The following is a 115,343-nucleotide window of genomic DNA, read 5'->3' on the forward strand; positions in this document are numbered from 1 at the left end:
CGCACTGTCTGACCTGGTGAAAAGCAATCGGTTGCTCAACACGGGTACGGAAGCGCGCCCGTTCTACAAGCAGGTCAGCTAATGAACCGTTCCAGTTGTTCCACCTCGTTCCACCTGCCGCTGGAATGTTCCATTCCACCCACCCACCCTTTGGGTGGGTGGAACTGGAACTGGAACTGGAACGGAAACCAGCACGAGCAGTGGTGTCCGGTGCTCGTGCTGCATGAGCACAGGGAGTTGACCCCAAGCCAGAAGCGCCGGCACCGCCGCTATATGGACCACCGATGACCCCACCGACCGCGCTGCAGCGACCGCTGCCGCGCTAGCCCGGCCCGCGCCCGTGGGTCGGTTCCCAACCAGAGAAAGAACGCAGCCATGACGATTGACGACCAGCACAACCCGCTCGACCCAATGTGCTGTGAGCACGACAAGCTTGAACTGGTGGACTACCAGGAGCACTGGGACACCAGTGCCGTGACCGCCCTACCGGAAGGGTGGGTCAACGTGTTCAATCCCCGCCAGTTGGACGAGCCGCTGCGCTGCTCGCCGGCACCAGCGGTGTTGACCCAAACGCTGGTGTGCGAAGTCAGCGTTTACCGCGACGAGGCGACACAGGAATTCAGCGTGGACGTCCAGCGTGGGCAACGCACGCGGGTGGTGGCGGCTCACATGGCCGGTGGCCAGCTGATCCCTGCCCAGGAGCACGACCCCGACTACGCGGACACCGTGCCAGTTGAGCGGTACAGCGACATGTATGACGCGCGTCAGCGGATGCAAAAACGGTACTTTCCGAACACGGTGTGCCACAACAACAACGGGGACGGAGCAGCGTGATGACCGACCCAACCATGAGTGAAACCGGCACAGCGCCAACGCTTGCCGAACCAGAATCCGGTACGGAGAGGTGGAGGCCGGTGGTCGGCTGGGAAGGCCTCTACTCGGTTTCATCGCACGGGCGCGTGAAGTCCCACGCGCGCACCGTTCGACACCCGGGCAAAGGAACGCAGACCGTTGCCGAACGAATCCTGACCCCATTCGGGGGCGACGCGCGGGGCTATCCCGTGGTCCGGCTGTTCCGGGACGGCACTAGCCAAAAGCGCAGCGTCCGGGGCCTAGTTCTGGAAGCGTTCGTCGGCCCCTATCTCGAAGGATTGCCGAAAGCCGTTCGCCAACTGGTGATGACCCACGAAAGAAACCCCCATGAGTGACAACCAGGCATCAATACCCGCACCGGCCGACCAGGCACCAGGGCGCGACGACTACCGGCGCGCGGCCGCGCTGATGGTCCACGTCTATGCCGGGGATGTGCTGGGTTTCAACGACACGATGGCCGAGGCCGACCAGCTGGGCCGCATGTCGTCGCTGGTGATCGCCGTCGTCGAAATCGCCGGCAAAGCCGATGTGCCGCTAGCCAGCCCGGAAGGCATCGCGGGGTTGCGCGCGGTCGCGGCGGGCATGGCGCTAGACGAACAAGGCGACACGAAATGACCGGCCAGATCGCGGCCTGGTTCGTTGTCGGCTGGGTGGGCTACAGTGGGCTTGCTGTTGCTCTCGCGCAGGCCCGGCCCGAAAGGGTTGCGCCGCCACCGGAACCGACCAGGGGTCGGAACTGCTGGCAAGCCAATGTCCGACAGCGAATCGCCCGCCCGCACAGGTAAACCTGCCCGGTTCATGCGGGACACCCCCTTAATGGAGTGCGTGGAATTGCTGTGTCCCCGCCGTCATGTGCGTGGCGGCGGGGGCCGCACCGCTCCCACCCGAAAAACTTTGTCACAGCCCTGGATTACGAGAAAGACGAACGAACATGACGATCACCATGGACCGTGACCAGGCGGTTGCCCGTATGACGGAGCTCCACGAACGGATCAGCGCCCTGGCCGAAAAGCACCGGCTCTCGAAGGCCGACGAGCAGGAATGGGCAGAGGCCGGCGCAGAGTTCGACGAGCTGACCCGGCACGTCGAAAAGCTGGACCGCTGCGCCGCGATTGCCGGCGCTGCCGGGGAAGGCGGCGGCGGGTTGCGTCTGGAACGCGCCAGCGACGGAATCAACCCATATCGGGGCGCGGACGCTCTCGCGGAGCGGGTGGCCGGCGGCCACCGTGACGCCGCCCTACGGACAGTCGAGCGATCCCTGAAGGCTGGCGCCCTCGACGCGCGCAGCGCGGAGATCGTGGAGCGGTTGTGCGAGGACGGCCACGAGCTCCAGCGCAGCTGGATGCAGCGCTGGGTAACCGACTCCGGCAGCCCGGAGTACAAGTCGGCTTTCCGCAAGCTGGTGGTGCACGGGGAGCAGCGGGCGGGGCTCGAGTTCACCCCGGCCGAACGAGCTGCGTTCGACCGGGTTACGCGGCTCAAGGCTGAGCAGCGCGCCATGTCCTTGACGGACAGTGCCGGCGGGTTTCTCGTGCCCTACGAGGTCGATTTCAACATCAACCTGGTCAACGCGGGGTCGATCAATCCGCTGTTGCAGTGGGCGCGGGTTGTCAAGTCGGTCAGCGACATATGGCACGGCATCAACTCCAACGGCGTGGTCAGTGAGTGGCTGGCCGAAGCCGCCGAGGCATCGGACACTTCGCCGACGCTGGCTGAGCCGCAGGTGCCCAATTACAAAGCCTCCAGATGGGTTCCGTTTTCCGTGGAAGTGGCCATGGACAGCGTCAACCTGGTTTCCCAGCTGGGCCAGTTGATTTCGGACAGCCAGCTCCAATTGCTCAACGAGGCCTGGACCAACGGCGGCGGTGTGGGCGGGCCTACCGGCATCGTCACCAAGCTGACCGGCTCATCGAGCGTGATCAATGCCGGGACTGCGGCAACGATTTCGGCCGACGACGTGTACGCACTGCAGAACAGCCTGGGGCCGCGCTGGCAGGCCAACGCCAAGTGGCTGGGCAATCTGGCCGCGATCAACGCGATTGCGGCGTTGGAGACCCCGAACGGGGCGATCCGCTTCCCGTCGATCCAGAACGACCCGCGCACGCTGTTGGGCCGCCCGGTGGGTGAGGCCTCCAACATGAACGGCAGCTTGGCGGCCGGCACCAACGCGCTGATCTACGGCGACTGGAACCAGTTCGTGATTTCCCAAAGGATCGGCACCAGCGTGGAATTCGTTCCCGTGGTCTTTGGCCCCAACCAGCGGCCCACCGGCCAGCGCGGGCTGTGGGCCTGGTCGCGGTGGGGATCGGACTGCATCAACACCTCGGCGTTCCGGATGCTCAAGGTCTAGACGAACTTCCGCGCGGGTCCGGCTGTGGTATCTGCCCCTGCTCGGTTCGGGGACCCCCTGGACCCGCGCGGAACCCCAAGGACTTCCGTGGAGGGCGGCGGGGGTTGTGCTGGTGCCAACCAGCCCAACACCAGGGCACGCTGGCCCTCCACGGGACCAGCTTCCCGTGGAAGGGGCTTGGCGCGCTGACAGGTGGAACCCAGCGCGCCCACGTGTCCCCGGCGACAGGTCCCTCCACGGGAACCAACCCAGGTCAACGCGCGGCCACCCGCGTGACCCGGCACAGCGACACCCACCAGGCTTGCCTCCTTGGCCTGGTGGGTGTTCGCTATCCACCCGAACCCACACATTGGCCGAACATGTTGCGGCACCACCCCATCGGCCAACCACCACGCACACGGCAACCACGTTGTACGTCACAACGTCAAACGGCACGCAGCCAACTACTCACCGGCCAACCCAACCAACCACGGCCCCCAACCCAGGTGGACCAGGCAACAGCCAAGCAGCCAAGCAAGCAGGCTCAACCCCCACCAGGCAAACCTGCCCGGCCAAACCGCCGGTGCAACCACCCACCGCCATCCAACCTGCAAGGCCCTGCACAACCCACAACCACACCACCGCGCCCAATACCACGGGACACCGCCACCACAGCGGCACAGGCGACTGCAACCCCAGCAACCACCCCACTGCAACAGGGGGGGTACCTCACGCGCGCGAAGGGGGACAGCCAAAACACACCCAGCCCGCTATGTACATACCCCCCCGAGCGTTTTTGCCCGTTTGACGTCTGGCTGGATCGTTGCTGCAGCAGGGGTTTCCGGCACCCGTGACATGCGAGGATGGCGTATCCCGCTGTGTGTCGGTGCTTTCGGGGAAAATGCCCACCATGAAGGCTGCTGAGCGGGAGCGGCGTAACGCCCAGGTGCTCCAGTTGTTCCTGGGCGGCGCCAGCCATCGGACCATTGCGCGGGCTGTGGGGCTGCGGTCTCACCGCAGTGTGGGCAACATCGTCGAGGCGGCTCTGGGGTCCTGCACGGATCGGCGTGAGCTGCTGACGGATGAGGCGTTCGCTGTGTGGCAGGAGTGAACTACCCCAGGTTTAGTTCCTACTCGGTTGCGAGGGCCGGGGTCGGCTGGCTCGCAGGGTGTGAGGTGCCGGTGAGGGCGGCCTCGTACTCGGCGGGTGGAACGTAGCCGAGGGCTTCGTGCAGGCGTTCCTGGTTGTACCAGGCCACCCATTCGGCGGTCGAGAGTTCGACATCATCGATGCACCGCCAGGGCTTGCCGCGGTTGATGAGCTCGGTCTTGTAGGCGGCGTTGACCGCTTCAGCGAGGGCGTTGTCATAACTATCGCCACGCGACCCGACCGAGGGCGCGATCCCCAGTTCAGCCAGCCGGTCGGTATAGGCCAGCGATAGGTACTGGGATCCGCGGTCGGAATGATGAACCAACTCGGATAGATCGGTATTCGACTGCCACACAGCGTGATTGAATGCTTGAAGCGGGAGGTCTTCGGTGCGCATCGTGGCCGAGACCGCCCAGCCAACGATCTTCTTGGTGCACGCATCAGTGACGAACGCGGTGTAACAGAACCCCTGCCAGGTCCGCACGAACGTGATGTCGGCGACCCATAGCCGGTTCGGTGCAGCGGCCCGGAATTGGCGGTTGACCAGATCGGCCGGCCGGATCGCGGCCGGGTCGCTGATCGTGGTGAACACCGGCTTGCCCCGCTGGGCGCCGCGCAACCCGGCCTTGCGCATCAACCGGCGGGTTTGTTCACGGCCCAGCTGCCAACCACGCCGTGTCATCGCCGCGTGCATCTTCTTGACCCCATACACCGAGTAGTTCTGCCGGTGCACCGCCTCAAGGTCAGCGATCAGCTGCTCATCGCGGATCTCCCGGTCCGACGGTGGTCGGGTCCGCGCGGCCCGATAACCCCGCGAGGTGAGGAATCCGGGGATAGCTGCCCGCAGCACACGGCAGATGAGCTCGACCCCGAACTGATCGCGATGAGCATCGATGTAGGCGATCATTTCGTCGCGGGGCGGTCGAACTCCGCGGCAAAAAACGCAGACGCTGACTTCAAAATCTCGTTAGCCCTGCGCAGTTCAGCGTTCTCGCGCTTGAGCTTACGGATCTCGGCATGCTCAGAACTGGTCATGCCCGGCCGTTCACCAGCATCGACTTGGGCCTTGCGTCGCCACCGACGCACCGACTCCTCCGAAATATCGAGTTTGCTGGCGACAGACTTTATGGCCTCGAACTCCGACACTTCCGAGGCTTCCATCACAGTGTCCAACAACCGCAACGCACGCTGCCGAAACTCCGGCGAATACTGACGGGGCATAGCTTCCAATCCTCCTATAAGGATCGGAACTAAACCTGGGGTAGTTCAGAGCGCAGCGAGCGGCTGCTGCGGGCTCACTGGGGTGCCGCGTTGGAGGGCAATCACCGCTCGGCGGAGTTGTGCCGCAAGCTTCTTGCCCAGCAGGCCCTGGTTTACGGGTTGTCGCAGGAGGTTTCAGTGAAACCGTCAAACATGGGTGTGGTGGAGGTTGACCCGGACCGGGAATCCGACGACGAGGACCTGGACGTGTTGGAGCGCATGCGCCGCGACCGTGCCCGCACTATGGGTGCCTGAAACACAAGGGGCAGGCCAACATGACTAGCCCTTGAGTTGCGCGAACTTCGGAATTTTCCGATGTTGGTGTCAAGCGAAACTCAGTCACGGCGACGGACGTTCATCGGCCTCGGCTGCGTTGAGCCCTGCGGTCGTTGACGATGACGAACGAAACGAACAGCGCCAGCATGATCACCGAGAGGATGACGAGGTTGGCCTGATTAGTGGCCACCAGCACCGCTATTAGTGCCGCCGCGATGACACCGGCTACGAGGTAGGAGGTGACGCGGTAGCGCGGGCGCCAGCCGCCCCACAGCGCCAGCACAAAGGCGCCGGAAAGGATCGCGGCCACCAGAACATTCACCATCTCACTTACTTCCCGTCAGACACTTCAGGAGACTGCCCCCCGAGACGACCGTGCCGAGGCCGCCGGCCCCAGCGATCACCAGCCCTACGCCGGTTTCTGCGGACAGTATGCCTCCAACGGTGGTGGCGAGGCTGGAACCAAAACTGGTGGTCCGCTCGATCCAGTCGTCGGTGCTGCAGTGCGTGCGGGCGTAGTCGATGTCATTGACGTGGGCCTGCAAGTCCGCGAGCTGGCCGCGTAAATACGCGGTCCTAGGATCGTTTTCGGGAAGCGACTGCACAAACTGCTGCAGATTGTCCACCAATCCTTGGGCGGTTAGTTTGGCTGGGTTCCCACCGAGGAGCATCTGCTGGAGTGCGGGACTTAGGCCACCACCGGGCGGCGGTTTGCCATCGGGAGTGTCCCAAGGCGCGATCGGTGGCGGTTGGGAGCCAGGGTTTTGATTGAAGTCAACCAACTGGACTCCGTTGCCCGCCGAGCCGAATTTGACGTTGCCCACATCGCCTGCGGCAGTGGTGATTTGACCGGCAACCTTGGCGTCTGCGGCCTCTAATTGTCCGGCGCGCGACCAGATTTGTGTGGCCATCTGTTCGGCTTGGGCTTGGCGCGCGGCCTGCTGGGCAACGCTGCCACCATGGTCGGTGTAGGAGACCGACAAGTCCTCTCCCACAGTGAATCCCGCGTTCTGGGCATCTTCGATGGCGTGCAGGGCCTGTTGCTTGGCCGTACTGATGTCACTGGCACCACTGCGCGCGATACCGGCCGCTTGGCGCAGCTGGTCGGCTTTCCCGCTGGCGACGGTCAAATCGGCTCCGGTGCGTTGCCGCAACGCATCACCCCCCGCGCCCTGCCACGCGATGGAGTGCGATTGGTTGCGCATCGTGAGAAAAGCGTCTTCCCACTGATCGGCGGTCTTGGTCCAGTAGCTGGCCGCCTCGGTCAGCTGCGCGGTGCTCCACGCCTGTATCTGGGAGAGGGTGATGGTCACCTAAACCACCGTCACCCCGGTGACCGCGCCCATCTCGCCGGCCGAGGTGGCCTCTTGGCTCGTGTAGCCAGCAGCTGCCCTAGTGACCCCGGCGGCCGTCGATTGGGTGCGGGCGCCGAAAGCTGCCGCGGCAGCGCCGATGGCCGCGTTCACAGCGTTGACCGCCGCTGTGGTCGGCTGAAACGGCGGACCCGGCGACGGCGGGGCCGCCGTTCCGGTGAGTTGGGCGCCCAGGCCCTGCCACTGTCCGGCTCTAGTCACCAGATCAGCGGGGACGACCTGCAAACCATCTGATCCCACGAGCCGGAGTTTATGTTGGCAGCGACGCCGATACCATTCACTTCGGCCGATTGGGGCCGCCGCGTGTAGAGCGCGCCCTGATCCGCGCCGTGCCGGTTGCCCCGCGCCGTGCCGTCGCGCTTGGCTGGGTGACATTTAAGAATGTACTTCAGCCGTTCGCGGTCAACCCCGCACCAACACCTACCAGTCGGGTGGCCGGAGGGGGTTGCACCCTCCGGCTCCCACGGAACCGTACGTGAACCTCTCGATTCATACGGCTCTTGTCACCTTGGTCACCAGACGGCGGGGACGGCGGTGGTCCAGGCCCAGTGCGCGAAGAACCGCGGGTATTGCTTTATCACCCGCGACCACGCTTGGTTGAATGCCCAGCGGCCCCGAAACCGGCGATATTTGTTGCGGACCCACCGCATCAGGTAGGCGTTGATGCGAGTCAGGAGGGGATACAGCGCCGACCGATAGAAGGCGCCGTAATAGTTCATCCAGCCGCGCACGATCGGGTTGATCTTGTCGGCCAGACCGGCGAAGGTATGACCGGTGCGATGGTGCAGCCGCCAGGACCGCACTTGCCGCCCGATCTTTTTCCAGGCGTCCTTGCTGATCGCGGGCAAAAACGAGACGAACATGCTCCCGTTTTTGTCCCGGACCCCGCGCGGGCGGAACGTGAAACCGAGGAACGTAAACGACGTATGCGCATAGTCACCGCGCCGTTTGCCGTCTTTGCAGTACACGATCCGGGTCTTGTCGGGATGCAGCCGCAGCCCGACCTCACCCATCCTGTCTTGCACCGCAGTCAATACCCGGTGGGCTTGGCGCTCGCTGACGCAGTGCACGACCGCGTCATCGACATAGCGCTCGAACCGCACGGTCGGAAACTCCCGAGCCAGCCACGCGTCGAACGCATAATGCAAGAACAGGTTTGCCAACACGGGCGAGACCGGCGACCCTTGCGGGGTGCCCCGGTCACGCTGTTGCAAGGTGCCGTCAGGCAGTTGCACCGGAGCTTGCAGCCACCGGCGCACATACAACATCACCCACGGCAAATCGGTGTTAGCCCCCACCGCCTTGAGCATCAGATCCCAGGACACGCTGTCGAAGAACTTCTGGATGTCCAAGTCGATCACCCAGTTGGTTTTCCAGCAGCGCTGCCGACACGCACCCACCGCGTCGATCGCCGAGCGGCCAGGGCGATAGCCGTAGGAGTCGTCGTGAAACAGCGTCTCCGCCTTCACTTTCAACTCCTCGGCCACCACCGTTTGGGCCACCCGGTCAGCCACTGTGGGTATGCCCAGCATCCTGGTCCCGCCGCCATGCGGCTTGGGTATTTCCACCGCACGCACCGGAGGCGGAAAGTAACTCCCCGACGACATCCGATTCCACACCCGATACAGATTGTTTTGCAGGTCAGACTCGAATGCCTCGATCGATACTTCGTCCACGCCCGGCGCGCCCTTGTTCGCCTTGACCTTCTCCCAAGCCTCCTGAACCGCCCACTTCGAAATCTCGAACGGCTTGCCTGGTGACTTCAACTTGTTCACCCGACTCCTCCCGAACCCCAACGGGTCTCGGTTGATCCAACGAACACGTCACAGATGACCTGGCCCCTTCGCTTCACTCCCATTACAGAAGCTTCACCACTACTACGAGCCAGTCCGCCAGCCGGACCCGCGACGGTACTCACACCCATGCTGCGCATGGGCTACTCCCTATCTCCCACGTCAAACACGAACGGGACGTATCGGTTCCGGCCTTCTCCTGTTCCATGCAAAAGCCGCAGACCGGGCTCGCGTCGCCTTCATGCCGGACACCGCCTGGCCAATCAATGGGCACCCGCCAAGCTCGTCCCGGGATCGGATAAACACCCCGGTTTTGATGTCACCTGTTTTTCTTACGACACGTCAGCAGCGATTCGCTTGCGCTCGCCTTCCCGGTCCCCACCTGACGCGTCACACGCGCCTTTTCCACATCGTTCACCACGATCGCGTCACCGCTCTCGCAGCATGTGGCGGTTTGAAGCCTCCCCCCACAGGGCGGCTCCGAAGGGCCAGCAATCCTTCATCTCCTGCACAGCACCGCTTCCAGAAGCGCTACCTACATCAACACTCCCTTCCGCGTTCAGGACACACCCACCCCGAAAAACTCCTCCACCACGAACACGACGACGACGAAGCCGACAACCCCGGCGCGGCATGAGCGATTGCATCGCGGCCGCCCAGATCCATCATCCGAATCGGCCCGGCCGGCAACCTACTTGGCGTTGAGTAGTCCGCCGACGTCCGTTAATCGAGTACGCCCTCGACGTTCCAACCACCGACTCACGCTGATGGTCGCCCAGCTGTGGTTGAGGACCAGCCGGTGAATCCTTGCTCAATCCAGGCCATAGTGCATCAGGTATAAGTAACGGGCGCCACGAACATTGTTGCGGCGAAAGAGTATTCGCGAAACCTGTAACTCGACTACGCCTTGCGGCTGATCCGACGGATTATTCGCAAGCTACGCCATCGTCGTCACGGTCTAACCCAGGTCGGTATCCGGGTTGTCCGACGTAGATGGGTGCCGCGTGGGCAGCCCTTGCAGCCTTGCAGTTCGGGTAGTACACAGACGAATCACCGCTGGACGCCGGGGTGGTCGGCGACGGAACGACTTGAGTACTGGTTTCCGGCGCAGCAGGTGTGATCATGTCGGTCGCGGGAGCGACGGCGGGCCCACCACAGGTCGCGAGTACCCGAGCGATGGCATCGTGCTCCGCCTGCGTCACCCACAGCCCATAGGTGGACTTCACATCGACGATGCGGGAAACGTACGTGCAGCGGTAGGACTTGTTGGGCGGCAACCACGTTGCAGCATCGCCGTCGCCTTTCTGCTCGTTGACCGACCCGGTGGTGGCCTGAAGATTGATTGGGTCGTTGGCGAAGTTGCGGCGTCGGGCTGCGTCCCACTGCTGCGCCCCTTTCTGCCATGCATCCGACAACGCGACAACGTGGTCGATCTGCACTTGTGAGGACGTGCCCTGGCCGCGATGGAACTCCACAGTGTTGCCGGTGTAGGGGTCGTGTAATACCCCGGCGACCACGGTGCAGCCGTTCGATTCGGGTTTGAGTTCGACTGCAACGAGGTCACGCCGGAGGATGTCGTTGCGTGTGTCGCAGCCGTTGTGCCCGTAGGTCGCGCTCACGTCGTCGGTCCACGCGGGTCCGAACTGGCTGCGGTCATAACCGGTCTTCGGCGCGCGTCCCTTGATTGGCAGTGTGGCGAGTTTGACCGACGTAGCCGTGGCATCCAGGGATGCTGACGATGCCGCCGGACTGGACGCGGAAGTCATGAGTGTCGTGGGCGCAGTGTTGGGCATCGAGTCGGCGCGGCCGTTATCGGCGAGCACGCTGATCAAAAGAAGCGTGCCGACGAAGGCCCCGGCGATCAAAACCGACCGATTAGTGGCGAACTTCTTCGCTCTGGCGAAGCCCATGTTGATGTTCGGTGACTCGAGTGTCATCGCGCGGCCTCCAGGTCATCAGGGTCCTTACCACCGGCATCGGTGCGCTCACTCTCGCCAGTGCCACTCCCGTGAGCATTTGTTAATGCCTCGTTAACAAATCCAGGAGCCTAGCCCAGCGACCCGCTGATTACTGCGAATTTGGTGAACTAACGTCCGGTTTAGTCAACTTGACTCGCCGGGCCTGCGGACGGGCCTTCGCCGGTCGCGCGCTCCTACACGTCGACGGCATCGCGAGGGACGCCATCAAGCTCGACGGAATACCTGACACCTTCTTCGCACACGCCGTTTGAATCTCGTTCTCAGGCGCGATCTTCGAATCAGTCAGCTGCCGCATGACCCGCGCGGATAGCGCTAGAGAAGCCGCGCCTGCTCGGGCTCCGGCTCGGCCGGCTCGAGTAGCTGCGGGCCGTTGTTGCGCACGTTGTTGACCAACGTCGACACCTCACGCGTGCGGATGGCGCGCACGTCGGGCGTGCGGGCCAGCAGTTGTTCATCGATCGGGGCGTCGGGGTCGAGCCACCGGTCCCAATCGCGCTCGGGCATCACCAACGGCATCCGATCGTGGATCTGCGCGAGCTCCCCGGGCGCGTCGGTGGTGATGATTGTGCAGCTCAGCAGCGGCGACGCATCCTTGGCCGGCTTCCACACCGACCACAGGCCCGCCATGAACAGCGGCTCGCCGTCCTCCCGGTACATGAAAAACGGTGTCTTGCGGGACTTCTTGCCGGCCGCGGCGTCGGAATTGACCCGCCATTCGTAGTAGCCGTCCATCGGGATCAGGCAACGCTTGGACTTGGCGCTGGTCCGGAAGGCCGGCGAGCTGGTGACCTTGTCGGCGCGGGCGTTGATCAGCATCGGGCCCTTGGTTTCGGGCGCGCCGTCGGCGCCCGCCTTGGCCCACGGCGGCACCAATCCCCAGCGCATCAGACGCACCCGCCGCGTCGGCTCGTCCTCGGGTTCGGAATGCCGGCTGACGACGGTCGCGATGGTCGAGGTCGGAGCCACGTTGTAGTTAGGGCCGGTCGAACCGGCGTCGCCTCCAGCCGCGGCGCCGGTGGTCTCGTCGATCGCTTTGATCTTCTGGGCCAACAGGGCCGGGTCGGTCGTGACCGCGAACCGTCCGCACATACCTCCATGGTGGCAGAGCGCGAACTCCTATTGGTGGCAACAACCGGTGACAGGCGATGATGGACCGGTGACTACGTGGACGGCCCCCCAGGCACCGCAACCGGTGCACGCGACCGTGACCGTTCCCGGTTCGAAATCGCAGACCAACCGGACCCTGGTGCTGGCGGCGCTGGCGGCCGCGCAGGGCCAAGGCACCCCGACCATCAGCGGGGCGCTGCGCAGCCGGGACACCGACCTGATGATCGGCGCGCTGCGCACGCTGGGCTTGCACGTCGACGGCGACGGGACGGAATTGACGGTCAGCGGCCGCGTGGTGCCGGAACCGATGGCACAGGTCGATTGCGGCCTGGCGGGCACGGTGCTGCGCTTCGTCCCGCCGCTGGCGGCGCTCGCCGAATCGATCGTGGAGTTCGACGGCGACGAGCAGGCCAGGGCGCGGCCCATCGTCCCGCTGCTGGATGCGCTGCGCGGGCTGGGCGTGCGGATCGACGGCTCGGGGCTGCCGTTCCGGGTCCTGGGCACCGGTTCGGTCACCGGCGGCACCGTGGAGATCGACGCCTCGGCCTCGTCGCAGTTCGTCTCCGGGTTGCTGTTGTGCGCGGCCTCTTTCGACGACGGGCTGACGGTGCGACACACCGGTTCGGCGCTGCCGTCGGCGCCGCACATCGCGATGACGGTGGTGATGCTGCGCCAGGCCGGCGTCGACATCGACGACTCCGTCCCCAACCGCTGGCGGGTGCGGCCGGGGCCGGTCGCGGCCCGGCACTGGGAGGTCGAACCGGACCTCACCAACGCCGTTCCGTTCCTGGCGGCGGCCGTGGTCACCGGCGGCGCGGTGCGCATCACCGGCTGGCCGGCGAACAGCGTGCAACCCGCCGACCACATTCTGGACGTGTTGGGCAAGATGAATGCCGTTGTCACCCAACATGATTCGTACCTGGAGGCGCGCGGCTCCAAGGACTACGTCGGTTTTGACGTCGACCTGCGCGCGGTCGGCGAGCTGACACCGTCGGTGGCCGCCCTGGCGGCGCTGGCCACCCCGGGATCGGTGTCGCGCCTGTCCGGCATCGCCCACTTGCGCGGCCACGAGACCGATCGGCTCGCCGCGCTGAGCACCGAAATCAACCGCCTGGGCGGCGATTGCACCGAAACGCCCGACGGCCTGGTGATCACGGCGACACCGCTGCGGCCGGGGGTCTGGCGCGCGTACGCCGACCACCGGATGGCGATGGCGGGCGCGATCGTCGGGCTGCGGGTGGCCGGCGTCGAGGTGGACGACATCGGCGCGACCACCAAGACGCTGCCGGACTTTCCGCGGCTGTGGGCCCAGATGCTGACAGCCCAGGAAGACCACGGCATGTGAAGCCCGGCGACTACGACGAGTCCGACGTCAAGATCCGCTCCGGCCGGGGTTCGCGGCCGCGGACGAAGACGCGTCCCGAGCACGCCGACGCCCAGGCCGCCATGGTGGTCAGTGTCGACCGCGGCCGCTGGGGATGCGTGCTGGGCGGTGACGTCGACCGTCGGGTCACCGCCATGCGGGCCCGGGAACTGGGCCGCACGCCGATCGTGGTCGGCGACGAGGTCGATGTGGTCGGCGATCTGTCCGGGCGGACGGACACGCTGGCCCGCATCGTGCGTCGCGGCGAGCGCCGAACTGTGTTGCGGCGCACCGCCGATGACACCGACCCGACCGAACGGGTGGTGGTCGCCAACGCCGACCAGCTGCTGATCGTGGTGGCGCTCGCCGACCCGCCTCCCCGCACCGGGCTGGTGGACCGGACGCTGATCGCCGCCTACGCCGGCGGACTCACGCCGATCCTGTGCCTGACCAAGACCGACCTCGCCCCGCCGGAGCCGTTCGCGGAGCAGTTCGTCGACCTGGATCTGACGGTGGTCGTCGCGGGCCGCGACGATCCCCTACTCGCCGTCGCGGACCTGCTCGCCGGCAAGATCACCGTGCTGCTCGGGCATTCCGGCGTCGGCAAGTCGACGTTGGTGAACCGGCTGGTGCCCGACGCGGACCGCGCCGTCGGCGACGTGACCGACATCGGCCGGGGGCGGCACACCTCCACCCAATCGGTAGCGCTGCCTCTATCGACATCGGGCTGGGTGATCGACACGCCGGGCATCCGATCCTTCGGGCTGGCGCACATCAAGCCCGACGACGTCATGATGGCGTTCTCGGATTTGGCGGACGCCATCGAGGACTGCCCGCGCGGCTGTGGGCACATGGGTCCGCCGGCCGACCCCGAGTGCGCGCTGGACACGCTGACCGGGCCGGCCGTCCGGCGCGTCGCCGCCGCCCGCCGGCTGCTGACCGCGCTCAACCAGACTTCTTAGCCAGCCGCACGCCGAGTTCGTCGGGCGGCACCAAATGACCTTCGGCGCACCGGATTTCGACGCCCACCTCGGCTCCGCAGCCCAGGTGCGTCAGCCGCAGCCGGTGGCGCCCCGGCAGATGGTGCCTCCCCCACTCGAACATCGCCCACACCACCGGCATGAAATCGATGCCCGCCTGGGTGAGCACGTACTCGTCGCGGCTGCGCTGGCCGGGCTCCTGATAGGGCTGGCGCCGTAGCAGTCCCAGCTCGACCAGCTCGGCCAGCCGCGCCGAGGTGGCGGCCTTGGTGATGCCAACCCGACGGGCGAAGTCGTCGAAACGCGTGGTGCCGTAGTACGCCTCGCGCATGATCAGCATCGCGGATTTGGTACCGACGACGGCCATCGTCTTTTCGATCGCGCACTCGCCCACCGCCGACCAGGCGTCGCGGTCGGCCAGCGGACCTTGCAGCAGTGTCATCTAGATCACCTCCGCAGCTGGGTTGCTTTCAGCATACCGAGGTGTTTACCTAGGTATAGCTAGGTATATCCAGATGCTCAAGGAGGAGCCATGAACCGCGACGCCGTCATCGTCGGAGCAGTCCGCACCCCCATCGGCAAGGGCAAAGCCAGTGGCGCGCTGCATAACGTGCTGCCCGCCGACCTGCTCGCGCACAGCCTGCGGGAACTGGTGGGGCGCACCGGCGTCGATCCGGCGCAGGTCGACGATGTCATCGCCGGCGCCGTGACCCAGGTCGGCGACCAGGCCGTCAACATCGCCCGCAACGCCCTGCTGGGTGCGGGATTCCCGGAGACGGTGCCCGGCGTCACCATCGACCGCCAGTGCGGCAGCAGCCAGCAGGCCATCAGCTTCGCGGCCCAGGGTGTGATCGCCGGCGCCTACGACCTGGTCATCGCCGCCGGCGTGGAATCGATGGGGCGCGTCCCGATGGGCAGCCAGGTGTCGCCGGGCAGCAACCCATTCGGCGAGGGCATGGACGCACGGTATCCCGACGGCCTGGTGCCACAAGGCATCAGCGCCGAACTGATCGCCGCGAAGTGGGGCTTTTCGCGCAGCGAGCTCGACGAGTTCTCCGCCGGCAGCCACGAGAAGGCCGCCCGTGCCACCAAGGAAGGGCTGTTCGACAACGAGCTCATCCCGATCGCCGGGCTCGCCACCGACGAGATCATCCGGCCCGGCACGACGGTGCAGACACTGGCCGGATTGCAGCCGGCGTTCTACAGCGACGCAATGAAAGCCCGCTTCCCGCAGATCAATTGGGAGATCACCCCGGGTAACTCATCGCCGCTGTCGGACGGCAGCGCCGCAGTCATGATCACCAGCAGTGAGGTCGCCCAGAAACTGGGCCTGCGCCCGCTGGCGCGAATCCACACCACCACCGTGGTGGGCTCCGACCCGCTCTACATGCTGACCGGCGTGATTCCCGCCACCGAGAAGGTGTTACGGCGCGCCGGGCTGACGCTGGCCGACATCGACCTGTTCGAGGTGAACGAGGCGTTCGCTCCCGTCGTGCTGGCCTGGGCAAAGGACACCGGCGCGGATCTGGCCAAGACGAACGTCAACGGCGGCGCGATCGCGATCGGTCATCCCTTGGGCGCCAGCGGCGCTCGCATCATGACCACGCTCGTCAACGCTCTGGAGCAGCGCGGCGGTCGGTACGGGCTGCAGACGATGTGTGAGGGCGGCGGCATGGCCAACGCCACCATCATCGAGCGACTGGGCTAGCGGGGGCGTCATGCCGGAAACCCATTTCGACGGCGTCCGAATGCGCTACGACAGCGCCAAGAGTTACGACGAGCTGGTCGCCGCGCTGCTGGCCGACATCGGCCAAGATCCGGTGCCGATCAACGACATCGCGACGTCCACCGATGACTGGCGAACATACGAGGACCGCGTCGAATCCCACGTCGGCCCAAGTGGATTCATGCTGTTCGGGGTCGTCGACCACGGCGCCTGGATCGGCAAGGCCGGGATCGACCGCAAGGCGTTGCGCGTCATCCTGGGCAACCCGTTGATCGCCATCACCATGCTGCGCCACGACGTGACCGCGGGCCTGTTCGCGCCCGTCGAGCTGCTGCTCACCGACAACGGCACCGGCAGCAGCTTGACCTATGTCAAGCCGTCGTCGCTGATGGTCGTCGAGCCCAATCCCGAGTTGCTCAGCGCCGCCGAGCAACTCGACGCCAAGCTGGCGGCACTGGCCGTAAAGGTGACCGGGGGCTCCTGAATCGCAAATTCGCTGACGCCTGTCATTGACGGCCGTCAGCAATTGGCGTACCGTGCGTGCATGGCGTCGCCACGCGGATCATCCCCGGCCAGTTCGCCGGCCGCGAGCGTCCGGGAGGCCCGGCGGCTCGAGACCCGGGCGCGCTTGTTCGACGCGGCATTGTCCGAAATCTCCCAGCGTGGGTTTGCCGCCGCTGACGTCAGCGCCATCGCGGCTGCCGCGGGCGTGGTGCGGGGGACGTTCTACTTCCACTTCCCGACCAAGGAGCACGTCCTTATCGAGGTGGAGCGCAACGAGGAGACCCGGATCATCAGCGAACTCGGCGACGCCAAGGGCGATCTGGCGTCGGTGCTTTCACAACTCGTAGCGCACGTTCTCAGTGCCGAACGCCGGCTGGGCGACGTCGTTTTCCGGGACATGCTCGGACTGCATTTCTCCTCGACCCGTCCGGTCGAAGACGAGTTGACGCAGCATCCCCTCGCTCAGTTCCTGGTGGGCGTGATCAGCCGGGCCCAAGACGAGGGACACGTGTCCTCCGAAGTCGACGCATCGGAGCTCGGAATGTTCTTCCTGACCGGGCTATTCGCGCTGCTCGCCACCGGGGCGCACGACGCTGCGCTGTTAAGTCGTTACGTGACAACGATTGTCAACGGGATGGAGAAACGATGAATCGCACGGGCATCGAGGGCTACCGGGACTTCTTGGCCAGACGTGACGGCGAAGCCGACCTGCTGAACAGGCGGTTGGCGAATCGAGAACGGTTCTTCAACGAACTCGAAGCCAACCCCGTCCGGTCGGCACATCCCGCCGACCGGCAGACGTTCCTGCGCAACCTGCGCCGGCGGCGACCAGAACCCGGCCTGGACCCCAAGATGCTGTTCCCGCTGGCGACCGCCAAACTGAATCAGGCGGAGCGGTTCGGCGTGGGACTCGGCGAAACCTACGGGCGCAACAGCGACGAGAGGCTGCCGCCCGAGAACGTCTACCTCGAACTCGAGGAGCACTACCACACTCGACTGCTGGCGTACGCGCTGGACGTGTTCGATCTGACCTTCCAGGTTGTCCCGCCGCCTTTCGTGATGCGCCAGTTCGTCAAGACGGGCGTATTCCTCCCCGAACGGCTCGGCTTCATGTTCGTCGGGGCCGCAGAGATGGCCGGCTGCATCATGTTTGACGAATTGCGCCGGGTGGGCAGAAGGCTGTTCGCCGACGAACCCGACGTCGCCGAGCGGATCGAACTGCTCTACAGCGAGATCCTCACCGACGAGATCGGCCACGTCGGCTACTGCGCGTCACGCTGCACCTCCGCCGAGCGGGCGATCATGCGCCGCATCTACCCGTACATCGGGCGGCTTTTCGCGCGTCAGACCGCGGAGATCAGTCTGCTCGTCGACACGAAGGCACTGGGCGCCCGGCTCGACCGCCCGTTCGATGTCGACGAACTCACCGCCGACCTGGGCAACGAGACCTACCTCGTCACGCACCCCTGACCTGACGACCGCGCCGAGCGTGCTCTCCGCGCGGGAAATCAGCGAAACACGAGCAGCGAGTACACGTTCGGCGTTGCCCTAGGCGAGTCCGTCGGGCAGAGAGCCCTAAGCGGCCAGGCCGTCGTCAAGACGCGCCGCTGCGACCGCCCGCTTCCCGCGCCGCCAACCGCGCACGGCGGCGATCGCGGACTTGAGCCCGCGGCGGCGGCCGGTGGCCGGATCGGTACCCAGGAAACCCGGCTCGAGTTCGGCGAACATCCGCTCGCTGCGGGTCTCCGGGGCGTTGTCGGCGTCGTCGCGCAAGTACTTGTTCGGCAGCGACAGCTTGGCCAGCGTGCGCCACGTCTTCGCGTACTGGAGCAGGAAAGACCCTGTGGTGTAAGGCAAGTCGTACTTGTCGCAGACCTGGCGCACCCGCACCGAGATCTCGTGCAGCCGGTTGCTCGGCAGATCGGGGTATAGGTGGTGCTCGATCTGGTGGCACAGGTTGCCGCTCATGAACCTCAGCGCCGGGCCGGCCTCGAAGTTGGCGCTGCCCAGCATCTGTCGCAGATACCACTGCCCCTTGGTCTCGCCGATCATGTCCGTCTTGGTGAATTTCTCTGCGCCGTCGGGGAAATGGCCGCAGAAGATCACCGCGTTGGCCCACACGTTGCGAATCACGTTGGCGAGCGCGTTGGCCTTCAGCGTGGACATGTAGGTGGCTCCGGGTGACAACGAGGTCAGCGCGGGGAACGCCACGTAGTCCTTGAACACCTGCCGCCCGGCCTTGGCCAGGAATTCGTCGACCCGCTGCCGGGCTTCGTCGTTGTCCATGCGGCGCTTGGCGATCTTGCCGAGCTCCACGTGCTGCAGGCCGACGCCCCACTCGAAGAGGAGGGCCAGCAAGGTGTTGTAGACCAGGTTGAAGACGTTGAAGCGCTTCCAGCGCTGGTCGCGGGTGACGCGCAGCAGGCCGTAGCCGACGTCGTCGTCCATCCCGAGGATGTTGGTGTACTTGTGGTGCACGAAGTTGTGGGTGTAGCGCCAGTGCTTGGACGACCCGCTCATGTCCCACTCCCACGTCGAGGAGTGAATCTCCGGGTCGTTCATCCAGTCCCACTGGCCGTGCATGACGTTGTGGCCGATCTCCATGTTCTCGACGATCTTGGCCACGCCCAGGGTCGCCGTCCCCGCCCACCAGGCCGAGCGCCGCGAGCTGGCGGCCAGCAGCAGCCGGCCGGTTACCTCGAGCGCGCGCTGGGCCGCGATGGTGCGGCGGATGTAGCGGGCGTCCCGCTCGCCGCGCGAGTCTTCCACGTCCTGGCGGATGGCATCGAGCTCCACGGCCAGGTTTTCGATATCGGCGTCCGTCAGATGGGCGAATACGTCGACGTCGGTGATCGCCATCGTCTTCTTCTCCCTGCGGTCGTTTGTTCGGTACGAGACCTACGCTATCGTAACCTACGAAGCCGTAGGTTACCTGTGAGTAGCCTTTAAATGTCGAGCACGCAATCGCCGGACGCGGCCGACACACAGGTCTGCACCCGGGTCCCCGGGTCGTGCTCCTGGCCGGTCCGCAGGTCGCGGACGTGCCCCTCCACCAGGCTGACCACGCACGACTGGCAGATACCCATGCGGCACCCGAAGGGCATCTGCACCCCGGCGCTCTCCCCCGCATCCATCAACGACGTCGCCGCGTCGGCCGTGACGGCGCGTCCGCTTTGCGCGAAGGTGACCGTTCCGCCGGCGCCGGCGGGTGCGGCCTTGGACACCGCGAACCGCTCGAGATGCAAACGCTCGGCGACGCCCGCGGCCGACCATAGGCGTTCCGCCGCGGTGAGCAGGCCCTCCGGCCCGCAGGCCCAGGTCTGGCGCTCGCGCCAATCCGGTACGTCGGCGTCCAGCACGGACAGGTCGAGCCGGCCCTGGGTACGCGTCTCGCGCAGCTGCAACCGATAGCCCGGGTGGTCGGCCTGCAGCGCGGCCAGCTCGCCGCGAAACATCACGTGGGACTCGGTGGGCGCCGAATGCAGGTGGGCGATGTCACCGATTTGGTTGCGGCGCACCAGGGTTCGCAACATCGACATCACGGGCGTGATCCCGGAGCCGGCGGTGAGGAACAGGATCGACGGCGGCGCGGGATCGGGCAAAACGAAGTTGCCCTGCGGCGCGGCCAACCGGACGACGGTGCCCGGCTCAACACCGGCCACCAGGTGCGACGAGAGGAACCCCTCCGGCATCGCCTTGACCGTGATGGTCACGGTGCGCGCCGAACCGGAGCGCGCGGGCGTCGGCGCCGGGGTCGACGTGAGCGAGTACGACCGCCAGCGCCAGCGGCCGTCCATCAGCAGTCCGATGCCGATGTACTGGCCCGGCTGGTAGTCGAAGTTGAAGCCCCAGCCCGGCTTGATGACCAGGGTCGCGGAGTCCTCCGTCTCGCGGCGCACCTGCAGGACCCGTCCTCGCAGTTCGCGCGCCGACCAGAGCGGATTGGCCAGGTGCAGATAGTCGTCGGGCAGCAGCGGCGTCGTGATGCGCGCGGCGAGCTTGCGCAGGGCATGCCAGCCGGGGTGCCGGTCGGCGCCGGCGACCACGGGTCGCTTGGTGTCGACGACGTTGCCCGTGATCGACGGGTTCCGTTTGCCCAGAGGAAGCTCCTGCTCACGACGTGGCGCTTTGCTTACGCTCACATTGTGGTCGATTCTGTGCGCTTCACGAAACCTACGGTACCGTAACCTACGGTGTCGTAGCTAGCGCTGCCGTCTCGAATGCCTCACATCAGCTCGAGCAAGAACGGCAGTTCCTGGTTTGCGTACCAGGCCAGATCGTGGTCTTGCGCGTCGCCGACGATCAGGTCGGCGTCCTCATCGCCCAGGTCAGCGGCGTCGACGGCCTCGATGGCCCTGGCCACCGCCTCTTCGGCGCCGGCATTGTCGACGTACGCGGCGATCACGTCCTCGATCGCGACCGCGCCGGGCAGCCTGACCACGGCGTCGTCGAGGTCGGGACGGTAGGTGACCCCGGATGCGTCGAAGTCGACGTCGGCGGCCACAACCGCGCGGCGCGGCGGCAGGGATTCCGAAGGCGCGTCGCCGGCCAGCAGGCGCAGCGACGCCAGCGCCGCCTCGCGCAGCGCCACGTCGGCGAGCTCGTCGTCGTCGCCCTCGGCGTAGGCCTCGCGCAACTTCGGCGTCAGCGCGAACGCCGTGCCGTTGACCGGCCGCACCGAGCCGTCGGCGACGAGCCGCTGCAGCATGGCCAGCGTGGCGGGGATGTAGACGACCGTCATGTGCGGCTAGCTCGGCGCGGAGGCGTCGGAAATCGTGGGCGCGGCTGGCTTCACAGCAACGAATGATAGCCGCACGCAGGGGTTTTCACCGCCGACTAGGACCGTGACGCCTCCAGCAGCTCCTCGAGCGCCTGGCCCAGCAGTCCCGGCAGCAGGTCGACGTCGCTCATGGCCTCGCGGTCGGCGTTGATTCCGTAGTAGAGCATGCCGTTGTACGAGGTCACGCCGATCGCCAGCGCCTGGTTCTGCAGCAGCGGCGGCACCGTGTAGGTCTCCAGCAACTTGGTGCCGGCGACGTACATCTGCGACTGGGCGCCGGGCGCGTTGGTGATCAGGAGGTTGAACGTGCGCTTGGAGAAGCTCGGGAAACTGGTCGCGACGCGGATTCCCATGGCGTGCAGCGTGGGCGGGGCGAATCCCGACAGCGTGACGATGGTCCTGGCGTCCACCAGTTGGGCCGCCGTCGGGTTGGACTCGGTGGCGTGCGCGATCTGCGAGAGCCGCACCACGGCGTTCGGCTCCCCCACCGGCAGGTCGACGAGGAACGGCATGACCTGGCTGATCGCCTGGCCGGGGCCGCTCGCGTCGAGGTCGCCGTCGTCGTACACCGACAGCGGCGCCATCGCCCGCACCGTCGCGGTCGGCGACACCGCCACCCCACGCGACATCAGCCAGTTGCCCAGCGCGCCGGCGATCACCGCGAGCACCACGTCGTTGACGTCGCAGTCGTAGCGGGCCCGCACGGCGCGGTAGTCGTCGAGGTTGCCGGTGGCGACGGTGAACCGGCGATGACGCGAAACGGTGGCATTGAGCGGGCTGCTGGGCGCGTCGCCGCGGGCCAGGTTGCGCACGAAATCGAACGCCCGGCGGCCGGCGCCGACGAGCTCGCCGTAGTTGGTCACCAGGCCGCCGATCGCGGACCCGACGGCCTGCAGCTGCGCGCTCGGACCGACCAGCCACTCACCGATCGCGCCCAGCACCAGCCGGGTGTTGCCCGGGTCGCGCTCCGGGATCCAGATGTCTTCGGGGGCCGGGGGTGGGCGCTTGGTCCGGTCGCTGATGACGTGGTTGATCTCCAGCGCCGCCATCCCGTTGATCAGCGCTTGATGCGACTTGGTGTAGAGGGCGAGCCGGTTCTTGGACAGGCCCTCGACCAGGTACATCTCCCAGAGCGGCCGCGTCTTGTCCAGCGGCCGCGCGGCCAGCCGCGCGATCAGCTCGTGCAGCTGGCCGTCGCTGCCCGGTGAGGGCAGCGCCGAGCGTCGCACGTGATAGGTGATGTCGAAGTCGTTGTCGTCGATCCACACCGGCCGGACCGTGCCGACCGGCACCTCCCGGACCTTCTGCCGGTAGCGCGGAATCTGGGGCAGCCGCTGCTCGACGGTGCCCAGCAGCGTCTCGTAGCTCAGCCCGGCACGCGGACGGCGCAGGATGGCCAGCGATCCGACGTACATGGGCGTGGCGGTGTTTTCCAGCCGATAGAACGACGCGTCCGGCGGGGACAACCGGGTCACCATTCGGCGCAGTCCTCCTCGTCGATTCATCGCCTGTCGCCTCAAGCGATGTCTCGCCCACCGTAATCGCCCGCCCCGGGGCGCGCGTCGGGATGGGGACGCGCGATCGCAGAGTTATGTAATGATGACCACTGTCTGCCCCTCTCCAGCAGGCTTCCGGTCCGGCCGAAGAGTTGGAGAGTGCGCGTTGAACAGTAGCCCCGTTGCGAATCCGCCTGGCGCCTTCACCGTCATGCCCGTCGTCGATTACGAGCCGGAAACCCGGGACGTGCCGCGTGCCGTCCCGCCGTGCCGGCCGGCCTCGCGGGCCCCGTTACGCCGCCGCAGCGCACACCCTGCGCCCCGGCCCTACACCGGGCAACCCAGCAGAGCGCCGGCGCCGGATTCGGCCACGGTCATGTCCGCGCGGATGCGCCAGGCGGCGAGCTTCGCCGACGCCGCGCTGCGGCGCGTGCTGGAGGTCATCGACCGGCGCCGCCCGGCCGCCCAGCTGAATCCGTTGCTGGCGCCCAGCCTGGTGGATTCGGTTGTCGCGGTAGGGCGTTCGGCCGCCGGGCAGGCGCACGGTCACGCGGGTGCCGCGGTGTTGCGCCGCCTGCGATTACAGCCGGCGGGCCACCGGGACCCGGACACGGCGGCCGAGGTCTTCGGCTCCTACAGCCGCGGGAACCGCATCCACGCCATCGCCTGCCGGGTGGAGCAGGTGAGCCTGGCGAGCGGGGTCCGATGGATGGTGGTCGCCCTGCACATCGGGTGACCGCGCCGGTCACCTCGCCGCGGCGGCCGTCCGCGGACCGCCGGTATAGCGGGTCAGCACCGGCCCCATGATCGCCATGACGAAAACGTAGGACGTCGCCAGCGCGGCGACGGCGGGCAGCGACTTGCCGGCCAATCCGATGATGATCAACGAGAATTCGCCGCGCGCGATCAGCGCGGTGCCCGCGCGCAGTTGACCGCGCCGCGCCACCCCGTCGTGCCGGGCGGCGAACATCCCGGTCGCCACCTTGGTCGCCGCGGTCACCGCGGCCAGGATCAGTGCCGCGGGAAGCATGGGGATCAGCTCCTGCGGGTCCACCGAGTAGCCGATCGCCAGGAAGAAGATGGCGGCGAACAGATCGCGCAACGGCCCCAGCACCTGGCGGGCCCGCTCGGCGGTTTCCCCGGTCAGCGTCAGGCCCACCAGGAATGCGCCCACGGCGGCCGAGGCGTGCAGCGACTCGGCCACCGCCGCCACGATCAGCGTGATGCCCAGCACCCGCAGCATCAGCTGTTCGGAGTCGGGGTGTTCGACCAGCCGGTCCACGTGGTGGCCCCAGCGGTAGGAGGCGGCGAACGCCGCCATCAGGGCGCCCACCGCCACCACCATGCCGCCGACGGCGCGCAGCCACCCGCCGCCCGACGCCAGGACGGCGAACAGCGGCAGGTAGGCGGCCATCGCGAAGTCTTCGAGCACCAGCACCGAGAGCACCGCCGGTGTTTCCCGGTTACCGAGCCGCTGCAGATCCTCCAGCAGCCGTGCGATGACGCCCGACGAGGAGATGTAGGTGACGCCGGCCAGGCACAGGATGGCCACGCCATCCAGTCCCAGCAGCCAGCCGGCGATCGCGCCGGGCGCGGCGTTCAAGACGACATCGACGGCCGCGGACGGCAGGTGATGGCGCATGCTGCTGGAGAATTCGGCCGCCGAGAACTCGCAGCCCAGGGTGAGCAGCAGCAGCACGACGCCGATGGGCGCGCTGGTGGTGATGAACTCCCCGCCGGCGGCCATCGGCAGGATCCCGCCATTGCCCAGGGCCAGGCCCGCCAGCAGGTACACCGGGATGGGCGACAACGCGAATCGGCGTGCGGCGGCGCCCAATACGGCCAGCGTGGCCAGGAGGGCGCCGAGTTGTAGCAACAGCGTCCCCGAGATTTGCACCGGCTCAACCTTTGTCGATGATTTGCTCGACGCCGGCGATGCCGTCTTCGGTGCCGATCACGATCAGAACGTCCCGGACATGCAGCATCTCCGCGGGGCCCGGCGAGGCCAGCACTTCCTCGTTGCGCACGATGGCGACGATGGACGCCCCGGTGCGGGTGCGGGCGCGGGTGTCTCCCAGCGGGTGGTCCACGAACGGGCTGCCCGCCAGGATGTGCACCTGCCCGGTCTCGAGCCCGGGTATCTCGCGGGCCAGCTCGGTGAACCGCTCGGCGATCCGGGGCGCCCCCAGGATCTGGGCCACGGCCTCGGCCTCCTGGTCGTTGAGGTGGAGCAGCGGCCGGGCCTCGTCCGGATCCTCACGGGTATAGACGACGACGTCGAAATCGCCGCTGCGCCGCGCGATGATGCCGATGCGGTCGCCGTTGCGATCGGTGAACTCGTAACGAAGACCGACCCCGGGCAGCAACACCTCCTTGACATCCATGCCGTCAATCCTGACAGGTCGCGCGGCCCGCCGTCAGCGGACCGCGACGCTTGCCCGAGCGCTAATGCAGCTCCGCCGGTTGGGCGGGATCGCGGCGCGGCCGGTGTCCCAGCGGCAACAGCATCGGCACCCGGCGACGGTAGTCGCGATACTGCTCACCGAGCGCCTCCACCAGGTCGTGCTCTTCCAGATGGGTGGCGACCAGGATGTAGCCCGTCATGGCGACCGAGAACAGCAGGTGCCCGGCCGTCATGGTAGGGACCGCCCAGAAGACGATGACGAAACCGAGCATGAGCGGGTGGCGCACCAGCCGGTACAGCATCCGGGCGTGAAAACCTATGTGCGTGTAGGGTTTTCCGCGCCACGCCAGGTACACCTGGCGAAGGCCGAACAGGTCGAAGTGGCTGACCATGAACGTCGCGGCCAGCGCGATCGCCCAGCCGAGCCAGAACAACGTCCACAGCACCAGGCGCCCGGCCGGCAGCCGCACGTCCCAGACGACGGCCGGCATCGTCCGCCATTGCCAGTAGAGCAGCACCAGCACGACGCTCGACAGCACCACATAGGTGCTGCGCTCGATCGGCGACGGCACCAACCGCGTCCACCACGTCTTGAACGACGGCCGCGCCATGACGCTGTGCTGGACGGCGAACACGGCGAGCAGCACGATGTTGATCAGCACGGCCTGACCGGCGGGCGACGAGATCCCGTGATCGACGGTTCGCGGCACCCAGAAGTTTCCCAGGAAGGCCACGAGGTACAGGAATGCGGCGAGAAAGAGCAGGTAAGCGGCGGCGCCGTAACCGACTATCAAGAATCGCTTCATTCGCTGATTGTGCGCCTCGCCGGCGCGTTTGAACATGGGGCGGATGCCTCATTTTCGGCCGCGCCCGGCACGTTTCCGGCCGTCGTCCGGGTTAGCTGGGCGCCGTGGTCACCAGGCCGTGCCGCAGCGCGTACATGCTGGCGCCGATGCGGTTCGATACGCCGATCTTGGCGTACGTTCGCTCGACGTGGTTGCGGGCCGTCTTCTCGCTGATCACCAACGATGCCGCGATCTCCTTGTTGGAGGCACCCCTCGCAACCAGGCGCAGCACCTCGATTTCCCTGGGGGTCAGGCCATCCGGCCGCGGGGTCGGCCGTTGCGCGGGTTGGCCGGCCGCGTGCAACACCGCCTCGACGGCGACCGGTTCGAGTTCACCGGCCTGCGCGCGCCCGCGCAGCCGGCGGGCCGCCGCCTCGGCCGGCATCGCTTCCCGGTACGGCCTTGGCTCGCAGGCGGACTGGTAACGGACGGCGGCGGCAGGATGCGGTCCGGCATGTGCAGCGCGGGCCCGGCCAGCCCGCGCGGATACCCCGAGCCGTTGAGGCATTCGTGGTGATTGCCCGCGACCTCGGCCAGCTGCCGCACCCCGGGGACCTGGTTGAGGATCCGTACCGTCAGGTACGGATGCAGCCGTACCCGCTCGAATTCCGATGCGCTCAACGGTCCCGGCCGGGACCAGATCTGATTCGACACCCCGATGCGGCCGAGGTCATGGACGTGGCCCGCGCGCCGGGTCAGGGTCACCGCGTCGGCATCAGCCCGGCGGCCAGCGCCGCTTCGCCCGCGAGCCGGGCCACCGCGCGCGAATGCCCAAGGGTGAACGGGCATTTCAGGTCGACGAAGTCACCCAGCGCGACGAGCAACGCGTCCAGCGACGAATCGTCAAGTCGCTGATGGCGATCGGGCGCCTCGCCCAGCGCCGCCGCCCACGCGTCGCCGGCCGGCGGCCCGGCCAGGATCGCCTCGGCGTCGCGCAGGAACGCGTCGGCGACCCGGGGATCGAACTGCCCGCCGCGCCGGCCCCGCACCATGGCCGCGGCGCCGGCGACGCCGTAGGTGCGGTGGTGCACCTCGACCATATCGGCGAGTTGCGCGATGCGCATCTGGATCGGGATGGCCTCGCCCCGGGCGCCCGCGGGCAGGCCGCCGCCGTCGTAACGCTCGAAGGCGAACGCGAGCGCGGCCTGCACGTCGGAGCCCAGGCCGATGCGATCGGCCAGCAGGGCCGCCGACGCGCAGTGCGAGTGGATCAACCGGGAGATGTGACCGCGCGCGTCGGCGAATAGCGTTGCCATCACGGCCATTCGATGCGCGAGCGGCTGGCCGCGACCGACGTTGCTCACCAGGAAACGCAGGTAGGGAAACCCGGACCAGTCGACCAGGTAGGAGTCATGGCGCACGGCGATGTCGTCGCCGAACCATCGCGCGTATTCGTGGGAGTCCGCGTGGCAGCCGATCCACATGATCAGGGTGGTGTAGTAGGCGCAGTCGCGCTGTTCTGCCGCCAGCCCGAGTCGGTCCGCGAGCCTGGTCGCGATGAGCGCCGCCCGGAGCATGTGCTCGGCGGGCTGGCCGAGGCCGAGATCGATCGCCACCGACAACGCCGCCAGCAACTCCGCCCGCGTCGGTAGTTCGGGCTCTGACATGAGCCTCATTGTGCCCAGCTAACCGCTGCCGGTCACCCGATTGGGACGGTGCGCCGCACGGCCTGATGCCGGCCCGGGTCGAAGGTGTCGAAGTGCCCGGAGCCCACCGCGAACACGCCGCGTTGCGGCGGCCGGAAGCCGGCCAGCCTCGCCTGCGGGTGCAGCGGCCCGACCGGTCCGAGGTCCACCTCGCGCAAGATCGCCCGCGAGTGCCTCACCGTCCACACCCGCGCGGGCGCGATCATGAATCGCTGGCCGTTGGGCACGGTTCCGGCGAGCCGGATCCGCCCGGCCCGCAGCGTCGGCCCGGCGACTCGACCGAGGACGGCCAGGACCGCCCGATTGGTCCACGCCCACGTCGGCAACCGCTCGCCGATCGTGCTCATCAGCCGCGTCGACCATGTGGCGTGGAGATCGATCTGCCAGGCCAGCAGGCCCGGGATTTCGACGAACAACGACCACGGCGTGACCCAGGCGACGTCGATGTCGCACTGGACGGCGTCGTGGCGGGTCGCCGCGGAGAAGAAGCGGGCGCAGCTCTGTGGACCCGGCGTCGTCGCGTAAAAGGTCCAGGCATCGTCGGGGTCGCGGTGCCACACCGACCGATAGCCGGGCGAGAACGACGTCGCCGGGAATTGCCGCAACGCCAGGTAATGCCCGCTGGCGAAGGGAAGACCCATGACGCCGAAACCGACGAAGCGTTCGTCACTTCCCGCGGGCAGGACGGGGTGGTGCAGGACGGCCGTGGCGGCGTCGAGCGGGGTGCGCGCTGTGGTCATGCCGGGATGGTCCACGCGAACGTCGCCCCCGCGCATGGGGCGGATGCCTCATTTCGGCCACCAATGTGCGGCCTGTCGCACGCTCGGTGCCGAGTGTGCGACCAGCCGCGCACTCGCGCGGACGGTGGGCCGCTAGCGCCGCTTCACCGATTTGGGTGGCTTGGCGCCGCGTCCCTGTTGCCGCGCCGCCGCGCGGCGCTCGCGCCGGCTGGCGCCCCCGGGAACCCCGGCCGGCGCCTTGGAATCGCCGCCGTTGCGCTGCACCTGCGCCGAACCGTCCTCCGACGGGCCGGAATAGGTGAGCGCGGGCGCCTGGTTGTCAATCCCCTTGGCGCGCAACGTACTTGGGGCCTCTTCGCGCACGGCCGTCGTCGTGGCGCCGCCCTGCTGTCCGGCCGCGGCGGTGGCGAATTCCTCCAGGCCTTCGGGCGCCTGGACGGGGGCGACCTGCGGGGAGGGCACCGCCTCGACCGTGACGTTGAACAGGAAGCCGACGGACTCCTCTTTCATGCCGTCGAGCATGGCCATGAACATGTCGTAGCCCTCGCGCTGGTATTCGACCAGCGGATCGCGCTGCGCCATCGCGCGCAGCCCGATGCCCTCCTTGAGGTAGTCCATCTCGTAGAGGTGCTCGCGCCACTTACGGTCGATCACGTTGAGCAGCACGTTGCGCTCCAGCTGCCGCATCGCGCCCTCGCCCGCGATCTCCTCGAGCTCGGCTTCCCTTGCGGCATATGCGTTTTCGGCGTCCTTGAGCAACGCCTCGAGCAGCTCCTCACGGGTGAGGTCGTCGCGCTCGGAGTCGGCGTCATGGTGGGTCAGCGGCTCGTGGTCGATGCCGACCGGGTACAGCGTCTTGAGCGCCGTCCACAGCGCTTCCAGGTCCCAATCCTCGGCGTAGCCCTCGGTGGTCGCGCCGTCGACGTAGGCGGTGACGACGTCGCGGACCATGTCCAGCGCCTGCTCCTTGAGGTTCTCGCCCTCCAGGATGCGGCGGCGCTCGGCGTAGATCACCTTGCGCTGCTGGTTCATCACCTCGTCGTATTTAAGGACGTTCTTGCGGACCTCGAAGTTCTGCTGCTCCACCTGGGTCTGGGCGCTCTTGATCGCGCGGGTGACCATCTTGGCCTCGATGGGCACGTCGTCGGGCAGGTTCAGCCGGTTGAGCATCGCCTCGAGCGCGGCGCCGTTGAAGCGGCGCATGAGCTCGTCGCCCAGGGACAGGTAAAAGCGCGACTCGCCCGGGTCGCCCTGGCGGCCGGAGCGGCCGCGCAGCTGGTTGTCGATGCGCCGCGACTCGTGCCGTTCGGTGCCCAGCACGTACAGACCGCCGGCCTCGATCACCTCTTCGGCCTCTTTGGAGGCCTCCTCCTTGACCTTGGGCAGTTCCTCGTGCCACGCGGCTTCGTACTCGTCGGGTGTCTCCACCGGGTCGAGGCCGCGCTCACGCAGGCGCAGGTCGGTGAGGAAGTCGACGTTACCGCCCAGCACGATGTCGGTGCCTCGACCGGCCATGTTGGTGGCCACCGTGACGCCGCCGCGCCGGCCGGCGACCGCGATGATGGTCGCCTCCTGCTCGTGGAACTTGGCGTTGAGCACGTTGTGCGGGACGCGGCGCTTTTGGAACTGCCGCGACAGGTATTCGGAGCGCTCGACGCTGGTGGTACCGATCAGCACCGGTTGGCCCTTTTCGTAGCGCTCGACGACGTCGTCGACGACCGCGATGTACTTGGCCTCTTCGGTCTTGTAGATCAGGTCGGACTGGTCGGCGCGGACCATCGGCTTGTTGGTGGGGATGGGCACCACGCCGAGCTTGTAGATCTCGTGCAGCTCGGCCGCCTCGGTCTGGGCGGTACCGGTCATGCCGGCGAGCTTGTCGTAGAGCCGGAAGTAGTTCTGCAGCGTGATGGTGGCCAGCGTCTGGTTCTCGGCCTTGATCTCGACGTGCTCCTTGGCCTCGATCGCCTGGTGCATGCCCTCGTTGTAGCGGCGGCCGTAGAGCACGCGGCCGGTGAACTCGTCGACGATGAGGACCTCGCCGTCGCGCACGATGTAGTCCTTGTCGCGGTTGAACAGCTCCTTGGCCTTCAGCGCGTTGTTGAGGTAGCTGACCAGCGGCGAATTCGCGGCCTCGTAGAGGTTGTCGATGCCGAGCTGGTCCTCGACGAACTCCACGCCGAGCTCGTGCACGCCGACGGTGCGCTTGCGCAGGTCCACCTCGTAGTGGGTGTCCTTTTCCATCAGTGGCGCCAGCCGGGCGAACTCGAGGTACCAGTTGGAGGCGCCGTCGGCGGGGCCGGAGATGATCAGCGGGGTGCGGGCCTCGTCGATCAGGATGGAGTCGACCTCGTCGACGATGGCGAAGTTGTGCCCGCGCTGGACCAGGTCGTCGAGCGAATGCGCCATGTTGTCGCGCAGGTAGTCGAACCCGAACTCGTTGTTGGTGCCGTAAGTGATGTCGGCGTTGTAGGCCACGCGGCGCTCGTCGGGTGTCATCTGGGCGAGGATCACGCCGACGTCCAGGCCGAGGAAGCGATGCACGCGGCCCATCCACTCGCTGTCACGTTTGGCCAGGTAGTCGTTGACGGTGACGACGTGCACGCCCTTGCCGCCGATGCCGTTGAGGTAGGCCGGCAGCACCGAGGTCAGCGTCTTGCCCTCACCGGTCTTCATCTCGGCGACGTTGCCGAAGTGCAGCGCCGCCGCGCCCATCACCTGCACGTCGAAGGGGCGCTGGTCGAGCACCCGCCAGGCCGCCTCCCGGGCCACCGCGAACGCCTCGGGCAGCAGGTCGTCGAGGCTCTCGCCGTCGGCGTGCCGCTTCTTGAACTCGTCGGTCTTGGCCCGCAACTCGGCGTCGGTCAGCTTCTCGATCTCGTCGGACAAGGTGTTGACGTAGTCAGCCACCCGCTTGAGACGCTTGAGCATGCGACCTTCGCCAAGGCGCAGCAACTTCGACAGCACAGCTATGTCCTCTACGGTTTGATCGCCCGGCTCCTCGTCATCGCGCTACGCGCTCTGCGTCGTCACCGGGCCGGATCGGAGTCTTTGGCGACACCCATCCTAGGTGACGTCGCTCTTTGGGCGCCGAACGTCGACTTCTTGCGTCAATCTGCGTGAAATCTCGCAATAAGTCGACGTTCGGCGGGGTGAGGGGATCAGCCCAGGCGGATCAGCCCATAGTCATAGGCGTGGCGCCGGTAGACGACGCACGGCCGCTCGGTGTGCTTGTCGTGGAACAAGAAGAAGTCGTGCCCGACGAGCTCCATCTCGTAGAGCGCGTCGTCCACCGTCATCGGCGTGGCCGGATGCTCCTTGGTCCGCACGATCCGCCCGGGCTCGTGGTCCGACTCCACACCGTCGTGATCGGCCGGCGCCTCGGGCGCGCCGCGTGCCGGTTCGGGCGGTGGCACCGCGGTGGCGGCGGCCAGCGACACCGGCGTCTTGTCGCCGTAATGGACCTTGCGGCGGTCCTTGACGCGGCGCAGCCGGCTCTCCAGCTTGTCGACCGCGGACTCGAACGCGGCGTAGAAACTGTTGGCGCACGCCTCCGCCCGGCTCACCGGGCCGCGGCCGCGGGCGGTGATCTCCACGCGTTGACAGGATTTGCGCTGCCGCCGGTTGGGAGCGTGCTTGAGCTCGACATCGAAAAGGTAGATGGAGCGATCGAACCGCTCGAGGCGGGCGAGTTTTTGCGAGACGTACAGACGGTAATGATCGGGGATTTCTACGTTGCGGCCTTTGAACACAACGTCGGCGGTGGTTGTCGGTTGGGCTTGCCCATCGGCGATGGAAGAGGGTTGGTCCAGAATCTGACCGGAATCCACGGATAGCCTTGACATACGTGACAACTCGTTTCTCTTTACACGTCGCACGCGCGTTGCGTGCCCGGCTGACTTGATGCGCCGACGAGGTGAGAGCGGTTCGAGACTGGCTACCGCCGCAGGCTGCCCGCCGGTGCAAGGTGTCGATTACTCACCCCTTCCCGCAAGTGGGCCTCAACCTGGGAATATCCCGACCAGTGAGTCAATGAATGTTGATTCCGACGTTAGCTCGTGTTCGCCCACCCATGCCACTAATTTCGCCGAGCTGTTGCGAGTTCTTCACAACCTCATGGCTGTCGCACAGTCTCACGCGGCGGCGATCACCAGCACCGCGACGACATGGACCCCGGCGGCCTGAAGCACGCGCACCGATTCGCGCGCCGTCGCCCCGGTGGTGACGATGTCGTCGACGACCATAACGTCGGTGCGCGGCGGCCGGCCGCGCAGCACGACCCGGCCCGCGATGTTGCGTTCGCGCGCGGCCGTGCCGAGCCCCACCGAGTCGCGGGTCAAGGCCTTGATGCGCAACGCCTGGGCGACGGAGATCTCCGGATGCTGCGCCACCGCGGCGCGGGCCAGCCGGGTGACCGGGTCGCCGCCGCGCCGGCGTGCGGCCGAACGCCGGGTCGGTGCGGGCACCAGGGTCAGTGGGGTGTCGACGATCCCCCACGACAGCAGCCGGTGCACCCCGAGGGCCAGTGCGCGCGCCAGCGGCGCGACGAGATCGGCGCGGCCGTGTTCCTTGAGCGCCAGGATCGCCTGCCGGCGGGCGTTGGCGTAGCGGCCGAGCGCGAACACCGGGACGCCCGCGTCGATGCGCGGGTTCACCACGTGCGGCTCGTCCGGCCTGACGGCCAGCTCGGTGGCGCAGGCGTCGCACCAGCGCGTCGACGGGGCGCCGCAGCCGCCGCATTCGGCAGGCAGGAACAGGTCGAGCATGGCGACAGTGTGACGGCCGGGGCCGACATGAGCAGGGCCGGCGCTAGCCCGATGGCGGCGACCCGCTAGCCCGGCAGCACCGGCGCCGCGCCGGGAACCGTCAGCCCGGGCACGTCCAACCAGCCCTGCTGACCGTCGGCGGACGGCGAATACTGAAGCACCCCTTCGGGACCCGCGACGTAGGCCGTGGACGGGTTGGCCACCACGGTCGTCACCGGCATCTGCAGGCCGCGGGCCGGCGCGTCGGAATTCACCCCGTCGATGTTGACGTACGAGACCGGATGGTTGGCGTCGGTGCGGGTCACCACGATGTCGTCGCCGGTGCGCCAGGACAGCGACACCACCGAATTGCCCAACCCGAAGCCCAGCCGCCGCGGATACGTCAGGGCGTACTGCCCGGCCTGGGTCTGCTCGACGCTGGCGAGGATCACCTGGCCGCCGATCACCATCGCGGCGCGCGTGCTGTCGCGGGACAGTTGCAGGTCGGTGATCGGCCCCGGGAACCGGGTGGCCACCGCCACCGAATCCACCGGAATGCGCGCGGGTTGCCCCGACGCCGGCTCCTGAATCGCCCGCAGCACGTTGTTGCCGTCGACCACCACCCACACCACGTCGTCCAGCGACCAGGTGGGCCGCGACAGGCTGTGCCCGTCGGCGGACTGCACCGCTTCGGCGCCCAGATCGCCGATCCACAGGGAGGCCGCCATGTCCGGGGCGCCGCGATGCAGCGTCACCACGGACGCCACCTCCCGGCCGCTGCGCGACAACGCGGCCCCCGTCTGATCCCCCATGCGACCGAACGCGCCGGGCACCATCGAGGTGTGCTGCCCGTCCAGCGACACCAATGAGCCGTTCACCAGGGCGTGCAGCCCGGCGCCCGCGCCGTCGGCCACGCCGGGGTCGGTCGCGGCGACATCGGAGGTGGTCCACCCGTCGCGGAACCGGTCGTCCAGCGGCGCGCCGTCGGCGTTGATCACGTACGGGCCCCGGATATCGGCCCGGGCCAGCGTCCAAATGATCTGCGCCGCAACCAATTGCCTGCTGTGCGGATCCGTGGTGGACAGCTTCTCCAGGTCGACGCGCGCACCGCCGTACCCGCGGCCGATCCCGTTCTTACCGCCGTCGGCCCGGGTCACCGGCCCGCGCAGCCGCAACGGCGGCGCGAGCAGGTTGCGGACCGTGTGCGCCATCTCGGGCCGCGGCCCGCCGATCACCTTGGAGACCAGTTCGGTGGCCAACTGATCGTGGTCGGGCACCGCGACATAACGCGGATCGGGGACCACGGTCTTGCCGGTCGGGTCGGCGAAGTAGAGGGTGTTGCGTTTGTACGTCGCCTGAAACTGCTGCCAGTCCAGGAAGACCCCGTTGGGCAGGCGGTCGATGCGCCAGCCGCCGGAGGTCTTGACCAATTCGATCGGCCCCGGGTCGGGCAACACTCCCTCGGCGGTTTCGAACACCCCCATGTCGGACAGCGAGCCCAGGATGTCCGCCCGCATCGTTGCCGAAACACGTTCGGCCGCGCGGGTTTCGACGAACACGACGTGGTCGATGAGCAACGCGCTACCGGCGTCGTCCCACGAGTTCGACGCCGACTGGGTGAGGAACTGGCGGGCGGCCAGGTGCCGGTTCGCCGGATCGGCTGTGGCCTTGAGGAATTCGCGCAGCAGCACGTCGGGGTCCATGCCCGGGGTCGGCTTGGGCAGGTTCGACGGCGCCGGCCGCTCGACGGTGCCGATGGCTTGGGGCGCCGACGAGCTGGGCACCCCGGCACAGCCGGCGAGCAGCATGGCCAGCATCAGCAGGCCCAACAACCGCCACATCACAGGGTCCTCTCGGCCGGCTCTCGTTGCCGCGTGCGGTCTTTCGCGTGCTGTGGGCCGGTGGGCGGGGGTTGCGGAATCGGCTTCATGGGCAGCGGGCTCGTGGTGACCTTGTGGCCGCGAACCAGCGGGAGCGTCAACCGGAAGCACGAGCCGTCGCCCGGTTCGCCCCACGCCTCCAGCCGGCCCTGGTGCAGCCGCGCGTCCTCGATGCTGATCGCCAGGCCGAGCCCGGTGCCGCCGGACCGGCGGACCCGCGAGGGATCCGCGCGCCAGAACCGGCTGAACACCAGCTTCTCCTCACCGGGCCGCAGCCCGACCCCGTAGTCGCGGACGGTGACGGCGACCGTGTCCTCGTCGGCGCCCATCCGGATCTTGACCGGCTTGTGCTCCGCGTGGTCGATGGCGTTGGCGATCAGGTTGCGCAGGATCCGCTCCACCCGCCGGGTGTCGACCTCGGCGATCACCTCGTGCGTCGGCAGGTCCACCTTCAGTTCGATGCCGGCGTCCTCGGCCAGGTGCCCGACGTTGCTCAGCGCGTTCTGCACGGTGGTACGCAGGTCGACCGCCTCGACGGACAGCTCGGCGACACCGGCGTCGTGCCGGGAGATCTCCAGCAGGTCGTTGAGCAGCGACTCGAACCGGTCCAGCTCGTTGACCATCAGCTCGGTGGAGCGCGCCAGCGTGGGGTCGAGGTCCGCGCTGTGGTCGTAGATCAGGTCGGCGGCCATGCGCACCGTGGTCAGCGGGGTGCGCAGCTCGTGGCTCACGTCAGAAGTGAAGCGGCGCTGCAGGTTACCGAACTCCTCCAGCTGGGTGATCTGACGCGACAGGCTTTCCGCCATGTCGTTGAACGACATCGCCAGCCGCGCCATGTCGTCCTCACCGCGCACCGGCATGCGCTCCGACAGGTGCCCCTCGGCGAACCGTTCGGCGATGCGCGACGCCGACCGCACCGGCACCACCACCTGGCGCGACACCAGCAGCGCGATCCCGGCCAGCAGCACCAGCAGCACCGCGCCCCCGGTGATCATGGTGCCGCGCACCAGCTGGATGGTGGCCTGTTCGTTCTTCAACGGGAAGATCAGGTACAGCTCCAGATTGGCCACCTGCGAGGACGCCGGGGTGCCGACGATCAGCGCCGGGCCCGAGAATCCGTCGGTGTGCACGGTCGCGTACTGGTAGGACGCCTGCCCGGCCTTGACGAAGCCGCGCAGAGAATTGGGCACCTGGTCGACGGGTCCGGCCGTGGTCGCGGCGCGCGGGCCGTCGCCCGGCACCATCAGCACCGCGTCGAACGCGCCGGCCATCCCCGCGCCGGAGGCCGGGTCGGTCTTGGAGGTCAATGTGTTGCGGGCCAGCTGGAGGCTGCTGTCCAGCGAGCGCGCCTCTTCGCCGTTGACGATCCCACCGACCGTGGTGCGCGCCCGCTCGATCTGCTCGATGGCGGCCTTGACCTTGACGTCGAGCACGCGATTGGTGACCTGAGAAGTCAATACGAAGCCGAGCGCCAGGATGACCGCCAGCGACAGCCCCAGCGTCAGCGCGACGACCCGCAACTGCAACGAGCGGCGCCAGGCGACTGCCACGGCCCGACTCACCGCGCCCATGCCGCGAGTCATGGGGCCGGAGCGCCCCCAGCGGCTCCGAGTGCGTCGCCGGGAGCCCCAAATCACCGCCGGCGCTCTCCCTTACGACGCTCTAGACGTGCGTGGGTCACGGAGGTCCGGCCTTGTAACCCACTCCTCGAACGGTCAACACCACGGTCGGGTTCTCAGGGTCTTTCTCGACCTTGGCCCGCAGACGCTGGACGTGCACATTCACCAGGCGCGTATCCGCCGGGTGACGATAGCCCCACACCTGTTCGAGCAGCACATCACGAGTAAACACCTGCCGCGGTTTGCGCGCCAACGCCACCAGCAGGTCGAACTCCAGCGGGGTCAGCGAGATCTGCTCGCCGTTGCGCGTGACCTTGTGCGCCGGCACGTCGATCTCGACGTCGGCGATGGACAGCATCTCGGCGGGCTCGTCGTCGTTGCGCCGCAGCCGCGCCCGCACGCGGGCCACCAGCTCCTTGGGCTTGAACGGCTTCATGATGTAGTCGTCGGCGCCCGACTCGAGGCCCAGGACCACGTCGACGGTGTCGGTCTTGGCGGTCAGCATCACGATCGGCACGCCCGAATCGGCGCGCAACACCCGGCACACGTCGATGCCGTTCATGCCGGGCAACATCAGGTCCAACAACACCAAATCGGGGCGCAGTTCGCGCACCGCAGTCAGGGCCTGGGTGCCGTCACCGATGACCGCGGTGTCGAAACCCTCCCCACGAAGCACGATGGTGAGCATCTCGGCTAGCGAAGCGTCGTCATCGACGACCAAAATCCTTTGCCTCATGGAGTCCATGGTGTCACCAGATCGGGACAAAACTGGGGCGCCACACGGGCGTTTCTTCTCCGATAAGGCCGAATCGTGACAAATTTGTGCTATCTGGCGATCAAACTGGCGGCCAAACCACCCGGATCGACGTCCTTGTCGACCACCCGCCAGGGGCCGCCCCACCCCGCGGCGGCCAGCCCGGCGTAGACGTCGCCGGTACGTTGCTGCAGCCCGTCGTCGCGTTCGTAGCTGTCGCGCGGGCGGCTCGGATCGGATGCGGCCCGGCTGCGCGCGCGCTCCCCGGCCAGTTCGGCCGACACCGCCAGCAGCACCTGCCAGTCGGGCGCGGGCAGACCCAGGCGCCGGTATTCGAGGCCGTGCACCCAGGCCACCGCCGGCCCGCCCGCGTCCTGATGCAGGCGCGCGGCGGTGTAGGCCGCATTCGAGGCGACGTAGCGATCCATGATCACCACGTCGTGGTCGCGGCGCAGCCCCTCGAGATGCTCGACCGCCGCGGCGCGATCGAGCGCGAACAGCGTCGCCATCGCGTAGACCGAGGACGCGAGGTCCCCGTGCTCGCCGTGTAGCGCCTCGGCCGCGATGTCCGCCGTCACCGATTGCCCGTAGCGCGGGAAGGCCAGCGTGGCCACCGACCGCCCGGCCGCTTCGAAAGCGGACAGCAACCCTTCGGTCAGCGTCCGCTTGCCGGCGCCGTCGACGCCTTCGATCGCGATCAGCACGGCGCGAGCCTATCGAGCCGCGAACGTGACACCACAGTCACAGTCGGCGCCGAGCGTGACTGTGGTGTCACGCTCGGCGGCGATCTGGTGGCTCAGTAGCGGTAGTGGTCGGCCTTGTACGGGCCGTCGACGTCGACGCCGATGTACTCGGCCTGTTCCTTGGTCAGCTTGGTCAGCTGGCCGCCGAGCGCCTCGACGTGGATGCGGGCCACCTTCTCGTCGAGGTGCTTGGGCAGCCGGTAGACCTCGTTGTCGTACTCGTCGTTCTTGGTCCACAGCTCGATCTGCGCGATGACCTGGTTGGAGAAGCTGTTGCTCATCACGAACGAGGGGTGGCCGGTGGCGTTGCCGAGGTTCAGCAGCCGGCCCTCGGAGAGCACGATGATCGACTTGCCGGTGTCCGGGAAGGTCCACAGGTCGACCTGCGGGCGGATGTTGGTCTTGGTGGCGCCGGACTTCTCCAGGCGGGCGATCTGGATCTCGTTGTCGAAGTGGCCGATGTTGCCCAGGATCGCCTTGTCCTTCATCGCCTTCATGTGCTCGAGGGTGATGATGTCCTTGTTGCCGGTGGTCGTGATGATGATGTCGGCCTCGCCGATCACGTCCTCCACCCGCTTGACGTCGAAGCCCTCCATCAGCGCCTGCAGGGCGTTGATCGGGTCGATCTCGGTGACGGTCACCCGCGCACCCTGGCCGGCCACGGACTCGGCGGAACCCTTACCGACGTCGCCGTAGCCGCAGATCAGGACCTTCTTGCCGCCGATGAGCACGTCGGTGCCGCGGTTGATGCCGTCGATCAGCGAGTGCCGGCAGCCGTACTTGTTGTCGAACTTGGATTTGGTGACCGAGTCGTTGACGTTGATCGCCGGGAACGCCAGGTCGCCGGCGGCGGCGAACTGGTAGAGCCGCAGCACGCCGGTGGTGGTCTCCTCGGAGACGCCCTTGATCGACGCGGCGATCTTGGTCCACTTGTCCTTGTCGGTCTCGAAGCGCTTGCGCAGCAGGTTCAAGAACACCCGGTGCTCGGTCGAGTCGTCTTCCTCGTCGGGCGGCACCACGCCGGCCTTCTCGTACTGCGCCCCGCGCAGCACGAGCATGGTGGCGTCGCCGCCGTCGTCGAGGATCATGTTCGCGGGCTCGTCGGGCCAGGTCAGCACCTGCTCGGCCGCCCACCAGTACTCCTCGAGCGTCTCGCCCTTCCACGCGTACACCGGGACGCCCTTGGGCTCCTCCGGGGTGCCGTGCGGGCCGACGACCACCGCGGCCGCGGCGTGGTCCTGGGTGGAGAAGATGTTGCAGGACGCCCAGCGGACCTCGGCGCCCAGCGCGACGAGGGTCTCGATCAGCACCGCGGTCTGCACGGTCATGTGCAGCGAGCCGGAGATGCGCGCACCCTTGAGCGGCTGGACGTCGTGGTACTCGCGGCGCAGCGACATCAGACCCGGCATCTCCTGCTCCGAGAGCTCGATGTCCCGGCGACCGTAATCCGCCAACGACAAATCGGCGACCTTGAAATCGATGCCGTTTCGAACCTCGGGGGTGAGTGCGTTTTCGGTCGTCGTCATAGCTTCTCTTCCTTTTTCCTGCCGTCTAGGGGCTCGCTCGGATCCAAGCGGTAATTAGCTTAGGTATGTTCTTGCGCCACTGTAGTCGTGCGCCCGCGCGCCGCACGGGCCAGGGAACGTTCAGGGGACGTTGATGACGCCGTGCCGCTCGGCGAAGGGAGTCATCAACCGCGCCAGATCGGCGGCCACGTCGTGGTCGGCCTCGGGTGGCATCGACACGTAGCTCAGCGCCAGCCGCACGATGGCACGCGCCAGGACACCGGCGTCCTCGTCGCTGGTGGCCACCCAGCTGTGCGTGAGCGCGGCGGTCAGCCGCTCGGAGGCCCGGGTGATGATCGGGGCGCTGTCGGTGGTGATGATCTGCAGCAGGTCCGGTTTGGCGACGCCGGTCAGCAGCGAGATCACCAGCGGATCGGCCGACAGCTCGGTGAACAGATCGCGGAACCCCTGCAGGAACGCGGCATAGATGTCGCCGACGTGGGCCTCTAGCGCGGCGTTGACGGCGTCGACCAGGCGGTCGGCCAGGCGCAGGCCGTATCCCTGCGCGAGCCCCTGCCGGGAGCCGAACTCGTTGTAGATGGTCTGCCGGCTGATGCCCGCGGCGCGGGCCACGTCGGAGAGGGTGATGGCCGACCAGTCCCGGGTCAGCAGCTCCTCCCGCATCGCGTCGAGCACCGAGTCGCGCAGCAGGGCGCGCGACGCCTCGGCGTACGGCATCCGCTTCACAGCCGCGACAATAGCGGCTCGCGGGCCGGAATCTGTTCTTTCGCGACGGGCAGCGGCGCCGATGGCGGTCACGAACGGGCGATCTCGACCATCTCGAAGTCCGTTTTCGCCGCGCCGCAATCCGGGCAGCTCCAGTCCTCCGGGATGTCGTCCCACCGGGTTCCCGGCGCGATGCCGTCCTCCGGCCAGCCCTTGGCCTCGTCGTATTCGAACCCGCACTGCACGCAGATGAAAAGCTTGTAGTCCTCGCTCATCGGTTCACTCCTATCGGGCTGTCGTGATTTCGAAATCGACCTTCTCGCGCACCGCGCAATCGGGGCAGCACCAGTCGTCGGGAATGTCGGCGAAGGGCGTTCCCGGCCGAAAGCCTTCCCGCGGAGCGCCTTTCGCCTCGTCGTAGGTGTAGTCGCAGCCGGGGCAGCGGTAGGCGGTCATGCCCGGGCCCCCTGGGCCCCGTAGCGCGCCAGCAGCTTCTCGCGCAGCCGCGGCTGCAGGTTGACCCTGGTGATGTCGCCGTCGTAGTGCGCCAGCACCCGGTGGTCCATCACCTTGCGCCACAGCGGCGGGAAGTAGGTGAGCGAGATCATCGACGCGTACCCGCTGGGCAGGTTGGGCGAGCCGTCCAGGCTGCGCAGCGTCTGGTAGCGCCGCGTCGGGTTGGCGTGGTGATCGCTGTGCCGCTGCAGGTGGTACAGGAACAGGTTGGTCACGACGTGGTCGGAGTTCCAGCTGTGCACGGGGGTGCACCGCTCGTAGCGGCCGCTCGAATTCTGTTGCCGCAGAAGGCCGTAGTGCTCGAGGTAGTTGACCGCCTCGAGCAGGCTGAAACCGAAGACGGCCTGGATGATCACGAACGGGATCAGCGCCGGCCCGAAGACCGCGATCAGGATCCCCCACAACACCACCGACATGGCCCAGGCGTTGAGCACGTCGTTGGACGGGTACGTCACGGGATTCCACGGGTTCTTGCCCGACCGGCGAATCCGCTGGGCTTCCAGCCGCAGTGACGAGCGCAGGCTCCCGAAGACGCTGCGCGGCAAGAACTCCCAGAATGTTTCCCCGAAGCGCGACGAGGCGGGGTCCTCCGGGGTGGCCACCCGCACGTGGTGGCCGCGGTTGTGCTCGATGTAGAAGTGGCCGTAGCAGGTCTGCGCCAGCGTGATCTTGGACAGCCAGCGCTCCAGCGCATCCTTTTTGTGGCCCATCTCGTGCGCGGTGTTGATGCCGACGCCCCCGAGCACCCCGACCGACAACGCCACGCCCAGTTTGCCGGCCCAGCCCAGCGGCCCGTCATACCCCAGCCAGCTCAGGTTCGAGGCGGTGAACAGGTAGGCGCCGAAGACCACGCTGAGGTACTGGAACGGGATGAACGCGTAGGTGCAGTAGCGGTAGTACTTGTCGTTCTCCAGCTGCTGCATCACCTCGTCGGGCGGGTTCTGGCCGTCGGGCCCGAAGCGCAGGTCCAGGATCGGCAGCAGGACGTAGACCAGGATCGGACCGATCCACAGCGGCACCTGCGCGGCGCCGTGCCAGCCGAGCCGGTTCAGCGCCCAGACGAGGGGCAGCATCGCGAACAGCGCCGTCGGGGCGATCAGCCCCATCAGCCACAGGCGGCGCTTCTTGTCCCGCCAGACGGGCGCGCCGGTTCCCTGCTCTACCTGCGGTTCGAGTGTCGTCATATGCCCAACCTCCTTGTGAGTCACACCACGTTGAGATTGGACAATACCGGCGTTTGCGTCTTGTGTCTAGACAAACGTCGTTGTTTTGTAAAGTCGTTGCTACGGCACCGGGCTGTGGGGGTCCGCCTCGAGCGTGTCGGCGGGCTCGGACGCGACGGCCTCGCGTTCGCCCTGCACCGAGTGCCGGTAGCCGTAGGCGATGTAGATCGCCGTGCCGACCACCAGCCAGACCCCGAACCGGACCCAGGTGAGCGCGGTGAGGTTGAGCATCAGCCACACGCAGGCAGCGATCGAGGCGATCGGCAGCACCGGCACCCACGGCGCCTTGAAGCCGCGCTCCAGGTCCGGCCTGGTCCGGCGCAGCACGATCACGCCGGCGGAGACCAGGACGAAGGCGAACAGCGTGCCGACGTTGACCATCTCCTCGAGCTTGGTGATGGGGAACACCGACGCGGTCACGGCCACCACGAGGGCGACCAGCACGGTGATCCGCACTGGGGTGCCCCGCGAACCGGTCTTCGCCAGCGAGCGCGGCAACAGCCCGTCGCGCGCCATCGCGAACAGCACCCGGCACTGGCCGAGCATCAGCACCATCACGACGGTGGTCAATCCCGCGAGCGCGCCGATCGAGATGATCTTGCTGGCCCAGTGAATGCCGTTGGCGGTGAACGCCGTCGCCAGGTTCGCCTGCCCGCGGCCGCGCACCGTCTTGAGTTCCGTGTAGGAAACCATGCCGGACAACACGATCGCGACCGCGACGTAGAGCAGGGTCACGATGCCCAGCGACGCCAGGATCCCCCTGGGGACGTCGCGCTGCGGATTCTTGGTCTCCTCGGCCATGGTGGCGACGATGTCGAAACCGATGAACGCGAAGAAGACGATGGACGCCCCCGCCAGCACGCCGTACCAGCCGTAGTGGCTGCTGTGCGCCCCGGTCAGCAACGACAACACCGACTGGTCGATGCCCTTGGCCTCGCTGCTGGCTTCCGGTTTGGGAACGAACGGCGAATAGTTCGCGCGCTTGATGTAGAAGACCCCGACCACCACGACGAACAGCACGACCGACACCTTGATGCCGGTGACCACCGCGGAGAACCTCGACGACAGCTTGGTGCCCAGCGCGATCAGCGTCGCCACCCCCGCGACGATCACCAGCGCGCCCCAGTCGACCTGGGCCGACCCGAATTCGACTGTGCCACCGGCGAACCCGAACACCGTGCCCAGGTAGCTCGACCAGCCCTTGGCCACCACGGCGGCGCCGATCGCCAATTCCAGCAGCAGGTTCCAGCCGATGATCCAGGCCAGGAACTCCCCGAAGGTCGCGTAGGAGAAGGTGTAGGCGCTACCGGCCACCGGCAGGGTGGAAGCGAACTCGGCGTAACACAACGCCGCCAGCGCGCAGGTGCCGGCCGCGATGACGAACGACAACCAGATGGATGGCCCCGTGATGTCGCCCGTCGTCGACGCGGTGACGGTGAAGATGCCGGCGCCGATCACCACCGCGACGCCGAAGACGACCAGGTCCCACCAGGTGAGGTCCTTGCGCAACTTGGTGTCCGGCTCGTCGGTGTCGGCGATCGATTGTTCCACCGACTTCGTGCGCCATCGATTGGCCATGCAACCGCCCTTTCCCAACGCTGGGAGCCATTGGTCCGACACAGTACTGGGTACTCCCCACGGATGCCGGACAGCAAAGCAAACACGCGGGCGCACGCGGTCGTGATCGGGGGGAGCATCGCCGGGCTGTGCGCCGCGCGGGTGCTGTCGGACACGTATGCGCGGGTGACGGTCTTCGAGCGCGACGAGTTGCCGGCCGTCCCGGCGAACCGGGCGACGGTGCCCCAGGACCGGCACCTGCACATGTTGATGGCGCGCGGGGCGATCGAATTCGAGAACCTCTTTCCCGGCCTGCTCGACGGCATGGTGGCCGCCGGCGTGCCCAAGCTGGAGAACCGGCCCGATTGCATCCACCTGGGCGCCGCGGGCCATGTCCTGGGCACCGGGCAAACCCTGCGCGACGAATTCACCGCCTATGTGCCCAGCCGGCCGCACCTGGAATGGCAGTTGCGCAGACGGGTTCAGCGCCTCGGCAACGTCATCATCGTGCGGCGCTCGGTGGCCGAACCGCGGTTCGACCGCACGCGGCAACGGGTGACCGGCGTGCTGGTGGATCCGGCCGATCCCGCCGACGGCGAGCCGGAATTCGTGCGCGCGGACCTCGTCGTCGACGCGGCGGGGCGGGGCACCCGGCTGCCGGTGTGGTTGACGCACTGGGGATTTGCGCGCCCCGTCGAGCAGGCCATCGACATCGGCATCAACTACGCCACCCAGCAGTTCCGCATCCCCGACGGGCTGATCGCGGAGAAGGTCGTGGTCGCCGGCGCCTCCCACGACCAATCCCTGGGGCTGGGCATGCTGTGCTACGAGGACGGCACCTGGGTCCTCACCACCTTCGGCGTGGCCGACGTCAAACCGCCGCGAACCTTCCCCGAGATGCTGGCGCTGGCCCAGCGACTGCTTCCCGCCCACTTCAACGCGGCGCTGGCACAGGCCGAGCCGCTGGGCGATCCGGCCTTCCACGCCTTCCCGGCCAGCCGCTGGCGCCGCTACGACAAAGTCGACCGCTTCCCAGGCGGCATCATCGCCTTCGGCGACGCGGTGGCCAGCTTCAACCCCACCTACGGCCAAGGCATGACGATGACCTCTTTGCAGGCCGGCCATCTGCGCCGCGCCCTGCAAGGCCCCGACGATCAACTGGCCGCGGCGCTCAATCGGGCCACCGCCAAGAGCACCTTCCCGGTGTGGATGATGAACGCCATCGGCGACATCACCTTCCACCACGCCGACACGTCGGGGCCGGTTCCCTGGTGGTGGCGGCCCTCCGGGGCGCTGTTCGACCAGTTCCTGGGCGCCGCCGAAACCGAACCCGTTCTGGCGGAATGGTTTTTGCGCCGGTTCTCGCTGCTGGACAGCCTCTATATGGTTCCGCCGCCGCGGATCATCGGCCGGGCCATCGCGCACAACGCACGGCTGTGGCTGAGCGAGCGACGCGAGGCCGTCAGACGGCGGCGAGGCGATCGCAAGCGCGGCGGCGGCGACCGCACGCGCGGCCGCGGCGACCGCAAGCGCGGCGAAGCCGGGCGCTGCGGGTCGCCGCGCTAGGCACGAGCCGGGCGAAGCGGGTCGCCACCATCAGGGCCGGCCGCTACAGCCCTACCGTCGCCCTGAACAGCTTGCTCGGCTCGTGCGCGACCAGCCGGATCGGAGCGTCATCGGCCGCCACCCACGCGGCCATCCCCCGCTTCAGGGTCAGCGAGCCGGACTTGCCGTGCACCGTCGTGGAACCCTGGATGCACAACAGGATCTGGGGCCCGTCGTGGCTACACGTCGCATCCACCTCGTGGCCGACGTACTCGTCTTCGAGCTCCAGCAGCGCGACGGCGAACTCGTCGGTCGGCGTCTCATAGATCAGCCCGAAGCCCTCGCGGCGGATGTGCGGCCGCAACTGCTCCTCGCTGGTGGGCGCGAAGTCCAGCACCCGCAGCAGCTCGGGCACGTCGACGTGCTTGGGGGTCAGCCCACCCCGTAACACGTTGTCGGAGTTGGCCATCACCTCCACCGCGAAACCCCGCAGGTAGGTGTGCAGGTTGCCGGCCGACACGAAGATGGCCTCACCCGGGCCCAGGCTGACGCGGTTGAGCAGCAGCGCCGCCAGCACGCCGGCGTCGCCGGGATAGCGTTCGCCGAGCTCGAGCACCGTCTTGGCCTCGGCCGCGAATTCCGTTGCCCCCGAACTGAGGTACGCGATCGCGCCGTCCAGCACCGCGGACACCAGCACGTCGATGTCGGGCTGCGGCGCGGTGATCCACGTCGTGAACAGCGCGCGCAGACCGTCGGCGTCGGACTGGTCGTTGAGCAGGTCGATGAAGGGATCGAGGTCGGAAACCGCCAAAGCCCGCAGCAGCTCGATCGTGCGCGACGCCGGGCGGAATCCGGCGAGCGCCTCGAACGGGTGCAGCGCCACCAGCAACTCGGGCTTGTGCGAGGTGTCGCGATAGTTGCGCACCGGCGAGGTCAGCGGGATGCCGACCCGCTCCTCGCGCAGGTAACCCTCGGCCGCCTGCGCGGCGCTCGGGTGCGCCTGCAACGACAGCGGCTCGTCGGCGGCCAGCACCTTGACGAGGAAGGGCAGCACGTCCCCGAAGCGGGCCCGCGACCCCGGCCCGAGCTGACCCTCCGGGTCGGCGTCGAGCGCTTCGAGCAACGTGATCTCGCCGTTGTCGGTTTCCAGCCAGGCCGGGTCGCCCGGGTGGGCGCCGAACCAGAGCTCGGCCTCCGGATGCGCCGCCGGCACCGGACGTTCGGTGAACTCGGCGATGGCGGTACGCGAACCCCACGCGTACGTTCTCAAGGCCCCGCGAAGCAGTTCCACTGTTCTATCTATCCCCGCACCAGTCGCATGTAAACCGCGGCCATCTCCAGCCGGACGGCCAATACTGCCAGCTGTTGCTCGGCGCGGCCGGGACCCCCCAGCGCAGGCGAAACACCGGAGCCGGCAGAACCGCCGGGTCCGTCGGGCACATCCTCGGCGGCGAGCAGGTAGACGTCGTCGAGCCCGGCGGTCCTGGCGGCCACCACCGTCTGCTCGTCGGCCAGGATGATCGCCAGCACCCGCAGCCGCGGCGGCAGCGGCCCGTCGAGCTCCTCGTCGTGGAACAAGGCGGCGTCGGGATCGGCGATCCCGCCACTCGAGGCCGCGGCGCGCAGGGCGACCACCGCGTCCGCCAGCCCGGTGGCCGGGGTCACCTGATTCGCGACGCGCAGCAGCACCGAGCTGCCGTGCCGCGCCAGCGCCAGCGTCGCGGCGCCGTCGCCGGCCAGCGCGACCTGGCGGTCGGCGATCCGCGCGGCCAGCAGCTTGGCTGGATTGGTGAACAGCTCGCGGCCGGCGCTGTTGCGCAGCGCCTCGGCGTCGAGCTCGTCGGCGAGCAACCCCAGGTCGATGCTGGGCCGCGGGTCGACGGCGTGCAGCACGGCAAGCCCGGCGGCCAGATACCGGCACAGCCCGAACTCGTCGCGAACCCACAGCCGGGGCGCCAGCACCGCCACGCGGCCTGCGGTGGAATCCCGCAGCGGGCCCTCATACGGCGCCACCACCACGACCCGCGCGCCGCGGCGCACCCCGGTCGCGGCGGCGGCGACCAGCGCGGGGTCGCCGGGATCGTCGCCCGCGACGATCAGCACGTCGAGCGGGCCCGCCCACGGGGGCGCCTCGGCGGCCAGCGTGAACGGCTGGGACGTCACCGAACCCAACGTCGCGGCCAGCATCGTCCCGGCGGTCTCGGCGGTGCCGCGGCCGGCCACCCAGATCACGCTGCGCGGACGGTCCTCGGCCCGCAGCGGGTCCAGCGCGCCCTCCTCAACCGCGGCGGCGACCGCGCGCACCTGCGCGCCGGCCGACGACGCGGCCCGCAGCAGGCCGTCGCGGTCGGCGGCCAGCAGGCCTTCGGTGTCTTCGAGATCGACCGCCCGGGTGGCGTTCACGGGGTGGCCCCGGCGCGCGACGTCTGCGCGGCGATTTCGGCGCTGATCTGGGCGACCATCGCGCCGACGTCCTCGGCGGTGCGGCCCTCCACATTGAGCCGCAGCAACGGCTCGGTGTTCGAGCTGCGCAGGTTGAACCAGTTGCCGTCGCCGAGGTCCACCGTCACGCCGTCCACGTGATCGAGGGAGTGGATGCGGGTGCCGAACGACCTCAGCACCGCCTCCGTGCACTGCGCGGCGTCGGCCACCGTGAAGTTGATCTCGCCGGACGATTCGTAACGCTGGTAGTCCGCGGTCAGCTCCGACAGCGGGCGGTCCTGCTCGCCGAGCGCGGCCAGCACGTACAGCGCCGCCAGCATCCCGGAGTCGGCGCCCCAGAAGTCGCGGAAGTAGTAGTGCGCCGAATGTTCGCCGCCGAAGATCGCGCCGGTGTCGGCCATCAGCGCCTTGATATAGGAGTGCCCCACCCGCGAGCGCAGCGGTGTGCCGCCGCGCTCGCTGACCAGTTCGGGCACCGCGCGCGAGGTGATCACGTTGTGGATGATCGTCGCGCCGATCTCGCGGCCCAGCTCGCGCGCGGCCACCAGGCTGGTCACGGTCGACGGCGACACGGGGTTGCCACCCTCGTCGACCACGAAGCAGCGGTCGGCGTCCCCGTCGAAGGCCAGCCCGATGTCGGCGCCGGTCTCGCGCACGAACGTCTGCAGGTCCACCAGGTTGGCGGGTTCGAGCGGGTTGGCCTCGTGATTGGGGAAGAAGCCGTCGAGCTCGAAGTACAACGGCAACAACGTGATCGAGCCGATCGGGCCGAGCACCGCGGGGGTGGTCAGACCGGCCATGCCGTTGCCGGCGTCGACGGCCACGCGCAGCGGGCGCAGCCCGGAGGTGTTCACCAGGGACCGCAGGTATTGCCCGTAGTCGGCCAGCACGTCGCGGTCGGTGACCGTTCCGGGCGGGCCGTCGTGGCCCGCGGAGCCCTCGACGCCGGCGATGACGTCGTCGGCGATGACGCGCAACCCGCTCTCGGCGCCCACGGGTTTGGCCCCCGCCCGGCACAGCTTGATTCCGTTGTAGGCGGCCGGGTTATGGCTCGCGGTGAACATCGCGCCCGGGCAGTCCAGCAGCCCGGAGGCGAAGTAGAGCTGATCGGTGGACGCCAAACCGATGCGCACCACGTCGAGACCCTGGCCGGTGACGCCGTCGGCGAACGCGGCGGCCAGGGTGGGCGAACTGTCGCGCATGTCGTGGCCGATCACGACTTGGCGGGCGCCCTCGGCGCGCATCAGGCGGGCGAAGGCCGCGCCCAGATCGGTAACCAGCGGCTGGTCGAGCTCTTCGCCGACTAGACCACGCACGTCGTAAGCCTTGACGACACGGTGGACAGTCGCGGCGGGCCGAGACATGCGGGACTCCTGACGACGTGAACTCTTGGCCGTCAGCCTATCGGGCGAAAGAGAACACGAGCCGCGGTGCGGGCGGATTGGCCAGGACCGCCTAGTCGGCCGGGTCGGGCAACACGCGCAGATGCCCGCGGCGCCGCCCCGACCGATGCTCCGGCGGGGCGAGCACACTGCTGCTGGGCGCGGTGGCCTGGGAGCCGCCGTGGTGGATGTGCGGGTCCGCGAAGCCGTTCACGGGCGAGACGGTGCCGCCGTACGGCGCGCCGCGCTCCCCGGAACCACCTTCGCGGACCGCGTCGGCCAACGCGACAAGGTCGTCGTCGTCGGGGTGATTGGGCTCGGAAACAAGGGGACCGGCATGGCGCACCAGCTCCCATCCGCGGGGAGCGGTGATGCGGCCGGCGTGGTTGACGCACAAATCCCAAGAATGGGGTTCCCGAGCGGTCGCCAGCGGGCCGACGACTGCCGTCGAGTCCGAATAGACGAACGTTAGGGTCGCCACGGCATAGTGCGGGCACCCGGGCCGGCAACAGCGACGGGGAACGTTCACGTTCGAAAGGCTATCGTGCACAAACGCCGCCCAAGCGCCGGACACGCGCAACCGGACGGGCGCCGATGTGCAACCGTTACCATCGGCGCGTGGGCGATTCGCGCAGTTCCCCGCGAAGAGATCGGTTTTCGGACGGATCGGCTCCGCGCCGACCGGTCACCCATCGACTCTTCCGCAGGGGTCGCGAGATGCGCGGCCCGCTGCTGCCCCCCAGCGTGCCGGGGTGGCGCAGCCGCGCCGAGCGGTTCGACATGGCGGTGCTGGAGGCCTACGAACCCATCGAGCGGAACTGGCAGGACCGGCTGACCGAGCTCGACGTGGCGGTCGATGAGATTCCGCGGATCGCGGCCAAGGATCCCGAGAGCGTGCAGTGGCCACCCGAGGTGATCGCCGACGGACCGATCCCCCTGGCCAGGTTGATCCCGGCCGGTGTCGACATCCGCGGCAACTCCACGCGGGCGCGAATTGTGCTGTTCCGCAAGCCAATTGAGCGAAGGGCCAAGGACACAGTCGAACTCGGCGACTTGCTGCACGAGATCCTGGTGGCCCAGGTGGCCATCTATCTCGACGTTGAACCGTCGGTCATCGATCCGACGATCGACGACGAATAACTACGGTGCGCGGCGTTTAGATGATGCCGCGCTTGAGGCGGCGGCGCTCGCGTTCGGACAGACCGCCCCAGATGCCGAAGCGCTCGTCATGCTCGAGCGCGTACTCGAGGCACTCGTGGCGCACCTCGCAGCCCAGGCAGATCTTCTTGGCCTCGCGGGTGGACCCACCCTTTTCCGGGAAGAAGGCTTCGGGGTCGGTTTGGGCGCACAGCGCTCGGTCCTGCCATTGGTCGGCGACGGGCGCCGGCAACGGCTCGGGCTCGAATGCGACTGGCGCATCAGGAACCACGGTCAGGTGCGGCCGGGCGGGACGGTCCGGCGCCGAGTCGATCGGGGTGTGCGGCGTGCTCGCCATGGCGCCTCGAAAAGTTTCGTAAGACATACGGTCGTCCGCCTCCTCAGCTTGATTGGAGAGAGAGTGTTTGATTCCCACTGTTCTGATGTACAGACAATTCGAACAAGTGATCGAATCTCGGTCTGCGACACCGGAGTCGGCCGGCCAACCGGGAAATGACACTGATGTGATTAGACACGGGTTGATCTGCCGGGTCAAGCACTTCGGCGAATTTCCATACCATCTCGTGATCGAATTTCGGCGTTTCTGTTGCTTTGGGCCGTCGGCGTGTCGATCACATAGCCCCCAACTTCCCCACAAGTGGTGGGGAAGCCCAACTTTGAGGCAGCCCCGACGGGCCCGCCACCGCGCTGTCGACGGGCAGTACTGTCGTGCTGTGTGAGGCTCAAGTGAAGGTCACCGTTCTGGTCGGTGGGGTTGGTGGCGCCCGCTTCCTGCTGGGGGTTCAACAGTTGTTCGGACTGGGTCAATTTCACACGCTACGGCGCCCAGACACGGAAGCCGGCAGTCACGAGCTGACGGCGATCGTCAACGTTGGCGATGACGCCTGGATCCACGGACTGCGAGTCTGCCCCGATTTGGACACCTGCATGTACACCTTAGGTGGAGGTGTCGACCCGGAGCGAGGGTGGGGGCACCGCGACGAAACCTGGCACGCCAAAGAGGAATTGGCGCGCTACGGGGTGCAGCCGGACTGGTTCGGACTCGGCGACCGCGACTTGGGCACCCACCTGGTGCGCACCCAGATGATCAACGCCGGCTACCCGCTGTCACAGATCACCACGGCGCTGTGCGACCGCTGGCAACCGGGCGCGCGGCTGCTGCCGGTCACCGACGACCGCTGCGAGACGCACGTGGTGATAACCGATCCCGACGACGGCAGCCGGCGGGCCATCCACTTCCAGGAGTGGTGGGTGCGCTACCGCGCCCAGGTGCCCACCCACAGCTTCGCCTTCGTCGGCGCCGAAAAGGCAGCCGCCACAACCGAAGCCACGGCGGCCATCGCCGACGCCGACGTCATCCTGCTGGCCCCGTCGAACCCGGTGGTGAGCGTCGGCGCCATTCTGGCCGTCCCCGGCGTCCGCGGCGCGCTGCGCGCGGCGAAGGCCCCGGTCGTCGGCTACTCGCCGATCATCGGTGGAAAGCCGTTGCGCGGCATGGCCGATGCCTGCCTGTCGGTGATCGGCGTCGAGTCCACCGCCGAGGCCGTCGGCCGCCACTACGGCGCGCGTGGGGGCACCGGCATCCTGGATTGCTGGCTGGTGAGCGAAGGCGACTCAGCCGACATCGACGGCGTGGCGGTGCGCTCGGTGCCGCTGGTGATGACCGACCCCGGGGCGACCGCCGAGATGGTCCGCGCCGGGCTGGAGCTGGCGGGGGTGGCGCCGTGACCCACAACGCTCCACCCGGCGAGCACGGCACCGCCGCCGCGATCGAGATCCTGCCCGTCGCCGGTCTGCCCGAGTTCCGGCCCGGCGACGATCTAGGCGCGGCCGTCGCCGCCGGGGCACCCTGGCTGCGCGACGGCGACGTCGTGGTGGTCACCAGCAAGGCGGTGTCCAAATGCGAGGGCCGGCTGGTGCCGGCGCCCCGCGACCCGGAAGAGCGCGACCGGCTGCGGCGCAAGTTGGTCGACGACGAAGCCGTGCGCGTGCTGGCCCGCAAGGGCAAGACCTTGATCACCGAGAGCCGGATCGGGCTGGTCCAGGCCGCCGCGGGCGTGGACGGCTCCAACGTCGGGCGCGACGAGCTGGCGCTGCTGCCCGTCGACCCGGACGGCAGCGCCGCCACGCTGCGCGCCGCGCTGCGCGAGCGGCTCGGCGTCGAGGTCGCCGTCGTCATCACCGACACGATGGGCCGCGCCTGGCGCAACGGCCAGACCGACGCGGCGGTGGGCGCGGCGGGTCTGGCTGTGCTGCATGGCTATTCGGGGGCGCTCGACCAACACGGCAACGAGTTGCTGGTCACCGAGGTCGCGGTCGCCGACGAGATCGCCGCGGCCGCCGATCTGGTCAAGGGCAAATTGACCGCGATGCCGGTGGCGGTGGTGCGCGGACTGTCCGTGACCGACGACGGCTCGACGGCGCGGCGCCTGCTGCGGCCCGGCACCGAAGACCTGTTCTGGCTCGGCACCGCCGAGGCGATCGACCTGGGCCGCCGCGAAGCGCAGCTGCTGCGCCGATCGGTGCGCCGGTTCGGCGCCGAGCCCGTCCCGGCCGATCTGGTGGAGGCGGCCGTCGCCGAGGCCCTCACCGCCCCGGCCCCCCACCACACCCGCCCGGTGCGGTTCGCCTGGCTGCAAAACCGGGCCACGCGGGCCCGACTGCTGGATCGGATGAAGGACAAGTGGCGCGCCGACCTCGCCGGCGACGGTAAGCCCGCCGACGCCATCGAGCGCCGGGTGGCGCGCGGCCAGATCCTCTACGACGCGCCCGAAGTCGTCATCCCGATCCTGGTTCCCGACGGCGCGCATTCCTATCCCGACGCCGCCCGCACCGACGCCGAGCACACCATGTTCACCGTGGCCGTCGGGGCGGCCGTGCAGGCCCTGCTGGTCGCGCTGGCGGTGCGCGGGCTGGGCAGCTGCTGGATCGGGTCGACGATTTTCGCCGCCGACCTGGTGCGCGCCGAGCTCGAGCTGCCCGCCGACTGGGAGCCGTTGGGCGCCATCGCCATCGGCTACGCCGCCGAGCCCGCCGGCCCGCGCGACGCCGCGGACCCCGGGGATCTGCTGATCCGCAAGTAATACTTGAGCCCATGAACTTCGCGGGCAAGGCGGCGGCGTCGGCCGACAAGGTCCGCGGCGGCTACTACACCCCCGCGCCGGTGGCACGGTTTTTGGCCCGCTGGGTTCGCGAGGCCGGCCCCAAGATCGTCGAACCCTCCTGCGGTGACGGCGCGATCCTGCGCGAGCTGGCCGCGCTCAGCGACCGCGCCCACGGCGTCGAGCTGATCGCGCGCGAGGCGGCCAAGGCCCGCCGGTTCGCTCCCGTCGACACCGACAGCCTGTTCACCTGGCTGGCCGGCGCCGCTGAAGCCGGGGCCGGCGGCTGGGACGGCGTCGCCGGCAATCCGCCCTACATCCGGTTCGGCAACTGGGCCCCGCAGCACCGCGACCCGGCGCTGGAATTGATGCGGCGCGAGGGCCTGCGGCCGAGCAGGCTGACCAACGCGTGGGTGCCGTTCGTCGTGGCGAGCACGATGTTGGTGCGCGACGGCGGGCGGGTGGGCCTGGTGCTCCCGGCCGAGCTGCTGCAGGTCACCTACGCGGCGCCGTTGCGCGACTTTCTGCTGAGCCGATTCCGCGACATCACGCTGCTGACCTTCGAGCGGCTGGTGTTCGACGGCATCCTGCAGGAGGTCGTGTTGTTCTGCGGCGTCACCGGCCCCGGCCCCGCCCGCATCCGCACCGTGCACCTGCCCGACGCCGACGCGCTGGCGCGGGCGGACCTGGACGCCGAATGGGCGCCCGCGCTGCTGCACGAAAACGAGAAGTGGACCAAGTACTTTCTGGACCCCGCCGCGATCCGGCTGCTGCGCGCGCTCAAGGCCTCCGACGCCTTGCTCCCGCTCGGGTCTCTGGCCGAGGTGGACGTGGGCATCGTGACCGGGCGCAACGCGTTTTTCACCCTGACCGACGCCCAGGCCCGGGAGCGGGGATTGCGGCCGCATTGCGTCCCGCTCGTCTCGCGCAGCGCCCAGCTGTCCGGGCTGATCTACGACACCGATTGCCGGGCAAGCGATGTCGCCTCCGCGCACCGCAGCTGGCTGCTCAACGCGCCACGCGAGCCGGCCGATCCCGCGTTGATCGCCCACATCCGCGCCGGGGAGGCGGCCGGCGTGCACCGCGGCTACAAGTGCTCGATCCGCACGCCCTGGTGGAGCACGCCGTCGCTGTGGGCGCCAGACCTGTTCCTGCTGCGCCAGATTCACCGGGCGCCGCGGCTGACCGTCAATGGTGTGGGCGCCACGAGTACCGACACCGTCCATCGGGTGCGCCTCGCCCGCTCCCGCGGGCGCCCCGTCGACCCGGCGGCGCTGGCCGCGGTGTTCCACAACAGCGTGACGTTCGCCTTCACCGAGATCATGGGCCGCAGCTACGGCGGGGGCGTGCTGGAGCTCGAACCCCGCGAGGCCGAGCAGCTGCCCGTTCCCGCGCCCGAACACGCCGATCCCGACCTCGCCGGCGACGTCGATCTGCTGTTGAAGGCCAACGAGATCGAGAAGGCGCTCGACCTCGTCGACCGTCGCGTGCTGATCGACGGGCTGGGACTGCCGGCCGAGACCGTGGCGGACTGCCGCGCGGCGTGGGCGTCGCTGGCCCATCGCAGGAAACGGCGGGGCTCGCGGTGACCCTGCGGGAGTCGGTGATCGCGATCCTGTCCGACTGGGAACCCCCGGACGCGGGCCAGGATTCGTTGCGGCACGCCGTTTTGGCGTTCGTAGCGGCCCGCGAGGACGCGTGCCGCCGCGAGTGCGTGCCGGGGCATGTCACCGCGTCGGCGTTGGTGCTCGATCACAGCGGCGGCCGGGTGCTGCTGACGTTGCATCGTCGCCTGGGCCGCTGGGTGCAGCTGGGCGGCCATTGCGACGACGACGACGCCGACATCGTCGCCGCGGCGATGCGCGAGGCCACCGAGGAGTCCGGGGTCGACGAGCTGCGCATGGAACCCGGGTTGGCCGCGGTGCACGTGCATCCGGTGGTGTGCTCGCTGGGCGTGCCCACCCGCCATCTGGATTTGCAGTTCGTGGCGCACGCGCCGGCCGGGGCGCGGATCGCGATCAGCGACGAGTCGGAGGACCTGCGCTGGTGGCCGGCCGACGCGCTGCCCGCCGGGACCGATCACGCGCTGGCGTACCTGGTGTCGCGGGCCACGCGTGCCCGTTAGCCGCCGCGTGTGCGGCTAGCTTCACGTTCGGCCTCGAGCGTGCGGCTGGCTTCACGTTCGGGGACGCGAAGGCACCCCCGCCTTCAGACGTCGCTCGAGTAGCGGATCCCGCCGTCGGGAATTGACACGCCGGGCCACACCCGGGCGCCGCGCAGCAGTTCGCACCGCGCGCCGATGTCGGCGCCGTCGCCGATCACGCCGTCGCGCACCAGCGCCCGCGGGCCGATGCGCGCGCCGAAGCCGATGATCGAGCGCTCGATCACGCTGCCGGCCTCGACCTTGGCGCCGTCGAAGATCACCGCGCCGTCGAGCCGGACGCCGGGCCCGATCTCGGCGCCGCGCCCCACCACGGTGCCGCCGATCAGCACCGCGCCCGGGGACACCGCCGCGCCGTCGTGCACCAGTTGCTCGCCGCGGTGGCCGTGCAGGGCGGGCGACGGCGCGATGCCGCGCACCAGATCCGCCGACCCCCGGACGAAGTCTTCGGGGGTGCCCATGTCGCGCCAGTAGCTGGCGTCGACGTAGCCGCAGACCTTGACGCCGGGATCGGACAGCAGCGCGGGGAACACCTCGCGCTCCACCGAAACCTCACGGCCGCGCGGGATCCGGTCGATCATCTCGCGCGAGAACACGTAACAGCCGGCGTTGATCTGGTCGGTCGGCGGATCCTGGGTCTTTTCCAAAAAGGCGGTGACCCTGCCCTCCTCGGTGGTCACGCAGCCAAACGCCCGCGGGTCGCCCACCCGCACCAGGTGCAGGGTGACGTCGGATTCCTGGGCGCGGTGAAAGTCGAGCATCTGGCCCAGGTCGGAGCCCGACAGCACGTCGCCGTTGAACACCATCGCGGTGTCGTGCCGCAGGTGGCCGACGACATTGGCGATGCCGCCGCCGGTGCCCAGCGGGCTCTCCTCGGTGACGTATTCGATCTGCAGGCCCAGCTTGGAGCCGTCACCGAACTCCGCCTCGAATACGCCGGCCCGGTACGACGTGCTCAGGACGACGTGCTCGATGCCCGCCGCGGCGACCCGCGACAGCAGGTGGGTGAGGAACGGCAGCCCGGCGGTGGGCAGCATGGGCTTGGGCGCCGACAGCGTCAGCGGCCGCAGCCGGGTGCCCTTGCCGCCGACCAGGATCACGACGTCGACTTGTGGAGTTCCCACCTCAGTGTCGCCCTTCCGCCAGTTTGGCCCGGCCCGACGCGCGCACCGCGCTGCGCACCATCAGGCGGGAACGGACCGCCAACGAGGCGCGCAGCGTCCAGCGCAGCGGCGCGCGCAACCAACCGGCGTGCCGGTCGGCCAGAAACATATACGTGCTCTTGTGATGGGCGGCCAGGTGGCTGGCCGGGTCCCCGCCCGTGGAGTGGCCCTTGTGGTGCAGGACCTCCGCCGACGGCACGTAGACCGACAGCCAGCCGGCCTTGCCGAGCCGGTCGCCGAGGTCGACGTCCTCCATATACATGAAGTAGCGCTCGTCGAAGCCGCCGATCTGGCCGAACGCCGACCGGCGCACCAGCAGGCACGACCCCGACAGCCAGCCCACCGGGCGCTCGCTGGGCTCCAGCCGCTCCTGGCGGTACGCCGCCGACCACGGGTTGGTTTTCCAGAACGGCCCGACGACCGCGTGCATGCCGCCGCGGATCAGGCTGGGCAGATGCCGCGCCGACGGATACACCGACCCGTCGGGATCGCGGACCAGCGGGCCCAGCGCACCGGCCCGCGGCCAGCGCGACGCCGCGTCCAGCAGGGCGTCGATGCTGCCCGGGCCCCACTGCACGTCCGGGTTGGCCACGATCACCCAGTCGTCCTCGCGGTCCAGCTGGGCGACGGCGCGATTCACCGCGGTCCCGTAGCCGAGGTTGGCGCCGGTGTGAAACAGCCGCACGTTGGGATAGCGATCGACCGCGGCCTGCGGGGTGCCGTCGGTGGAGCCGTTGTCGGCCAGCAGCACGCACACCTCGCGCTCCGTGGCCAGCGACAGCGAGGCCAGGAAGCGCTCCAGGTGCGGACCCGGTGAATAGGTCACCGTCACGACCGGCAGCACGTCAGTCACGCGTAGAGGGTAACGGTCGATCGGCCGCGACACCGCTGGCAGCGTCGCTTTGCGAGGCGGCCATGGCCGCGACAAGCGCAGGGCGCCAGGGCCTTAGCGGCCGCAGCCCGGCCGCCGCGGACTGTCCGCTGCCCAGCGCGGAGTACGCCGGCCGCGGCGCCGGTCGGGGAAAGCGGTCGGTGCCGACCCGTTGCACCCGGGCCGGGTCGGCGCCGCATTCCTCGAAGACGGCGCGGGCCTGGTCGAACCGCGAGACCGCGCCCTCGTTGGCGGCGTGCAGGATCGGGCCGGGCACGCGGTCGTCGACGATCTGCAGCAGCGCGGCGGCCAGGTCGCCGACGTAGGTCGGGGAGCCGATCTGGTCGTCGACGACGTCCACCGGGCCGTCCCCGGCGGCCAGCCGGCGCATGACGGCGACGAAGTCCTTGCCGGTGCCGCCGGTGTAGACCCAGGCGGTGCGGACCACGACCGCCTCGGGCAGCGCCGCCAACACGGTCTGCTCCCCCGCGACCTTGCTGCGGGCGTACACGCCCTGCGGCGCGGTTTGGTCGCTGGGCTCGTACGGCCAGGGCGGCGCGCCGCCGAAGTCGCCGTTAAAGACGTAGTCGGTGGACACGTGGATCAACTGGGCGCCGGCCCGCGCGCAGGCCCGCGCGATGTGCCCAGGACCGGCCTCGTTGACCGCGAAGGCGCCGGCCTCGTCGGTTTCGGCGCCGTCGACATCTGTGTAGGCCGCGCAGTTGATCACCACGTCGCCGCGCTGCACGATCCGCTCGGCCGCCGCGGGGTCGGTGATGTCCCACTGCGCTGACCCGCGTGCCAGGACCTCCCGGCCCTGACCTGCCGCCAGCGAGCTCAAATAGCCGCCCAGCTGCCCACCGGCCCCGGCGATCACGATCCTGCCTGACATGGTTCGAGTTTGGCATGGCCGGGCGAAGCCCAGAAAAGCGCGGGGCCCAAGATATCGCGGGGCGGCGCGGGCCACGCCGCGATCGGCTACCCGTGAAGCTGATGTGTCGCAAGTAATGTAGTGGGATGCCTGTGCAACGTGTGGTTCGTGTGATTACCACCGTGCTGACGCTCGCGGTCGTCGTCGGCACCGGGATCGCGTGGAGCAATGTCCGGTCCTTCGAAGACGGCATCTTTCACATGTCGGCGCCCTCGCTGGGCAAGGGCGGCGACGACGGCGCGATCGACATCCTGTTGGTCGGCCTCGACAGCCGCACCGACGCGCACGGCAACCCGCTGTCCCAAGAGGAACTGGACACGCTGAAGGCCGGCGACGAGGAAGCCACCAACACCGACACGATCATCCTCATCCGGATCCCCAACAACGGGAAGTCGGCGACCGCGATCTCGATCCCGCGCGACTCCTACGTCGCCGCCCCTGGGCTGGGCAAGACCAAGATCAACGGCGTCTACGGCCAGACCCGGGAAGCCAAGCGCGCCAGCCTGGTCAGGGCCGGCGATGCCGCGGCGGATGCGGCCGCCCAGGGCACCGAGGCCGGCCGCGAGGCGCTGATCAAGACCGTCGCCGACCTCACCGGCGTCACCGTCGATCACTACGCCGAGATCGGCCTGCTCGGTTTCTCGCTGATCACCGACGCCCTCGGCGGCGTCGACGTCTGCCTCAAAGAGCCGGTGTTCGAACCGCTTTCGGGTGCGGACTTCCCGGCGGGCCCGCAACGGCTCAGCGGCCCGGAGGCGCTCAGCTTCGTGCGCCAGCGCCACGAACTGCCGCGCGGCGACCTGGACCGGGTGGTGCGCCAGCAGGTGGTGATGGCCTCGCTGGCCCATCGGGTCATCTCCGGCAAGACGTTGTCCAGCCCCACCACGGTGCGGCGCCTGGAATCCGCAGTGCAGCGTTCGGTGGTGATCTCGGCCGGGTGGGACGTGATGGATTTCGTGCAGCAGATGCAGAAGCTGGCGGGCGGCAACGTCGCGTTCGCCACCATCCCGGTGCTCGACGGCGCCGGCTGGAGCGACGACGGCATGCAGAGCGTGGTGCGGGTGGACCCGCACCAGGTGGCCGATTGGGTCGGCGGCCTGCTGCACGAGCAGGAGCAGGGCAAGACCGAGGAGATCGCCTACACGCCCGCGAAGACCACCGCCAGCGTCGTCAACGACACCGACATCAACGGGCTGGCCGCGGCGGTGTCAGACGTGTTGAGCGCCAAGGGCTTTGCCACCGGCACGGTGGGCAACAACGACGGCGGGCACGTCAAGGCCAGCCAGGTCCGCGCCGCCAAGATCGACGACATGGGGGCAAAGGAGGTCTCCAAGGAACTGGGTGGGTTGCCGGTGATCGCCGACACCTCGCTGGCGCCGGGCGTGGTGCGCGTGGTGCTGGCCAACGACTACAGCGGGCCGGGCTCGGGCCTGTCCGGCACCGAATCGATCATGCCCGCCCGGGTGTCCACCGCCGGCGCGGTGACCGCCAACGCGGGCGCTCCCCCGCCGTCGCCGATCCTGACCGCCGGTTCCGACAAGCCGGAGTGCATAAACTAACGACCCGTGCATCAACTGAGCACGCTGAGCGGTGCCATCCTCGATCCGATGCTGCGGTCCGACCCGGTCGGCCCGCGGATCACGTACTACGACGACGCGACCGGCGAGCGCATCGAATTGTCCGGGGTGACGCTGGCCAACTGGGCCGCCAAGACGGGCAACCTGTTGCGCGACGAACTGGGGGCCGGGGCGGCCAGCCGCGTCGCGATCCTGCTGCCCGCGCACTGGCAGACGGCGGCCGTGCTGTTCGGGGTGTGGTGGATCGGCGCCGAGGCGGTGCTGGCGGGCCCGGCCGACCTGGCGCTCTGCACCATCGAGCGGCTGGACGAAGCCGACGACGCGGTGGCGGGAGGCGAGGTCGCGGTGCTGTCGCTCGACGCGTTCGGCCGCCCCGCGCCCGACCTGCCGATCGGCGTGACCGACTACGCCACCGCGGTGCGGGTGCACGGCGACCAGATCGTTCCCGAACCGCGCCCGGGCCCGGCGCTGGGTGGGCGCTCGGTCGACGAGGTGCTTGCGGACTGTCAAACCTCCGCGGCGACAAGGGGTTTGACGTCGAGCGACCGCGTGCTGTCCGGTAAGCCGTGGACCGACCCCGCCGAGCTGGTGGACGGCCTGCTGGCGATCATGGCCGTCGGCGCCTCGCTGGTGCAGGTGGCCAACGCCGATCCGGACGCGCAGTCGCGCCGCATCGAGACCGAAAAGGTCACCCGGGTGCTGTAACCCGCCCGGCGGGGCCACCGCCGTCGATACATATTGATATCGCAATATTTCGATGTTAACGTCGAGCGGACATGGGCTAAACGCTGAGACGACGAGGAAGGTTGCGGTGATGGCGGTGTACGGGCTCTTGGCGAAGGCGGCGGGGACGGTCGTCACCGGGCTGGTCGGCGTGACGGCCTACGAGGTGGTGCGCAAGGCCGTGGCCAAGGCGCCGCTGCACGAGACCGCGGTGAAGGGCGCCGAGCTCGGGCTCCGTGGCACCCGCAGGGCCGAGGAGGCCGCCGAGTCGGCGCGCCTGCGCCTCGCCGACGTGATGGCCGAGGCCCGCGAGCGCATCGGCGAGGAGGCGCCCACGCCGTCGATCGCCGACACCCACGACCACGAGCACTGATCGCCACGATGGACCTAGCCCTAGTCCCCGACGTTGCAGACGAGGTACGGGCGAATGACCCCGCGCTGCAGGTGATTTCGGATGCCGCCGGGCGCATGCGGGTCTCGGTCACCTGGGTGCGCGCCGATTCGCGGCGCGCCGTCGCGGTCGAGGAGGCCGTCGCCAAGTGCGAGGGCGTGCGCGTGGTGCACGCCTACCCGCGCACCGGATCGGTGGTCGTCTGGTATTCGCCCCGGCGCTGCGACCGGTCCTCGGTGCTCGCGGCCATCGGCGACGCGGCACACGTCGCCGCCGAGCTGATCCCGGTCCGCGCGCCGCATTCCTCCGAGATCCGCAACGCCGACGTGCTGCGCATGGTGATCGGTGGCGCGGCGCTGGCCCTGCTCGGGGTGCGCCGCTACGTGTTCGCCCGGCCGCCGCTGCTCGGCCCCAGCGGCCGGCTGTTCGCCACCGGCGTCACCGTCTTCACCGGCTATCCCTTCCTGCGCGGCGCGCTGCGCTCGTTGCGCTCCGGCAGGGCCGGGACCGACGCGCTGGTCTCCGCGGCGACCGTGGCGAGCCTGGTGCTGCGGGAGAACGTCGTCGCGCTGACCGTGCTGTGGCTGCTCAACATCGGTGAGTACCTGCAGGACCTGACGCTGCGACGGACCCGGCGGGCTATCTCGGAGCTGCTGCGCGGCAACCAGGACACGGCATGGCTCCGCCTCGACGACGGCAACGAAGTGCAGGTGCCGATCGACACCGTGCAGATCGGCGACGAGGTCGTGGTGCACGACCACGTCGCGATCCCGGTCGACGGCGAGGTGGTCGACGGCGAGGCCGTCGTCAACCAGTCCGCGATCACCGGGGAGAACCTGCCGGTCAGCATCGTGGCGGGCGCGCACGTACACGCCGGTTCGGTGGTGGTGCGCGGGCGGCTGGTGGTGCGGGCCAGCGCGGTCGGCAATCAGACCACCATCGGGCGCATCATCGCCCGGGTCGAAGAGGCGCAGCACGACCGGGCGCCGATCCAGACCGTCGGCGAAAACTTCTCTCGCCGTTTCGTTCCCACCTCGTTCATCGTCTCGGCCATCACGCTGGCGGTCACCGGTGACGTCCGCCGGGCGATGACGATGCTGCTCATCGCCTGCCCGTGCGCGGTGGGTTTGGCCACCCCGACGGCGATCAGCGCGGCGATCGGCAACGGCGCGCGCCGCGGGATTCTGATCAAGGGCGGTTCGCACCTCGAGCAGGCCGGCCGGGTGGACGCGATCGTGTTCGACAAGACCGGCACGCTCACCGTCGGGCGGCCGGTGGTCACCAATATCATTGCGCTGCACAAGGACTGGCAGCCCGAGCAGGTGCTGGCCTATGCGGCCAGCTCGGAGATCCACTCCCGCCACCCGCTGGCCGAGGCGGTGATCCGCTCCACCGAGGAGCGCCACATCACCATCCCGCCGCATGAGGAGTGTGAGGTGCTGGTCGGGCTGGGCATGCGGACCTGGGCCGACGGCCGCACCCTGCTGCTGGGCAGCCCCGGGCTGCTGCGCTCCGAAAAGGTCAGGGTGTCCAAGAAGGCGTCGGAATGGGTGGACCGGCTGCGCCGCGAGGCCGAGACGCCGCTGCTGCTGGCGGTCGACGGCAAGCTGGTGGGGTTGATCAGCCTGCGCGACGAGGTGCGGCCGGACGCCGCCGATGTGCTGAAAAAGTTGCGCGCCAACGGCATTCGCCGGATCGTGATGCTCACCGGCGATCACCCGGACATCGCCGAGGTGGTGGCGGGCGAACTCGGGATCGACGAGTGGCGCGCCGAGGTGATGCCGGAGGACAAGCTCGCGGCGGTGCGCGAACTGCAGGACGCGGGGTTCATCGTCGGCATGGTCGGCGACGGCATCAACGACGCCCCCGCGCTGGCGGCCGCCGACATCGGCATCGCCATGGGGCTGGCCGGGACCGACGTCGCGGTGGAGACCGCCGACGTGGCGCTGGCCAACGACGACCTGCACCGCCTGCTCGACGTGCGGGACCTGGGGGCCCGCGCCGTCGACGTCATCCGGGAGAACTACAGCATGTCCATCGCCGTCAACGCCGCCGGGCTGATCATCGGCGCGGGCGGGGCGCTGTCCCCGGTGCTGGCGGCGATTCTGCACAACGCGTCGTCGGTGGCGGTGGTGGCCAACAGCTCCCGGCTGATCAGATATCGGCTGGATGTGCCGCGCGACAACGGTGATCGCCAGCGCGGCGAAGCCGGGCGCAGCGGGTCACCGCGCAACAGCGGTGAGCGCGGCGGAAGCTAGCAGCCGCACTGCTCGCCGCGCCAAGCGCGCACGCCCTGCCACACGGCGACACCGGCGATCGCGAGCCCCACGGCGGGGTCGATCCACCATGCGCTCGACCACAGCGCCGTCGCGGCAAGGCCGATCAGCACGCCGGCGGCCTGGGCGGCGCACAGGTAGTTCTGGATGCCCTCGGCCTCGGTGGCTCCCGAGCCCAACCGCGCACCCAGCCGGTGATTGGCCCGGCCCAGCACCGGCATGAGCAGCAGGGCCAGGGCGGTCAGCGCGATGCCGATCACCGACGTCTCGGCGCGGTGGTCACCGGCCAGCTCGCGGATGGATTCGGCGGCGATGTACGGGGCGGTCAGCCAGAACGACACCGCGACGCCGCGTTGCGCGCGCCGCTCGGCGGTGTGGGAAAAAGTGCGCGCACCGCTGAACCGCCACACCACCATCGCGCTGGCCAGCGCCTCCGACGCCCCACCGAGGGCCCATCCGGTCAGGGCGATGGAGCCGACCGAGAACCCCTGCCACAGCCCGACGACGCCCTCGACGAGCACGACGGCCAGGCTGATCCACGCCAGCCGGCGTGCCCATGCGGCGCCGCGCGTGAATTCGGCGTCGTGCGCGGCGGTGCATTCCCGCGCGAGGGCAACCGAAGTGGTCATTGGGCCAGGTTAGCGAGCGCACGGCGGGGCCGGTGCCGCAACACCCGGCCGTGATCGATCTGTGTCGCGGCGCGGCGCGGCCCGCGGGCCGCGGCCCGGCGCGGGTAGTTATTGTTGCTAACCAGTAGACCCGAAGGGAATTCCGCGATGGCGCGCACCGACGACGACACCTGGGACCTGGCCACCAGCGTGGGGGCGACCGCCACCATGGTGGCCGCGGGACGGGCCCGGGCCACCCGGGACGGGCTGATCGACGACCGGTTCGCCGAGCCGCTGGTGCGCGCGGTCGGTGTCGACTTCATGACCCGGTGGGCCGCCGGCGAACTCGACGCCGACGACGTCGACGAGCCCGGCGCCGCGTGGGGCATGCAGCGCATGACCGACATGATGGCCGCCCGCACCCGCTACATCGACGCGTTCTTCGCCGAGGCGGGGGCCGCCGGCATCCACCAGGTGGTCATCCTCGCCTCCGGCCTGGATGCGCGCGCCTACCGGCTGCCCTGGGCCGCGGGCACCACGGTGTTCGAGATCGACCAGCCGCAGGTCCTCGAATTCAAGGCCGCCACCATCGCCGAACTCGGCGCCCGGCCGACCGCCGAGGTCCGCACCGTCCCGGTCGACCTGCGCCACGACTGGCCGTCGGCGCTGCGCGGGGCCGGGTTCGACAGCGGGCGGCCCGCCGCCTGGGCCGCCGAGGGGCTGATCGGCTTCCTGCCGCCCGAGGCCCAGGACCGGTTGCTGGACAACATCACCGCGCTGTCCGCCGATGGCAGCCAACTGATGGCCGAGGTCTTCGCGAACACCGGCGCCAGCGGGGACGCGCTGAACGCGGCGAGCGAAAAGTGGCGGCAGCGCGGCCTCGACATCGCGCTGGGCGATCTGGGGTTCCCCGGGCCGCGCAATGACGTGGCGGCCTATCTGCAGCAGCGGGGCTGGCAACCGGCGCGCACCCCGCTGAACCAGCTGCTGGCCAACGCCGGGCTGCCGCTGCAGTCGACCGACCCCGAGGCACCCTTCGCCCAGAACTACTACTGCACCGCGGTGCTCAACGCGGCGCGTTAAAAGGAAGGCAGACACCGTGCCAAACAGCAAGCCGCCCAAGCCGCTTGACGGATTCCGGGTTCTCGACTTCACCCAGAACATCGCCGGGCCGATGGCAGGCCAGGTGCTGGCCGACCTGGGGGCTGAGGTCATCAAGGTCGAAGCACCCGTCGGCGAGGCCGCCCGCCACATCACCGCGGTCCTGCCTGGCCGCCCGCCGCTGGCCACCCTGTTCCTGCCCCACAACCGGGGCAAGAAGTCGGTGATGGCGGACCTGCGCAGCGACGAGGCCAAGCAGCAGATCATGCGCCTGGTCGACACCGCCGACGTTGTGCTGGAAGGGTTTCGGCCCGGGGTGATGGAACGCATGGGCCTGGGACCCGACGAGCTGCAAGCCCGCAACCCCCAACTCATCTACGCGCGCCTGTCAGCCTACGGCGGCAACGGCCCGGAGGGCAGCCGGCCCGGCGTGGACCTGATGGTCGCCGCCGAATCGGGCATGACGACCGGGATGCCGACGCCCAGCGGCAAACCCCAGATCATTCCGTTCCAGCTCGTCGACGCCGCCAGCGGTCACGTGCTGGCGCAGGCGGTGCTGGCCGCGCTGCTCAACCGCGAGCGCCACGGGGTAGCCGACGTCGTGCGCGTCGCCATGTACGACGTCGCGATCAGCCTGCAGGCCAGCCAGCTGACCATCCACCTGAACAAGCCGAACGCGGAACCCAAGCCGTCCGATTCCACGTCAAAACCCAAGCGGCGCAAGGGCGTCGGGTTCGCCACCCAGCCGTCGGACGCCTTCAAGGCCGCCGACGGCTACCTGGTGATCAGCGCGTACGTGCCCAAGCACTGGGACAAGCTGTGCGAGATCATCGGCCGCCCCGACATGCGCGACGACGAACGGTTCATCGACCAGCGCGCCCGCGCGCTCAACTATCCGGAGCTGACCGAGGAACTCGAGAAGGCGCTGGCCGCCAAGACCGCCGACGAATGGGTCCGGCTGCTCCAGGAGGGCGGCCTGATGGCCTGCCACGCCTACACCTGGAAGCAGGTGGTCGGCACCGCGCTGTTCGCCGAGAACGAGCTCGCCCTGCCGGTCGGCGAGGGCGAGGACGCGGTCACCGTAATCCGCACCCCGGCACGGTATTCCAGCTTCGACGCTGACGCCACCGATCCTCCCCCGGCCCTCGGGCAGCACACCGAGGAGTATCTGGGCGCACCGCAACCCGCATCGTGAGCCTCACGGCGTCAGCTTGACCACCCGGTCGTTGCCGCGGTCGGCGACGTAGACGTTCCGGTCCTTGTCGACCGCCACCGCCAGGGGCGTGTTGAGCCCGTTGAACGGCAGGACGGTCGGCGCGTTCGAGCCCGCCGGGAACTTCAGCACGTCACTCTTGTCGTGTTCGGTGACGTAGACGGTGCCGCTGTTGTCCACCGCGATGCCCCACGGCACAGAGATGTTCTGGAAGGGTAACTCCGCCTGGGTATTTGAATTGGCGTCGAGCTTCACGATCCTGTTGTTGTCGGTATCGGCGACGTACACGGTGCCCGCGGCGTCGACGGCGACACCATCGGGATTCTTGAGTCCGGTGAACGGCAACTCGGTCTGGGTCTTGGATCCCGCCGCCAGCTTCACCACCCTGCTGTTACCGCGGTCGGCGACGTACACGTTGCCCTGGCTGTCGACCGCGACGCCCTCGGGATAGCTCAGACCCGAAAACGGCAGCACCTTCTGGTCGTTGGAGCCCGCGGCCAGGCTGACCACCCGGTTGTTGAAGTCGGCGACGTACACCGTGCCCGCACCGTCGACGGCCAGACCCTGTGGCTCATACAGCCCGTGGAACGGCAGCACCGTCGTGGCGTTCGAACCGGCCGTCAGCTTCACCACCCGGCCGTACATGCCTTCGCTGGTGACGTAGACGTCGCCGGCGCTGTCCAGCGCCACCCCGCCCGGGGACAGGCGGAAGTCAATGCCGTTGAACGGCAACACACTTTGGCCCGATGCCTGCTCTGCCGGCCCCGAGGACCGCGTGGACAGGTAACCGGCGACCGCCAGGATGAACGCGACGAGGGCGACGAGCGCGATGGCGCCGACGATGATCCACTGTTTGCGTTTGGGGTCCATTGGCACGGGGGGCCTCCTGAAGTCCGGCCCGGACCCGTAGGTGTGGCCGAATGTCGTCGTTGGGGCGGGGCGAATCAGTGACGGGTTATGGCCGGAGCGCTCCGACCAACCGGTGCCGCCCGTCCTCGGGGCCACCGGACCCGCCATGGTCTCGGCGCTGGGCCATGAGGGCGGCTCGCGCCCGGGGAGCGGGCCCGACGCCTCCGCACGCTGGACGGCGTTTTCCCCCTCCCGCAGGATCGTGGTGGCCTTGCGCTGCTCGGACGTGGTCAGCGCGTCATGGGCCGCGGCGGCGAATTCGCCCGCGGTGCGGTAGCGCTCCTCGGGACGTTTGGCCATGCCCTTGGCGATCACCTGATCCAAAGCGGGCGGAAACGCGCCGGGGCGCAGTTGGCTGGGCGACGGGGGCGTCTTCGTCAGGTGCGCGGCGACCAGCCGTTCGATCGTGTCGGCCCGGTACGGCGGCGAGCCGGTCAGGCATTCACTCAAAACACAGGCGAGCGAATAGATGTCGGCGCTGTGGGTGACGGTGTCGTCGGTGAATCGTTCCGGGGCCATGTAATAATACGTGCCGATCGCGGTCCCGAACTGGGTCAACCCCGGATCGGTTGCGGCCCGGGCGATTCCGAAATCCGCCAGGTACGCGAAGTCGCTGCCGGTGATCAGGATGTTTCCCGGTGTCACGTCGCGGTGCGTCACCCCCACGGCGTGGGCCGCGTCCAGCGCGGCGGCGACCTGGCTGATGATGGCGATCGCCCGCGGTGCGGCCAGCGGACCGTCCCGGCGCAACAGCGTGCCCAGATCGACGCCGTCGACGAGGCGCATGTCCACATAGAATCGGCCGTCGATCTCGCCGTAGTCGTGGATCGGCACCACATGTGGTTCGGTCAGCCGGCCGGCGATATCGGCCTCGCGCTGCAGGCGCGCCCGGAACTCCGAGTTGCCGGAGAACTGCTGCGAGATCAGTTTCAGGGCCACCATGCGGTGCTTGCGGGTGTCCTCGGCCTCGTACACCTCACCCATGCCGCCCTGCCGCAGCAGGCGCACCAGCCGGTAGGGGCCGAACCAGGACCCGGCCCGCGAGGCCGGCCCGCTATCGCTCACCGTCGAGTCTCCATGTCACGAAATCGCATTGACCGCGCCCGACAGCTTCGCCGTGAACGAGCTGGGCAGCGGGATGGAACCGTACTGATCCAGACCCTCCTGGCCCGGACCGATCGCGGCCTGCATGAATGCCTTCACCGCCGTGCCCGTCGCCGCGTCCGGATACTTCGAGCAGACGATTTCGTAGGTCGCCAGCACGATCGGGTACGCGCCGGACTGTGTCGGCTTGTAGAAGGACGAGGTGTCGAGCACCAGGTCGTTGCCCTGCCCCTTGAACGTCGCCCCGGCGATCGTCTTCTCGACGGAGTCCTTGGTGATCGGCACCGCGTCCGGGCCCGCCGAGGTGATGATCGAAGCCATGGTCAGCTGCTTGCCCACCGCGAACGACCACTCGTTGTAGGTGATCGACCCCTCGGTGTTCTGCAGCAGCGCGGACGTGCCGTTGTTCCCGCTGGCGCCCTGCCCGACGCCGCCGTTGAACACCTCGCTGTCGCCCTTGCCCCAGGCGCCGTCGGACGCGCCGTCGAGGTACTTCTGGAAGTTGGCGGTGGTACCGGATTTGTCGCTGCGGAAGATGACCGTGATGGGCGTCGACGGCAGGTTGAGGCCCGAGTTGATCGCCTTCAGCGCCGGATCGTCCCACTTGGTGATGGTGCCGTTGAAGATCTTCGCGACGGTGGGCCCGTCCAGTTTCAGCCCGTTCACCCCGGTGAGGTGGTAGGTGACCGCGATCGGCCCGAACACCGTGGGCAGATCCCAGGCCGGCGAGCCGCACCGCTGGGCCGCCCGGTCGTTCTGACCGGTGGACGGATCCAGCGGGACGTCGGACCCGGCGAGATCGGTTTGGTTGTTGAGGAACTCGGTCACGCCGGCGCCGGATCCGTTGGCGTCGTAGTCGAGCGTGTAGCCCGGGCAGGCCCGGACGTAGGCGTAGACGAACTGCTCGATGGCGTTTTGCTGCGCTGTCGAGCCGCTGTCTTTCAGGACCTTCTTACCGCCGCAGTCCACCGGCGCCGTCTTGGCGTTCGATCCCGACGACGAGTTGTTGTCGCCGCATCCCGCCAGCGCGAGGGCGACGGCGGCCACCAGGCTCAGTGCGACGCCAGATCGAGCGATCCTCACGAAACTCCTTTGATCGTCAACAAAAGTTAACCAATCGCGAATATACAAACCCTTGACAAAGAATAAGAGGTTAATGGCCGGTGACCGGGTGCCGGTCGCAAACACGTAGCATTGGCTGTCAATGCGTCGCGAACAACAGCTACCGGCCGCAGTTGCGGCTCCTGTCGCCGATGGCGGCCAGCTCATGCGGGCTGTCGACCTCACCCTGGGGTTCGGCCCCAAAACGGTCCTCGAGCAGGTCAGTCTCGACTTCCCCGCCCGTTCCGTCACCACCCTGCTGGGGCCGACCGGGTCGGGCAAGACCACCTTCCTGCGCACCCTGAACCGGATGAACGACAAGGTCTCCGGTTTCCGGCACAGCGGCGACGTCCTGTTGGGCGGGCGCACCATCTTCGCCGACCGCGACCTGATGGAGTTTCGCCGCAGCGTCGGCATGCTGTTCCAGCGTCCCAATCCGTTCCCGATGTCGATCATGGACAACGTCGTGGCCGGCGTGCGCGCGCACAAAATGGCGCCGCGCAAGGAATTCAAGAACGTCGCCGAGGCCCGGCTCACCGAGGTCGGCCTGTGGGACGCGGTCAAGGATCGGCTCGGCGATTCCCCGTTCCGGCTCTCCGGTGGCCAGCAGCAGTTGTTGTGCCTGGCCCGCGCGCTCGCCGTCAACCCGGACGTGCTGTTGCTCGACGAGCCCACCTCCTCGCTGGACCCGACCACGACCGAAAAGATCGAGGGACTCATCCGATCGCTCGCCGACCGGCTGACCGTGATCATGGTGACCCACGACCTCGCGCAGGCCGCCCGCAGCGGTGACCGGACCGCCTTCTTCTTCGAGGGCCGGCTGGTCGAGGAGGGGCCGACCAAGCAGTTGTTCCTGTCGCCGAAGCATGAGGAGACCGTCCGCTACTTCGCGCCGTTCCGGCCGGCGCAGGGCTCGGATCAGGGCTCCACGCACACGGCCGGGGTCTCGGAAAGCGTCTCAGAAAGCCAATAGCGGGAAAGGGTCTCGCCGGGGAAGAGGAAGCGGGGACGTGAAGACTCGTCTGGGTACGCTGCTGGGTCTGGTGGCCATCGCGCCGCCGGCCCTGGGGATCGCGGCCTGCGGTTCGCACGCCGAGACCCCAAGGGGCGGTGCGGCGAGCGCCGGCCCGACCGTCGGCAGCGTCGCCACCGCCCCGGCGACCTCCACGATCGAGCTCTCCGAGACCGGCAGCACGCTGCTCTACCCGCTGTTCAGCGAGTGGGGCGCCGCCTACCGCGCGAAGTACCCGAACGTCACCATCACCACCCAGGGCAGCGGCTCGGGCGCCGGGATCTCTCAGGCCGCGGCCGGGGCCGTCGTCATCGGCGCCTCCGACGCCTACCTGTCCGCGGGCGACATGGCCGCGCACCAGGGGCTGATGAACATCGCGCTGGCCATGTCGGCGCAGCAGGTCAACTACAACCTGCCCGGTGTCCATCAGCACCTCAAGCTCAACGGCAAGGTGCTGGCCGGCATGTACCAGGGCACGATCAAAACCTGGAACGACCCGCAGATCGCCGGCATCAACCCCGGCCTGCAACTGCCCGACACGCCGGTGGTTCCGCTGCACCGCTCCGACGGGTCCGGCAGCACGTTTCAGTTCACCCAGTACCTGTCCAAGCAGGACCCCGACGGCTGGGGCAAATCACCCGGCTTCGGCACCACCGTCGCCTTCCCGGCCGTGCCCGCCGCGCTGGGCGAGAACGGCGACGGTGCCATGGTGACCGGCTGCGCCGCCAACCCCGGCTGCGTGGCCTACACCAGCATCGGCTCGCTCGACGAGGCCGACCAGCACGGACTCGGCGAGGCCAAGCTGGGCAACGCCTCCGGCAAATACCTGCTGCCCGACGCCAAGAGCATTCAAGCCGCGGCCGCCGCCTTCGCCACGAAAACCCCGGCGAACCAGGCGATCTCGCTGATCAACGGCCCGGCCCCCGACGGGTATCCGATCGTCAACTACGAGTACGCGATCGTCAACGAAAACCAGCGCGACGGTGCCACCGCCCAGACGCTGCAGGCGTTCCTGCACTGGGCAATCACCGAGGGCAACGGCCCGTCGTTTCTGGACAAGGTTCACTTCCAGCCGCTACCGGACGAGGTAGTGACGTTGTCGGACGCCCAGATCGCCAAGATCAGCGGCTGAGCAGAGTAAACGCAAAGGGACGCAAGGGCCTAAAGGAAAGAGAAAGGAACAGACCGTGAAAGTTCGTATGAGTAGGTTGCTGGCGATGGCCGCGACCGCGCCATTAGTTTTGGCGGCGGCCGCGTGTGGTTCGACCTCGCAGAACGGTGCGCCGAGCCAGGGTGGCGGCGGGCCGGTCGCGACGACGCCGGCGTCATCGCCGGTGACGTTGTCGGAGACGGGCAGCACGCTGCTCTACCCGCTGTTCAACCTGTGGGGCCCCGCCTATCACGACAAGTACTCGAACGTCACGATCACCACCCAGGGCACCGGCTCCGGGACCGGGATCTCCCAGGCCGCGGCCGGGGCGGTCGCCATCGGTGCCTCCGACGCCTACCTGTCCGAGGGCGACATGGCCGCGCACAAGGGGTTGATGAACATCGCGCTGGCCATTTCGGCGCAGCAGGTCAACTACAACCTGCCCGGCGTCACCGAACACATCAAGCTGAACGGCAAGGTGCTGGCCGGCATGTACAACGGCACCGTCAAAACCTGGAACGACCCGCAGATCGCCGGGCTGAACCCCGGCGTGAATCTGCCTGCCACGCCGGTGGTTCCGCTGCACCGCTCCGACGGGTCCGGTGACACCTTCCTGTTCACCCAGTACCTGTCCAAGCAGGACCCCGACGGCTGGGGCAAATCGCCCGGCTTCGGCACCACCGTCGCGTTCCCGACGGTGCCCGGCGCGCTCGGCGAGAACGGCAACGGCGGCATGGTGACCGGCTGCGCGGACACCCCGGGCTGCGTGGCCTACATCGGCATCAGCTTCCTCGACCAGGCCCAGGGCAAGGGGCTCGGCGAGGCGCAACTGGCCAACGCCTCCGACAAGTACCTGCTGCCCGACGCCAAGAGCATCCAGGCCGCGGCCGCCGGCTTCGCCTCGAAAACCCCGGCGAACCAGGCGGTCTCGCTGATCAACGGCCCGGCCCCCGACGGGTACCCGATCGTCAACTACGAGTACGCCATCGTCAACAGCGGTCAGAAGGACGGCGCCACCGCCCAGACCCTGCAGGCCTTCCTGCACTGGGCGATCACCGACGGCAACAACGCCTCGTTCCTGGACAAGGTTCACTTCCAACCGCTGCCGACCGAGGTGGCGAAGTTGTCGGACGCCCAGATCGCCAAGCTCAGCGGCCAGTAGGAGCTTGGTGACCGACTTCACGATGGGCGGCGCGCTGGCGCGGATCCGTGGCGCGCGCCGCCCGGGCCTGACCATCCGTTCCCTGGGTGCGGTGGGCGCGGTGGTTCCGCTGCTCGCGCTGGTGTTCGTGCTCGCGACGCTGCTCCTCGAGGCGCTGCCCGCGATCAGGGTCAACGGGCTGCACTTTTTCACCGCCACCGACTGGAACCCCGGCAACACCTACGGCGACGCCGTCGTCACCCGCGGCGTCCGGCATCCGGTCGGCGCCTACTACGGGGCGTTGCCGCTGATCGTGGGGACCCTGGCGACCTCGGCGATCGCCCTGGTCATCGGGGTGCCGGTGTCGATCGGGGCGGCGCTGGTGATCGTGGAGCGGTTGCCGAAGCGTCTCGCGTCGGCCATCGGGATGGTGCTCGAATTGCTCGCCGGCATCCCCAGCGTCATCGTCGGCCTTTGGGGCGCAATGACATTCGGGCCGTTCATCGCCCACTACGTGGCCCCGGTGATCGCCCGCAACGCCCCCGACGTGCCGGTGCTCAGCTACTTCCGCGGCAACACCGGTAACGGGGAGGGCTTGTTGGTGTCCGGGCTGGTGCTGGCGGTGATGGTCATCCCCATCATCGCCAGCACCACCCGCGACCTGATCCGGCAAGTGCCGGTGCTGCCCCGCGAGGGCGCCGTCGCGCTGGGGATGACCGACTGGGAGTGCGCGCGGCGGGTCACCCTGCCGTGGGTGTCGAGCGGCATCGTCGGCGCGGTGGTGCTCGGGCTGGGCCGCGCGCTGGGAGAGACGATGGCCGTCGCCATGGTGTCGGGCGCGGTGTTGGGCGCGATACCCACCAACATCTACGCGACGATGACCACCATCGCGGCAACCGTTGTGTCGCAGCTGGATTCGGCGATGACCGACTTCACCGACTTCGCGGTGAAAACCCTCGCCGAGGTGTCGCTGGTGTTGATGGTGATCACGTTGCTGACAAACGTCGCGGCCCGCGCGATGGTGCGCCGGGTGTCGGGCACGGCGCTGCCGGTGGGACGGGGTGTCTGACGTGGTCGGTACCCGACGCAAGATCGTCAACGCGCTGTTCTGGATCGCCTGCGTGTGCTGCCTGGCGGTGGTGGTCGTGCCGACGCTGTGGATGCTGATCGAAGTCGTCGCGCGCGCCCTGCCGGTCTTCAAATGGAGCGTCCTGACCGAGAACACCCGCGGCAACGGCGGCGGCCTGCGCAACGCCATCATCGGCACCGTGGTCGTCGGCGTCGGCGTCATGCTGGTCGGGGGCACCGTCAGCGTGTTGACCGGGATCTATCTCTCCGAATTCGCCGGCGGCAGAACACGTTCCATCCTGCGCGGCGCCTACGAGATCTTGTCCGGCATTCCGTCGATCGTGCTCGGCTACGTCGGCTACCTGGCGCTGGTGGTGAAGTTTCACTGGGGGTTCTCCCTGGCGGCCGGGGTGCTGACGCTCTCGGCGATGAGCATCCCGTACATCGCCAAGGCCACCGAGTCCGCGCTTTCCCAGGTGCCCACGTCCTACCGGGAGGGGGCCGAAGCGCTCGGGTTGCCGCTCGGTTGGACCCTGCGCAAGATCGTGCTCAAGTCGGCGATCCCCGGCATCGTCACCGGGCTGCTGGTGGCGCTCGCGCTGGCGGTCGGCGAGACGGCGCCGATGCTGTACACGGCGGGCTGGTCGAACTCGGCCCCGACCGGGAAGCTCACCGACTCACCGGTCGGTTACCTGACCTATCCGATCTGGACGTTCTACAACCTGCCGTCGAAGACGGCCCGCGACCTGTCCTACGACGCCGCGTTCCTGCTGATCGTGTTCGTGTTCCTGCTGATCATCCTCGGGCGGTTGATCACCTGGTTCGCGCGGCGGCACTCCGAATCGGGGTAGCCCGCCGTTCAGGCGGTCGGCAGCCGCACCACCTGAACGAAGAACTCGTCGATCTGGCGGACCGCCTTCATGAACTGGTCCAGGTCAACGGGTTTGGTGACGTAGGCGTTGGCGTGCAGCTTGTAGCTCTTGAGGATGTCCTCCTCGGCCGAGGAGGTGGTGAGCACGACGACCGGGATCTGGGCCAGGTCGGGGTCGGACTTGATCTTCTCCAGCAGCTGGCGGCCGTCGTATTTGGGCAGGTTCAGGTCGAGCAGGATCAGGTCGGGCCGGGGCTCGTCGGCGAACTCGCCGCGCCGGTAGAGGTAGTTGAGGCCCTCCTCCCCGTCGTGCGCGACGTGCAGCCTGTTCTTGAGTTTGTTGTGCTCGAACGCTTCTCGCGTGATGAGCTCGTCGCCCGGGTCGTCTTCGACCAGCAGGATGTCGATCGCTCTGCCTTCGACTGTCACTGATGCGCTCCTTCCAAAGCGACTGAGTCTTCTTCCTCGACGGGCCCGGGGGTGGGCAACGTGAATTCGAATCGCGTCCCCTCCGTGTAGGACGTGTCGATCCGCACGGTCCCGCCGTGATGCTCGACGATCTTCTTGACCAACGCGAGCCCCACGCCGGTTCCTGCGTACACCTCCCGGCCGTGCAGCCGCTGGAAGATGACGAAGACCTTGTCGGAGAATTCCTCCGGGATGCCGATGCCGTTGTCCGACACGCTGAGCAACCATTCGCCGTCGTGGGTGCCCTCGCCGGGTGAGCATTCGATGACTACGCGGGGCGGGCGATCCTTGTGCCGGAACTTGATCGCGTTGCCAAGGAGGTTCTGCCACAGCATCGTCAGCAGCGTCGGGTCCCCCAGGATCTCCGGAAGCGGCTCCGCGGGCCGCACGATCTGGGCGTCGGTTTCTTCGATCGCGATGGCCAGGTTGGCCAGAGCGGAGTCGAGCGTCGCGTCGAGTTGCACCTCGGTCTCGGTGGTGCCCAGCCGGCCGACCCGCGAGAAGGTGAGCAGGTCGTTGATCAGCGCCTGCATGCGCTTGGCGCCGTCGACCGCGAAGCCGATGTATTCGACGCCACGCTCGTCGAGCTTGTCGCCGTACCGCTTCTCCAGCAGCTGGCAGAAGGAGGCCACCTTGCGCAGCGGTTCCTGCAGATCGTGGGACGCGACGTAGGCGAACTGCTCGAGTTCGGTGTTGGAACGGCGCAATTCGGCGGCCTGCTCGTCGAGCAGGGTTTGCGCCGAACGGGACACGTCGAGCTCCTCGACCATGCGTTTGCGCATGTTCTCGACGTCGATGGCCATGTTGCGAATGTCCTTGGGCCGCTTGGGCGCCGAGATGACTTCGTCGAAGTTGCCCTGGGTGATCCGGCGGCAGGCCGCGGCCAGATTCGCGATCGGCCGGGTGATCGCGGCGCGACTCAGCAACCCGATCAGCAGGGCCGTCCCCAACACGATCAGCACCATCGCGCCCAGCACCCAGTCGCGCCAGCCGTTGATGTCGTTGAGCTCACCGACGGCGCTTGTCGCCGCGTCCGCCAGGTGCGTGTTCTGCGTATCGAAAAGCACTCGTAGCCGGTCGAATTTGGCTTTGCCGAGGTCGGCCATCGAGGTGCTGACGACGGTGGGAACCTTGGGGGTGACCGCCGCGATGACGGGTTCGGCATAGCTGCTCCGCCAGTCCGCGGCGGCCGATTCGATGGCCTCCAGATCGGCCATCAGCTCCGCGCGCCCGCCCACCAGCCGCCGAATCTCCTCGGCGGCCGCCCGTTCGGCGCGTTGCCCGTCGTAATACGGCGCGAGGAACTGCCGGTCGGCGGAGATCAGGTAACCGCGCACGCCCGTTTCCTGGTCCCGCAGGGCCGCCTGCAGGTGCGTCGCCGCGACGCGCGCCGGCTGGATGTCCTCACCCACCTGGCGCGACACCTGGTCGGTGCGATCCAGCAACACCCCGCCGACCACCGCGCCGAGGAGCACCGTCGCGCCCATGATCCACAGGACGAGGGCCAGCCACCCCCGCACGGTGAGCTGCGCGAGCCGAAGCGGACGCGGTGCCGTCACGTCGTGGTCCTCTCGATTCGGAGCACGGCGATGTCGTCGGTGAGACCCCCGCGCGGCTCGGCGAGTTCCTGGGCGCCGTCGATGAGGGCGTCGACGAACGCCGGGCCGGGTTGGTTGACGTGCGAGCGGGCCAGCTCGAGCAGGCCATCCTCGCCGAGCCGCTCGGTGCCCTGCCCCGAATAGCCTTCGTAGAGACCGTCGGTCAGCAACAGCAGGCCGTGACCCGAGGGCAGCGCAAGCTCGTGGCGCGGCCAGTCGCCGGCATGCAGGCCCAGCGCCGGGCCGCCCGGCGGCTCCACCCACTCCACCGCGCCACCGCCCTGCAGCAACATCCCCGGATGCCCGGCGCGGATGACGCTGACCCGCGGGCTGTCCGGCGAGATCTCGAGGCTGAGCACGGTCGCGAAGATGCCGGTGCCGGTTCGTTCCGAATACAGCACCCGCTCCAGCTGCCGCATCAGGTCGACGCCGTGCACGCCCGCGAAGGTGAGCGTCCGAAACGCGATCCGCAGCGCCGCGCCCAGGGCCGCCTCGTGCGGGCCGTGCCCGGCGACGTCGCCGATCAGGACGTGCACGATCCGGTCGGGCGTCTGGACGACGTCGTAGAAGTCGCCGCAGAGCAAGGCGTCTTCGCGGCTCGGCCGGTACCGCGCGACGATGTCGACGCCCGGGTTGTCCAGCAGCAGCGGGGAGGGCAGCAGTCCGCGTTCCAGCAGCGCGTTCTCCCGAGCCCGCAGCTGGGTCGCGTGCAGGTCGGCGGCGATGAGCTCGGCGCGCTTGCGCTCGATCGCGTACAGCAGCGCGCGGCGCAGCATCTCGGGCTCGACCCGGCCCTTGACCAGGTAGTCCTGGGCGCCGGCGGCGACCGCCGACGCCCCGAAGTACTCGTCGTTCAGCCCGGTCAGCACCACGATCGGGACGGTGGCGTCCAGCTTGGCGACGCGGTCCAACGCGTCGATCCCGCTGGCGTCGGGCAGGTGCAGGTCCAGCAGCACGCAATCGGGGCGGGCGGATTCCAGCTCGCGTTCCGCGTCGGCCATCGACTTGGCCCACACCACCCGGACGTCGGTGGCCGCGTCGGTGATCAGGTCCTCCACGAGCAACGCGTCGGCGCGGTCGTCCTCGACCAAGAGCAACGACAAGGACTGCCAACTCGCCGTCGGTGTGACCGGAGCACGCGCCGGTATCAATTCCCGGCCATCTGTGGACGGGAGTGGGAAGTCACGTTCTGCACTGCAGACCCCCTGGCCGCGATAAGACCATTGCTCGGTGGCGGTGGTCAGACGGGATAGCCGGTGCCTGTTTACCGACCGTCGGCTTGGACTTCACGCGCCGTGGAGATCCTATGCGGTACGGCCGGCGATTTCCCAACACCCCCGCGAAACGGTCAGCGCAGCAGCGCCCGCGACATCACCACGCGCTGAATCTGATTGGTGCCCTCATAGATCTGGGTGATCTTGGCGTCACGCATCATCCGCTCGACGGGGAAATCGACGGTGTAGCCGGCGCCGCCGAAGAGCTGCACGGCGTCGGTGGTGACCTCCATCGCGACGTCGGACGCCAGGCACTTCGACGCCGCGGAGATGAAGCCGAGGTGGGATTCGCCGCGCTCAGCGCGGGCGGCGGCGTGGTACACCATCAGCCGGGCGGACTCCACCTTCATCGCCATGTCGGCGAGCATGAACTGCACACCCTGGTTGTCGCTGACCGGACGGCCGAACTGCTTGCGGTCCTTGGTGTAGGCGATGGCGGCGTCCAGCGCGCCCTGGGCGATGCCGACCGCCTGCGCCCCGATGGTGGGCCGGGTGTGGTCCAGCGTCGCCAGCGCCGTCTTGAAACCGGTGCCCGGCTCGCCGATGATCCGATCGCCCGGGATGCGGCAGTTCTCGAGGTACAGCTCGGTGGTCGGCGAACCCTTGATGCCGAGTTTGCGCTCCTTAGGCCCGACGCTGAATCCCTCGTCGTCCTTGTGCACCATGAACGACGAAATACCGTTGGCGCCCTTGTCCGGATCGGTCACCGCCATCACCGTGTACCAGCTGGACTTGCCGCCGTTGGTGATCCAGCATTTGGCGCCGTTGAGGATCCAGTCGTCCCCGTCGGCCTTGGCCCGGGTGCGCATCGACCCCGCGTCGCTGCCGGCCTCGCGCTCGGACAGGGCATAGGACGCCATCGCCGAGCCGTCCGCGATCGACGGCAGCACCTGCTTCTTCAGTTCGTCGGAGCCGCGCAGGATCAGCCCCATCGTGCCCAGCTTGTTGACCGCGGGAATCAGCGACGCCGACGCGTCGACGCGGGCGACCTCCTCGATGACGATGCATGCGGCCACCGAGTCGGCGCCCTGCCCGCCGTACTCCTCGGGCACGTGCACGGCGTTGAACCCCGAGGCGTTCAGGGCCTCCAGCGCCTCTTGCGGGAAGCGGGCATTCTCGTCGACGTCGGCGGCGTGCGGGGCGATCTCCTTCTCCGCCAGCGCGCGGATCGCCGCCCGCAATTCCGTGTGCTCCTCGGGCAACTGGAACAGATCAAAGGTGGGGTTTCCGGCCCATCCAGCCATCTCGAGCCTCCTACGCTCTCCTGTGGCGCCCTGCCGAACTGCCCGACTCCTGCGCGGGCGCGGCGCGCCTCGTCGCCAAGCTACTAGTCGGTAACTTTACCCCGGCGCTGCTGTAGCGCCTCATCCTTGGCCCGCACGGTCTCGGCCAGCTGCTTCTGGAAGTCGACGATCCGCGCCCGCAGCGCCGGGTCCGACGACCCGAGGATGCGCACGGCGAGCAGGCCGGCGTTGCGGGCGCCGCCGATGGAGACCGTGGCCACCGGGACACCGGCGGGCATCTGCACGATCGACAGCAACGAGTCGAGGCCGTCGAGGCGCGCGAGCGGCACCGGCACCCCGATCACCGGCAGCGGCGTCGCGGACGCGACCATGCCCGGCAGGTGCGCCGCTCCCCCTGCCCCGGCGATGATCACCTCGATGCCGCGCCCGGCCGCGTCGCGGGCGTAGTCGAACATCACCTGCGGGGTGCGGTGCGCCGAGACGACGCGGACCTCGGCCGGCACGTCGAACTCGGCCAGCGCGGCCACGGCGTCCTGCATCACCGACCAGTCGCTGTCGCTGCCCATGATCACGCCGACCCGAGCCTGCTGAGGCTGCTCAGCCATGTTGCGCCGCTCCTCCCGCCTTTTCCGATCGCACCGCCCTGTTCATCGTCACCGGCGCATGTGGATCCCATCCGTCCGTCCACTCCCCATGTGACAACCAGTGTGCCGCCAGGTCGGCGCGTTCCCGCAGCTTCGCCACGTTTTCCCGCGCCGGGCCCAAGCCGACGAAGTTGATGTGGCCGACCTTGCGGCCGGGGCGTTCCTGTTTGCCGTACAGGTGCACGCGGGCGTCGGGCATCCGCGCGAACAGGTGGTGCAGCCGCTCGTCGACGCTCATCTGCGGGGGTGTCGCGGCGCCCAGGACGTTGGCCATCACGGTCACCGGCGCGACGGCGTCGGTGTCGCCGAGCGGGTAGTCCAGCACCGCGCGCAGATGCTGTTCGAACTGGCTGGTGCGCGACCCGTCCATGGTCCAGTGCCCCGAGTTGTGCGGCCGCATCGCCAGCTCGTTGACCAGCAGCGCCCCGTCGCCCGTCTCGAACAGCTCGACCGCGAGCACACCGACCACCCCGAGCTCGCCGGCCAGCCGCAACGCCAGCCCCTGCGCGTCGGCGGAGACGTCGTCGGGCAGGTCCGGCGCGGGGGCGATCACCTGCACGCAGATCCCGTCGCGCTGCACCGTCTCGACGACCGGCCACGCCGCCCCCTGGCCGAACGGCGACCGCGCCACCAGTGCGGACAGCTCGCGGCGCAGGTTCACCTGCTCCTCGGCCATCACCGGCACGCCCGAGGCCAGGAAGTCGGCCGCGATCTCGCGGGCGTGCAACGGGTCGCGGGCCATCCGCACGCCGCGCCCGTCGTAACCCCCGCGGATCGCCTTCACCACCACGGGTCCGGCGATGCCCCGGGCGAACTCGTCGAGTTCGTCGACGCTGCGGATCTCGGCATAGCGGGGCACCGGGACGCCGAGGGCCTCCAACCGCCGCCGCATCACGAGCTTGTCCTGGGCGTGCACCAGCGCCTGCGGCGGCGGCGCCACGTTGACGCCGTCGGCGACCAGCTTGTTCAGCAGCTCGGTCGGCACATGCTCGTGGTCGAACGTCAGCACGTCCGCGCCCGCGGCGACCCGGCGCAGGTCTTCGAGATCGGTGTGGGAGCCGATCACCACGTCGGGCGCGACCAGCGCGGCCGATTCGCCGGCGTCGGTGGCCAGCACCCGCAGCGTCTGCCCCAGGGCGATCGCCGCCTGGTGGGTCATCCGGGCGAGCTGACCGCCACCGACCATCGCGACGACGGGGGTGACCCGGGGAACGGCGCGGGCGGCTGCGGGGGGCGTTTCGAGGGGGGCGGCGCCCGGCGGGCGTGTACTCGGCACGGCCATCATGGTGTCACGGCTCCGCACGCCGCGGCCAAAGCCGTGTTGACCGCGGCCGACACTGAATTGTTATGTACGATTTTGCGTCGAATTTGTGTCCGTCCGTACACTGACGTGTTGTGTCCTTCGCTGAAGCCACGATCGCGCGTCTGCCAAGGGTTTTGCAGCCCTATTTGCTACGCCACCACGAACTGATCAAATTCGCCATTGTCGGCGGAACGACGTTCGTCATCGACTCGGCGATTTTCTATACCCTCAAGCTGACAATTCTTGAACCCAAACCGGTCACCGCGAAGGTGATCGCCGGCATCGTGGCGGTCATCGCGTCCTACGTGCTGAACCGGGAATGGAGCTTCCGCAACCGCGGCGGGCGCGAGCGCCACCACGAGGCCCTGCTGTTCTTCGCGTTCAGCGGCGTGGGGGTGCTGCTGTCCATGGCGCCGCTGTGGTTCTCCAGCTACGTGCTGCAACTGCGCGTGCCGACGGTGTCGCTGGCGGTGGAAAACCTGGCCGACTTCATCTCGGCCTACATCATCGGAAACCTGCTGCAGATGGCGTTCCGCTTCTGGGCGTTTCGCCGCTGGGTATTTCCGGACCAGTTTGCCCGCACGCCCGACAAGGCCCTGGAATCGGCGCTCACCGCGGGCGGTATTGCCGAGATCTTCGAAGACGAGATCGAGGGCGGAAACGTCACCCTGCTGCGCGCCTGGCGCAATCGGGCCGGGCGGCTGGGTCAGCTCGGCGATTCCTCGGAGCCCAGGGTGTCGAAGACTTCGTGATACAGCAGCGCGTGCACCTCGCGTAGCCGCGGAATGTCGTAGAACTCCAACGGATCCTGTGACGCCGACTCGATGATCAGCGTCCCGGTGCGGAACATCCGTTCGGTGATGCGGTCGCGGAATTCCACGCTGTTGATGCGGGCCAGCGGGATGTCGATTCCGGTGCGCGTCAACACCCCGTGCCGGAACATCACCCGGCGGTTCGTCACCACGAAATGGTTGGTCAGCCAGCTTCCGAACGGCCACAGCGTCAGCCACCCGACGATCACCAGCCAGATCCCCCAGATGACGCCGTGGATGATGTTCTTGGCGAGCTGCTCCCAGTGCGTCGAGTTGAGGTAGCCGGAGCCGAACGCCGCCAGCCCGGTCGCCAGCATGAGAACCAGCACCGGCCACATCAACCGCTTCCAGTGCGGGTGGCGGTGCACGATGACGTGCTCGCCGGCGGCCAGCACATTGTCCGGATAGCCCATGCCCGCCGACCTTAGCCGCGCGACGCGACAGCCCAGGCGTAACTACCGCAGATGGTGGCGACCCGCTGCGCCCGGCTACGCCGCGCTTGCGATCGCCACTACCGCAGATGCACCACATCGCCGGCCGCGACGACGGCGGTCTGCCCGCCGCTTTCCAGGCACAGCCGGCCCTGGTCGTCGATGGCGGTGGCGGTCCCATCGATCTGCTTGCCGCCGGGCAGGTGCGCGCGCACCCGGTTGCCGAGGGTCAGGCTGCGCGCCCGGTAGTCGGCGGCCAACGCCCAGTCGGCGCCGCGCGCGGCGCGCCAGGCCACGATCCGCCGTCCCAGCTCCCGCAGCAGGGCGGACACCAGCCGGGTGCGGTCGGGTTCGGCGACGCCGAGATCGAGCAGCGACGTCGCGCCGGGGCCGTCGATCTCGTCGGCGGACTGAGTCACGTTGAGCCCCAAGCCGATAACCACCACGGGCTTTGCCACCTCGGCGAGAATTCCGGCCAGCTTGCCCGGCGAATCCGCCGGCCCGGCCAGCACGTCGTTGGGCCACTTGAGCCCCACCCGGGCCCCGGACCCTTCCAGCAGCGGAGCGACGGTGTCGACCACCGCCACCCCGGTGGCCAGCGGCAGCCACCCCCACCCGGTGCTCGGGACGTCGACGACACTGACACCGACCGACATCGTGATCTGGGCGCGCGGGGTGGCGGACCAGCCGCGGCCGTGCCGCCCCCGGCCGGCGGTCTGGTGCTCGGCGATCAGCACCGCACCCGCGACGTCGGCGCCCGACGCCGCCCGCGCCAGCAGGTCGGCGTTGGTGGACCCGGTCTGCTCGACGACGTCGAGCTGACGCCAGCCCAGCCCGGTGCCGATCAACTCGGCGCGCAGCGCGGCGGCGTCCAGTGGTGCTCGAAGTTGATCTCGGTCTGTCACCGGACCCAGCCTAGACGGTATGGGTGGGCTGGGGCCTCGCTCAAATGTGATCGTGGGTTGCCGTCAGGAAGTGGGTCCTGGCCGGTAGAGCCACAGATTTGGGAGGCCCCAGTGATACGTCAGCGTACGAGTGTTGGCTTGGATGTGCACGCACGATCGGTGTTCGGGTGTGCGTTGGATGGTGAGACCGGCGAGGTGATCGAGCGCCGGATGACTCCGCACCACGGGGAGATCCTCGAGTGGGCTCGGTCGTTGCCGGGGCCGGTCAATGCGGTGTATGAGGCGGGACCGACGGGATTTGGGTTGGCGCGGGCTTTGCTCGCGGCCGGGATCGACTGCCAGGTGTTGGCGCCCTCGAAGCTGATCCGGCCCGCTGGCGATCGGGTCAAGACCGATGCGCGTGATGCGCGGCACTTGGCCCGGCTCCTTCATCTGGGCGAAGTGGTGTCCGTGGCGATTCCCTCGCCGGCCCAAGAGTCTGCCCGAGATCTGGTCCGTGCTCGCGAGGATTGCCGCGGCGATCTGATGAGCGCACGCCACCGGATATCGAAACTGCTTCTGCGGCAAGGGATTGTCTACCACGGCGGTGAAGCCTGGACGAGTAAACACGAACAATGGTTACGTCAACAGCAGTTCGGCAATGTCGGCCAGCAGGCGGCGTTTGACGCCGCATTCGATGCGATGCTGGCCACCGTTGATCGCCGCGACAGGCTCGATCACGCGATCGCCGAGATGGCCGCCGACTCGGAGTTCACCGGCGTCGCCGAACGCCTGCAGTGCCTGCGAGGAATCTCCACACTGACTGCATTCGGTTTGGCCGTCGAGATTGGTGACTGGACCCGCTTCACAGGCCGCACGATCGGCGCCTACGTCGGCCTGGTCCCTACGGAGTATTCCTCTGGCGATACACGCGCTCAGGGCGGGCTGACCAAGACCGGCAATGGTCATGTCCGTCGATTGCTGATCGAGTCGGCTTGGCACCACCGCAAGCCCTATCGGCCCAGCCAACGTCTGCGACGCCGCTGGGCGACGGCCACACCTGCCCTGCGGGCGCGCAGTCACGCCGCCAATCGACGCCTGCATACCCGCTGGGTCCGCTTCGATCAGCGTCACAAACGGCCAGTGATCGCCAACGCCGCGATCGCTCGTGAACTGGCCGGCTGGTGCTGGTCGGTGGCCGTTCTCGACGGCTAAGTAACCACAATTGTCCCGACAGAGACGACGCAGGCAAAGCGTTTGACTGAGCGACACGCGTCAGTTCTATGAGGAGATACATTGCAGCACAACGCATCTACCCTAGACCCTAGACCAGCGAACCGCTCATGCCGAAAGTCCCGTCCTGCGGTAACCAACCCGCGCATATCAGACTGACCCAGCGTCGACACGACGCCGCGTCACACCTATCGGGCCAACGAAGCGGCGGCCGCGACGACGGTCGTGGCCGCCGCTTCACCCTGCCACTTGACAAAGCAACACCCCATATCAGCACCCCATATCAGAACTCAGGGCCGACGGGCGCGCATGTCCAGCACGGCCAGGTGGCTGAACAGCATGCTGGTTCCGATCGGGTTGCCCCCGCCGGGATACGCGGTGCCGCTGGGCGCGGCCATGGTGTTGCCCGCCGCGTACAGGCCTGGAATCGGGTGGCCCGACCTGTCCAGCACCCGCGCCGCGGCGTCGGTGCGCAGGCCGCCCTTGGTGCCCAGGTCCGAGATGCCGAACGCCGCGGCGTGATACGGCGGGGTGACGATGGGCACCAGCGGCGACGCGCCCGCCGAGAACGCGCGATCGAATGCCTCGTCGCCGCGGCCGAAGTCCTCGTCGACGCCGGAGGCGGCAAAATCGTTGAACCGCTTGACCGTTGCCGCCAGCCGCTCCCCCGGCACGCCGATCTTGGCGGCCAGTTCCTCGAGGGTGTCCGCGGAGTGCCACAGGCCGGCGGCCACGTACTTCTCGGTCTCGACGAGGGAGACGTTGGCCGCCTTGACCGGCGGCACCTCGCCCTCGGAGTCGTCGTAGATCATCCAGTACGGCAACGTGATCGACCCGTCGGCCAGCTGCGCGATGATCTCGCGGCCGGCCCGGTCGTAGGCCCGGGACTCGTTGACGAACCGGTCGCCGTCCTGGTTGACGAAGATGCCGCCGGTGAACCACAGCGCGAAGGCGGACCGGCCGTCGGGATGGGTCATGCCCGGCGACCACCACGCCTGGTCCAGCAGGTCGGTGTCCGCGCCCGCGGCGATGCCGGCCTGCAACGCCAGGCCGCGACTTCCCGGTCCGCCCATGGTGTCTCGCGCCACGCCCGGCACCCCGTACGCGCGGCGCAGCTCGTCGTTGGCTTCAAAGCCCCCGGCGGCCAGCAGCACGCCCCGGCGGGCGCGGATGGCGCCGCGCTGCCCGCCGGTCTCGACGATCGCGCCGGTGACCCTGCCGTCGGACACCACGAGTTCGACCAGGGCGGTGTCGCGCCGCAGCGACGCGCTCGGGTACTGGCCGATGGCCTTGAGGAAGCGGGCGATCAGCGCGCGGCCCCCGACGTAGTAGTCGGACGGCGGTTCGGCGCCGAGCCGGTCGGTGTCCAGCGGCCCGCGGATCGCGTCGCGGAATTCGGGGGCGGCGGCCACCGCCAGCGGCTTGGCCGCGATGTGGCGCTGGCCGTCGAGGCGCGCCTTGGGCGCCTTGCCGTAGTAGTCGGGCCAGGGCAACGGCACGAACTTCAGGTTCGGGTCGGCCTCCAGGTACTCGATCAGCGGCGCGCCGCCGCGGACGTAGGTTTCCTGCAGTTCGCGCGGCGTGCGATCGCCGACCACCGCGTGGTAGTAGGTGAGCGCGTCCTCGATGGTGTCGTCGGTGCCGGCGCGCAGCAGCACCGGATTGCACGGGAACCAGACGCCACCCCCGCCGGAATACGCCGTGGTGCCACCGAATTTGGACGTCGCCTCGACCAGGAGCACGTCGAGGCCTTCGCGCGCCGCGGTGTACGCGCCGGTGACGCCGCCACCGCCGGATCCCGCGACCAGTACGTCGCACTCGGCCGTCCAGTCCGCGGTTCCCAACAGGCGGGCGTCCATCAGCGGAGACTACCTCGCCGCGCTCACAGGTAGCGCTGCCGGCCGTGCGACGCGAATTCCGCGTCGAGCGAGCGCTTTTCGTCGGCGCTCATCCGGTGGTACGCGGGCGCTCCCCGCCCGGCCCACCGATACACCGGTTCGTCGGTGTGCCAGCGCTGGCGTTGCAGCACGCGCTTGAGCACCTTGTTGGAGCCGGTGACGGGCAGGCTCGTCGACAGCCGCAGGAACCGGGGAGCGCCCTTGCTGCCCAGGTCTTTCTGATCGCAGAGGTAGGCGGCGAAACCTGCGGCGTCGAACTTCTCGGGATCGGCCACCTCGAGGGCCGCCATCACCTGATCGCCGGATCGCGGGTCGGGCACCGCATAAACCCCGGCCGCCACCACGTCGGGGTGCCGGCGCAGGACACGCTCGATCGTCAGGGCGGAGGTGTTCTCGCCGTCGACCCGGATCCAGTCGCCGCGGCGGCCGGCGAAGTACAGGAAGCCCGCCTCGTCCCGGTACCCGAGGTCGCCGGTCCAATACCAGCCGTTGCGGATCCGCTCGGCGTCGGCGTCGTCGTTGTTGTAGTAGCCCTCGAACGTCCGGGTGCCCGACTTGTCGACGATTTCGCCGACGGCCTCGTCGGGGTTGCGCACCCGGCCGTGTTCGTCGAGCAGCGCGGGCGGGCACTCGGTCAGCGTCTGCGGATCGACCACCGCGACGCCGGGGTGGGCCGGCCGGCCCAGCGCCCCGGGTGGCGCGTCCGCGGCGTGCGAGACGGCGCCGCCACCCTCGCTCGAGCCATAGCCCTCCAGCAGCTCCGCGCCGAAGCGGCGCCGGAACTCGGCCTGGTCATCCGGTGACGCCTCGGTGCCGAAGCCGCGGACCAGTGGGTTGTCGGCATCGTCGGGCCGCTCGGGTGTGGCCATCAGATAGGCGAGTGCCTTGCCCACGTAGGTGAAAAACGTCGCACCGAAATACCGCACGTCGGCCAGGAATCGCGACGCCGAGAAGGTCGGGGTCAGGCAGACGGTGGCGCCGTTGGCCAGCGCCGGCGCCCACAGCGCCATGATCGCGTTGCCGTGGAACAGCGGCATGCAGCAGTAGTCCACGTCGTCGCGGACATGCCCGAACTTCTCGGTGGCCGTGTGCGCGATCCAGGCCAGCCGCCCCTGGCTGCATTTGACCGCCTTCGACGCGCCCGTCGTCCCCGAGGTGAACAGCAGCAGGAACAACGACTCCGGGCCCACGCCGGCCGCGACGGCGGGGTGACCGCGGTGGGCATCGATGCGCCCGCGGTAGCCGGGGTCGTCGACTTGCAGGAACCGGTCCGGTTCCAGGTCCAGGTCCAGGTCGCGTAATCGCTGCAGCCCCGCGGCGTCGGTGACGATCAGCTGGCAATCCGTCTGCCGGATCTCCGCGGCCAGCTCGGCGGCACCGCGGGTCGGGTTGATGCCCACCACGGTCGCCCCCACCAGCGCCGCGCCGCCGAGCCAGAAGACGAAGTCGGGCACGTTGTCCAGCAGCACCCCGATGTGAAACGGGGCCTGGGCAAACGATCTGCGGCGCATCGACAGGGCCAAGGCGCCGCGCGCGGCGGATTCGCGGACCACGTCGTCCCAGGTCCAGTCGCGGTCACGGGTGCGCAGCCCGACGTGTTGGTCACCGAGGCGATCGAGGAGCATCGTCGCGATGTCGGCGCGCATCTCAGGCCGACGCGTGCACGAGGTCCAGGTACTCCTGCGGCAGCTCGTCGCGGGACAGCTTGGTCACGCTGACCACGCCCGGGTTGTAGGAGTCCTCACCAATGATCTTGCCGCTCTGGTCGATTGGCCACAGCAGCAGCTGCCGGAACACCACCAGGTAATCCCCGTCGGGGTCGTCGACCGGCATCCCGAGGATGCGCGTCAGCTCCGCGGCGGGGTAGAGCTGCTTGAGCAGACCCTCGGTCACCAGGCAGTCATCGTCGACGACGAGCCGCTGCACCTCGAACTCGAGAATGTTGGTGCGGGTCGCCAGGAAGTCGACGTAGTAGCTGCGCACCCCGTCGGTGGTTTTCGCGCCGACATCCTGGGCCCCGTGCCAGAAGTGGTAGGCGGGCTCGGGGCTCAGCGTCGCCATCAACCGCCCCAAATCCGGTGCGGCTTCGGCCTTCATGTGCTCGATCACCACGCTCAGCACCGCCCGGTGCCGCTCGTTGGTGGTTTCGGCCAACCGCCTCTCTAGCGGTTCCCAGGTCCGGTTGGGGTCGATGATCGCCATGCGGTCATCATCACGAATCCGGTGGCCCGCGGTCATCCGCCAGCCGTCGCCCGTATCCGCCGATCCGCCCGACGACCGTCGGTCAGGACCTTTCCGGTTCGTCGAGTTCGGTCGAGGACAACGCGATCCGCCGGATCATGAGCACCAGGGTGGCCGTGAACCGGTCCATCGGATCGTTGAAATCCCATCCCATCTGCGACCCGACATGTGCGAGCCGCGCCGCGACGGTGCTGTGATGCAGATGCAGTTCGGCGGCCGTGCGCCGCAGCGACCCGAACACGAAGAAGGCCTCCACGGTGTCGACGTCGAGCGCGCCCGTCGGCGTCGCGGCAATCTCGTTGATCCGCAACACATCTCGCTGCCGGTGCACCCGTTCCAAAGGGATATCGGCCAACAGCTCCAGCGCGCTGAGCCGCTCGTAGGCCACGGCGCGCCTGCCATAACCGGTCGACGACGCGAAGCGCAGCGCGCCCAGAGCCTGCTGCCACGACGTGGCCGCGGCCAGCGCTTCGACGCTGGCGCCGATGCCCACCCAGGGGCCCCGGTCGGGCCCCTCGCTCCGCCGTCCCGGGAACGCGGTGGTGATCGCGCTCTCCAGCCCGTCGGAGAGCGCCCGGGTGTCGATGGGCCCCTGGCACAGCACGGCCGTCGCGTTCCCGATGGCGGTCGAGCGCACCGACGAGCCCGGAAGCTGCCGCGCGATGATCCGCAGCGCCTCGGGTGGCGAGTGCGCGGACACCGCCAGGACGCAGATGTTGCGCCCTTCGTCCAGCCCGAGCAGGCGGACGGCCCGCGCCCGGTCCTCCCGGCGCTCCTTGCCGGAGAGCACGACTTCGAGCAGCGCCGGATCCCCGATGTGCAACTCGCCCGACGCCCCGGCGCGTGCCGGCACCGCGCGCAGGGTGTGGCCCAACCGATCGAGCAGCACCGGATCGAGGGCGTGCCCGGGACCGTCGCGTTCCAGCCACACGCTCGGCTCGTCGGCCGGCGCCGGCGCCGGCGCGCAGCCCGGTTCCAGGCGACCCGTCGCGTCGTAACGGATCACGGTGCCCGACGCCCACCGCGCACCGACCGGGCATTCGGCCAGCAGTGCCGCGCAGCGCACCACGGTGTCGGCGTCGGCCGCCGACTCGTGGAGCCGGTCGAAGTGGGAAATGATCCGCAGCACGGAGGCGGAATCGGATCCCAGTTCCGACATGCGCACCGGGTCGGCGTTCATCAGCGGAGGTTACCGTCAAAGCCCTTCACAGGGACGGGCTACCAGCCACGCTAAGCTCGACACCCATGACGAGCGTTACCGACCACACTGCGGAGCCCGCTGCCGAACACACCATCGACATCCACACCACCGCGGGCAAGCTGGCCGAACTGCACAAGCGTCGCGAGGAGTCGCTGCACCCGGTGGGTGAAGAGGCCGTCGAGAAGGTGCACGCCAAGGGCAAGCTGACCGCCCGCGAGCGCATCCTCGCCCTGCTCGACGAGGACTCGTTCGTCGAGCTCGACGCGCTGGCCCGGCACCGCAGCAAGAATTTCGGCCTGGAGAACAACCGCCCGCTCGGCGACGGCGTGATCACCGGCTACGGCACCATCGACGGCCGCGACGTGTGCATCTTCAGCCAGGACGCCACGGTGTTCGGCGGCAGCCTCGGCGAGGTGTACGGCGAGAAGATCGTCAAGGTCCAGGAGCTGGCGATCAAGACCGGCCGCCCGCTGATCGGCATCAACGACGGCGCTGGGGCGCGCATCCAGGAGGGCGTCGTCTCGCTCGGCCTCTACAGCCGCATCTTCCGCAACAACATCCTGGCCTCCGGCGTCATCCCGCAGATCTCGCTGATCATGGGGGCCGCCGCCGGTGGGCACGTCTACTCCCCCGCGCTGACCGACTTCGTGGTCATGGTCGACCAGACCAGCCAGATGTTCATCACCGGGCCCGACGTCATCAAGACCGTCACCGGCGAGGACGTCACCATGGAGGAGCTGGGCGGCGCCCACACCCACATGGCCAAGTCGGGCACGCTGCACTACGTCGCCTCCGGTGAGCAGGACGCCTTCGACTGGGTCCGCGACCTGCTGAGCTACCTGCCGCCCAACAACGCGACCGACCCGCCCCGCTACGCCGAGCCGCACCCGCCGGGCGCCATCGAGGACAACCTCACCGAGGAGGACCTCGAGCTGGACACGCTGATCCCGGACTCGCCCAACCAGCCCTACGACATGCACGAGGTGATCACCCGCATCCTCGACGACGACGAATTCCTGGAAGTCCAGGGGGGTTACGCGCAGAACATCGTCGTCGGGTTCGGCCGCATCGACGGCCGGCCGGTCGGGATCGTGGCCAACCAGCCGACGCAGTTCGCCGGCTGCCTGGACATCAACGCCTCGGAGAAGGCGGCCCGGTTCGTGCGGACCTGCGACTGCTTCAACATCCCGATCATCATGCTGGTCGACGTGCCGGGCTTCCTGCCGGGCACCGGCCAGGAATACAACGGCATCATCCGGCGCGGCGCCAAGCTGCTCTACGCCTACGGCGAGGCCACCGTCCCCAAGATCACCGTCATCACCCGCAAGGCCTACGGCGGCGCCTACTGCGTCATGGGCTCCAAGGACATGGGCTGCGACGTCAACATCGCCTGGCCGTCGGCGCAGATCGCCGTGATGGGGGCCTCCGGCGCCGTCGGGTTCGTCTACCGCAAGCAGCTTTCCGAGGCGGCCAAGGAGGGCAAGGACGTCGACGCGCTGCGGCTGGAATTGCAGCAGGAGTACGAGGACACCCTGGTCAACCCGTACGTCGCGGCCGAGCGCGGTTACGTCGACGCGGTGATCCCGCCGTCGCACACCCGCGGCTACATCGGCACGGCGCTGCGCCTGCTGGAACGCAAGATCGCCCACCTGCCCCCCAAGAAGCACGGGAACATTCCGCTGTGAGTCGAGCGAGCGGAGCGAACGCAGTGAGCGACGGGAACGAGACGAGCAATTCGGCTCCTGTGAGTCAGAACGACGAAAACGGTTCTGCGGCAACCGAAGCCGCGCCCGAGGCGCACGAGCCGCACATCCAGATCCTCAGGGGCGAACCCACCCTCGAGGAGGTGGCCGCGCTGGTCGCGGTGCTGGGCTGTGCCGGCGGCGGGCCGGAGCCCGAACAGCCCGAGGAGACCCGCTGGGGCCTCCCGGTCGACCGGCTGCGGTTCGCGATGTCGAACTACCAGCGGCTGACCATGCAGCAAATGACGCACATGAGGCATTGACCCGCCTGGTGCTGGCGTCGGCCTCGGCCGGCCGGCTCAAGGTGTTGCGTCAGGCGGGCGTCGATCCGCTGGTGGTGGTGTCCGGCGTCGACGAAGACGCGGTCGCGGCCGCGCTGGGGCCCGACGCCTCGCCGAGTGACGTCGTGTGCGGCCTGGCCCGGGCCAAGGCCGAACAGGTCGCCGGCGAGCTGGACGGCGGCGTCGCGGCCGATTGCGTTGTCATTGGCTGTGATTCGATGCTTTTCCTCGACGGCCGGCTGTGCGGCAAGCCCGGGTCGGCCGACGCCGCTGCGAGCCAGTGGCGCCTCATGGGCGGGCGGTCCGGCGGGCTGCACACCGGGCACTGTCTGCTGCGGCTGTCCGACGGCGCAATCACCCATCGTGAGGTCGAATCCGCTTGCACCACAGTTCATTTCGCTGATCCGACGGATGCCGATCTGAGCGCCTACGTGGCCGGCGGCGAACCGTGGCACGTGGCGGGCGGCTTCACCCTCGACGGCCTGGGCGGCTGGTTCGTCGACAAGATCGAAGGCGACCCGTCGAACGTGATCGGCGTGAGCCTGCCGCTGCTGCGGACCCTGCTGGGGCGGGCCGGGCTGTCGGTGGCCGCGCTGTGGGCGGCGAACTGACCCCGAGCGTCGACTCGTTGGGCCGATGGGGGCGAATCGGCGACAACACGTCGACGTTGGTGACGAAATCCCGGGATGAGTAGGCTCGGCAACGTGGCATTACCCCCCGATCCAAGCCCGACACTGTCGAACTACGCCCACCCCGAGCGACTGGTCACCGCCGACTGGCTCTCCGCCCACCTGGGCACCCCCGGCCTGGTGATCGTCGAGTCCGACGAGGACGTATTGCTCTACGACGTGGGCCACATCCCCGGCGCGGTGAAAGTCGACTGGCACACCGACCTCAACGACCCCCGGGTCCGCGACTACATCGACGGCGCGCAGTTCGCGGAGTTGATGGACCGCAAGGGCATCGCCCGCGACGACACCGTGGTGATCTACGGCGACAAGAGCAACTGGTGGGCCGCCTATGCGCTGTGGGTGTTCACGCTTTTCGGTCACCCGGATGTGCGCCTGCTCAACGGCGGCCGCGACCTGTGGCTGGCCGAACGCCGGGAGACCACGCTGGACGTCCCCACCAAGACGTCCACCGGCTACCCCGTCGTCACGCGCAACGACGAGCCCATCCGCGCGTTCAAGGACGACGTGCTGGAGATTCTCGGCAGCCAGCCGTTGATCGACGTGCGCTCGCCGGACGAGTACACCGGCAAGCGCACCCACATGCCCGAGTACCCCGAGGAGGGCGTGCTGCGCGGCGGCCACATCCCGACCGCCCGGTCGATCCCGTGGGCCAAGGCGGTCGACGAGAGCGGCCGATTCCGCAGCCGCGACGAGCTCGAGGAGCTCTACGGCTTCCTCGAGCCGGACGACAAGACCGTCGTGTACTGCCGCATCGGCGAACGGTCCAGCCACACCTGGTTCGTCCTGACGCACCTGCTGGGCAAGCCCGGCGTGCGCAATTACGACGGATCGTGGACCGAATGGGGCAACACCGTGCGCACCCCGATCGTCGCGGGCCAGGAACCGGGACCAGCACCGGGGCCCGCACCGGGGCGCGTCTCCGTCTGATGGGTGCGCCATGAGCATGCCCGCGCCGCTGGCCGAGGTGGTCTCCGACTTCGCCGAGGTCGAGGGCCAGGACAAGCTGAAGCTGCTGCTGGAATTCGCCGACGAGCTGCCGGACCTGCCGCCCGAGCTGGAAGAGCGGGCCATGGAGCCGGTGCCCGAGTGCCAGACCCCGCTGTTCTTGCACGTCGACGCCAGCGACCCGAACCGGGTGCGGTTGCACTTCAGCGCGCCCGCCGAATCGCCGACCACCCGGGGTTTCGCGTCGATCCTGGCGACCGGTCTGGACGAGCAGCCCGCCGCCGACATCCTGGCGGTGCCCGAGGATTTTTACGACGACCTCGGGTTGGCCGCGCTGATCAGTCCGCTACGGCTGCGCGGCCTCTCGGCGATGCTCGCCCGCATCAAGCGCAGGCTGCGCGAGCCGACCGGGTAAACCCGGACCGCCTCGTCGGCCCAACGGCGCGGCGCTTAGACTTCCCGAGAACTCGTTGTAAGAAATTCTCTTAGAGAAGCCCGCAGAAATACGTCTGCGACCGATGCCATACAGGAGGCGCTGTGGCCAGTCACGCCAGCTCGAGGATCTCCAAAGTCCTCGTCGCCAACCGCGGCGAGATCGCTGTCCGGGTGATCCGCGCGGCCCGCGACGCGGGCCTGTCCAGCGTGGCGGTGTACGCCGAACCCGACGCCGACGCGCCCCACGTGCGTCTGGCCGACGAGGCGTTCGCGCTGGGCGGTCAAACGTCCGCGGAGTCCTACCTGGACTTCGGCAAGCTCCTCGACGCGGCGGCCAAGTCCGGCGCCAACGCCGTCCACCCCGGCTACGGATTCCTGTCGGAGAACGGCGATTTCGCCCAGGCGGTCATCGACGCGGGCCTGATCTGGATCGGCCCCAGCCCGCAGTCCATCCGCGATCTCGGCGACAAGGTCACCGCCCGCCACATCGCCGCCCGCGCCCAGGCCCCGCTGGTGCCCGGCACCCCCGACCCGGTCAAGGACGCCGACGAGGTGGTGGCCTTCGCCAAGGAATACGGCGTGCCGATCGCGATCAAGGCGGCCTTCGGCGGCGGCGGCCGCGGCATGAAGGTGGCCCGCACCATCGAAGAGATTCCCCACCTGTTCGAGTCGGCCACCCGTGAGGCCGTCGCGGCGTTCGGCCGCGGCGAGTGCTTCGTCGAGCGCTACCTGGACAAGCCGCGCCACGTGGAGGCGCAGGTGATCGCCGACCAGCACGGCAACGTCATCGTCGCCGGCACCCGTGACTGCTCGCTGCAGCGCCGGTTCCAGAAGCTGGTGGAAGAGGCGCCCGCGCCGTTCCTGACCGACGCGCAGCGCAAGGAGATCCACGAGTCCGCCAAGCGGATCTGCAAGGAGGCCCACTACTACGGCGCCGGGACCGTCGAATACCTGGTCGGCCAGGACGGCCTGATCTCCTTCCTGGAGGTCAACACGCGCCTGCAGGTCGAGCACCCGGTCACCGAGGAGACCGCCGGCATCGACCTGGTCCTGCAGCAGTTCAAGATCGCCAACGGCGAGAAGCTGGACCTCACCGAGGACCCCACCCCGCGCGGGCACGCCATCGAGTTCCGGATCAACGGCGAGGACGCCGGACGGGGCTTTTTGCCCGCGCCGGGACCGGTCACCCGCTACGACATCCCCACCGGGCCCGGCGTCCGGCTGGATTCGGGCGTCGAGGCCGGCTCGGTGATCGGCGGCCAGTTCGACTCCATGCTGTCCAAGCTGATCGTCTACGGCGCCACCCGCGAGGAGGCGCTGGCCCGCTCCCGCCGCGCGCTGGACGAATTCCACGTCGAGGGGCTGGCCACGGTCATCCCGTTCCACCGCGCCGTGGTGAGCGACCCGGCGTTCATCGGTGACGGCGAGAGCTTCTCGGTCCACACGCGCTGGATCGAGACCGAGTGGAACAACACGATCGAACCGTTCACCGGCGGCGAGCCCCTGGACGAGGAGGCGGACGCCCGGCCCCGCCAGAAGGTCGTCGTGGAGGTCGGCGGCCGCCGGCTCGAGGTGTCGCTGCCCGGCGATCTGGCGCTGTCCAACGGCGGCTCCGGCGGCGGCGAGGCCGGTGTCATCCGCAAGAAGCCCAAGCCACGCAAGCGGGGGGCGCACGCCGGTGCGGCCGCCTCCGGCGACGCGGTCACCGCGCCCATGCAGGGCACCGTGGTCAAGGTCGCGGTCGAGGAAGGCCAGGAGGTTGCCACCGGCGACCTGGTGGTCGTCCTCGAGGCGATGAAGATGGAGAACCCGGTCACCGCGCACAAGGACGGGGTCATCACCGGGCTCGCCGTCGAGGCCGGCGCCGCCATCACGCAGGGCACGGTGCTCGCCGAGATCAAGTAGCGGCCCTGAGAGAGTTCACAGGGAACGTTGTCGCCCCTGGCTACCGCGAGTAGGGTATCGGGCAAGGTTGAGTTCACAGCCTCCCGGGATACGTCGATGGCGTGGGGGTAGGCGAAATTCCCTGCTTCTCCGAACTTTTTGCAGTCGGTTGACGTATTCCTGACTATTCCCGTAGCAGTAATCCTGCTCAACAGGATGGAGTCAGCAATGCCTGTGGCCCAATCTTGGCAACAAAGCCGCACGGCGCAGTTCACTGCGCGGTGGGGCCCGGTCGGCACCCTGATCACGGTCGACGGCGAGCTCGACGCGGCCAACGCCGATCAGCTCGCCGCCTACGTCCAAAAGAGCCTCAACCGCTCCCGACGGGTGGTCCTCGACCTGCGCGGCCTGAAATTCGTTGGCACCGCAGGCTTTTCGGCGCTGCACCGGATCAACGTGCTGTGCTCGGCCGCCCAGGTCTCGTGGGCCATGGCGCCGAGCCCGGCGGTGGCCAGGTTGCTGCGCGTCTGCGACCCGGACGGCCAGCTCCCGGTGACGACGCCCAAGGCCGAGCCGCTCCTGGAGCCGCTGTGGGTCGACGACGACGAAAACCCCCGGCCGCTACTGCAACTGGTCCCGCAGCCGCGTTAGCGATTTCGCCAGCAGGCGCGACACGTGCATCTGTGAGATGCCGACCCGCTCGGCGATCTGCGTTTGCGTCATCGACTCGAAGAACCGCAGCACCAACACCGTGCGTTCCCGCTCGGGCAGCGCCTCGAGCAGCGGGCGTAGCGATTCCTGGTCCTCGATGCGGTCCAGGCCGGTGTCCACATCGCCGAGGGTGTCGGCGATCGCGCGGGCTTCCTCCTCCTCGCCCCCGCCGCCGCTGTCGATCGACAAGGTGTTGTAGGAGCTGCCGGCGACCAGGCCCTCGACCACCTCTTCGCGGTCCATCTCGAGCTCCGCGGCGAGTTCGGTCGCGGTGGGCGCGCGGCCCAGCCGTTGGGACAGATCGGCGGTCGCGGTGCCGAGCCGCAGGTGTAGTTCCTTGAGCCGCCGCGGCACCTTGACCGACCAGCTGTTGTCGCGGAAGTGGCGGCGGACCTCGCCCATGATCGTGGGCACCGCGAACGAAACGAAGTCGGAGCCGGCGTCGACGTCAAAACGCACCACCGCGTTGACCAACCCCACGCGCGCCACCTGGACGAGGTCGTCGCGCGGTTCCCCGCGGCCCTCGAAGCGGCGCGCGATGTGGTCGGCCAGCGGCAGGCAGCGCTCGACGATCTTGTCCCGCTGGCGCTGAACTTCCATGGAGTCGGGCGCGACGGAGGCCAACTCACGGAACATGTCCGGAACATCGGCGTACTCGTTCGGACGCGAGACCGAACCGCCGGCAGCTCGCGGTGTCACCTGCTGGAGGCCGCCCGTCGCGCCGTCAGTGTGATGCCGAAAACACTGCCGGTTTCATTGGGTTCGCGACCGTCGTGAAAAGTCTGGACGTCGTCGGCCAAGGACGTCAGCACATGCCAACTGAAGCTGCCGGGCGCCACCACGTCGTGGGTGTCGCATGCCGCGGAGGCCTCCACCACCAATTGGTCGTCCTGCGGATCGACCACGACGCTCAGCGTCGCGTCGGGAGTGGCCGAGCGAATCAACCGGGTGCACACCTCATCGACCGCGAGCCGCAGGTCCGCCACCGCATCGAAATCCAGGTCCTCGAAGGTGCCGATCGCGCCGACCAGGGTGCGCAGCATCGCGAGGTTCTCCAGGCGCGCTGCGACGTGAAGTTCGACAGCGCGATGGCCGCGCGGACGCTTGTTGGCGTGCGATCCAGCATCGTTCATATGGTCTCCCGGCATGGTTTGACTGACACTACTACTGCTCCTCAGCCCGCCCTGGACCGTGCGTTCGAGCCGGTTAGTCATGATCGCCGCCGGGTATTCGGCCCGCTGTGGACGGGCCTGACACGACCGATGCAGACCGGACGCGCCGGCTTAGGCGCGTCGCGGTAATCGCCGGGGTCACGCTGATCGTTTTGTTGGTGCTCGCAGTAGGCATTTATGTCGGTGTGTTCGTGATTTTGTCCCCCATGATGGGGTGAGGTCTTTTCCGTCCAAGCAAACGCAACCGTTCCGGCACTCATCATGGTGCACACCTGATACCCACTCGCCGCCGCCCGTAATCTCGGATCCGGGTTTCCGGCAAAAACTCACAACGGGTGACGTCGTGGCAGGTCACCCCGGAAAAAGCGGAGAGCGGACGGTGTTTCGGTGGCGGCGCCCTAGCTGGCGGGCCATTGCCTGAGCACCTCGGGGTGCTCGGAGTACCACCGATCGGCGATCCTGCGTATCCGGCGGTGTTCCACCGCCAGCCAGACGAGACCCAGCGCCGCGGCGATGACGGCCGTGACGCCGGCGGTCATGCCCTCGTGGTGGTGTCCGGTCGCGAAGGCCGCGAGGCTTCCGCAGGTGCCGATCACGCCCGCGACCACCAACAGATATCCCGGCCAGTGCAGGACGTCGATCAGCGACTCGCCGGCGAGCGGCCGCGTGGTCCTGAGATGGTCGACGGGGTCGTGATAGGTGTCTCCCATGGCTGCTCCTCACCGCACCATCAACGTTAGATCGCGGGGAAGCAAACCTAAAGGGCCAGTACCGGACCGGCGATCGGGGCAACGCCCATGGCGACCATCAGCGCCATGACGGTCAGCAAGAACCAGCCGGCGCCCTGCCATCCCCACCAGGTTCCGCGGGCCTTCCACACGAGGTAGGTGCGCACGAACGCCCAGATCCCGGCGGCCAGCGCGATCATCGGACCGCCGAACGCCAGCAGGGTGCGCTGCGGCGGGCCGCAGGCCACGGTGTCGACGCCCCCGGTCGGACACGTGCTCACCCACACCGCGGCGATCAGCAGGAAGCCGACGGCGGCGGCCGTCGCCGCGACGGCGAACCGGACCGCGGCGAGCACCTCGCGGTCTTCCTGCCCCAGGCGATCACCGCCTGGTCGCTCGCCTGCTTTCTGCATCGTCCTCACCTCCCCGGATTCGGCCCCGGCGTGCCCCGCCCCCGGCCCCGCCTAAGTTCATCGCTCGCCGCACCGTTTTGGTTACGCGCCGCGACGCCGGCTCGCCACCGACGGCTCTAAGAAGTACCCCCTGACAAACCGGGGCAAACGGGCTCGGTCTCAGGTCAGGCCGGTCACCGCGGCGCGCATGGCCCGCATCGCCGCGTCGATCTCGGCGCGCGTGACGGTCAGCGCAGGACGGAACCGGACGCCGTCGCGGCCCGAGGGCAGCACGATCACCGCGCGCCGCCACAGCCGGCGGATCAGCTCGTCGCGGTCGGCGGCGCTCGGCAGGCTGAACGCGCACATCAGGCCGCGGCCGCGGGGATCGAGGACGACGCCGGGGAACTCGCCGGCGAGCTGCTCGAGGCAGCCCAGCAGGTAGGCGCCCTGCTCGGCGGCGTGGTCGAAGAGTTCGTCGGCCTCGATCACCTCCAGGATGCGGCGGGCGCGCACCATGTCGGCCAGGTTGCCGCCCCACGTCGAGTTCAGCCGGGACGGCACCGCGAACACGTTGTCGGCGACCTCGTCGACCCGCCGGCCCGCCATGATGCCGCACACCTGGGTCTTCTTCCCGAACGCGACCACGTCGGGTTGCACGCCGAATTGCCGGTAGGCCCAAGCGGTTCCGGTCAGGCCGCAGCCGGTCTGCACCTCGTCGAAGATCAGCAGGGCGTCGTGCCGGTCGCACAGTTCGCGCATGGCGGCGAAGAACTCGGGCCGGAAGTGGCGGTCCCCGCCTTCCCCCTGGATGGGTTCGGCCACGAAGCAGGCGATGTCGTGCGGGTGGGCTTCGAAGGCGGCGCGGGCCTGGGCCAGCGACGCGGCCTCGAGCGCGGCCACGTCGGCGCCCGGCCGGAGGTAGGGGGCGTCGATGCGCGGCCAGTCGAACGTGGGGAAGCGATCCACGGTGACCGGGTTGGTGTTGGTCAGCGACAGCGTGTAGCCGCTGCGGCCGTGGAAGGCGCCGCGCAGGTGCAGCACCCGGGTGCCCAGCGCGCGGTCGACACCGCGCGCTTCGTTGAGCCGGCTCTTCCAGTCGAACGCCACCTTGAGCGCGTTCTCCACCGCGAGCGCCCCGCCGTCGACGAAGAACAGGTGCGGCAACGCCGGGTCGCCCAGCACCCGGGCGAACGTCTCGACGAAGCGGGCCATCGCCACCGAGTACACGTCGGAATTGCTGGGCTTGTTCAGGGCGGCCGCGACGAGCTCCGCCCGGAATTCGTCGTCGGCGGCCAGCGCCGGGTGGTTCATGCCCAGCGCCGAGGAGGCGAAGAACGAGAACATGTCGAGGTAGCGCCGGCCGTCGCGGGCGTCGCAGAGGTAGGAGCCCTGCGAGCGGTCCAGATCGAGGACGAAGTCGAAGCCGTCGACCAGCATGCTGCGCGCCAGCACCGCGTGGACGGCGTCGGCATCCACACGGCGACCGGCGGGCGCGAAACGTTCCATGGCGGCCGTCATGACGCCCATGGTACGGGCATGATGGCGTATTTTTACACTATTGTTGCGCCGTGACAGGATAATTTATGGAATATGCTGCCGATCTGTGTAAAAAGTATTGAGAATGATGGTGCTGCGGGTCTTGACGTTCGCCGCCGTCCGGATTCGCTGCAGCAGGTCCTCGAGCGCCCGGGCGGATGCGACGCGCACCAGCAGGACGTAGCTTTCTTCGCCGGCCACCGAGTGACACGATTCGATCTCCTCGATGTGCTCGAGGCGGGCGGGCGCATCATCGGGTTGAGAGGGATCCAGAGGAGTGATGGCCACGAACGCCGACAGCAGGTGCCCGACGGCCTCCGGGTCGATGCGCGCCGAGTATCCGGCGATGACGCCGCGGGCCTCGAGCCTGCGCACCCTCGACTGGACCGCCGAGACCGACAGCCGGGCGCTGGCCGCCAACTCCGCCAGCGTCGCGCGTCCGTCGGCGACCAGCTCGCGCACCAGAATCCGGTCGACGTCGTCGAGCGTCTCACTCATGGCCGGAGACTATCGCAGGAACGGCGCGCCGTGAGCCGCGCGAAATGGCTGCCGACGTGGCAGCTTCGCGCGCTTTTCGCCGCGGGCCTCTCGGCGATGTACGCCGCCGAGGTGCCCGCCTACGGCACCCTGGTCGCGGTGAGCGAGCGGGTCAACGCCGATGTCGCGGCGCGCCACCCCGACGCCGAACGGTTCGGTTCGCTGCGGCGCGTCACGGCCGAGCGGCACGGCGCCATCCGGGTGGGCAGCCCGGCCGAACTGGCCGCGGTCGCCGACCTTTTCGCCGCGTTCGGCATGCTGCCGGTCGGCTACTACGACCTGCGCTGCGCGGCCTCACCCGTCCCCGTGGTGTCGACCGCCTTCCGGCCCGTCGATGCAAACGAGCTGTCGCTCAATCCTTTTCGGGTGTTCACCTCGATGCTGGCCACCCACGACGCGCGGTTCTTCGACCGTGACCTGCGCCGCCGCGTCGAGGCCTTCCTGGCGCGCCGCCAACTGTTCGATCCCGCGCTGCTCGCCCGCGCGCGTGAGGTCACCGCCGAGGACGGCTGCACCGCCGACCGGGCGCGGGAGTTCGTCGCGGCGGCGGTGGCGGCGTTCGCCCTGTCGGCCGAGCCCATCGACAAGTCCTGGTACGACGAGTTGTCACGGGTGTCCGCGGTGGCCGCCGACATCGCCGGCGCCGGCTCCACCCACCTCAACCACCTGACGCCGCGCGTCCTCGACATCGACGATCTGTACCGGCGGATGACCGGGCGCGGCATCGCCATGATCGACGCCATCCAAGGGCCGCCGCCCACCGACGGGCCGGCGGTGTTGTTGCGCCAGACCTCGTTTCGCGCCCTGGCCGAACCCCGCCGGTTCAGCGGCGAGGACGGCCGGGTCACCGAGGGGACGCTGCGGGTGCGCTTCGGCGAAGTGGAGGCCCGCGGTGTCGCGCTGACGCCGAAGGGCCGCGCGCGCTACGACGCCGCGATGAGCGCCGCCGACCCGGCCGCGGTGTGGGCGGATCACTTTCCGCCCACCGACGAGCGGATGGCCGCCGAGGGGCTGGGCTACTACCGCGGCGGTGACCCGTCGGCGCCGATCGTCTACGAGGACTTCCTGCCCGCCTCGGCGGCGGGCATCTTCCGGTCGAACCTGGACTGCGACGCCGAAACCGCGGACGCGCCAGACGAATCCGGCTACGACGCGCAGTGGCTGGCCGGGGCGATCGGCCGCGACGTCGCCGACCCGTACGCCCTCTACGAAAAGGCATGCTCATGACCACCGAACAGTTGCGCGCCCGGGTTCGCACGGCCTTCGACGCCATCGGCGTCACCGCGAGCCTCGGCGAGCCGGACGCCCACGGGTTGCCCGCCAGCACGCCGATCACCGGCGAGGTGCTGTTCACCGTCGCGCCCACCACACCCGAGCGCGCCGATGCGACGATCGCCCAAGCGGCCCAAGCCTTTTCGGTGTGGCGAACCACGCCCGCCCCCGTCCGCGGCGCGCTGGTTGCGCGCCTGGGCGAGCTGCTCAGGGCGCACAAGGACGAGCTGGCCACCCTGGTGACCGTCGAGGTCGGCAAGATCACCTCCGAGGCGGCCGGCGAGGTGCAGGAGATGATCGACGTCTGCCAGTTCGCCGTCGGCCTGTCGCGCCAGCTCTACGGGCGCACCATCGCGTCGGAACGCCCCGGACACCGGCTGCTGGAGACCTGGCACCCGCTCGGCGTGGTGGGGGTGATCACCGCGTTCAACTTCCCGGTCGCCGTGTGGGCGTGGAACGCCGCGCTGGCCCTGGTGTGCGGGGACCCGGTGGTGTGGAAGCCCTCGGAGCTGACGCCGTTGACGGCGCTGGCCACCCAGGCGCTGATCGCCCGGGCCGCGGCCGACGTCGGCGCCCCGCCCGCGGTGAGCTCCCTGATACTGGGCGACCGCGACCTCGGCGGGCTGCTGGTGGACGACCCCCGGGTCGCGCTGGTGTCCGCGACCGGTTCGGTCCGGATGGGCCGCGAGGTCGGCCCCCGCGTCGCCGCGCGGTTCGGCCGGGTGCTGCTGGAACTGGGCGGCAACAACGCCGCCATCGTGACGCCGTCGGCCGACCTGGACCTCGCGGTGCGGGCCATCGTGTTCGCCGCCGCCGGCACCGCCGGCCAACGCTGCACCAGCCTGCGCCGGCTCATCGTCCACCACTCGGTGGCCGACGAGGTGGTGGACCGCGTCGTGTCCGCCTTCCGGCAACTGCCCATCGGCGACCCGTGCGCACCCGGCACCCTGATCGGGCCGCTCATCCACGAGACCGCCTACCGCGACATGGTGGGGGCGCTGGAATCCGCGCGCGCCGACGGCGGCGAGGTTCTCGACGGCGACCGCCGGCACCCGCAGGGCCGCGAGCAGCCGAATTCCTACTACGTCGCGCCGGCCGTGGTGCGCATGCCCGGGCAGACCGCCATCGTGGCGAGCGAGACGTTCGCGCCCATCCTCTACGTGCTGACCTACCACGAGCTGGCCGACGCGATAGCCCTCAACAACGCCGTGCCGCAGGGGCTTTCGTCGTCCATCTTCACCACGGACCTGCGCGAGGCCGAACAGTTCCTGGCCGAATCCGACTGCGGAATCGCCAATGTCAACATCGGCACGTCCGGCGCGGAGATCGGCGGTGCGTTCGGTGGCGAGAAGGAAACCGGCGGCGGGCGGGAATCGGGCACGGACTCGTGGAAGGCCTACATGCGCCAAAGTACCAATACCGTCAATTATTCCGGCGAGTTGCCGCTGGCCCAGGGAGTGGAGTTCGGCTGAGGCGTTGAATCCATTGTGGCCGTCGTCTCATGTCGTATGAGTACTATCTGACACATGCCGACAGCCCGAAGGCGTCTATCCCCCGAGGATCGGCGCGCTGAGCTGCTCGCTTTAGGGGCAGAGGTTTTTGGGAAGCGACCTTACGACGAGGTCCGCATCGACGAGATCGCGGAACGCGCCGGGGTGTCGCGGGCCCTGATGTACCACTATTTCCCCGACAAGCGAGCGTTTTTCGCGGCGGTGGTCAAGGACGAGGCCGACCGCCTGTACGAGAACACCAACATGGACGACGTCACCGGTCTGACCATGTATGAGGAGATCCGGGTCGGCGTGCTGGCCTACATGGCCTACCACGAGCAGAACCCGGAGGCCGCGTGGGCGGCGTACGTCGGACTGGGGCGGTCCGACCCGGTTCTGCTGGGCGTCGAGGACGACGCCAAGAACCGCCAGATGGAACACATCATGTCCCGGATCAACCGGCTGATCGCCGAACTCCCCGCGGCCAGCATGGAACCCGAGGTCGAGCGCCATCTGCGGGTGATCCTGAACGGCTGGCTGGCGATGACCTTCGAGATCTGCCGGCAGCGGATCATCGACCCCACCACCGACGCCGACAAGCTCGCCGACGCCTGCGCGCACGCGCTGCTGGACGCGATCGCACGGGTGCCCGAGATCCCGGAGGAGCTCGGCGAGGCGATGAACACCTCGCGCACCTGAACGCCGCGGCATCATGTCGGTCCCCGTTGGCACCATGGACGGGTGAGCACTCGCGCTGATTCCGGGCCACCCGGCCCCGCCGACCCCCTGGGCCGGTTCAGCGCCGTCACCGGCGAGTGGTTCACCAGCACCTTCGACGCGCCGACCACCGCGCAGGCCGAGGCCTGGGAGGCCATCGCCGACGGCCACAACACCCTGGTGATCGCCCCCACCGGGTCCGGCAAGACGCTGGCGGCCTTCCTGTGGGCGCTGGACAGCCTCGCCGGCTCGGCCGACCGCCCGCGGGGTACCCGGGTGCTCTACGTGTCCCCGCTCAAGGCGCTGGCCGTCGACGTCGAGCGCAACCTGCGCACCCCCCTGGCCGGGCTCACCCGCATCGCCGAACGCCGGGGCCTGCCGCCGCCGGACATCAGCGTCGGGGTGCGTTCCGGCGACACCCCGCCGGCCACCCGCCGCCACCTCATCAACCGGCCCCCCGACGTGCTGATCACCACTCCGGAGTCGCTGTTTTTGATGCTCACCTCCGCGGCACGCGGAACCCTGGCCGGGGTGCAGACGGTGATTGTCGACGAAATCCACGCCATCGCCGCGGGCAAGCGCGGCGCGCACCTGGCGGTGTCGCTGGAGCGCCTCGACTCGCTGCGGGAGGGCGCACCCGCCCAGCGGATCGGGTTGTCGGCGACGGTGCGCCCACCCGAGGAACTCGCCCGGTTCCTGTCCGGCGGGCAGCCGACGACCATCGTCGCGCCGGCGTCGGCCAAGACGGTCGAGCTCACCGTGGCCGTGCCGGTGCCCGACATGGCCAACCTGGCGAACACTCCCCCGCAAGCGGGAGGTACCCCCTCCATCTGGCCCGACGTGGAGAACCGTCTGGTCGACCTGATCGAGGCGCACAACTCGACCATCGTGTTCGCCAATTCGCGGCGGCTGGCCGAACGACTCACCGCCCGCCTCAACGAGATCCACGCCGAACGCAGCGGCCTCGAGCTGTCCACGGAGGCCAACCCCAAGGTGGCGGGCGGCGCCCCGGCGCACATCATGGGCTCGGGCCAGACCTACGGCGCCGACCCGATCCTGGCGCGCGCCCACCACGGGTCGGTGAGCAAGGAACAACGCGCCCTGGTCGAAGAGGACCTCAAGCGCGGGCTGCTCAAGGCGGTGGTGGCCACCTCCAGCCTGGAGCTCGGCATCGACATGGGCGCGGTCGACCTGGTGATCCAGGTGGAGGCGCCGCCGTCGGTGGCCAGCGGCCTGCAACGCATCGGCCGGGCCGGGCACCAGGTCGGTGAGGTCTCCCAGGGCGTGCTGTTCCCCAAGCACCGCACCGACCTGATCGGCTGCGCGGTCAGCGTGCAGCGCATGCTGACCGGCCAGATCGAAACGATGCGGGTGCCCGCCAACCCGCTCGACATCCTGGCGCAGCAGACCGTGGCGGCCGCCGCGCTCGAGCCGCTGGACGCCGACAAGTGGTTCGACACGGTGCGCCGCGCCGCGCCGTTCGCGACGCTGCCGCGCAGCGTGTACGAGGCCACCCTGGACCTGTTGAGCGGCAAGTACCCCTCCACCGATTTCGCCGAGCTGCGTCCCCGGCTGGTCTACGACCGAGACACCGGCACGTTGACAGCGCGCCCCGGCGCGCAGCGGCTGGCCGTGACCTCCGGCGGGGCCATCCCCGACCGGGGGCTGTTCACCGTGTATCTGGCCTCCGAGGCCGAAAAGCCTTCGCGGGTCGGCGAACTCGAAGAGGAAATGGTCTACGAGTCGCGGCCCGGCGATGTCATCTCGCTGGGCGCCACCAGCTGGCGGATCACCGAGATCACCCACGACCGGGTGCTGGTGATCCCGGCGCCCGGCCAACCGGCCCGGTTGCCGTTCTGGCGCGGTGACGGCGTCGGCCGCCCGGCCGAGCTGGGCACCGCGCTCGGCGCGTTCACCGGTGAGCTGGCCGGCCTCACCCGCGAGGAATTCGAAACCCGCTGCGCCGGGCTGGGTTTCGACGCCTACGCCACCGACAACCTGGCGCGCCTGCTCGACGAGCAGCGCACCGCCGCCGGGGTGGTGCCCACCGACACCACCCTGCTGGTCGAGCGGTTCCGCGACGAGCTCGGAGACTGGCGGGTGATCCTGCACTCGCCCTACGGGCTGCCCGTGAACGGGCCGTTGGCGCTGGCGGTGGGCCGGCGGCTGCGGGAACGCTACGGCATCGACGAGAAGCCCACCGCCTCCGACGACGGCGTCGTGGTGCGCCTGCCCGACACCTTGGCCGATTTCGCGTCGGACACGGGGATGGAAACACCGCCCGGCGCGGACCTTTTCGTCTTCGACGCCGACGAGATCGACCCGATCGTCACCGACGAGGTGGGCGGTTCGGCGCTGTTCGCGTCGCGGTTCCGCGAGTGCGCGGCCCGCGCGCTTTTGTTGCCGCGCCGGCACCCCGGCCGCCGCTCGCCGCTGTGGCAGCAGCGCCAGCGCGCCGCCCAGTTGCTCGAGGTGGCCCGCAGATACCCCGACTTCCCCGTCGTGCTGGAGACCATCCGCGAATGCCTGCAGGACGTCTACGACGTCCCCGCCCTGGTGACGCTGATGACCGGCATCGCCCAGCGGCGGGTGCGGGTTGTCGAGGTCGAGACCGCGCGCCCCTCCCCGTTCGCGGCGTCGCTGCTGTTCGGCTACGTCGGCGCGTTCATGTACGAAGGCGACAGCCCGCTGGCGGAGCGCCGGGCCGCGGCGCTCTCGCTGGACAGCACGCTGCTGGCCGAGCTGCTGGGCCGGGTGGAGCTGCGCGAGCTCCTCGATCCCGAGGTCATCGACGCCACCGCCCGCCAGCTGCAGCACCTCTCGGCCGAACGGGCCGCGCGCGACGCCGAGGGCGTCGCGGACCTGCTGCGGCTGTTGGGCCCGCTGACCGAGGAGGAGGTGGCCGCCCGCAGTGACATCGCCGACGGCAAAAACGTCGGCGGCTGGCTGGAGGGCCTGCGCGCGGCGCGGCGCGCGCTGACGGTGTCGTTCGCCGGGCGCAGCTGGTGGGTGGCCATCGAGGACATCGGGCGCCTGCGCGACGGCATCGGCATCCCGGTTCCGCTGGGTGTGCCGGCCGCCTTCACCGAGGAGGTCACCGACCCGCTGGGCGAACTGCTGGGCCGCTACGCGCGCACCCACACCCCGTTCACCACGGCCGAGGCCGCCGCCCGATTCGGCCTGGGGCTGCGGGTGACGGCGGATGTCCTGGGCCGGCTGGCCGGTGACGGCCGGCTGGTGCGCGGCGACTTCGTCGCCGCGCCCGAGACGTCGGGGGCGGCCGGTGTGGTCGGGGCCGAGCAGTGGTGCGACGCCGACGTCTTGCGCATCCTGCGGCGACGGTCGCTGGCGGCGCTGCGGGCCCAGGTCGAGCCGGTCAGCACCGCCGCGTACGGCCGCTTCCTGCCGGCCTGGCATCACGTGGGGGCGGCCGAATCCTCGCGCAGCCCAGGCTATTCCGGCCTGGACGGCCTGATGTCGGTGATCGACCAGCTGGCCGGTGTGCGGATGCCGGCGTCGGCGATCGAGCCGCTGGTGCTGGCCCCCCGGGTCCGCGACTACTCCCCCGCGATGCTCGACGAACTGCTCGCCACCGGCGAGGTCACCTGGTCGGGCGCCGGGTCGATCTCGAGCAGCGACGGCTGGATCGCGTTGCACGCCGGCGAATCCGCGCCCCTGACACTGGCCGGGCCCGCCGACATCGACCTGGGCGACGCCCACCGCGCCATCCTGGACACCCTGGCCGGGGGCGGCGCCTACTTCTTCCGCCAACTCGCGCACGGCGCGGTCTCCGACGCCGAGCTCAAAACCGCACTGTGGGAACTGATCTGGGCCGGCTGGATCACCGGCGACACGTTCGCCCCGGTGCGCGCCGTCCTCGGGGGCGCCGGCGCCCGGAAACGTTCCGCACCCGCGCACCGGTCGCAGCGCCCGCCGCGGCTGAGCCGGTACACCGTCGCGCACGCGCAGTCCCGGCCCGCCGACCCCACCGTGGGCGGCCGATGGTCGATCCTGCCGGCCCCCGAGCCCGATTCCACGCTGCGCGCCCACTACCAAGCGGAACTGTTGCTGGGCCGCCACGGCGTGCTCACCCGCGGCGCGGTGGCCACCGAGGGCGTCCCGGGCGGGTTCGCCACCCTGTACAAGGTGCTGAGCACCTTCGAGGACGCGGGCCGGTGCCAGCGCGGCTACTTCATCGAGTCGCTGGGCGGGGCGCAGTTCGCCGTCGCATCGACGGTCGACCGGCTGCGCAACTTCAGCGAGGGGGTCGATCCGGAACGGCCGGAATACCGGGCGGTGGTGCTGGCCGCGGCGGACCCCGCCAACCCGTATGGCGCGGCGCTGCCCTGGCCCGCCTCCGCCGGCGAGGGCGCGCGGCCGGGCCGCAAGGCCGGCGCGCTCGTCGTGCTGGTCGACGGCGAGCTGGCCTGGTTCCTGGAGCGCGGCGGACGCTCGCTGCTGACCTTCACCGACGATCCCGCGGCCCACCTCGCGGCGGCGACGGCCCTGGCCGACCTGGTCGCCTCCCGCCGCGTCGCGGGGATGCTGGTGGAGCGCATCGACGGGGTGCCGGCACTGGCGCCCCGCGCGGACGGGTCCGGGCCGCTGAGCGCGCTCACCGACGCCGGATTCCACACGACGCCACGCGGAATGCGGCTGCGCTGAGATGCCCGAGGGTGACACCGTCTGGCACACCGCCGCCGTGCTGCGTCAGCACCTGCTCGGGGGCACCCTGACCCGCTGCGACGTACGGGTGCCGCGGTTCGCCACCGTCGACCTCACCGGCCAGGTGGTCGACGAGGTCGTCAGCCGCGGGAAGCATCTGTTCATCCGGGTGGGGCGCGCCAGCATTCACTCGCATCTGAAGATGGAGGGCAGCTGGCGGGTCGGCAGCCGGGTGCGGGTGGACCACCGGGCGCGCATCGTCTTGGAGACCGGCACCGCCCGGGCCGTCGGCGTCGACCTGGGGGTGCTCGAGATCCTGGATCGCGACCGCGACGGCGACGCCGTCGCGCACCTGGGACCCGATCTGCTGGGCGAGGATTGGGACCCGGCGCGTGCCGCCGCCAACCTGACCGCCGACCCGCACCGGCCGATCGCCGAGGCGCTGCTGGACCAGCGGGTGCTGGCCGGGATCGGCAACGTCTATTGCAACGAACTGTGTTTTATCAGCGGGCACCTGCCCACCGCGCCGGTGAGCGCCATCGCAGATCCGCGGCGGCTGGTCTCTCGCGCACGAGAAATGCTGTGGCTCAACCGTTTCCGTTGGAACCGGTGCACCACCGGTGACGCCCGCCGCGGGCGCCAGCTGTGGGTCTACGGGCGCGCCGGGCAGCAGTGCCGTCGCTGCGCCACCCCCATCGACGTCGACGACACGAAAGAACGGGTGGCCTACTGGTGCCCGACGTGCCAGCGCTAATCCCGCGCGTGCGCGAGGAAAAACTCGGCGATGGCTTCCGACCCGTCAAGCGCGTGCGTGGTGGGCCCGATGACGGCCGCGGGCAGATATTGCTTGCCGCCCGGCCAGGTGTGCCCGCCCTTGTCGACCTTGTAGAAGACCACCTCGCTGGACGCCGAACACGCCGCGGAGACAAACCGGTGGACGACGGTGCCGTCCCGGACATCGGGCAGCACCTCCATCGACGGGTCGCCGGTGCAGCCGTCCGCCGCGCGCCACTTCGCGACCATGGCATCCGCCGAGATGGAGTGGCTGAGCCCGCCGCGGCCGCGCACCGCGCCACCCTTGAACGGCACCAGCGGGTCGGCGGTGCCGTGGGCTTCCCACACCGACACCGGCCGCGACGGGTTGCAGGCCACGCCCACGCCCAGGGTGCCGGCCACCGGCGCCGCCGCGGCGAAGACGTCCGCCCGATCGCAGGCCAGCCGGTTGGACATGAAGCCCCCGTTGGACATCCCGGTGACGAAAACGTGGCCGGGCGCGATGTTGTAGTCGTGTTGCAGCTTGCCCACCAGCCCGACCAGGAAGGCCACGTCGTCGATGTGGCGGCGATCCGCGGGCGACGCGCCGCGCCCGTCGGCCCAGCTCTTGTCGTAGCCGTCGGGGTAGACGACCAACAGGTCGTGGGCGTCAGCAACGGAGTCGAACCCCGTCAGCGCGCGCTGCGCGATCCCGGTTCCGCCGCCCCCGTGCAAACTGAGCACCAGGCCGATGGGGTCGCCCGCCGGCACGTGCAACATGTAGGTTCGGTCCATGCCGTTGGATCGGAACGTACCGGAAACGTCGCGGGCGCTCGCCGCCGACACGTGCCGGACCCCGCAGCCGACCACGCATACCGCCACCAGCGCGAGCCACAGCCACCGCGCGTACGGCATGTTGTCAGGTCGCCGACGGCGCAGCGACGGACAGAGGCCGGTTACGCGCCGCCGAAGACAGAGCAAACGTTGGTATGGCACGGACGGCATTATCGGCGATACCCCGTCGGGTGACGCGGCGCCGTGCGAACATTCCGACTGGCCCCGCCTTCAGCAAGCTACGGCTCTTCTGTTCCACGGGAGTATCACAAATGACGAGCACCCAGATGCGCAAGCCCGGCCGCGCGCGGTCGCTTCTGGCTATCGGCGTTGCGCCGGTGGCCGGGCTACTCGGCGCCCTGTCGACACCGGCGACCGCGCATGCCACCTCCGCCGATGAGGCGTTCCTCGCCGCGCTGAAAGCCAAGGGGATCAACTTCGAGTCACCCGAGGCCGTGGTCAACTCCGGTCACACCGTGTGCCACCAACTCGATTCGGGCCAAACGCCGGAACAGGTCGCCAACAACGTGCTGTCCAGCAGTTCGCTGGACGGCTATCACGCCGGTTACTTCGTCGGCGTCAGCATCAAGGCGTACTGCCCCAAGTACGCGGCAGCATCCGGGTCCTGAAATTTACAGCCGGTTGACAGACTGGTGACGAATTCACGGCTAAAATTGGAACATCCGAAACTAATGTGACGAGCACAAGGCCAAAATGATTCCGAAACTTTTGGTCGGTGTTGCGGGTGTTGCCATCGTTCTTGGCGCTTCCGGCTGGACCGCAGCATCGGCCAGCACCGACCCTAATCCCTTCAGTCATCTCAGCTGCGCCTGCAAGGAGTCAGATCCGCCAGGCAGCCCGGCCCTGCGGGACAAAATCAATCAGGGCATCCAGCACGGTCTTTCCGCCTCAGCCCCCGTGACGCAGTGACCGGCCTCGCGGCCTAGAGCCAATCGCGACGTTTGAACATCACGTACAGCACCACCATCAGGACGGCTATCACGCTGGTGCTGGCCGCGAATCCGGCCGCCGTACCGAAGCCCGGGTAGGGAACGTTCTGCCCGTAAAAGCCGGTGATCGCCGTGGGCACGGCGATGATGGCCGCCCATCCCGTCAGCTTCTTCATGACGGTGTTCAACCGCGCGTCCTGCAGCGACAGGTTGGTCTCGAAAATCGTGGTGACCATGTCGCGCAGCGACTCCGTCCATTCGGACACCCGCAGCACGTGGTCGTAGAGGTCGGCGTACAGCGGATCGAGCTGCCGGTCGGTGCCGTCCGAAATGCGGTGGTGCTGAATCGAATTGACCACCTCGCGCATCGGTAGCGCCACCCGCCGCAGGTTCACCAGGTCCCGGCGCAACCCGAAGGTGCGGCGCTGAAAATCGCCTTTGCGGGAGGTGCCGTCGAAGAGTTCGTCCTCGATGGCTTCGATGCCGTCGTCGAGGGCCTCCACGGCGGCGAAGTGGCTGTCGACCACCACGTCGAGCAGGCCGTGCACCAGGGCGCCGACACCGGAGGCCTGGCCGCCGAGCTCCTGCCATCGCCGGGTCACCTGCGCCATGTCGAAGTCGGGCGTCAGGCGCACGGTGATCAGCCCCTGCGGCAGCACGAAGGCCGAGATGCGCTGCATCGTCAGTGCGCGCGCGGGGACGGCGTTCGCCGCGGGGTCAGCGATGTCGGCGGCGTAGACGGTGAAGAAGGTGTGGGTTTCGTAGCCGGTGGCCTTGACCCGTTCGGCCGCCGCCACGGCGTCTTCGACCGCCCAGTGGTTCAGCCCGAGTTCGCCGGCCAGGCCGCCGAGGGTGTCGTGGTCGGGGTTGCACAGGTCGGCCCACACCAGGGTGTCGGGCTCGGACAGGTGGTCCGAGATCTTGCCGAACTCGAAGTCGTCCTGCGCCTTGCCGCCGCGCCACACGCGGCCCTGGATCTGCGGAGCGTTGCCCACCACGCGATCTTCTCAACCCGCCGACGGCGGACGGTGCATCACCGTGCCCGAAAGCTCCGCGCCGTACTCGATGTCGTCGTAGTCGCGGCCCTTACGCCGGCGGCCGTCGCTCGAATTCCGGCCCGGGCGCACCGGCGCCATGGGGAGCATGGGCGGCTGCGCGCCGCCCGGGGGAAGCGGCGACACCGCCGAGGCGAGCTGCACCGGCGCCTGCGACGACGCCAACATTCCCACCGTCGCGGGCGGCATGGTCAGGTGGCCCAGCGAAATTCCGACACCCAGCGTCGCCCGCGGCGCCAAGGACGACCCCGCGGCGCCGACCGCGCTGACGAGCCGCGTCTCCGCCGACGCCAGCGCCGCGGCGCCGTCCGCCAATCCCGGACCGATGCCCTCACCCAGCGACGTGAACGCGTGCGCGGTGGCCAATTGCGCGCACACACCCAGAATATTGACCGGAAATCCGCTCGCGGCGATGGTTTGGCTCGCCCATTGATTGGCAAATCCAAACCAGCCAGCTTGGGGGTCGAACCCGGTGGACGCGGCCAACTGCGACGCCATCGGAGAGGTAGCGGTAGTCGTGGGCACCATCGTCGCCTGGGTCGTCACCCCGGATGGACTGGCCACCTGGGGCGGCGGTGAGAACTGGGGCAGCTTGACGGCGCCCGCCGAGGTCGCGGCGTAGCGATACATGGCGGCCGCGTTGTTGACCCACATGGTGTGGTACTCGGCTTCGGTTTCGGCGATGGCCGGGTAGTTGATGCCGAAGAAGTTGGTGGCCAACAACATTGCCAGGCGCGCCCGGTTGGCGGCGACCAGCGAGGGATGCACCACCGTCCAGTGGGTCCATTCGAATGCCGCGGCGACGACCTCCACCGACGCGGCGGTCTGCTGGCACTGCTGCGCGGTAAGGCGCAACCAGGCGAGATACGGTTCCAGCGCCTCGGCCATCGCCAGCGACGACGGACCGTGCCACGTCGTGGACAGCCACGACAGCTCAGCGGTGTAGCTGCTTGCCGATTGCTCCAGCTCGGCGCTCAATTCCTGCCAGAAGCCGGCGGCTTCGATCAATGACCAAGCGCCGGGTCCGGAGTGGATCAGCGCCGAGATAATCTCGGGCGGCAGTATCCCAAAATCCATGAACCTTTACCTTGGGGAAGAAGTGGGTGGGGCGAACGACGCGCGTCGGCGCTGGTGCTGGTCGCCTTTGACAGACTCTGCCGACCCCGTGGATGCGATCGGCGCTCGCGGTCGTGCGGCGCCGACGTCAATGTCAATGTCATCCGGCCGACGGGTTTCGAGGCATCACTTTGCCTTTGACCTCGCGGCCCACGGCAACGTCCTCGTACTTTTGCTGTTTGCGTTTTCGCCAGCCGGTGCCCGCCGAGGCCGTCGGCGGCGGCACCATCATCGGCATCATGGGGAATCCTGATTCCGTCGCGGGCAGCGGGGACGCCGCGGAGGCGAGTTGCACCCCGGCCGGTGCGCCCGGCAACAGCCCCACGACGGCGGGGGGCGCGGTCAATTTGCCCAGCGAGACGCCAACCCCCAACGCCCCGGTCGGCGCGGAAGCCCCCGCGCCGATTCCCTTGATCGCGTTGGCCAGACTCGCCGTGGTCGCTCCGAGGCCCTCGGACAGGCCGGAACCGATGTCGCCGCCGACGGACGCGACCCCTTGGGCGGTCGCCATCTGCGCCCACACGGTCAATAGGTTGACGGGGAAACCGGACGACATGAACTGGTTGGCCCAGGTGTTCGCCCAGCCGAACCAGCCGCTGTTGGGGTCGAAGCCGCCGGCGGTGTTGAGCCCCGAGAATATCGATCCCAGTGACGAACCCGAAGAGTCAGTCGAGGCTTTCATCACCGCGGCCTGCTGGTTGGCCGTTCCGGCCGGATTGGTGTCGGGAAGCGGCGAGGTGAACGGCGACAGTTGCGTAGTCGCCTGCGACGTCGTCGCCTGATAGCGGGTCATCGCCGCGGCGTTGTTCGCCCACATGGTCTGGTATTCGTTCTCGGCCTCGGCGATCGCCGCGGTGTTGGTCCCGAACCGGTTGGTCATGAGCAGCTGCCGCAGGCGCGTCCGGTTGGCGGTGACGACCGAGGGATGCACGACGGTGGCGCGAGTGGCGCTGAAGGCCGAGGCGGCGGCTTCCGCCGAGGTGGCCATCTGCGCGGACTGCTGCGCCGTCTCGCGCAACCACAAGAGGTAGGGCTGGACGGAAAGCAGCATCGCCATCGCGGACGGACCGTCCCAGGAATCGATGAGCGAGGACAACGTGGAGGCATAGGTGGAGACGGAATTCTCCAGCTCGACGGCCAGGCGCTGCCAGGCGCCGGCGGCCTCGATCAGCGAGCCCGCTCCGGGCCCGGTGTGGATGAGCGTCGAGGTGACCTCGGGGGGTGCTAGTAGATCCATCACATCTCACAATGCCCACGCTGAGAACGCCTCAGCAAATTTCCGTTAACCAGGCCGCGAAAAAGCCCCAAACTCTT

106 protein-coding genes, 2 pseudogenes and 1 other annotated feature (1 of these 109 cut by a window edge) are annotated in these 115,343 nt (G+C 68.9%); of the genes and pseudogenes, 45 read left to right on the plus strand and 63 right to left on the minus strand.

What is annotated here, in order from left to right:
* From AC0KTM_RS19170 to AC0KTM_RS19195, 6 genes are all read left to right on the plus strand, one after another.
* Positions 1-82, plus strand: the 3' end of a protein-coding gene (locus AC0KTM_RS19170; protein ID WP_472416418.1) for an AAA family ATPase. The gene continues 1,073 nt to the left of window position 1, outside the view; 82 of the gene's 1,155 nt are visible here — the last part of the coding sequence; its start codon lies beyond the left edge, outside the window; the stop codon is at positions 80-82.
* 293 nt (positions 83-375) lie between these two features.
* A complete protein-coding gene (locus AC0KTM_RS19175) occupies positions 376-834 on the plus strand; it encodes a hypothetical protein (protein WP_472416420.1) in 459 nt (152 codons plus the stop codon).
* Complete coding sequence (locus AC0KTM_RS19180; protein WP_472416422.1) at positions 834-1,208, plus strand: NUMOD4 domain-containing protein; 375 nt, start codon at positions 834-836, stop codon at positions 1,206-1,208. Before AC0KTM_RS19175 ends, AC0KTM_RS19180 begins: the two co-directional genes overlap by 1 nt.
* Positions 1,201-1,488: a hypothetical protein gene (locus tag AC0KTM_RS19185; protein WP_472416424.1), complete on the plus strand. Its 288-nt coding sequence runs from the start codon at positions 1,201-1,203 to the stop codon at positions 1,486-1,488. The genes AC0KTM_RS19180 and AC0KTM_RS19185 overlap by 8 nt, the downstream gene beginning before the upstream one ends.
* Positions 1,489-1,804: 316 nt before the next feature.
* A complete protein-coding gene (locus AC0KTM_RS19190) occupies positions 1,805-3,223 on the plus strand; it encodes a phage major capsid protein (RefSeq protein WP_472416426.1) in 1,419 nt (472 codons plus the stop codon).
* Positions 3,224-4,112: 889 nt separating this feature from the next.
* A complete protein-coding gene (locus AC0KTM_RS19195) occupies positions 4,113-4,313 on the plus strand; it encodes a hypothetical protein (RefSeq protein ID WP_472416428.1) in 201 nt (66 codons plus the stop codon).
* A 19-nt stretch (positions 4,314-4,332) separates the two neighbouring features.
* Here AC0KTM_RS19195 and AC0KTM_RS19200 read toward each other — a convergent pair.
* The 7 genes from AC0KTM_RS19200 to AC0KTM_RS19230 all read right to left on the minus strand — a co-directional run bounded on the left by AC0KTM_RS19200 (position 4,333) and on the right by AC0KTM_RS19230 (position 12,122).
* Positions 4,333-5,573, minus strand: a protein-coding gene (locus AC0KTM_RS19200; protein ID WP_472408499.1) for an IS3 family transposase whose coding sequence is annotated in 2 segments (ribosomal slippage) — positions 4,333-5,286 and positions 5,289-5,573 — 1,239 coding nt in all. Because the reading frame shifts where the segments join, the coding sequence is not laid out codon by codon here.
* Positions 5,181-5,298: a sequence feature (AL1L pseudoknot), on the minus strand. (Overlaps the previous gene by 118 nt.)
* A gap of 394 nt (positions 5,574-5,967) precedes the next feature.
* Positions 5,968-6,213 carry a hypothetical protein gene (locus AC0KTM_RS19205; RefSeq protein ID WP_472416430.1) on the minus strand — a complete coding sequence of 82 codons (246 nt, stop codon included), beginning with the start codon at positions 6,211-6,213 and terminating at the stop codon, positions 5,968-5,970.
* Between the two features lies 1 nt (position 6,214).
* Positions 6,215-7,201, minus strand: a complete 987-nt coding sequence (locus tag AC0KTM_RS19210) for a hypothetical protein (protein WP_472416432.1) — start codon at positions 7,199-7,201, stop codon at positions 6,215-6,217.
* A complete protein-coding gene (locus AC0KTM_RS19215; RefSeq protein ID WP_472416433.1) occupies positions 7,202-7,501 on the minus strand; it encodes a hypothetical protein in 300 nt (99 codons plus the stop codon).
* A gap of 272 nt (positions 7,502-7,773) precedes the next feature.
* Positions 7,774-9,036 (minus strand): group II intron reverse transcriptase/maturase, encoded by a 1,263-nt coding sequence (gene ltrA, locus AC0KTM_RS19220; RefSeq protein ID WP_225330667.1) that lies wholly within the window; start codon positions 9,034-9,036, stop codon positions 7,774-7,776.
* Between the two features lie 944 nt (positions 9,037-9,980).
* Positions 9,981-10,964 (minus strand): GmrSD restriction endonuclease domain-containing protein, encoded by a 984-nt coding sequence (locus tag AC0KTM_RS19225; RefSeq protein WP_425326358.1) that lies wholly within the window; start codon positions 10,962-10,964, stop codon positions 9,981-9,983.
* Between the two features lie 381 nt (positions 10,965-11,345).
* Positions 11,346-12,122: an SOS response-associated peptidase gene (locus tag AC0KTM_RS19230; RefSeq protein ID WP_238956674.1), complete on the minus strand. Its 777-nt coding sequence runs from the start codon at positions 12,120-12,122 to the stop codon at positions 11,346-11,348.
* A gap of 67 nt (positions 12,123-12,189) precedes the next feature.
* Between AC0KTM_RS19230 and aroA the strand changes: the two genes are divergently transcribed.
* Positions 12,190-13,485, plus strand: coding sequence for a 3-phosphoshikimate 1-carboxyvinyltransferase (gene aroA, locus AC0KTM_RS19235; protein WP_225328939.1), 1,296 nt, complete (start codon positions 12,190-12,192; stop codon positions 13,483-13,485).
* A complete protein-coding gene (gene rsgA / locus AC0KTM_RS19240) occupies positions 13,482-14,465 on the plus strand; it encodes a ribosome small subunit-dependent GTPase A (RefSeq protein ID WP_472416435.1) in 984 nt (327 codons plus the stop codon). The genes aroA and rsgA overlap by 4 nt, the downstream gene beginning before the upstream one ends.
* On the opposite strand, the gene AC0KTM_RS19245 is transcribed toward rsgA, so the two are convergent.
* Complete coding sequence (locus AC0KTM_RS19245; protein WP_225328941.1) at positions 14,449-14,925, minus strand: winged helix-turn-helix transcriptional regulator; 477 nt, start codon at positions 14,923-14,925, stop codon at positions 14,449-14,451. The two genes, rsgA and AC0KTM_RS19245, sit on opposite strands and share 17 nt — an antisense overlap.
* A 90-nt stretch (positions 14,926-15,015) precedes the next feature.
* Here AC0KTM_RS19245 and AC0KTM_RS19250 point away from each other — a divergent pair, with 90 nt between their 5' ends.
* From AC0KTM_RS19250 to AC0KTM_RS19265, 4 genes are read left to right on the plus strand one after another with little or no spacing between them, the layout of a single operon-like run.
* On the plus strand, positions 15,016-16,191 hold the full coding sequence (locus AC0KTM_RS19250) for a thiolase family protein (RefSeq protein ID WP_225328942.1): 1,176 nt from the start codon (positions 15,016-15,018) through the stop codon (positions 16,189-16,191).
* Positions 16,192-16,201: 10 nt separating this feature from the next.
* The gene (locus AC0KTM_RS19255) at positions 16,202-16,693 is read left to right on the plus strand and encodes a DUF302 domain-containing protein (protein WP_472416437.1); all 492 of its coding nucleotides are present in this window, start codon (positions 16,202-16,204) and stop codon (positions 16,691-16,693) included.
* A 60-nt stretch (positions 16,694-16,753) separates the two neighbouring features.
* Complete coding sequence (locus AC0KTM_RS19260; RefSeq protein ID WP_238956677.1) at positions 16,754-17,362, plus strand: TetR/AcrR family transcriptional regulator; 609 nt, start codon at positions 16,754-16,756, stop codon at positions 17,360-17,362.
* Positions 17,359-18,183, plus strand: a complete 825-nt coding sequence (locus AC0KTM_RS19265; RefSeq protein WP_472416439.1) for a hypothetical protein — start codon at positions 17,359-17,361, stop codon at positions 18,181-18,183. Before AC0KTM_RS19260 ends, AC0KTM_RS19265 begins: the two co-directional genes overlap by 4 nt.
* 105 nt (positions 18,184-18,288) lie before the next feature.
* Here the strand turns inward: AC0KTM_RS19265 and AC0KTM_RS19270 are convergent, their stop codons facing one another.
* The 4 genes from AC0KTM_RS19270 to AC0KTM_RS19285 all read right to left on the minus strand — a co-directional run bounded on the left by AC0KTM_RS19270 (position 18,289) and on the right by AC0KTM_RS19285 (position 22,971).
* Positions 18,289-19,572 carry a fatty acid desaturase family protein gene (locus AC0KTM_RS19270; RefSeq protein WP_238956679.1) on the minus strand — a complete coding sequence of 428 codons (1,284 nt, stop codon included), beginning with the start codon at positions 19,570-19,572 and terminating at the stop codon, positions 18,289-18,291.
* An 86-nt stretch (positions 19,573-19,658) separates the two neighbouring features.
* Positions 19,659-20,813: a ferredoxin reductase gene (locus AC0KTM_RS19275; protein WP_238957367.1), complete on the minus strand. Its 1,155-nt coding sequence runs from the start codon at positions 20,811-20,813 to the stop codon at positions 19,659-19,661.
* 125 nt (positions 20,814-20,938) lie between these two features.
* Positions 20,939-21,454, minus strand: coding sequence for a DUF6912 family protein (locus AC0KTM_RS19280; protein WP_238956680.1), 516 nt, complete (start codon positions 21,452-21,454; stop codon positions 20,939-20,941).
* Between the two features lie 95 nt (positions 21,455-21,549).
* Positions 21,550-22,971: a WS/DGAT/MGAT family O-acyltransferase gene (locus AC0KTM_RS19285; RefSeq protein WP_225328948.1), complete on the minus strand. Its 1,422-nt coding sequence runs from the start codon at positions 22,969-22,971 to the stop codon at positions 21,550-21,552.
* 229 nt (positions 22,972-23,200) lie between these two features.
* On the opposite strand from AC0KTM_RS19285, the gene AC0KTM_RS19290 reads away from it, so the two are divergent.
* Positions 23,201-23,725, plus strand: coding sequence for an Rv3235 family protein (locus tag AC0KTM_RS19290; protein ID WP_225328949.1), 525 nt, complete (start codon positions 23,201-23,203; stop codon positions 23,723-23,725).
* A gap of 9 nt (positions 23,726-23,734) precedes the next feature.
* Here the strand turns inward: AC0KTM_RS19290 and AC0KTM_RS19295 are convergent, their stop codons facing one another.
* From AC0KTM_RS19295 to AC0KTM_RS19380, 18 genes and pseudogenes are all read right to left on the minus strand, one after another.
* Positions 23,735-24,886 (minus strand): cation:proton antiporter, encoded by a 1,152-nt coding sequence (locus AC0KTM_RS19295; RefSeq protein WP_225328950.1) that lies wholly within the window; start codon positions 24,884-24,886, stop codon positions 23,735-23,737.
* A 4-nt stretch (positions 24,887-24,890) separates the two neighbouring features.
* Positions 24,891-25,373, minus strand: a complete 483-nt coding sequence (locus tag AC0KTM_RS19300; RefSeq protein ID WP_225328951.1) for a cation:proton antiporter regulatory subunit — start codon at positions 25,371-25,373, stop codon at positions 24,891-24,893.
* A gap of 61 nt (positions 25,374-25,434) precedes the next feature.
* Positions 25,435-26,199, minus strand: coding sequence for a methanethiol S-methyltransferase (mddA, locus tag AC0KTM_RS19305; protein ID WP_238956681.1), 765 nt, complete (start codon positions 26,197-26,199; stop codon positions 25,435-25,437).
* Positions 26,200-26,290: 91 nt separating this feature from the next.
* A pseudogene (locus AC0KTM_RS19310) lies at positions 26,291-27,845 on the minus strand (HD domain-containing phosphohydrolase).
* Positions 27,846-27,877: 32 nt separating this feature from the next.
* A complete protein-coding gene (locus tag AC0KTM_RS19315) occupies positions 27,878-28,624 on the minus strand; it encodes a hypothetical protein (RefSeq protein WP_472416440.1) in 747 nt (248 codons plus the stop codon).
* 132 nt (positions 28,625-28,756) lie between these two features.
* The gene (gene secA / locus AC0KTM_RS19320) at positions 28,757-31,588 is read right to left on the minus strand and encodes a preprotein translocase subunit SecA (protein ID WP_225328953.1); all 2,832 of its coding nucleotides are present in this window, start codon (positions 31,586-31,588) and stop codon (positions 28,757-28,759) included.
* A gap of 194 nt (positions 31,589-31,782) precedes the next feature.
* Entirely contained in the window at positions 31,783-32,451 is a 669-nt protein-coding gene (gene hpf / locus AC0KTM_RS19325) for a ribosome hibernation-promoting factor, HPF/YfiA family (RefSeq protein ID WP_225328985.1), read from the minus strand.
* 303 nt (positions 32,452-32,754) lie between these two features.
* On the minus strand, positions 32,755-33,387 hold the full coding sequence (locus tag AC0KTM_RS19330) for a ComF family protein (protein WP_472416442.1): 633 nt from the start codon (positions 33,385-33,387) through the stop codon (positions 32,755-32,757).
* 65 nt (positions 33,388-33,452) lie between these two features.
* The gene (gene lpqB / locus AC0KTM_RS19335) at positions 33,453-35,207 is read right to left on the minus strand and encodes an MtrAB system accessory lipoprotein LpqB (RefSeq protein WP_225328955.1); all 1,755 of its coding nucleotides are present in this window, start codon (positions 35,205-35,207) and stop codon (positions 33,453-33,455) included.
* Positions 35,207-36,883: an MtrAB system histidine kinase MtrB gene (mtrB, locus tag AC0KTM_RS19340; protein ID WP_225328956.1), complete on the minus strand. Its 1,677-nt coding sequence runs from the start codon at positions 36,881-36,883 to the stop codon at positions 35,207-35,209. The genes lpqB and mtrB overlap by 1 nt, the downstream gene beginning before the upstream one ends.
* 40 nt (positions 36,884-36,923) lie before the next feature.
* Positions 36,924-37,610: a two-component system response regulator MtrA gene (mtrA, locus tag AC0KTM_RS19345; RefSeq protein WP_007168097.1), complete on the minus strand. Its 687-nt coding sequence runs from the start codon at positions 37,608-37,610 to the stop codon at positions 36,924-36,926.
* Positions 37,611-37,690: 80 nt separating this feature from the next.
* Positions 37,691-38,323 (minus strand): dTMP kinase, encoded by a 633-nt coding sequence (locus AC0KTM_RS19350; RefSeq protein WP_225328957.1) that lies wholly within the window; start codon positions 38,321-38,323, stop codon positions 37,691-37,693.
* A gap of 92 nt (positions 38,324-38,415) precedes the next feature.
* Positions 38,416-39,888, minus strand: coding sequence for an adenosylhomocysteinase (gene ahcY, locus AC0KTM_RS19355; protein ID WP_225328958.1), 1,473 nt, complete (start codon positions 39,886-39,888; stop codon positions 38,416-38,418).
* A gap of 120 nt (positions 39,889-40,008) precedes the next feature.
* A complete protein-coding gene (gene alkX, locus AC0KTM_RS19360; protein WP_225328986.1) occupies positions 40,009-40,605 on the minus strand; it encodes a TetR family transcriptional regulator AlkX in 597 nt (198 codons plus the stop codon).
* Positions 40,606-40,682: 77 nt separating this feature from the next.
* The gene (locus AC0KTM_RS19365; RefSeq protein WP_225328959.1) at positions 40,683-40,868 is read right to left on the minus strand and encodes a rubredoxin; all 186 of its coding nucleotides are present in this window, start codon (positions 40,866-40,868) and stop codon (positions 40,683-40,685) included.
* 10 nt (positions 40,869-40,878) lie between these two features.
* Positions 40,879-41,049 (minus strand): rubredoxin, encoded by a 171-nt coding sequence (locus tag AC0KTM_RS19370; protein WP_225328960.1) that lies wholly within the window; start codon positions 41,047-41,049, stop codon positions 40,879-40,881.
* On the minus strand, positions 41,046-42,293 hold the full coding sequence (locus AC0KTM_RS19375; RefSeq protein WP_238956685.1) for an alkane 1-monooxygenase: 1,248 nt from the start codon (positions 42,291-42,293) through the stop codon (positions 41,046-41,048). Before AC0KTM_RS19375 ends, AC0KTM_RS19370 begins: the two co-directional genes overlap by 4 nt.
* Before the next feature lie 99 nt (positions 42,294-42,392).
* A complete protein-coding gene (locus tag AC0KTM_RS19380) occupies positions 42,393-43,910 on the minus strand; it encodes an amino acid permease (protein WP_225328962.1) in 1,518 nt (505 codons plus the stop codon).
* 63 nt (positions 43,911-43,973) lie between these two features.
* Between AC0KTM_RS19380 and AC0KTM_RS19385 the strand changes: the two genes are divergently transcribed.
* Complete coding sequence (locus AC0KTM_RS19385) at positions 43,974-45,455, plus strand: FAD-dependent oxidoreductase (RefSeq protein WP_225328963.1); 1,482 nt, start codon at positions 43,974-43,976, stop codon at positions 45,453-45,455.
* Between the two features lie 43 nt (positions 45,456-45,498).
* On the opposite strand, the gene manA is transcribed toward AC0KTM_RS19385, so the two are convergent.
* The 4 genes from manA to AC0KTM_RS19405 all read right to left on the minus strand — a co-directional run bounded on the left by manA (position 45,499) and on the right by AC0KTM_RS19405 (position 49,787).
* A complete protein-coding gene (manA, locus tag AC0KTM_RS19390; RefSeq protein ID WP_225328964.1) occupies positions 45,499-46,725 on the minus strand; it encodes a mannose-6-phosphate isomerase, class I in 1,227 nt (408 codons plus the stop codon).
* A gap of 8 nt (positions 46,726-46,733) precedes the next feature.
* Positions 46,734-47,837, minus strand: coding sequence for a TobH protein (locus AC0KTM_RS19395; RefSeq protein ID WP_238956686.1), 1,104 nt, complete (start codon positions 47,835-47,837; stop codon positions 46,734-46,736).
* On the minus strand, positions 47,834-49,240 hold the full coding sequence (locus tag AC0KTM_RS19400; RefSeq protein WP_472416444.1) for a phosphomannomutase/phosphoglucomutase: 1,407 nt from the start codon (positions 49,238-49,240) through the stop codon (positions 47,834-47,836). The genes AC0KTM_RS19395 and AC0KTM_RS19400 overlap by 4 nt, the downstream gene beginning before the upstream one ends.
* A 91-nt stretch (positions 49,241-49,331) precedes the next feature.
* Positions 49,332-49,787, minus strand: coding sequence for a DUF3499 domain-containing protein (locus AC0KTM_RS19405; RefSeq protein ID WP_225328967.1), 456 nt, complete (start codon positions 49,785-49,787; stop codon positions 49,332-49,334).
* A gap of 188 nt (positions 49,788-49,975) precedes the next feature.
* On the opposite strand from AC0KTM_RS19405, the gene AC0KTM_RS19410 reads away from it, so the two are divergent.
* Positions 49,976-50,398, plus strand: coding sequence for a metallopeptidase family protein (locus AC0KTM_RS19410; protein WP_225328968.1), 423 nt, complete (start codon positions 49,976-49,978; stop codon positions 50,396-50,398).
* 16 nt (positions 50,399-50,414) lie between these two features.
* On the opposite strand, the gene AC0KTM_RS19415 is transcribed toward AC0KTM_RS19410, so the two are convergent.
* Positions 50,415-50,753 carry a WhiB family transcriptional regulator gene (locus AC0KTM_RS19415; RefSeq protein ID WP_255642085.1) on the minus strand — a complete coding sequence of 113 codons (339 nt, stop codon included), beginning with the start codon at positions 50,751-50,753 and terminating at the stop codon, positions 50,415-50,417.
* Between the two features lie 389 nt (positions 50,754-51,142).
* Here AC0KTM_RS19415 and cofD point away from each other — a divergent pair, with 389 nt between their 5' ends.
* The 4 genes from cofD to AC0KTM_RS19435 are packed head-to-tail and all read left to right on the plus strand — an operon-like array spanning position 51,143 to position 55,642.
* The gene (gene cofD, locus AC0KTM_RS19420) at positions 51,143-52,144 is read left to right on the plus strand and encodes a 2-phospho-L-lactate transferase (protein WP_225328969.1); all 1,002 of its coding nucleotides are present in this window, start codon (positions 51,143-51,145) and stop codon (positions 52,142-52,144) included.
* Positions 52,141-53,499, plus strand: a complete 1,359-nt coding sequence (locus AC0KTM_RS19425) for a coenzyme F420-0:L-glutamate ligase (RefSeq protein WP_472416446.1) — start codon at positions 52,141-52,143, stop codon at positions 53,497-53,499. Before cofD ends, AC0KTM_RS19425 begins: the two co-directional genes overlap by 4 nt.
* Positions 53,500-53,510: 11 nt before the next feature.
* The gene (locus tag AC0KTM_RS19430) at positions 53,511-55,106 is read left to right on the plus strand and encodes an Eco57I restriction-modification methylase domain-containing protein (protein WP_472416448.1); all 1,596 of its coding nucleotides are present in this window, start codon (positions 53,511-53,513) and stop codon (positions 55,104-55,106) included.
* Entirely contained in the window at positions 55,103-55,642 is a 540-nt protein-coding gene (locus tag AC0KTM_RS19435) for an NUDIX hydrolase (RefSeq protein ID WP_472416450.1), read from the plus strand. The genes AC0KTM_RS19430 and AC0KTM_RS19435 overlap by 4 nt, the downstream gene beginning before the upstream one ends.
* Before the next feature lie 83 nt (positions 55,643-55,725).
* On the opposite strand, the gene manB is transcribed toward AC0KTM_RS19435, so the two are convergent.
* The 3 genes from manB to rfbD are packed head-to-tail and all read right to left on the minus strand — an operon-like array spanning position 55,726 to position 58,604.
* On the minus strand, positions 55,726-56,802 hold the full coding sequence (manB, locus tag AC0KTM_RS19440; protein WP_225328973.1) for a mannose-1-phosphate guanylyltransferase: 1,077 nt from the start codon (positions 56,800-56,802) through the stop codon (positions 55,726-55,728).
* Position 56,803: 1 nt separating this feature from the next.
* Positions 56,804-57,694 (minus strand): glycosyltransferase family 2 protein, encoded by an 891-nt coding sequence (locus AC0KTM_RS19445; RefSeq protein WP_225328974.1) that lies wholly within the window; start codon positions 57,692-57,694, stop codon positions 56,804-56,806.
* Positions 57,687-58,604, minus strand: a complete 918-nt coding sequence (gene rfbD, locus AC0KTM_RS19450) for a dTDP-4-dehydrorhamnose reductase (protein WP_472416453.1) — start codon at positions 58,602-58,604, stop codon at positions 57,687-57,689. Before rfbD ends, AC0KTM_RS19445 begins: the two co-directional genes overlap by 8 nt.
* A 125-nt stretch (positions 58,605-58,729) precedes the next feature.
* On the opposite strand from rfbD, the gene AC0KTM_RS19455 reads away from it, so the two are divergent.
* The 4 genes from AC0KTM_RS19455 to ctpC all read left to right on the plus strand — a co-directional run bounded on the left by AC0KTM_RS19455 (position 58,730) and on the right by ctpC (position 63,592).
* Positions 58,730-60,202 (plus strand): LCP family protein, encoded by a 1,473-nt coding sequence (locus AC0KTM_RS19455; RefSeq protein WP_472416455.1) that lies wholly within the window; start codon positions 58,730-58,732, stop codon positions 60,200-60,202.
* A gap of 6 nt (positions 60,203-60,208) precedes the next feature.
* Positions 60,209-60,925, plus strand: a complete 717-nt coding sequence (locus tag AC0KTM_RS19460) for a TIGR03089 family protein (RefSeq protein WP_225328977.1) — start codon at positions 60,209-60,211, stop codon at positions 60,923-60,925.
* 109 nt (positions 60,926-61,034) lie between these two features.
* Positions 61,035-61,316 carry a DUF1490 family protein gene (locus tag AC0KTM_RS19465; protein ID WP_225328978.1) on the plus strand — a complete coding sequence of 94 codons (282 nt, stop codon included), beginning with the start codon at positions 61,035-61,037 and terminating at the stop codon, positions 61,314-61,316.
* An 8-nt stretch (positions 61,317-61,324) separates the two neighbouring features.
* Positions 61,325-63,592 carry a manganese-exporting P-type ATPase CtpC gene (gene ctpC / locus AC0KTM_RS19470; protein ID WP_472416457.1) on the plus strand — a complete coding sequence of 756 codons (2,268 nt, stop codon included), beginning with the start codon at positions 61,325-61,327 and terminating at the stop codon, positions 63,590-63,592.
* Here the strand turns inward: ctpC and AC0KTM_RS19475 are convergent.
* Positions 63,589-64,239, minus strand: coding sequence for a cation efflux transmembrane domain-containing protein (locus tag AC0KTM_RS19475; protein WP_238956695.1), 651 nt, complete (start codon positions 64,237-64,239; stop codon positions 63,589-63,591). The genes ctpC and AC0KTM_RS19475 overlap by 4 nt on opposite strands.
* Before the next feature lie 147 nt (positions 64,240-64,386).
* Here AC0KTM_RS19475 and AC0KTM_RS19480 point away from each other — a divergent pair, with 147 nt between their 5' ends.
* Together AC0KTM_RS19480 and AC0KTM_RS19485 are read left to right on the plus strand one after the other, a co-directional pair.
* On the plus strand, positions 64,387-65,301 hold the full coding sequence (locus tag AC0KTM_RS19480; protein WP_238956696.1) for a class I SAM-dependent methyltransferase: 915 nt from the start codon (positions 64,387-64,389) through the stop codon (positions 65,299-65,301).
* A 16-nt stretch (positions 65,302-65,317) separates the two neighbouring features.
* Positions 65,318-66,514: a CaiB/BaiF CoA transferase family protein gene (locus AC0KTM_RS19485; RefSeq protein WP_472416459.1), complete on the plus strand. Its 1,197-nt coding sequence runs from the start codon at positions 65,318-65,320 to the stop codon at positions 66,512-66,514.
* Positions 66,515-66,517: 3 nt separating this feature from the next.
* Here the strand turns inward: AC0KTM_RS19485 and AC0KTM_RS19490 are convergent, their stop codons facing one another.
* Together AC0KTM_RS19490 and pstS (AC0KTM_RS19495) are read right to left on the minus strand one after the other, a co-directional pair.
* The gene (locus AC0KTM_RS19490; RefSeq protein ID WP_238956698.1) at positions 66,518-68,506 is read right to left on the minus strand and encodes a serine/threonine-protein kinase PknD; all 1,989 of its coding nucleotides are present in this window, start codon (positions 68,504-68,506) and stop codon (positions 66,518-66,520) included.
* Positions 68,507-68,521: 15 nt separating this feature from the next.
* Positions 68,522-69,628, minus strand: coding sequence for a phosphate ABC transporter substrate-binding protein PstS (gene pstS, locus AC0KTM_RS19495; protein ID WP_238956699.1), 1,107 nt, complete (start codon positions 69,626-69,628; stop codon positions 68,522-68,524).
* 184 nt (positions 69,629-69,812) lie between these two features.
* Between pstS (AC0KTM_RS19495) and AC0KTM_RS19500 the strand changes: the two genes are divergently transcribed.
* The 5 genes from AC0KTM_RS19500 to pstA all read left to right on the plus strand — a co-directional run bounded on the left by AC0KTM_RS19500 (position 69,813) and on the right by pstA (position 74,868).
* Positions 69,813-70,619, plus strand: coding sequence for an ATP-binding cassette domain-containing protein (locus AC0KTM_RS19500; RefSeq protein WP_238956700.1), 807 nt, complete (start codon positions 69,813-69,815; stop codon positions 70,617-70,619).
* Between the two features lie 37 nt (positions 70,620-70,656).
* Positions 70,657-71,790: a phosphate ABC transporter substrate-binding protein PstS gene (pstS, locus tag AC0KTM_RS19505; protein WP_238956701.1), complete on the plus strand. Its 1,134-nt coding sequence runs from the start codon at positions 70,657-70,659 to the stop codon at positions 71,788-71,790.
* A 67-nt stretch (positions 71,791-71,857) separates the two neighbouring features.
* On the plus strand, positions 71,858-72,970 hold the full coding sequence (gene pstS, locus AC0KTM_RS19510) for a phosphate ABC transporter substrate-binding protein PstS (RefSeq protein ID WP_275254528.1): 1,113 nt from the start codon (positions 71,858-71,860) through the stop codon (positions 72,968-72,970).
* A 22-nt stretch (positions 72,971-72,992) separates the two neighbouring features.
* Complete coding sequence (pstC, locus tag AC0KTM_RS19515; RefSeq protein WP_238957368.1) at positions 72,993-74,018, plus strand: phosphate ABC transporter permease subunit PstC; 1,026 nt, start codon at positions 72,993-72,995, stop codon at positions 74,016-74,018.
* Position 74,019: 1 nt separating this feature from the next.
* Positions 74,020-74,868: a phosphate ABC transporter permease PstA gene (gene pstA, locus AC0KTM_RS19520; protein ID WP_225329555.1), complete on the plus strand. Its 849-nt coding sequence runs from the start codon at positions 74,020-74,022 to the stop codon at positions 74,866-74,868.
* Between the two features lie 8 nt (positions 74,869-74,876).
* Here the strand turns inward: pstA and AC0KTM_RS19525 are convergent, their stop codons facing one another.
* The 6 genes and pseudogenes from AC0KTM_RS19525 to AC0KTM_RS19550 all read right to left on the minus strand — a co-directional run bounded on the left by AC0KTM_RS19525 (position 74,877) and on the right by AC0KTM_RS19550 (position 81,401).
* The gene (locus AC0KTM_RS19525; protein WP_225329556.1) at positions 74,877-75,317 is read right to left on the minus strand and encodes a response regulator; all 441 of its coding nucleotides are present in this window, start codon (positions 75,315-75,317) and stop codon (positions 74,877-74,879) included.
* Positions 75,314-76,915, minus strand: coding sequence for a sensor histidine kinase (locus tag AC0KTM_RS19530; RefSeq protein ID WP_225329557.1), 1,602 nt, complete (start codon positions 76,913-76,915; stop codon positions 75,314-75,316). Before AC0KTM_RS19530 ends, AC0KTM_RS19525 begins: the two co-directional genes overlap by 4 nt.
* Positions 76,912-78,057, minus strand: a complete 1,146-nt coding sequence (locus AC0KTM_RS19535) for a PP2C family protein-serine/threonine phosphatase (RefSeq protein WP_225329558.1) — start codon at positions 78,055-78,057, stop codon at positions 76,912-76,914. Before AC0KTM_RS19535 ends, AC0KTM_RS19530 begins: the two co-directional genes overlap by 4 nt.
* Before the next feature lie 245 nt (positions 78,058-78,302).
* On the minus strand, positions 78,303-79,472 hold the full coding sequence (locus tag AC0KTM_RS19540) for an acyl-CoA dehydrogenase (protein WP_238956703.1): 1,170 nt from the start codon (positions 79,470-79,472) through the stop codon (positions 78,303-78,305).
* Between the two features lie 83 nt (positions 79,473-79,555).
* Complete coding sequence (purE, locus tag AC0KTM_RS19545) at positions 79,556-80,077, minus strand: 5-(carboxyamino)imidazole ribonucleotide mutase (protein ID WP_238956704.1); 522 nt, start codon at positions 80,075-80,077, stop codon at positions 79,556-79,558.
* Positions 80,041-81,401: pseudogene (locus AC0KTM_RS19550) on the minus strand (5-(carboxyamino)imidazole ribonucleotide synthase). The gene purE and the pseudogene AC0KTM_RS19550 overlap by 37 nt, the downstream one beginning before the upstream one ends.
* Before the next feature lie 110 nt (positions 81,402-81,511).
* Here AC0KTM_RS19550 and AC0KTM_RS19555 point away from each other — a divergent pair.
* The gene (locus tag AC0KTM_RS19555) at positions 81,512-82,171 is read left to right on the plus strand and encodes a GtrA family protein (RefSeq protein WP_008259906.1); all 660 of its coding nucleotides are present in this window, start codon (positions 81,512-81,514) and stop codon (positions 82,169-82,171) included.
* Here the strand turns inward: AC0KTM_RS19555 and AC0KTM_RS19560 are convergent.
* Positions 82,126-82,644 carry a PH domain-containing protein gene (locus AC0KTM_RS19560; protein ID WP_238956705.1) on the minus strand — a complete coding sequence of 173 codons (519 nt, stop codon included), beginning with the start codon at positions 82,642-82,644 and terminating at the stop codon, positions 82,126-82,128. The two genes, AC0KTM_RS19555 and AC0KTM_RS19560, sit on opposite strands and share 46 nt — an antisense overlap.
* 98 nt (positions 82,645-82,742) lie before the next feature.
* A complete protein-coding gene (locus AC0KTM_RS19565) occupies positions 82,743-83,567 on the minus strand; it encodes a biotin--[acetyl-CoA-carboxylase] ligase (protein WP_238956706.1) in 825 nt (274 codons plus the stop codon).
* 111 nt (positions 83,568-83,678) lie between these two features.
* Here AC0KTM_RS19565 and AC0KTM_RS19570 point away from each other — a divergent pair, with 111 nt between their 5' ends.
* Positions 83,679-84,761, plus strand: a complete 1,083-nt coding sequence (locus tag AC0KTM_RS19570; protein WP_472417520.1) for an IS110 family RNA-guided transposase — start codon at positions 83,679-83,681, stop codon at positions 84,759-84,761.
* 308 nt (positions 84,762-85,069) lie between these two features.
* On the opposite strand, the gene AC0KTM_RS19575 is transcribed toward AC0KTM_RS19570, so the two are convergent.
* The 4 genes from AC0KTM_RS19575 to AC0KTM_RS19590 form a co-directional block, all read right to left on the minus strand.
* The gene (locus AC0KTM_RS19575) at positions 85,070-86,638 is read right to left on the minus strand and encodes an FAD-binding protein (protein WP_238956707.1); all 1,569 of its coding nucleotides are present in this window, start codon (positions 86,636-86,638) and stop codon (positions 85,070-85,072) included.
* Between the two features lie 23 nt (positions 86,639-86,661).
* Entirely contained in the window at positions 86,662-88,323 is a 1,662-nt protein-coding gene (gene casI, locus AC0KTM_RS19580; RefSeq protein ID WP_472416461.1) for a steroid-22-oyl-CoA synthetase, read from the minus strand.
* Between the two features lies 1 nt (position 88,324).
* The gene (locus AC0KTM_RS19585; RefSeq protein WP_472408524.1) at positions 88,325-88,879 is read right to left on the minus strand and encodes a nuclear transport factor 2 family protein; all 555 of its coding nucleotides are present in this window, start codon (positions 88,877-88,879) and stop codon (positions 88,325-88,327) included.
* A gap of 82 nt (positions 88,880-88,961) precedes the next feature.
* Positions 88,962-90,098: a PucR family transcriptional regulator gene (locus AC0KTM_RS19590; RefSeq protein WP_238956710.1), complete on the minus strand. Its 1,137-nt coding sequence runs from the start codon at positions 90,096-90,098 to the stop codon at positions 88,962-88,964.
* Positions 90,099-90,163: 65 nt separating this feature from the next.
* Here AC0KTM_RS19590 and AC0KTM_RS19595 point away from each other — a divergent pair, with 65 nt between their 5' ends.
* From AC0KTM_RS19595 to AC0KTM_RS19625, 7 genes are all read left to right on the plus strand, one after another.
* A complete protein-coding gene (locus AC0KTM_RS19595; RefSeq protein WP_238956711.1) occupies positions 90,164-91,804 on the plus strand; it encodes an acyl-CoA carboxylase subunit beta in 1,641 nt (546 codons plus the stop codon).
* Positions 91,805-91,827: 23 nt separating this feature from the next.
* Complete coding sequence (locus AC0KTM_RS19600; protein WP_238956712.1) at positions 91,828-92,124, plus strand: acyl-CoA carboxylase subunit epsilon; 297 nt, start codon at positions 91,828-91,830, stop codon at positions 92,122-92,124.
* A complete protein-coding gene (locus AC0KTM_RS19605; protein ID WP_225329566.1) occupies positions 92,121-92,753 on the plus strand; it encodes a Maf family protein in 633 nt (210 codons plus the stop codon). Before AC0KTM_RS19600 ends, AC0KTM_RS19605 begins: the two co-directional genes overlap by 4 nt.
* A 93-nt stretch (positions 92,754-92,846) precedes the next feature.
* On the plus strand, positions 92,847-93,761 hold the full coding sequence (locus AC0KTM_RS19610) for a sulfurtransferase (RefSeq protein WP_225329567.1): 915 nt from the start codon (positions 92,847-92,849) through the stop codon (positions 93,759-93,761).
* A 10-nt stretch (positions 93,762-93,771) separates the two neighbouring features.
* On the plus strand, positions 93,772-94,194 hold the full coding sequence (locus AC0KTM_RS19615) for a SufE family protein (RefSeq protein WP_225329568.1): 423 nt from the start codon (positions 93,772-93,774) through the stop codon (positions 94,192-94,194).
* Positions 94,195-94,316: 122 nt separating this feature from the next.
* The gene (locus AC0KTM_RS19620; RefSeq protein ID WP_225329569.1) at positions 94,317-96,119 is read left to right on the plus strand and encodes an acetyl/propionyl/methylcrotonyl-CoA carboxylase subunit alpha; all 1,803 of its coding nucleotides are present in this window, start codon (positions 94,317-94,319) and stop codon (positions 96,117-96,119) included.
* A gap of 195 nt (positions 96,120-96,314) precedes the next feature.
* On the plus strand, positions 96,315-96,749 hold the full coding sequence (locus AC0KTM_RS19625) for an STAS domain-containing protein (protein ID WP_225329570.1): 435 nt from the start codon (positions 96,315-96,317) through the stop codon (positions 96,747-96,749).
* On the opposite strand, the gene AC0KTM_RS19630 is transcribed toward AC0KTM_RS19625, so the two are convergent.
* From AC0KTM_RS19630 to AC0KTM_RS19655, 6 genes are all read right to left on the minus strand, one after another.
* Positions 96,720-97,508 (minus strand): RNA polymerase sigma factor SigF, encoded by a 789-nt coding sequence (locus AC0KTM_RS19630; protein ID WP_067166076.1) that lies wholly within the window; start codon positions 97,506-97,508, stop codon positions 96,720-96,722. The two genes, AC0KTM_RS19625 and AC0KTM_RS19630, sit on opposite strands and share 30 nt — an antisense overlap.
* Entirely contained in the window at positions 97,505-97,942 is a 438-nt protein-coding gene (locus AC0KTM_RS19635) for an ATP-binding protein (protein WP_238956713.1), read from the minus strand. Before AC0KTM_RS19635 ends, AC0KTM_RS19630 begins: the two co-directional genes overlap by 4 nt.
* A 437-nt stretch (positions 97,943-98,379) precedes the next feature.
* A complete protein-coding gene (gene usfY, locus AC0KTM_RS19640) occupies positions 98,380-98,691 on the minus strand; it encodes a protein UsfY (protein ID WP_225329572.1) in 312 nt (103 codons plus the stop codon).
* Positions 98,692-98,738: 47 nt separating this feature from the next.
* Positions 98,739-99,122 carry a hypothetical protein gene (locus AC0KTM_RS19645; protein ID WP_225329573.1) on the minus strand — a complete coding sequence of 128 codons (384 nt, stop codon included), beginning with the start codon at positions 99,120-99,122 and terminating at the stop codon, positions 98,739-98,741.
* A 159-nt stretch (positions 99,123-99,281) separates the two neighbouring features.
* A complete protein-coding gene (gene lat / locus AC0KTM_RS19650; protein ID WP_472416463.1) occupies positions 99,282-100,622 on the minus strand; it encodes an L-lysine 6-transaminase in 1,341 nt (446 codons plus the stop codon).
* Between the two features lie 63 nt (positions 100,623-100,685).
* Positions 100,686-101,138, minus strand: a complete 453-nt coding sequence (locus tag AC0KTM_RS19655; protein ID WP_225329575.1) for an Lrp/AsnC family transcriptional regulator — start codon at positions 101,136-101,138, stop codon at positions 100,686-100,688.
* A 30-nt stretch (positions 101,139-101,168) separates the two neighbouring features.
* On the opposite strand from AC0KTM_RS19655, the gene hglS reads away from it, so the two are divergent.
* From hglS to nei2, 5 genes are read left to right on the plus strand one after another with little or no spacing between them, the layout of a single operon-like run.
* Complete coding sequence (gene hglS / locus AC0KTM_RS19660) at positions 101,169-102,404, plus strand: 2-oxoadipate dioxygenase/decarboxylase (protein WP_472416465.1); 1,236 nt, start codon at positions 101,169-101,171, stop codon at positions 102,402-102,404.
* Positions 102,401-103,921 (plus strand): L-piperidine-6-carboxylate dehydrogenase, encoded by a 1,521-nt coding sequence (gene amaB, locus AC0KTM_RS19665; RefSeq protein WP_472416467.1) that lies wholly within the window; start codon positions 102,401-102,403, stop codon positions 103,919-103,921. The genes hglS and amaB overlap by 4 nt, the downstream gene beginning before the upstream one ends.
* A gap of 54 nt (positions 103,922-103,975) precedes the next feature.
* Positions 103,976-104,638, plus strand: coding sequence for a TetR/AcrR family transcriptional regulator (locus tag AC0KTM_RS19670; protein ID WP_225329578.1), 663 nt, complete (start codon positions 103,976-103,978; stop codon positions 104,636-104,638).
* 42 nt (positions 104,639-104,680) lie between these two features.
* Positions 104,681-109,321 carry an ATP-dependent helicase gene (locus AC0KTM_RS19675; RefSeq protein WP_472416469.1) on the plus strand — a complete coding sequence of 1,547 codons (4,641 nt, stop codon included), beginning with the start codon at positions 104,681-104,683 and terminating at the stop codon, positions 109,319-109,321.
* Position 109,322: 1 nt separating this feature from the next.
* A complete protein-coding gene (nei2, locus tag AC0KTM_RS19680) occupies positions 109,323-110,075 on the plus strand; it encodes an endonuclease VIII Nei2 (RefSeq protein WP_472416471.1) in 753 nt (250 codons plus the stop codon).
* On the opposite strand, the gene AC0KTM_RS19685 is transcribed toward nei2, so the two are convergent.
* Positions 110,072-110,989 carry a CE1 family esterase gene (locus AC0KTM_RS19685; RefSeq protein WP_472416473.1) on the minus strand — a complete coding sequence of 306 codons (918 nt, stop codon included), beginning with the start codon at positions 110,987-110,989 and terminating at the stop codon, positions 110,072-110,074. The genes nei2 and AC0KTM_RS19685 overlap by 4 nt on opposite strands.
* Before the next feature lie 191 nt (positions 110,990-111,180).
* Between AC0KTM_RS19685 and AC0KTM_RS19690 the strand changes: the two genes are divergently transcribed.
* Positions 111,181-111,537 (plus strand): DUF732 domain-containing protein, encoded by a 357-nt coding sequence (locus AC0KTM_RS19690; RefSeq protein WP_472416475.1) that lies wholly within the window; start codon positions 111,181-111,183, stop codon positions 111,535-111,537.
* 314 nt (positions 111,538-111,851) lie between these two features.
* On the opposite strand, the gene AC0KTM_RS19695 is transcribed toward AC0KTM_RS19690, so the two are convergent.
* The 3 genes from AC0KTM_RS19695 to AC0KTM_RS19705 form a co-directional block, all read right to left on the minus strand.
* Complete coding sequence (locus AC0KTM_RS19695; protein ID WP_238956717.1) at positions 111,852-112,853, minus strand: magnesium transporter CorA family protein; 1,002 nt, start codon at positions 112,851-112,853, stop codon at positions 111,852-111,854.
* A 12-nt stretch (positions 112,854-112,865) separates the two neighbouring features.
* Complete coding sequence (locus AC0KTM_RS19700; RefSeq protein ID WP_238956718.1) at positions 112,866-113,990, minus strand: PPE family protein; 1,125 nt, start codon at positions 113,988-113,990, stop codon at positions 112,866-112,868.
* A 139-nt stretch (positions 113,991-114,129) separates the two neighbouring features.
* Positions 114,130-115,266: a PPE family protein gene (locus AC0KTM_RS19705; RefSeq protein WP_238956719.1), complete on the minus strand. Its 1,137-nt coding sequence runs from the start codon at positions 115,264-115,266 to the stop codon at positions 114,130-114,132.
* Positions 115,267-115,343: the final 77 nt, after the last annotated feature.

Source organism: Mycobacterium sp. NTMscope_Eco_3 (assembly GCF_976985685.1).

Coding starts and splice junctions, on each gene's coding strand:
- AC0KTM_RS19175 (WP_472416420.1), top strand. CDS start 376: ATGACGATTGACGACCAGCACAACCCGCTCGACCCAATGTGCTGTGAG.
- AC0KTM_RS19180 (WP_472416422.1), top strand. CDS start 834: ATGACCGACCCAACCATGAGTGAAACCGGCACAGCGCCAACGCTTGCC.
- AC0KTM_RS19185 (WP_472416424.1), top strand. CDS start 1,201: ATGAGTGACAACCAGGCATCAATACCCGCACCGGCCGACCAGGCACCA.
- AC0KTM_RS19190 (WP_472416426.1), top strand. CDS start 1,805: ATGACGATCACCATGGACCGTGACCAGGCGGTTGCCCGTATGACGGAG.
- AC0KTM_RS19195 (WP_472416428.1), top strand. CDS start 4,113: ATGAAGGCTGCTGAGCGGGAGCGGCGTAACGCCCAGGTGCTCCAGTTG.
- AC0KTM_RS19205 (WP_472416430.1), bottom strand. CDS start 6,213: ATGGTGAATGTTCTGGTGGCCGCGATCCTTTCCGGCGCCTTTGTGCTG.
- AC0KTM_RS19225 (WP_425326358.1), bottom strand. CDS start 10,964: ATGGGCTTCGCCAGAGCGAAGAAGTTCGCCACTAATCGGTCGGTTTTG.
- AC0KTM_RS19230 (WP_238956674.1), bottom strand. CDS start 12,122: ATGTGCGGACGGTTCGCGGTCACGACCGACCCGGCCCTGTTGGCCCAG.
- AC0KTM_RS19245 (WP_225328941.1), bottom strand. CDS start 14,925: ATGACACTGCTGCAAGGTCCGCTGGCCGACCGCGACGCCTGGTCGGCG.
- AC0KTM_RS19250 (WP_225328942.1), top strand. CDS start 15,016: ATGAACCGCGACGCCGTCATCGTCGGAGCAGTCCGCACCCCCATCGGC.
- AC0KTM_RS19255 (WP_472416437.1), top strand. CDS start 16,202: ATGCCGGAAACCCATTTCGACGGCGTCCGAATGCGCTACGACAGCGCC.
- AC0KTM_RS19260 (WP_238956677.1), top strand. CDS start 16,754: ATGGCGTCGCCACGCGGATCATCCCCGGCCAGTTCGCCGGCCGCGAGC.
- AC0KTM_RS19265 (WP_472416439.1), top strand. CDS start 17,359: ATGAATCGCACGGGCATCGAGGGCTACCGGGACTTCTTGGCCAGACGT.
- AC0KTM_RS19270 (WP_238956679.1), bottom strand. CDS start 19,572: ATGGCGATCACCGACGTCGACGTATTCGCCCATCTGACGGACGCCGAT.
- AC0KTM_RS19280 (WP_238956680.1), bottom strand. CDS start 21,454: ATGACGGTCGTCTACATCCCCGCCACGCTGGCCATGCTGCAGCGGCTC.
- AC0KTM_RS19285 (WP_225328948.1), bottom strand. CDS start 22,971: ATGGTGACCCGGTTGTCCCCGCCGGACGCGTCGTTCTATCGGCTGGAA.
- AC0KTM_RS19290 (WP_225328949.1), top strand. CDS start 23,201: ATGCCCGTCGTCGATTACGAGCCGGAAACCCGGGACGTGCCGCGTGCC.
- AC0KTM_RS19300 (WP_225328951.1), bottom strand. CDS start 25,373: ATGGATGTCAAGGAGGTGTTGCTGCCCGGGGTCGGTCTTCGTTACGAG.
- mddA (WP_238956681.1), bottom strand. CDS start 26,199: ATGAAGCGATTCTTGATAGTCGGTTACGGCGCCGCCGCTTACCTGCTC.
- AC0KTM_RS19315 (WP_472416440.1), bottom strand. CDS start 28,624: ATGACCACAGCGCGCACCCCGCTCGACGCCGCCACGGCCGTCCTGCAC.
- AC0KTM_RS19330 (WP_472416442.1), bottom strand. CDS start 33,387: ATGCTCGACCTGTTCCTGCCTGCCGAATGCGGCGGCTGCGGCGCCCCG.
- lpqB (WP_225328955.1), bottom strand. CDS start 35,207: ATGTGGCGGTTGTTGGGCCTGCTGATGCTGGCCATGCTGCTCGCCGGC.
- mtrA (WP_007168097.1), bottom strand. CDS start 37,610: ATGGACTCCATGAGGCAAAGGATTTTGGTCGTCGATGACGACGCTTCG.
- ahcY (WP_225328958.1), bottom strand. CDS start 39,888: ATGACGACGACCGAAAACGCACTCACCCCCGAGGTTCGAAACGGCATC.
- alkX (WP_225328986.1), bottom strand. CDS start 40,605: ATGCCGTACGCCGAGGCGTCGCGCGCCCTGCTGCGCGACTCGGTGCTC.
- AC0KTM_RS19365 (WP_225328959.1), bottom strand. CDS start 40,868: ATGAGCGAGGACTACAAGCTTTTCATCTGCGTGCAGTGCGGGTTCGAA.
- AC0KTM_RS19370 (WP_225328960.1), bottom strand. CDS start 41,049: ATGACCGCCTACCGCTGCCCCGGCTGCGACTACACCTACGACGAGGCG.
- AC0KTM_RS19375 (WP_238956685.1), bottom strand. CDS start 42,293: ATGACGACACTCGAACCGCAGGTAGAGCAGGGAACCGGCGCGCCCGTC.
- AC0KTM_RS19380 (WP_225328962.1), bottom strand. CDS start 43,910: ATGGCCAATCGATGGCGCACGAAGTCGGTGGAACAATCGATCGCCGAC.
- AC0KTM_RS19385 (WP_225328963.1), top strand. CDS start 43,974: ATGCCGGACAGCAAAGCAAACACGCGGGCGCACGCGGTCGTGATCGGG.
- AC0KTM_RS19400 (WP_472416444.1), bottom strand. CDS start 49,240: ATGTCTCGGCCCGCCGCGACTGTCCACCGTGTCGTCAAGGCTTACGAC.
- AC0KTM_RS19410 (WP_225328968.1), top strand. CDS start 49,976: ATGCGCGGCCCGCTGCTGCCCCCCAGCGTGCCGGGGTGGCGCAGCCGC.
- AC0KTM_RS19415 (WP_255642085.1), bottom strand. CDS start 50,753: ATGGCGAGCACGCCGCACACCCCGATCGACTCGGCGCCGGACCGTCCC.
- AC0KTM_RS19430 (WP_472416448.1), top strand. CDS start 53,511: ATGAACTTCGCGGGCAAGGCGGCGGCGTCGGCCGACAAGGTCCGCGGC.
- rfbD (WP_472416453.1), bottom strand. CDS start 58,604: ATGTCAGGCAGGATCGTGATCGCCGGGGCCGGTGGGCAGCTGGGCGGC.
- AC0KTM_RS19455 (WP_472416455.1), top strand. CDS start 58,730: ATGCCTGTGCAACGTGTGGTTCGTGTGATTACCACCGTGCTGACGCTC.
- AC0KTM_RS19465 (WP_225328978.1), top strand. CDS start 61,035: ATGGCGGTGTACGGGCTCTTGGCGAAGGCGGCGGGGACGGTCGTCACC.
- ctpC (WP_472416457.1), top strand. CDS start 61,325: ATGGACCTAGCCCTAGTCCCCGACGTTGCAGACGAGGTACGGGCGAAT.
- AC0KTM_RS19475 (WP_238956695.1), bottom strand. CDS start 64,239: ATGACCACTTCGGTTGCCCTCGCGCGGGAATGCACCGCCGCGCACGAC.
- AC0KTM_RS19480 (WP_238956696.1), top strand. CDS start 64,387: ATGGCGCGCACCGACGACGACACCTGGGACCTGGCCACCAGCGTGGGG.
- AC0KTM_RS19500 (WP_238956700.1), top strand. CDS start 69,813: ATGCGGGCTGTCGACCTCACCCTGGGGTTCGGCCCCAAAACGGTCCTC.
- pstS (WP_275254528.1), top strand. CDS start 71,858: ATGAGTAGGTTGCTGGCGATGGCCGCGACCGCGCCATTAGTTTTGGCG.
- pstC (WP_238957368.1), top strand. CDS start 72,993: ATGGGCGGCGCGCTGGCGCGGATCCGTGGCGCGCGCCGCCCGGGCCTG.
- AC0KTM_RS19540 (WP_238956703.1), bottom strand. CDS start 79,472: ATGGCTGGATGGGCCGGAAACCCCACCTTTGATCTGTTCCAGTTGCCC.
- purE (WP_238956704.1), bottom strand. CDS start 80,077: ATGGCTGAGCAGCCTCAGCAGGCTCGGGTCGGCGTGATCATGGGCAGC.
- AC0KTM_RS19560 (WP_238956705.1), bottom strand. CDS start 82,644: ATGGGCTATCCGGACAATGTGCTGGCCGCCGGCGAGCACGTCATCGTG.
- AC0KTM_RS19575 (WP_238956707.1), bottom strand. CDS start 86,638: ATGGACGCCCGCCTGTTGGGAACCGCGGACTGGACGGCCGAGTGCGAC.
- casI (WP_472416461.1), bottom strand. CDS start 88,323: ATGCGCGCCGACATCGCGACGATGCTCCTCGATCGCCTCGGTGACCAA.
- AC0KTM_RS19585 (WP_472408524.1), bottom strand. CDS start 88,879: ATGGCGATCATCGACCCCAACCGGACCTGGGAACCGCTAGAGAGGCGG.
- AC0KTM_RS19590 (WP_238956710.1), bottom strand. CDS start 90,098: ATGAACGCCGACCCGGTGCGCATGTCGGAACTGGGATCCGATTCCGCC.
- AC0KTM_RS19595 (WP_238956711.1), top strand. CDS start 90,164: ATGACGAGCGTTACCGACCACACTGCGGAGCCCGCTGCCGAACACACC.
- AC0KTM_RS19615 (WP_225329568.1), top strand. CDS start 93,772: ATGAGCATGCCCGCGCCGCTGGCCGAGGTGGTCTCCGACTTCGCCGAG.
- AC0KTM_RS19625 (WP_225329570.1), top strand. CDS start 96,315: ATGGAGTCAGCAATGCCTGTGGCCCAATCTTGGCAACAAAGCCGCACG.
- AC0KTM_RS19635 (WP_238956713.1), bottom strand. CDS start 97,942: ATGAACGATGCTGGATCGCACGCCAACAAGCGTCCGCGCGGCCATCGC.
- usfY (WP_225329572.1), bottom strand. CDS start 98,691: ATGGGAGACACCTATCACGACCCCGTCGACCATCTCAGGACCACGCGG.
- AC0KTM_RS19645 (WP_225329573.1), bottom strand. CDS start 99,122: ATGCAGAAAGCAGGCGAGCGACCAGGCGGTGATCGCCTGGGGCAGGAA.
- lat (WP_472416463.1), bottom strand. CDS start 100,622: ATGACGGCCGCCATGGAACGTTTCGCGCCCGCCGGTCGCCGTGTGGAT.
- AC0KTM_RS19655 (WP_225329575.1), bottom strand. CDS start 101,138: ATGAGTGAGACGCTCGACGACGTCGACCGGATTCTGGTGCGCGAGCTG.
- amaB (WP_472416467.1), top strand. CDS start 102,401: ATGACCACCGAACAGTTGCGCGCCCGGGTTCGCACGGCCTTCGACGCC.
- AC0KTM_RS19670 (WP_225329578.1), top strand. CDS start 103,976: ATGCCGACAGCCCGAAGGCGTCTATCCCCCGAGGATCGGCGCGCTGAG.
- nei2 (WP_472416471.1), top strand. CDS start 109,323: ATGCCCGAGGGTGACACCGTCTGGCACACCGCCGCCGTGCTGCGTCAG.
- AC0KTM_RS19685 (WP_472416473.1), bottom strand. CDS start 110,989: ATGCCGTACGCGCGGTGGCTGTGGCTCGCGCTGGTGGCGGTATGCGTG.
- AC0KTM_RS19690 (WP_472416475.1), top strand. CDS start 111,181: ATGACGAGCACCCAGATGCGCAAGCCCGGCCGCGCGCGGTCGCTTCTG.
- AC0KTM_RS19700 (WP_238956718.1), bottom strand. CDS start 113,990: ATGGATTTTGGGATACTGCCGCCCGAGATTATCTCGGCGCTGATCCAC.
- AC0KTM_RS19705 (WP_238956719.1), bottom strand. CDS start 115,266: ATGGATCTACTAGCACCCCCCGAGGTCACCTCGACGCTCATCCACACC.